We start from the raw sequence: 115,343 nt of genomic DNA on the forward strand, positions 1-115,343 counted from the left end.
CGCCCGCGCTCCGTGGCCCGCGCGCCCCGGGGGGGGGCCCCGGGGGGGGGGGGCCCCGGGGGGGCCCCCCCCCCCCCCGGGGCCCGCCCGCACGTCAGCGGGCGGGCGGCGTCCACGCCAGCTGAACCAGCCGGGACCCCTGTTTACGGGTGACCATCCAGGCTCGGCCGGGCGGCAGGATCTGCGGCTTGATCGTGCCGAACAGCGGACCCTCCTCGCGCGGCCCGGACATCATGAGGCCCGGCGTGGCGAGCTCGCGGAGCCGGCCGATCACCGGGTCGAACATGGCCCGGGCGGCGCCGCCGATGCGCCGCGTGACGATCAGGTGCAGCCCGATGTCGCGGGCCTGCGGCAGGAACTCCAGCAGCGGCAGCAGCGGGTTGGTGGCCGCCCCGGCGACCAGGTCGTAGTCGTCGACCAGCACGTACAGCTGTGGACCCTTCCACCAGCTGCGGTCGTTGAGCATCTCCGGGGTGACGTCCGGTCCGGGCAGCCGCTCGCGCATCGCCACCGCCACCTGGTTGATCAGGTCGGCGGTGACCTGGTGCGAGGTGCCGTAGCCGATGGTGTGGCCGGCGTCCACACAGCCGAGCAGGCTACGGCGCAGGTCGACCAGCAGCAGCCGGGCCTGCGACGGGTCGTTGGCGGCCGCGATGGACCGGGCCAGACTGCGCAGGAAGGAGCTCTTGCCGCTCTCCACGTCGCCGAAGAGCAGCGCGTGCGGTTCGGCGTCGAAGTCCAGGTGGACCGGCTGCAGGTCGGACTCGGCGATGCCGATCGGCACCAGGGCGCCGGCGGCCGGCGGCAGCGCCTCGAACGGCAGCTGGGGCGGCAGCAGGCGCACCGGCGGGGCGGGCGGGCCGGACCAGTGCTCGGTGGCCGTCTTCACGTACTCGCTGACGGCGTCGGACAGGTCCTCGACGCGCTGCTCCCGGTCCACCCGCGGCAGCGCGGCGAGGAAGTGGTAGCCGTCCGGGGTGAGACCGCGGCCGGGCGCCTGCTCCGGCACGTTGACCGCCTCCCGCCGGTTGATCACCGAGTCCGCGGGCTCGCCGAGGCGCAGCTCGACGCGGGTGCCGAAGACGTCGCGGATCTGCGGCCGGATGTCCATCCACCGGTTCGCGGCGGCGATCACGTGGATGCCGAAGCCGAGGCCCCGGTTGGCGAGTTCGTTGACCGTCGGCTCCAGGTCCTCGAACTCGGCGCGCATCGTCGCCCAGCCGTCCACCACCAGGAACACGTCGCCGAACGGGTCGTCGGCGAACCGGCCCTGCGTCCTGGCCCGGCGGTAGGCGGCCACACCCTCGACGTTGTGCGCGGCGAACAGCTCCTCGCGGGCCCGCATCAGACCGTGCACCTCGGCGATGGTGCGGCGGACCCGGTCCACGTCGCGACGGGTGGCCACGCCGCCGACGTGCGGCAGGTCGGCGAGCCCGCTGAGCGGGCCGCCGCCGAAGTCGAGCCCGTAGAACTGCACCTCGCGCGGGGTGTGGGTGAGCGCCAGGCTGACCACCAGGGTGCGCAGCAGGTTGGACTTGCCGGACTGGGCAGCGCCCACCACCACGAGGTTGCCGGCCGCTCCGGCCAGGTCCAGCCACATCGGGTCACGGCGCTGTTCGAACGGCTTGTCGACGATGCCGACCAGCGCGTGCAGCGTGCCGAACCGGTCGGCCGCGTCGGCCACCAGCCCGCGGACCGGGTCGGTGACGAGCGGCGGGAGTAGTTGGCCCAGGCTGGGTGCGGTCTCCAGCGGGGGCAGCCACACCTCGTGCGCCGGGGTGCCCTTGCCCTCCATCTGCCGGACCAGGACCTCCAGCAGGGTGTCGCCGACGACGCGCTCCTCGTCGGCGTCGACGGCGTCCGCGGTGTCGACCTCCGGCTGCTCATCGCGCAGCGGAGCGGCGTAGAAGGTGGAGAAGTCGCGGATCGGGTCGCCCAGCTTGACCCCGGCCGCCGCGGCGGCGTTCTCCTGCCGGACCGCTCCGGAGACGTACGCCGCCTTCAGCCGCACCAGGCCCTCGGTGCCGGTACGCAGATAGCCGTGGCCGGGGGATCGGGGCAGTTCATAGGCGTCAGGCGCGCCGAGCACGGCCCGGCTCTCCATCGACGAGAAGGTGCGCAACCCGATCCGGTACGACAGGTGCGACTCGAGCCCGCGCAGCCGCCCCTCCTCGAGTTTCTGCGAGGCGAGCAGCAGGTGGATGCCGAGTGACCGGCCGACCCGCCCGATCTGGACGAACATGTCGATGAAGTCGGGCCGGTGGGTGAGCAGTTCGGAGAACTCGTCGACGATGAACAGCAGGCTGGGCAGCGGGGCCAGCGGCACCCCGGCCGAGCGGGCTCGCTCGTAGTCGCGCTGGGACGCGTAGTTGCCGGCCTTGCGCAGCAGCTCCTGCCGCCGGGTCAGCTCGCCCTGGATGGCGCCGAGCATCCGGTCGACGAGCGTCAGCTCGCCCTCCAGGTTGGTGATCATCGCACTGGTGTGCGGCAGCCGGTCCAGGGAGGCGAAGGTGGCGCCGCCCTTGAAGTCGACCAGCACGAAGTTGAGGATCTCCGGGCTGTGCGTGAGCGCCAGTGCGAGCACCAGGGTGCGCAGCAGCTCGGACTTGCCGGAGCCGGTGGCGCCGACGAGCAGGCCGTGCGGGCCCATGCCGTCCTGCGCGGACTCCTTCAGGTCCAGCTCGATCGGCCGCCCGTCGAGACCGACCCCGATCGGGACGCGCAGCCGGTCGCGGTTGGGACGGCTGGCCCACAGCTCGTCGAGGTCCACCTGATAGGGGTCGTCCTGCCCGAGCAGCTCGGCCAGCCCGAGATCGTGCAGGACCGCGGCCTGGTCCCGGTGCGACGCCACGGACAGGCGCAGCGGGGCCAGCTCCCGGGCCAGCACCTCGGCCTGATGCGTGCCGAGCGCGTCGGCGCGGCCGACCTGGGTGCTGCCGTCCATGGTGGTGCCGGTGACGGTGCCGTCGGCGGCGATCTCCAGGACCACCGAGCTGTCGTCGAGCAGCCGGGGCGGCGGCATCGACAGGTCGAGGATCGTGACGCCCGCGACGCCGCCCTCGGTCATCAGGTGGTCGGAGCCGGCCGTCGAACCGCCGTCGATCACCACCACCATGTGCGGGCCGTTGAACGGCGGCCCGTTCGGGTCGAACCGGGGCCGGTTGACCAGCACGTCGTCGAGGATGGCCTCGAGCGCGGGCACGCTCGGCGCCACCAGGCGCACCGAGCCGACGGCGTCGGTCTTGCCGGGGTGCTGGGCGTGCGGCAGCCACTTCACCCACTCCCACCGCGACCGCTGGTGGTCCGGCACGCACACGCCGATCCGCAGGTCGTCCGGGGCGTGGAAGGTGGACAGCTGGGCGATCAGCGCACGGGTCAGATCGAGCACCGCGTCGTCGCCGCCGCGCAGGTAGATGTGCGAGAAGTCGCGCAGCGCGACCGCCACCGGCAGATCCGGCACCACCGAGTAGGTGCTGACGAACTTGCGCAGCGCCATCGCGCACAGCGGCTCCAGCTCGTCGACCGGCCGGGTCTGCGGCGGCACCAGACGGGTCGCCACCTCCTGAGCGCCGAGGCCCACCCGGATCACGGTGAAGTCCGCGTCGCCCTGGCGGCGCTCCCAGAGCCGGCCGCCGCCGGTCAGCGTCCAGAGCGTGTCCGGGTCGGGATTGCGGTAGTACATCGCCTCCCGCTGCTGCCGGATGGCGTTGCGGACCTGGGCCCGCAGCTGGGACAGATGGCGCAGGTACTGCCGCCGGGCCTCGATCATCTCGCGCTTGCCGGGACCGGTGGTGTTGGTCACCATCATGGCGATCATGCCGAGGATGGAGACGCCGTACATCGCGCCGGCCACGTAGGCGATCGGGCCGCTACGCTGCGTGCCCATCATCAGGCCCATGGCCGCGGCGCCGGCGCCCATCGGCAGAACCATCAGCATCCGCGTCCAGCCCTTGCCGCCCGCGGGCGGCACCTCGGGCGGCGGGTCCAGCAGCACCTCACCGGAGGGCATCAGGGGCGCCGGACGGCGCGGAGGGCGCTTGACGATGCTGACTGTCACGCTGGCGTTCCTCCTCGGCGGCTGGTCGGCGCCCCATCCTAGTCATCGGCGCCGGAGCCGGCTCAGCCCCATCGTCGCGGGCGAATCCCAGGTCACCTGCTCATCGGCCGCGCCTGCTAGGTTGTGGCGCGAAGATCGGCGTCCACGCTGGAGGTGATCGCATGAACGCACCGGGTAGCCCTAATCTGGCCCGGGTCACGATCGCGGCTCCGGAGCGCCGGATGGACGTCGCGCTGCCGGACAACATGCTCGTCGCCGAGCTGCTGCCGCACCTGCTGCGGCACGCCGAGGGCGGCCTGGGTGAGACCGGTGACCTGGGCGGTGGCTGGGTGCTGCGCCGTGCCACCGGCGCGGCGCTGGAGCCCCATCGCAACCTCACCGCGCAGGGCATCCGTGACGGTGAGCTGCTGCATCTCAAGCCCCTCCGGGAGGACTGGCCGGAGCTGGCCTACGACGACGTCGTCGAGGTGATCGCGAGCGGCTCCCGGCGGGCGGGGCGGGCCTGGGCCGGCGCCGCCACCCGTGCCACCGGGCTGGCGATCACCGCTGTCGCGCTGCTGGTGGGCCTCGCCGGCCTGGCGTTCACCGGGCCGCAGTGGCGCACCCCGGGTGTCATCGCGATCGGCGTCGCCCTCGCCCTGACCGTCGGTGGCGTGCTGCTGTCGCGCGCGTTCCGCGATGCCGGCGCCGGTGCCGTCGTCGCCGCCGCCGGCCTGCCGTACGCGTTCTTCGGCGGCGCCTGGCTGATCATGCCGGGCGACGCGGGTTTCCTCGACACCGGCGCTCCCGGCCTGCTGCTGGGCTCGGCGGCGCTCCTGGTGCTGAGCCTGCTCGGGCACACCGGCGTCGCCGGCCTGCCACGGCTGTTCGTCGCGGGCATCGCCGCCTCGCTCACCGGTCTGCTGGCCGCGCTGCTGAGCATCGCCGGCATCACCGCGGCCGGTGCGGCGGCGGTCGCGCTGACCACCGCCATCGGTCTGCTGCCGGCCTACCCCGTGCTGGCCGGCTGGCTGGGCCGGCTGCCGTTCCCCGAGCTGCCGAGCCGGGCGGAGGAGATCCTGGCGGACAAGCCGACGCCGCGCCGCTCCGACGTGTTCGCCGCGGTGGTGCGCGCCAGCGAGGTGCTGACCGGGCTGCTGCTGTCCACCGCCGTCTGCAGCGTCGTGGCGATCGTCCACCTCACCGCGCAGCGGCCGGACGTCTCCGGTGTCCTGCTGATCGTGGCCGCGGTCGCCGCGCTGCTGCTGCGCGCCCGGCTCCTGCCGGTGCCCCGGCAACGGGTGCCGTTGCTGGTGGCGGGCCTGACCGGGCTCGCGGTGCTGGGGCTCGGCGCGGCGAACCACGCCGATGGCCGGTCGCCGGGGATGCTGCTGCTGGCCGGCGCCGGCGTGGCCGCGGTGATCGCCCTGTCCGCGGCGCTCGTGTTCAGCCGCCGGCAGCCGTCGCCGTACCTGGGACGGGCCGCGGACGTGTTCGACGTCGTCGCGATCATGGCGCTGATCCCGCTGGCGTGTGCGGTCATCGGCATCTTCGGGTCGATCCGGGGGCTCTTCGCCTCGTTCGGCGGGTGATCCCGCAATGGCCTCCCGTCGTGATCAGCTGCACTCGTACCAGTTCATGAACCAGCGGGTGGTCTCCGCGTTCGTCATGCGCGAGACCGACCCCGCCCAGTCGCCGCTGCGCCGCGGCATCGGAGCGCTGTTCGGTGGCCTGATGGTGGCCGTGCTGGTCGGTGCGGTGTACGGCATCATCGGCCTGCTCACCAAGGTGGGCACCGACACCTGGAAGAGCGACGGCTCGGTGGTGGTGGAACGCGAGTCCGGCGCCAGCTTCGTCTACCTGAACGGCCGGCTGAACCCGGCGCTCAACCTGGCCTCGGCCAAGCTCGCCGCCGGCCGGCCGAACCCCACGGTGTTCCGGGTGGCGGCGAAGTCCCTGACGGAGGCGCCCCGGGGTACGACGATCGGCATCCCCGGCGCGCCGGCGTCGTTGCCCGAGCCGGACCGGCGGGCCGGCCTGCCGTGGACCATGTGCGCGCTCGCCGGTGACAAGCCGTGGTCGGTGCTGCTGGCCGGGTCCGGCGCTCCCGCGGCCGGCGAGCTCGGCGACCGCGGGATGCTCGTCAAGGACGCCGCCAAGGGCATGAACTACCTGGTGTGGCACGGCCGCAAATACCAGTTCCAGGACTCGCGTACGACGATCCCGGCGCTGTTCGGAGCGGTCTCGGCGACGCCGGTCGGCACCGCCTGGCTCGACGCCATGCCGTCCGGTGTCGACATCGCCGCCATCGCCGTGCCCGACCGGGGCGCGCCCTCCGGCAAGGTGCCCGGCCGGCGCAACGGCGAGGTGCTGGTCGCCGGCACCGGCAGCGGCGAGCAGTCGTACCTGGTCTTCGACGACGGTCTGGCCCCGATCACCGCGTTGCAGCGGGCCGTGCTCGACGCCCGGTTCCCCGGCGCGCCGGTCGAGACCACGGTCAACGCGGTCGGCCAGGTGCCGGTCAGCAACCGGCTCGACGGCCAGGACCCGGCGACGCAGCCGCCGGCCGCACCGCCCGAACTGGCGTCGGTGAACGACGGCGAGACGATGTGCGCGCAGACACGCGACCCGGCCGAGCCGCCGGTGGTGTCCACGGGGGGCCCGGCGGCCGCCCTGGCCGGGGCCGTGCCGACGACCGCCACCACCGGAACCGGTCGTGCGCTGGCCGACGCGATCCTGGTCCCGGCGGGGCGCTACCAGCTGGTCAAGGTGCCCGGCTCGGGCGGCTACACGCTGATCACCGATCTCGGCGTGCGCTACCCGATCCCCGGCGCCGACGTGCTGGCCCTGCTGGGGTACCCGGCCTCGTCGGCGATCGAGGTGCCCACCGCGCTGGTGAACCGGATCCCGGCCGGGGTGACACTCGACCCGGCCGCCGCGATCCTCCCGGCCGCGCCGGCCGGCTGATCAACTCGGGCGCGAGTCGGCCAGATCGTCGAGCAGCATCACCGGCGGGCCGGGCTCGGCGGGCTCCTCGGGGCGCGGCAGCGGCGCCGCCAGACCCGGCCGCCAGCTGCGGCGGCGCAACGCCGCGGTGGCGAGCAGCACGCCCACGACCAGGATCAGCACCAGACCGGCGCCGAGCAGCGCCAGGTCGCGGCGGCGCCGCTCGGCCGCGGTCTGCGGCGGGGAAGCCGGCTGCACCGCCGGCAGAGCGCGGTGGCTCGGCGCCACGACCTGCGCGGTCAGGGCCGCGTACGGGTTCACCACGCCGGCACCGTACCGCGGGCCGGCCGGTGTGGGGCTGGCCGCGGCGATCAGCGTCCGGTTGATCTCTGAAGTGAGCAGGTTGCCCCGTTTGGCGCGGGTGAGCGCCACCGTTCCGGCGACGAACCCGGCGGCGACCGCGGTGCCGTCCACCTGCACGAGACCGGTTCCGCGTTGCAGGGTGGGCACGGCGACCCCCGGGGCGACCAGGTCGACGAAGTCGCCGCCCGGCGAGTTCTTCCAGACGCCGCCGTCGGGGCCGATCGCGCCCACGCCGAGCACGTCCGGGTAGGCCGCCGGGAACGACGGGACGGCCCGGCCGCCGCTGGCCTCCAGGTCCCCGGCCGCCGCGACCACCACGATCCCGCGGGCCACGGCGGCGGCGACGGCCCGGCTCAGGTTCGCGTCGCCGGTGTGGAGCGGCGTCGCCACGACGATCACGTCGGCGCCGTTGCCGGTGGCCCAGGTGATGCCGCGGGTCAGGGCGGCCGGCTGGGCGACCGCGCCGAACGGGATGTCCGGGACCACGCGTACCGGTTGGATCCGGGTGTCCGGTGCCACGCCGACGACGCCGTTGCCGGTCGAGCCCTGGGCCGCGATCACCCCGGCGACCTGGGTGCCGGTGCCGGTGCAGTCGGTGTCGGCCGGGCCGCGGCCGGAAACCGCGTCGAAGCCCGGCAGGACCCGCCCGCGCAGCTGCGGGTGCGCCGCGTGGACTCCGGTGGACAGCAGCGCGACCGTGGTGCCGCCGCCGCGGGTGAACGGCCGCACCGCGTCGAGCGCGAGCATCGAACGCGGCCACGGCGCTTCGGCCGGGACGTCCTCCGGCTGGGCACAGCGGTCCACCGGGGCGGCGGAGGCCGGTACGGCGGACACGGGCACGACCGGAAGGGCCGCCAGCGCGGCCAGGACCGCGCCGAGGAGTCGGTGGCTCGTCGATAGCACCCGGGAATGATATTCGCCGGTCAGGTTCGGCTGCCGAGCGCGGCCTGCCGGGCTTCGAGATCGGAGCGCTGGAAGCGGTTCGGCGCCCGGTCGCGCAGGGCCCGTCCCGGGACGCTCCAGAACGCGTCGCCGGGCACCGCGGCCGCTCCGGACGGCACGAACTTGAGTGCCTCGCCGAGACAGGCCGCCGCCGTGGCCCGCCACTCCCGTGCCTCCTCGGCGGTGATGTCGGGCAACTCGGCGGCCAGGGCCATCATGTCCGCGATCTCGACCCATTCTCCCGGGTCGAAGAGCACCGACGTCTCCTCGTCCGCGCCGAACGTGACCGTGGCGCCGGCGCGCGGCGGCGTCGGGCGCCGCGGCAGGGCGAAGACGAACCGCCGCTCCCGGCCGCACCCGTCACACCGGCCGTGATAGCTGCGTGCCGGCACACCGTCCTCCTCCACCAGGGACTCGGACCAGGGCACCTCCACCGCCATGCAGTCGGGACAGCCGTGCAGGTCCATGTAGAGATGGGCTTCATCGCGGGTGCGGGCGGCGGGCAACACGCATCGAATGATAGAACCGTTGACCATGTCTCGTGGACGGATCATCCTCAGCGCCGTGGTGCTGCTTCTCGGTGCGGTCGCACTGTTCGTCGTGTCGAACATCGATGCGCCCGGCGGCTCGGCGGATTCGCGGAAGCTGCTGACCGGTGTCGAGGCCCGGCTCCGTGCGGCCGGCAGCGCCCGGGTCGGCTTCACCGCCGAGATCCGTCCACAGGTCTCCGGGCCGAAGGCGACGTTCGCGGGCACCAGCCTGGTCAAGTTCGGCGAGACCGGCGAATGGGACACCACCTTCTCCAGCATCGTCGCCGACGGCCGGCCGCCGGTCGAGGGCCGGGCGGTCCGGGCCGGGCGGCAGACGTACCTCACGTCGCCGAGTCTGACGGCCGACGACGGGCGCGCCTGGTTCGCGGCGACGACACCGGCGTTCTGGGGCAACACGATGGCCAACCCGAACCTCGGTCTCGCCGACCTCACGGTCTGGACCGGCTTCCTCGCCCGCACACCCGGGCAGCTCGCGCTCAACGCCGCGACCGAGGAACTGCCCGACGTCGAGGACGCCGAACACGAGTTCCGGGTGCGGTGCACGCCGACGCAGGATCCGCACTGCCCGCCACCGTTCGGCACCGACCTGGACGCGCTGTTCGATGAGGCCGGCTTCCCGGTCTATCAGGCCTGGATCGACGACGACGGCCTGATCCGCAAGCTCGAGGTGAGCTTCAGCGTGATCAACAGCGGGGCCGGCGCCGCCGACCCGCTGCGCCCGCAGGGCGAGTACCAGGCCCACCTGACCTTCACCCTGGACGATTTCGGCACGCCGGTGACGGTCACCGCCCCGCCGGCCGATCAGGTGACGCAGAGCCGTCTGGTGCGCCGGCGGGAATGAACGTCAGCAGCACCAGCACGTCCTCGGCGGAGACCTCGATGGCGCCGTCACTGCCGGGGTCGACCGCCAGCCCGTGCCCCTCGGGCCACACCGCCAGTGCGAACGGCAGCGCCACCTCGACCGCGGGCACCGAGCCGGGATGGCGGCCTGCCAGAGCCTCCGGGGTGGTGAAGACCTCGATCATCTGATCCGGGCCGGGCAGCCACGGGAAGCCGGGCTCGACGATCTCCTCGGCGGTCACCGGCCGGTCGGCCGGGATCAGCACCACCGCGTCGAGCAGGTGGTCCAGGTAGCCGTACACGTCCCCGGCGCGCGCGGCGGCGGTCAGGGCCGCCGCCGTGTCGTCGACGGGATGGTCACCGGCCGCCTGCAGCGCACGCAGCTCCTGCTCGGCGATCTCGTCCTGCTCGGCCTCCTCGGCCAGTTCCGCCAGCGTCGGAACGGTGACATCGCCCACGGCCGCCCGCTCGACACCCTCCACCGCGAGGTACGCGTCGATCGGCGTACCCGGGTTGATCGCCAACCGCCACTGCGGATCGGGCCACTTGCGGCGCAGCTCGGCATAACTGGTGACGGTGTAGCCGTTGACCGCGTGCCCGAACTGCGCCGCCAGCGCCCGCACCGAGGTGAAGACCGGCAGGAACACCTCGTCGAACGCGTGCACGGTGAGGAACCGCTGCCCGGGCGAGTCGTCCCCGGCGATCTGCGGCAGGTACAGCTCGGCGAGCGCCACCAGCTGGAAGTAGGACTGCCGGTCGTCCTCGCCGGCGGCCAGCAGCATGGCCCGCTCCACCTCGTTGACCGGCTCCCAGGCGGTCACCGCGCGGCCCGCCGGTGCGAGGAGGGCAGAAGAACGCCGAGGCCGTCCGGCGAGACCGATCGCGCGGCGGCCGCGGCGTTCGCCGCGAGAGCTTCCAGATCGGAGGGTACGGGGCGCAGCGCGACCCAGAACGACGCGAAGTCGCCGGCCAGCCGGTGCAGCAGACGGGCACAGACGTCGTCGGCGGTGAAGACGTCACGATCACGGGGATCGTCGTCGTCGAGGTAGCCGACCGCGCCGGCGTCCGGACCGCCGGTCCGCAGCACGAGCAGGCCGCCCTGGACGTGACCGATCGCCAGCCAGTCCGCGGTCAGCCGGTCGCCGAACCAGGCGTTGCGGTAGGCCAGGTCCTGGGTCCGGTCCTCCCGGAAACCGAACAGCGGCTGGTCCAGGACGAACCCGTGACCGGGGAAGACGGCGGGCGCCCCGGGCGCGCCGCCGTTGGTGCGCTCCAGGAAGTCTCGGTACGCGGCCGGTAGGCGTACCCCCAGGGTCTGTTCGGCCTTGACCACCGCGGCGCTGGAGAGACGCTCGGACACCAGGATCCGCGGAGCGGCGCCGGTCCGGGCGGTGAGCCCGCGCCCGGCGGCGCGTGCGGCGGCGACACTGACTCCGCCGAGATGCCGGAACGCGGCGTGCAGTTCGGCCGGCACCAGCGCGAGGAAGCGGCCCTGCGCCGCGTGCGCCCAGGTCCAGCCGGGCGGCGTGCCGACGCTGCCGTCCCACAAGGGGTCGCCGTCCGCCCGTGCGGCCAGTTCGGCGGCCCGCACGTCGACGACGCGAGCCTCGTCGATCGTGAGGTCCGCGACCGGCGGTGGCAGCGCGACGAGGGTGCGCGCATAGGGCGTCCAGTCCGGGAAACCCCATGGATCGACCGGTACGCCGTGGCGGTAGCGCACACGCAGCATCGGTGATGCCGGGTGCGCGGCCCGGAAGGCGTAGCGCGCGCCCGCGATCCGCTCTCTGGTCACCACTTCGGCTCCGTCTCGGCAGCGGTCGATTCGCTCATGGCCAAGGCAATCTACCCGCTCGACGCCGGCCGGTCAGATGTCGGTACGCGCCCCGGTCTCGGGATCGAGACCCATGATCTCCCGGGCGCGCCTGGTGTACTCCCAGTCCGCCTCCGGCGACGCGTCGGCGTCGACGTGGTGCACGTTGTAGTCCGGCTCGTCAGGATGCCGATCCGGGCGGAACGGGGTCGTGGCGGAGTGCTTGCGCTCCCATTCCGCGTGCCAGGCGCCGAGTGCGCGCTGACGCTCCTCCTCGGTGAGCGGCCCCGGCTGACCCGGCACACCGGTCTCCTCGACCCGCTCCGCGCCTCCGGAAGCCGCTGCCATCTCCAGCAGTCGCCGGGCGCGCTCCAGCACATCCGGGTTCACCGGCTCCGGGAAGAAGAACCGCCGTGCCCTGATGTGGTAGTAGAACTGGTCCTCGGGCGGTGCGCCCGTCGCTCGTACGTCGTCCGCGATCGATTCCGGCCACACCCACATCCCGTCGGTGCGGTAGGTGCCGGCCGGTCCCGTCGTCACCAGCGGCGCCCCGGTGAGGTACCCGATCACCTCGGCCCGGGCCTCCGCGTCCAGGTCGTCATAGTTCTGGGCCCGGCCCGGCATCGCCAGCCGCAGCGGAAACGCACCGGCGCGTTGCCGCTCCAGCGCCCGGCACACCTCGCGGTAACGCTTCTGTGCGGTGGCCTGCAACGCACCCGGCAGGAGGGCGCCCACCGGCCTCAGCGTGCCCGGCAGTTCACCGCGCTCGGTGCGTGCCAGCATGTCCGACGGCCGCCACAGACCGTCGAGGCCGAGAAGTTCATCCACCGTCCCCGCGGGCGAACTCACCCGGCGCATCAGCCATGACGGCTTGGAGAGCTTGTCGCCCGGGCGCAACCGACCGAAGTAGGTGGTTTCGGCGTCGTTGGATGCGTCCATAGCCATGGGAATCTACCCGCCTGACCACGCCGCGGGACAGAGCCGCCCGAGGTAGGTCGATTCAGCGTCCACCGGTACCTCCGCCGGCGTGGGAAGGCCGCCGGAACAGGGCCGAGCCGGCGAGGGCCGCCCGGTGGTACGGCGGCAGATCCTCGCCGGTCCAGAACACCTCCACCTGAGCGCCGGAGTCGCCGTGTCGTTGCAGCGCCTGCTGGACGGTACGCATGATGTCCCACGCCGCCGCGCCGGCGGCGACCTCGACCAGAACCACCCGCACGCCCGCTTCGGGCGGGCACCGCCAGGCCCTGGCGATGGACAGCACGTCCTCGTTGCCGCGCAGCACGCTCACCGGTGAGCTGTCCTCGAGGTCGGTGAGCCGGTCGGCCAGGTCGTCCAGGGCGGCCAGCGCGGGCGGCAGGTCCCACAGGTCGTCACCAGGGCGGCCGCTGAGGTCGAGCCGCGGCGGAATCCGGGCCGCGTCGGTCGCCAGCACGTCGGCCGGCACCGGGAAGAACCGGTGCGAGGGCGCCGGGATCTCCTCCGAGATCCGCACCTGCTCGATGCGCATCGGCTCCCGCTCGCCGAAGAACGTCCCCACCGTCTCCCGCAGCAGCGCCACCTGACCGGTGGTCAGCGGCACACCGAGATCGGCCACCGCCCCGGAGACGGTGTCCGGGATCTGCGCCAGGTCCCCTGCCGCGAGCATCGCCCGCACGTGGTTCAGCCACTCGTCCGGCACCCGGCCGGCCAGGTGCAGCAGCAGCCGGTGCAGGCCGCTGAAGAACCGCCAGCCTTGCTCACCCAGCTCAGGCCGCGCGTCAGCCATGTCAACGCCCCTCGTTCACGCCGGTGGCCCGGCGTTGCTCAGCCCGCCCACCGGCTCCGTCAAGAGGTCGCACCGGCCGGCTCACCGTCCGGCCCCATGATGTAGCCGAACTGGGCGAGCGATCCAGCACGGTCGATCTCATCGAGAGCGTCGGGGGCGAAGCTGGGCATCGGCGGACTGTCGGCTCGTTTGCGCCAGCCACGCATCGGTACGGACCGGTACTCGAGGTCGACCTCGCCGTTCTCGGTGTGGAATCCGCCGTCGCGTTCGAAGAGCAGGATCAGCGGCTCGAACGGGTCTTCCAGATGAGTGGGCAGGTCGATTCCCGGCGTGGCCCGCAAGGCGGCCCAGCGGAGGATGAACGGCATCACCTGCTTGACATTCAGGCCGCCTTGGCCGGCGGTGACCTTCTCGATCACACCGTCGAGTACGTCCTGGTCGATGCGGACACGGGAATCGACGCAGAGCGCTATGTCGAAGAAGGGAACGGGCGAGTCGCATCGGTAGGCGGCCGCCCATTGCGCGGCGCGACGGAAATACTCCTTGAGCAGGACCGTCTTCGACCAGCACCGGTGCCCATGGCGTTCCCAGTCGATGGCGCCCAGGCGGTCCGCCATGGCGCGTACGGATTCTTCGGGTGTCATCGTCCCCATCCTCGCAGAGCCGCTTGGACGATCTGATCCAGGTTCGAGAGGTCGTCGGCCATCCGAAGGCCGGAGCCGTCCAGGCCGAATGTCCGCCAGTGCGCGAAGGGCGCCTCCGGCCGCCACTGGTTCGGCGCCAGTTCGTGAGCCCCGGGGTGGTCGCGATGCAGGATGCGGTCACCGTCGGCGTCGAACGCGTCCGGATGCGCGGACCGGTAGGGCAACCCGGCCTCCATCAGCTTGTTCTCCACGTACTCGTGGGCCGCGAGGTTCCGGAAGGCGGCCATCTCGTCCGCGGTCAGGGTGCCGTCGACGGCGCTGTCCCAGAGGTCGGCGATGAGCTCGTCCGGCGTGAAGTACCCACGCTCCACGTGGTTGGGGCCAAGGGCGATGTCGTGCTGCTGCACGAACAGGTTCTGGCGCATGCCTTCGACGACCACGGGATCGATGCCGGTGTTCGCGGCGGCGCGAGGAGTGTCCTGCGGGCTGTTGCGGATGCGCACGTAAGCCTCGGCGGCTCGATCCGAGAACCCCTGGCCGTCGTCGATGAAGTCGGAGCCCCGGGGAAAGTCCGGCCGGAATTCGCTCGCAGCCGGGTCCTTGGGCGGGCCGCCCTGCTCCTCCAGCACGATGATCCGGGTCCGGTCGCGCCATTCCGGCGGCAGCTGGTCACGGGTCTGCTGCTCCAGGACCGGATCGTGCACCTGGCGGGTGTGCGAGCCGGGCGGCAGCACCGCCTCCTGGTCGTGGGGGAAGGAGGAGAACACCGAGATGTCGCGAGCGTTCACGCCGGTGAGTTTGTAGACCGCGATGATCCGGTTGTCGCTGGCCGGGTTCTCGGCCATGAACCGGACGGCGACCTCCGGCAGGCGGCTGACGCTCAGCACGCTCAGTGCCATGCCGTGCGGGAACGTCTTGTTGCCGTAGATCGGCGACCAGACCGGTGTCGACCAGTCGCCGCGGTAGGCGATCACCGGGCGTTCGGGCGTACCGATGGCCGGCAGTTGCCGCAGGGCGTCGTAGACCATGTCGGCGTGCCAGCGGACCTCCTCGAACAGGCGGGGTGCCGCCTCGCCGAGCTCGCGGCCGATCTGCTCGCGGGCCGCCTGCATCTCGGCGTCGGCGCGCATGACCTCGGCCTTCGCCTGGCGGGCCGCGGCCCGGTCGCCCTCGGCCAGGTGACGCTGCACGTCCTGCCGCGCCGCCCGCATGTCGTTGGCCGCGTCGAGCCAGCGTTGCGCCGCCGGGCGCAGTGGTGACGTGGAGTCCAGATGCCCGGGGCCGTCGTGCAACACCGGCCGCAGCGCCAGCGGTAGGGGCAGCGGCTTGTCACCCTCGGACAGCTTGCCGAGGTAGTTGTCGACCAGCTCGCCGATCTTGCGGTCGTGCACCGCCCGGACAGCCGGCTCGGACGCCCCGAACGTCAGCATCTGGGCCGTGATCACGTTGTTGATCAGGTAGTGGCTGTGCCGGGTGTAGACGGTCAGCGCCATGACGTGCGGCTTCGTCAGGCGCTGAGCGAGCTCGGTCGGGTCGACGCCGTTGCGATCCAGCCAGTGCGCCAGGTCGGCGTCGGTGACCCGGCCGGTCTCCAGCTGGGGCCAGAGCCGGTCGGCGATCTGCGGCACCTTGTGCTGCGTCTCGGTGAACCCGTCCGGGTCGAGCGCGTGGTCGAGGTAGCGGGCCTCGTGCGGCAACAGGCCGTCGGGCGCGATCCGGGTACGCAGCGTGTGCTGGTCGATGCCGGGAATGTTGCGGTAGAGGTCGATCGCGGTCGGCCGCACCGCGCGCGAATGCACGGCGACCGGCTCGACGCCGGCGATGCTGGCGCCGCGGAGCAGCTCGATCAGCGAGTGGTCACGGGCCGGGAGCATCCAGCCGATCAGGCTGTGCAGGAAGCGTTCCGCCGCCACCCCGTGAATGCCCAGCATCTTGGCGCCGGTCAGCATGCGGGTGGTGGTGGCCGAGACGCCGTCCAGCACCGGGTAGCCGTCCCGCCCGATCCGGGTGGCCCAGCTGCTGCCGCCGGTGTCGTGCCAGACGTATCCCTCACGCCACGGCAGCTTGGTGTCGGCGTCCAGCCGGCCGACGATCGACTCGACGAAGGCCCGTTCGAAGCGGCCGAGCGGCGCGCCCATCCGCTCGTAGTGCCCGAGGGTGGTGGCGAGCGCCAGCTGCTCGTCCACGCCGCGGGGCCGCCGGCCGGCCTGGCTGCTGATCACCTCGGTCAGGTCCCGGAACGGCCGGTCCGAGCGCATGATCACGTTGGCGGTGGCGAACGGGTGCCGGTTGAAGCGCGGCGATTCCGACGGCGGGAACCGCTCCTCGACGCGGCCCATGATCGCGCGGTTGAGGCTGTGGTCCAGCTGGCGTTCCATGCCGCGCAACTCGTCCACGTCGATGCCGGCCCGGCGCGCCTGGTCCCAACGGCCGTTGTCGATCACGTCGAGCAGCGTCCTGGCGAGGGTGTGCGGGCTGTCCCGGTTGAAGTACGCGGCGTTGTAGAACGCCGTGGTCAGCTCGCGGACGTTGCCGTCGCGCAACAGCGCGTCCAGCGGCACGCCGAGACCGACCTGGCCGGCGCTGTTGTACGCGTTCTCGTCACCGCGGAAGAAGGCCGCCTCGACGTCGCGCGTGATCGCCGCCCGGGCTGCCGGGTCGGTGACGCCGCTGGTGGCGAGGTCGGTCAGCGCGTCGCGGAGTCGGGCGACCGCGTCCCGTGCGGCGTTGAGCGCCTCCGCGTCGTTGAAGTAGTGCACGCCCAGCCGCACCTCGAAGGCGAGGGCCTCGGGCGTCCAGTCCGGATCGCGGTAGAAGCGGTCGTAGCCGAACGGTGGCTCGTCCGGTCGCCGACCGCCGATCGGACGGTTCAGGTCACCAGGATCCGGCCGACGGCCACCGGCGTCGGTGTCACGCGTTCCACCACCAGCGTCGTGAGGTTCAGCTCGCGGGTCCGGGGCGTCTCGAACTCCACCCCGAGGACCTCCGCCGTCGCCCCGGTCACCGCGTCCACCAGTCTCTGCCCCCGCGTGATCTGCCCCGCGAGCAGCCTGCCCGTCACCAGCAGACCACCACGGCCCGGCAGGTCCACGACCTCCTCGATCTGGAACTGTGCCTTCTCGGACACCTTCCCACCCTTCGAATCCTTGCCGGAACCGCTGGAGCGCGGCCGCCTCGCTCGCGAACGCCTCGTCCTCGAGCTGGCGCAGTGAGTGCGTGCCGGGGTCGCGGCCCTCGCGCAGTTGAACAACATGTTGGTGCTCGTGAGCGACCGTAGCCGCCAGCGTCTCCGCGTCGGCGAAGGCGGCCGGGCCGAAACGGATCTCCGCGCCCCGCATCTCGGGCGGGGTGATGGCGCTGATCCGGCCGGCGTCCATGTGCCCGAGTTCGGCCATGTCGGTCACCAGGTGGATGTTCACCCCGGCGAGGTCGATGCCCATCAGCTCGGCGACGTGGGCGACGGCGTCCGGGTGCAGCGGCACGTCGCTGCCGTTGAAGAGAACATCGAGATTGGTACGGCCGGGCTCGTGGTGTACGGACGGCTGGGGCTCCGGTTCCGGGAACCGGTCCGGGTTGAGCGCACGGTCGATCCGGTCGCGCTGGGCCTGCCTCTCCGCATCGGAGAGTACGTCGTCGTACTGCCGGTGCGGTGGCCGGTCGTCAATCGTCGTGTCGCCGGGCCGGACGGGCTCGTCGGCCGGGGGCCGTTCCGGGTGGGCGGCGGGAGCCTCCGGCTCGGCCCGCAGCGGTGCTTCGGGGCGCGCCCCGGGCACCTTGGTTCCGTGCCAGCTGGCGCCCATCATGACCCGCTTGCCGATCCAGCCGGCGTCCCGGCCGGTCTCGCCGTCCCGACCCACCTGGCTCACCTCGTGCGGCGACGGGAAGCCCGGACGACCGAACGTGCTGCTGTGATAGCGCTCCAACAGTTGCCCGGCCGCATCCTGTTGATCGGCCAGACGTCGCACAGCGGTTCCGGCATCGGGAAAGCCGTGCTTGCGCAGGATCTCGTCCACGGTTCGCGCGTCGCCGAGGCTGTCGGCCTCGACCAGCCGATCGAGGTCGCGCTCGAGCGCACCCAGCTCGGACTGGAGGCGCTGAAACACCGATTGCGCCTCCTGCGGACCGAACCGCTGGGTGTCCCAGCCGTAACCGGCCCGTGCCCAGGCGTACCCGCCGATGCTCGATGCGGCGTGCAGGCCGATGCGGCTCACGCCGGACTCGGCGTACCAGCCCTCCAGATGGTCGTTGAACGCCCGGGCGAACCCGGATCCCTGGATGCCGTGGTCCAGGGCCAGCGTGACGTGGAAGGCCTCGAGCCGGCCGGTGTCGCGGTCGATGACGAACTCGCGGGTGATCCGCCCGACGGGGTCGGGCCGGTCCGGGTGCATGACGCTCATCCGGGCGACCATGTGGCCGGGCTGGGCGTGCACGCTGTCGACGCGTACGTCGAAGCCCGCGTAGTCGCGCCCGCTCAGCTCGCGCGCGAAGGCCCGCTCGGCCACCGGCCCCCAGTGCGCGGCCTGCTCCTCGGTGCGCGGGAAGAGCTCCCGCAGGGGGGTACGGGGCTCGCCGGGACCCCGTGGACCGTCGCCGCCGAGATCGTGCGGCACCGGCTCCGGCGCCGCCGGCTCCCGGGAGACCGGCTCGGGCGGGGCCTCGTCACGCGGCACCGGGTCGTGCGGCGGCCCGGTGTGCTCCCCGGGCCGGCCGGTCTCCGGCCCGGCCTCGTCGGGGCGCGGCATCGCCGGTGTCTCCGGCCCGGCCTCGTCGGGGCGCGGCATCGCCGGTGTCTCCGGCCCGTCGTTGCGATACCAGTCCGGCGCCCGGTACGCGGGATCCGGCGCCGGATCCCGCCGCCCACCGATCACCGGATCGAGGCCGGTGCGTTCCGGGGCCGTCCCGCCCCAGTCGAACAACGGGCGGGGGATCCGATGCCCCAGCGCCTCCAGATCCCGGTCGAGGCCGTCGATCTCCCGCCGCAGCCGCTGCTGTTCCTCCGGCCGGCCGTGTGCCCAGTCGTGCAGGCGCTGCAGGTGCAGCCGCTCGTTGAGCCGTGCGGCCGTGTGCGCGTCCACCCGCGCCGCCGGTGGAACGGACGTCTCCGGCCGGGGTTGCTCCCCACCACCGAAGACGCGGCCGATCGCCGACAGCGCACGGCGGACCACGCCGTGCGGCTGCGCCCGGTGCTCGCTCGCGTGCTGGAGCGCCAGCGTCTCGGTGATCTCGTGCACCCACACCCGGGACAGCTGATCCGCCGCCACCCGGTTGTTGACCCGGACGATGTGCGGGTCGTCCGGCGTGCCAGAGCGGACCGTGGTCTCGGCCAGGGCGCGCATGCCCTGGCCGACCTCCGGCCGGAAGTGCCGGACGGAGCCGTCGGTCATCTCCACCCGGACGGCCGGCCCGTCCGGCACCACGTACGCGACCCGGCCGTCGGCGAAATCACCTGCCAGCGCGTTGTGCGCGGCCTGGCGCAGGTCGCCCACCGTCACGTCGGGCTGCTGCCACGGCCGCCCGTCCGGCACGAAGTCGGTGCCCTCGATCGCGCTGGCCGTGTGCCGGACCTCGTCCGGCCGGGCCGTCTCCACCGGGGTGACCCGGTCGAGGGCCTCGTCGCCCAGCCGGTCGACGGTCGCGGCGATCTCCTCGGCGCTCTTCGGCCGCGGTGTCCCGTTCCGGTCGTGGTCGGCGAGATGCTCGCCCGCCCAGCGCCCGAGCTGTTCCGGCCCGCCGCGGCCGGTCAGTGTCTGCCGCACGCTGTCCGGGGTGAGCGGTGGGGGAGCCGGCGGCCCGGACGGGTCCGCCCGGTGCACACCGACCCCGTCGGCGTCCCGCACCGGCACGTCGGGCGAGGTCGTCTCCTCCAGCCCGCGCAGCGCCTCCGGTCCGTCGGCGCGTGGCGGCCGGGTGTCGTCAGCCGGCCGCAGCGGTCCGTCCGGTCCGTCGCCGCGGGGCTGCACGCCGTCGTCAGCCGGCCGCAGCTGTGGCCCCAGCTCGTCGTGCACCGCCCGGAAGGCCGCGTCCAGCGCGTCGGTCACGTGCGGCGCGCGGGCCGCCGGATCTTCCGGCACATGCGGCGACAGCACCACACCGGCCGGTTGCGCCTGCCGCCAGCCGCCGCCGTCCAGCGGCTCCAGCTCGGGCCGGACCACCACCGACCGCCCGGGCGGCACCGACTCGTTGACCTGCACGACGACGTCGATCTCGAGCCCGTCGCCGTAGCGGACCCGCAGGGTCCGCGACTCCGCATCCCAGTCGGCGCGGTGCGGCTGGTCCGGCGCCCCGGCCTCGCGGCCGGCGACCAGCGCGCCCAGCTCGGCCTCCAGCACGGCGGCGACCTCGTGCGGCGCGGCCACCGGACGGTCCGGAACGGGCCCGTCGACCGGGACCAGACGGTACGGGTCTACGCCGCGTACGTCCCGCCCGCCGGCCAGCTCTCCCGTTCGCGCCGCAGCCGAAGGATCTTCGTGAGCACCGCCGCGTACGCCCGGTCCACCGTCCCGTCCACCGGGCTCCCCGCCAGCGAAACCTTCTCGATCACCAGCACCCGGTCCATCGTCGGGTGACCGAACTGATATTCCACCCGTCTCTCGTCCTCGCGGGTTTTCCGGAAGTCGACCAGCAGCGCCATCCGAGTGCCGCCCTCCCCATCTGTTGTCCAGGTCCTCGCCGGTGCGCGCCGGCACCATGTCCTGCCAATTGTGCTGCTGGTTGGCGGCGTCGTGGGCCTCCCGGTAGTCCGCCTCGGGATGGCGGCGCATGTAGTCGGACTCGGCGAGCTCGTGGTTGAGCAGCACCAGGTCCTCGGGGAGGTGCCGGCCCTCCCGCAGCCGGATCCAGGCCTCGGCGATGTCGGGTGAGGCGTCGAAGCGCCGGATCTCGACGGTGCCGTCGTAATCGGTGATCCGGTGCGGCTCCACCATCAGGTGCTGCTTGATCTGGTGGATCTCCGCCGGGGTGTAGCCGGTCCGGTCCCCGGAGCGGGGCACGTCCCCGAGGTTTCCGGCGATCTCGGCGACGTCCGCGTCGTCGGCCCGGAACCGGTCGTACGCCCGCTCCGCCCAGTCGTACGCCGCGAACTCGTCCCGCGGACGGATGGACGCGCCGGTCATCGCGTCACCCGGGTCGCCGGAACGGTCGGCCGGACCGTTCTCGAAGTCGGTCCGCAGCTCCCGCAGGCGGTTCTCCAGGGACGGGATGTCGGCGAAGTGCTCGCGCCGCCAGTTCTGCGCCGGCGAGTCGCGCTGGTGCACCTTCTGGTTCATCAGCGCACGGCGTTCGTCGACCCCGGCCAGGTGCTCGCGGGCCAGCGCGGGATCCACGCCGCGTTCGAGGAGCCGAATCGCCTCCTGCAGCCGCACGTGGTACTCGACGATCGTGTCGTACTTGGCCGACAGGATCCGCTGGGCGCCCTTGAGCTCGACGCGGGTGCCGTTGGGGCGTTCCCGGTACGCCTCGGTGCCCAACTCGCCGCCGAACCGGTCGAGCATCTGCCGGACGTGGTCGAGCTCGTGCTCCAGATCCAGCCAGCGCATGCCGTCGAGGTGACGCACCTCGCGTTCCTCGTGCAGAAACGTCTTGCCGTCGGCGCTGTAGACGTGCCGGATGACGACCCGTGGCCCGGCCGGGTCCTCGACCAGCCGGAAGCCGTTGTCGGTGAGGAACCGCGTCACGGCCGGAAAGTCCGGGTGCAGTTCCATGCGTACCGTGCCCTGCCGGATCGACTCCGGTGACGGCGTCTCGCCGACCTCGGCGCCGGCGCTGCGCAGCGGCGGTTCCTCGCCGGTTCGATCGGCCGGCGGGCCGGCCTCGTCCGGGTCGCGCGGCGGTCCGGCGGGCGGGTCGCCGTCGTCGCGGCCGGGTACGGCGTCGTCGCCCTCGCGTGGCGCGCCGGTGTCCTGGTCGGCCCGTGTCGTGGCCGGGTCCCGGGGCGGGGGCGCGTCGGCGTCGTGCACCGGCCCGTCGCCGCGGGGGCCGGTCGGCGTCGTGTCGGTACGCGCCGGGCCGTCCGCCGGCCGGCCGGGCGGGGGAGCATCGTCCGCGCGCCGCTCCGGCGCCCCACGATCGGTGGCCGAGCCGGTCCGGTCACCCGCGGTGTCCGCCGTGGTCCGGGGTTCCGCGACCGGCCCACGGTCGGCGGCAGGCGTGCGGTCGCCGTCCGGGGCACGGTCCGTGACCGGCGTGCGATCGGCGCCGGGTCCCCGGTCGGTTGCCGGTTCGCGGTCGGCTACCGGTCCCCGGTCGGCTACCGGTCCCCGGTCGGTTGCCGGTTCGCGGTCGGCTACCGGTTCCCGGTCGGTTGCCGGGCCCCGGTCGGTCGCGGGGCCGTTCTCGGCAACGGGCCCACGATCAGGGGCCTCCGGCCGCGCTGGCGTCCCGGAGTCCGGCGGGTGTCCGCCGTCCTCCCGGCTCCGGTCCGATGCCGGGCGGTCGGAACCGGCGGGTGGTTCGGCGCCCCGTCCGGCCCCGGCCCCGTCCGGATCAGCCGGTACCCGTACCCGTTCCTCGGTTCTCGGGGCCGGATCCTGCGGCCTGCCGCCGGTGTCCCGGTCGCCGCCGCTCTGCCGTACCCCGGTGGTGTTGTCACCGGACCGCGCGCCGGCGCCACCGCCGCCCTCACCGCGTGGCGCGGGCGCGTCGACGGCGCCGCTCGGGAAGTGCTGGTTCATCGCGGCGACCACATCGGAGCGGCCGGCGATCTCGTCCGGGACGCTCACCTCGCCGCGGCGCTCGAACGCCACATAGCCGTCGCCGGTCAGCAACAGCGCCTCGCGGCCGTTCGCCCGGGTGGCGGCGAGGTTGAAGCCGCCGTTGTCGCCCGGCAGGAACTGCACGTCGGCGCCGATGCGGACCGAGCCCATCCGGGTGTGCGGCATGCCGGGGTTGGCGTTCTCCAGGACCGTCTGGCCGCCGAAGACGACACCCGCCATCGCGCCCTCGGCCGCGCTGTGCCGCACGGCGCCCCAGTCGATCTCGTTCTTGCCGTCGCTCTTGACGTAGTCGATGAGCTCCTGGCCGTACGTCAGTCCGCCACCGGCGAGGCCACCTCCGACGCCGTGCCCGACCACGCCGCCGAACATGCCGGCGCCGTAGGCGGCGCCCTGGATGGTGTTCGTCCTGATCTGGCCCCAGTCGAGGCCTTCGGTCCGGTTGCCGGACAGCCCCTGGCCGAACTGGCCGAGCAGATTGCCGCCGCCCATGAAACCGGCGCCGAAGGCGACGCGGACACCGAGGTACTTGGCGAACTCCTTGCCGAGCGTGACCTCCGCGGCCCGGGTGGCCGCGACCCGGCCCACCGTGGTGGTGGCGGCCTGCTGGACCCCGCGGCGGGCCCAGTTCTGCACCAGCTGCCGGCGGATCTCCCGGGAGAGCTGACGCTGCGCCTCACGCATGGCCTGCCGGCGCACCACGCCGCCGACCTGCTGGGCGGCCAGCCCGCGCAGCGTCTGTGCGGCGAGCCGGTTGGCGACCGCCTTGGAGATGCCGCGGGCCATGATGGTTCGGGCTCCCCGGGCGATCGCGTCCCTGGTCATCGCCGAGGCGATCCGCGGGCCGGCGGCGGCGATGACGCGGGGGGCGGCGGCACGGATCGCGGCCGGGCCGACCCGGGTGGCGATCGCGCCGGGAAGCTTGGTGAACAGCGTGGCGAGGCTGCGCATGACGACCCGCAGCTCGATCGTTGCGATCTTGCTCACCGTGGTGGTGGCGGCCTTCGCCAGGGCGATGCGGCAGGCGGCGAAGAGGCCCGGCGCGGCGCCGAGCGCGGCGCCGGCGGTCGGGATCGCGGCGGCGATCAGCATGTAGATGGAGACCGCGAGCATGATCAGGTTCAGGGCCGCCATGAACTTCATCAGCTCGACCTCGAGCCCGAAGTTCTGGGCGCCGCGCTGCATCTGGGCGGCGCTCTCGGCGGTCTGGCGCAGACCTTCGAGGTACGCGAACCACTCCTGCGTGAAGACCTGCGCGGCGCCGTCGCCCGACCAGTTCTCCAGAATCGGGTTGGCCGCCTGCATGACCTCCTGGTACGCCTCGTTGAGCGCGTCCGCGAGCCGTCCCCACTGGTCGGCCAGGTCGTAGGCGTTGTTGGCGTACGCCAGCGGAATCGGGCCGATCAGCAGGTCAGCGGCCCACGACCCGGCACCGGGGATCCACTCCTCGATCTGGCCGAACCAGTCGAGGATCGAGGTCATGACCTCGTGTTCCTCGTGGCTCATGCGTCAGCGGGCGCTCTGGTTGATCTCGGTCGCGCCCTGCTGGTCGCCGGCGTCGTAGTTGACCATCGCCTTGTTGACAAAGTCGCCGATCTCGGTGAGTTTCGTGCCGCAGTACGCGGCGCCGAGCCGTACGGCTTCGTTGGCCGGGTGGCCGTCGCCGTCGGTGGCGTCGGCGACCTTCTTGTACTGCGCCACGAACGGGTCGGTGAACTGGTCGCTCGGGAACGTCTTGGGTTCCCGCTCCTGCGCCTCGATCTCGTGACAGATGCCGGACACCGCCGTGACCAGGTCGGCCCCGCGGTTGCGGAGGCCGGTGGCGATGCTGATGATTTCGGCAGGGCTGGACCTGATCTCCACGAAGTTGCTCATTCGCGATCCTCGCTCCGCAGGCGTACGTCGGCGTCGTGGCTGCCGACGAACGTGGTCATGTCGGTGTCGCCGATGGCCCGCAGGTCGCCGGGCAGGCTGCCGCTGAGCAGCTCACGGCTCTGTTCGCCGGCGTTCTCGACGGCCGCGCGCACGGTCCGCACGATGCTCGCCGACAGGGCCTTCGAGTTCGGCTGGCGCAGCACCCGCGGGTCGATGTCCAGCTCGAGCAGATGCCCGCGCGGGCCGACGACCGCCTTGATCATGCCGTCCGGTGACCAGGCCGTGCCGGTCACCTCCAGCATCCTGCGCTGCAGGTCGGGCAGGCTCTTGGTGGCCTTCTGCAGGTCGGCCATCATGCCGCGGAGCACGCCCCAGTCGGGTCGCCCCGGTACGTCCGCCAACTCTCTCGCCTCTCTCACCCGGCCGGGCGACCGGCCGGACGATCCGATGGGGATGTCCAGCCGGTGCCGGTCGGCTCCACTACATTCCGGCCGCGATCTGCTGGTCGATCTGCTGCATCCGGTCCGCCGACGCGCCGAGCTTCACGCCGACGCTGGCCAGCGCGGTCTTGATCTCGGTGGCGCCCTGGTTCCACTTCTGCCGGGCCTCGTCGCAGGCGGTGCCCGCCTGACCCTGCCAGTCCTGCGCGAACAGCTGGGTGAACGCCGTGTAGAGATCGTTCAGATCCTGGTCCATCCGGCCCTGGAACGTTCCGATCGCGGTGGCGACGTCGTTGATCTGACCGAAGTTGTAGGTGATGCTCATGTCGAAATCTCCCCTCAGCCGCGCAGGATGCTGATCACGGAACTGTCGCCGGTGGCGGCCGCCGCGGCGCGGATCTCGTTGGCCGCGTCCTCGTCGTTCACGCCGTACTGCGTGGAGGCGTTGCTCATCTTGCCGGCCAGTTCGTCGAGCGCGTTGATGATCTTCTTGAGACCCTCGTTGAGCTGCACGGAAACGTCCTGAAGAGCGTTGTTGGCCGCGCCCGCCATGCCCCCGCCGCCGAGCGACTGGACCCGGTCCAGAAGCTGCGCCATGCCGGTCGTGATGTTCTGGCCGGTGTCCTCACACCGCTGCGCCATCGCGTTGAGCTGGTCCTGGGTGGCATGGACCTGGCCCATTCCGGGTGTCGCTGACAAAGTGGTTCACCCCGCCTCTCGGTGTCGGCTCGCTCCGATCGAAGCGGCACACGATTCTGCATCGAACGCTGACGGTAACGGTGATCGTCCAGCCGCGGCCACCCGGAGTGGCCAATTCGCATCAACGGGTCGTGCCGCGATCGGTATTCAAGTCCTTCTTCGCCACCACGCTCCCGGCCGATTACCCTGGCAGCGCTACGGTCGTGTCGGACGGACAGCCAGGACGGGGGAGGCAGGATGGGCCACGAACCAGGGGAGACCGCGCCGTACTCCTCGGAGACGTACGCGAACACCCACACACCGTGGGTGAGTGGCGACCCACTGAAGGTCGATGTCGAGGGCCTGCGCGACTACGCCAAGGACATGCTGGACCAGCGATTCGACCTGGCCGGGCGCGCCGCCCACCTCAAGGAGCTGTTCAGCATGCCGGTCGAGGCGTGGAACGGCATGGTGCTCGGCGAGGCGGCCTTCCTGCGGTCGCAGCTGCTGGGCAACGCCTCCGAGCTGAGCGCCTATCTCGGCAATCTCGGCGAGACCCTGTTCAACGTGGGCTCCGCGGCCCAGACCATCGCGGACATCTACGGCAACGGCGACGCCATCGGCGCCGCGGACCTCAACGACGTCCTGTTCGCCTTCGGCGACAAGAACGTCCCGCGCCCGGCCGGGCTGCCCAAGGGCATCGGGCAGACGTACGAGGAGGCGCTGCGCGCGGGCACCGCCGGTGTCACGCCGCCGACCGAGACGAGCGCCGAGTGGGGTCCGGCGACCTCCACCGTCCAGTCGCCGTACCAGTCGACGCTGACCTCGGAGAACGTGGTCACCGGTCAGACCCGCGAGGTGGTGACGACCACGATTCCGGGCACCGGTACGACGGTCGTCACGACCACGGTCTACAACAGCAAGGGCGGCGTGGTGTCGACCAGCAGCACCCGCACCACGACGTCGTACGACGCCACCAGGAACCAGCAGGTGAAGGTGGTCACGAGCGGTGACACCACGACCACCACGACGACCACGTACGACGGCAAGGGCGAGATGACCGGCGAGACCGCGCAGACCAGCACGGGCGGGCGCCGCGAGGTCACGATCGACCCGGAGACCGGTGCGCGCACCGAGACGACGTACAACGCGAAGGGCGACGTGACCGACCGGATCGTGATCGGCGCCGAGACCGAGGGGCAGCCCGGGGTGCAGAAACCTCTCAACGAGAAGTACGACCCGTACCTGAACGGCAGCCTCTGAGCACATGGTCGACTACTGGGGCGCCAAGGCGGATCCGAACTACGGATACAGCCCGTACAGCGGGCAGCTGCACTACGGCCAGCACGAGTCGTCGTCGGAACCGTTCACGTCGAAGGCCGGCGACGGCAACAACATGACGATCGAGGAGGTCCGGGCACGCATCCACAACATGCACCCGGAGCAGATCTCGGCGCTGGGCGACCAGTGGCAGAACGCGTGGACCGTGCTGGACAACGTCCGGACGTACGTGTTGCGGGAGAGCACCCTGCTGCACGACGAACGCTGGGAGTCGCCGCAGGCCCGGGACGCGTTCCTGCGCAAAGGCCCGGGCGAGGCCCTCGCCTACCTGGACGTCTGGATGGACGCCGTCCAGAAGAACGTCACCGCCCTGCGCCATCTCACGCAGATCACCATCGACGCCCGGCGTGACATCGACACCCTCTGGACCGAGTACGAACAGGCACTCAAGAACGCCCAGAAGGTCGACTTCGCCGGCCAGCTCAGCGAATGGGTCGACGTTTCCCGGCACTACGGCTTCGAGACCTGGGACGACTCCAAGCAGCAGCAGGTCAAGGAGCAGGTCGACCAGGTCACCCGGGACTTCCAACGACGGGCCCAGGAACTCGCCTACCGGGTCGGCAACGAGCACTACGAGTACACCTCGATGGTGAACACCGGTGTCGGCCCGCCCTACCGCCCGATGAACGTGGTCCTCAACACGCCGGGCAAACCGGCCCTGCCGAACGCGCCGTCGCTGCCTCCGGGCGCGCCGAATCCCGGCACGCTGCCGCCGGGCGTCCCGCCGCCGCCCCCACCGGCTCAGCAGAACCAGCCGCCCGCCCCGCCGCCGCCGGCCGGGGACAAGCCGACGACCACCCCGCCGAAGGCACCGTCCGACGCGCCGGAGGCGCCGGCGATCGATCTGCCCTCGAACCCGGGCACATCGAATCCGGTGAACCCGCCGGTGAACCCGCCGGTGCTCGCCACCCTGCCACCGCCGCCCCCGGCGTTCACCAACCCGGGCGTGAAACCACCGGCCACCAGCCCCGGCCCCGGCCCGGCGCCGTCGCAGCTGAACAAGGCGGCCGCCCCGCCGGCGCCGAACACGAGCAAGCCGCCGAATCCCGGCCAGCTGACCAAGAACGCCTTCACCAAAGGACCGGGCGGCGGCAGCCAGCTCCCGCCCGGATCCACCCAACCGCCGGGCAAGACGCTGCGCCGGCCGAACGTGCCGGCCGATCCATCCCAGGCGAACCCGGGCCGGCCGCAGCCGGGCCGGCCGGGCGAGCGCGGCCGGGACGACCGCTCGGGCCAGCGCACGCCGGTCAAGCCGACCGCCGCCGGCGACGACGCCTTCGGCCGCTCGACCGGCAACACCGCACCGCCGGTGCTGAAGAATCCCACCGGCGACCGGGACCGGGTCCGCCCCGGCAGCCGGCAGGAGATGCGCCCCACCGCGCCCACCGGCGGTGACACCACGCCGCGTGACGGCACGACCCCGCCGGTGTTGCAGCGGCCCACGCGTACCTCTGAGCCGCCCACCCCGTCGCGGAGCCGGACGGCCCCCACCACCACGGCGGGTCCGTCCTGGCTCGGCGCCGAACAGGCCCGCGCCGCCGCCGGCAACCCGATCATCGACGCCCCCGCGCCGCCACCGGCCGGCAGCCGTGTGTCCCACCTCGAAGAGGTGCCGAAGGAACTGCGCAGCCGTGCCGCGACCAGCGCCACCGGTCCGGCCCGGGTGGAGAAGCCCGGGACCGTCTCGCCCGAGCTCAACCGGCGCCGGGTCGGTGACGAGCGGACGGCCGGCGTCCACCCGGCCGACGACGAGGCCCGCGGCGTGGTCACCGACGAGCAGGCGTTCGAGGTGCGGACCCCCGGCGGCGGCGTGGTCACCGGCAAGCGCGAGGAGGCGGCCTACGAGCCCGAGATCCGCAGGATCCTGGGCGGCCGCTAGCCTGCGAGAAAGGGGGTTGACCGGTGAAACTGGGGTCGGACGCCGACTACAACGTTCGGGTACGAGCGCGCGGTTGGGACGAGGAGGCCGAAAACGCCTTCCTGTACGACGGCATGTACACCTTCGACCTCAACCAGACCGTCTCGGTGTCGTTCGTGCCGGCTCCCGGCACGGAGCGCCCGTGGTCGCTGGACACGCTGCCCGAGGACATCGCCGACTTCACGACGCCCGCTCAGGCTCGCCTGCTGGAGATCCTGACGGCGCAGTACTCGGTCACCCCTGATCCGGCCCGCGCCGGCACCGAGGAGCAACTCGCCTGGCCCTTCGACTGGGCCGGTGACGGCGATCCTCCCCGGCCGACCATCTTCTACGTGACGCCGGAGGAGTTCACCCGCTACGCCGGTGACCTGGAGGCCCTGTCCGAGTTCGCCGGCGGCATCCACTCCGTCGTCCGGCGCTCGGCGGTCACCGGCCACCCGGTCGTTCGATTCCTGGAGGAGCGCGTCCTCGCGTCGCCGCGACTCAGCCCGCTGAGCGCCCGGGCCCTCGGCCGCCGGCCGTGACCGGGGCGGCGCGACTTCCGATGGAGGGGCAGTGAGCAGGGGATTCGGCCTAGTCGTCCGCTTCGAGTTGCGTGATGAGGCGGCAGCGGCGGCATTCGACGCACTCGTTTCCGAGACCGAGCCGGAGATCGAACGGCTGGAGCCGGACACGTTGGCGTACGTGGTCCACACGGTGCCGGCCGAGCCGCTGGTTCGGGTGTTCTACGAGTTGTACGCCGACCGTGCGGCTTTCGACTTCCACGAGGAGCAGCCCCACACCAAGCGCTTCCTCGCGGAGCGGGAGCAGTATCTGAGCGGCCTTGACGTGACGTTCCTGCAGGCGGAGTCCGGGAAAGGGCCGTTGCGCGCCTGATCAGCCGGAGGGCAGCTCCGTGCGGCGGGCTCGCCATTTGCTGGGGCTGTCGCCGAAGCGGCGGCGGAACCAGCGGGTGAAGGCGCTGGGGGCGGCGAAGCCCAGCAGGTCGGAGATCTCGGTCAGCCGGTAGCGCTGGTGGGACAGGTAGCGTTCGGCCAGCCCGGCCCGGACCAGGTCCACTGTCGAGGTGAAGGTCTCTCCGGTGGCGGCCAGGTGCCGGTGCAGGGTCCGCCGGTCCATGCCCAGGCTGTGAGCCACCTGTTCGGCGCCGCAGCGGCCGGTCGGCAACAGCACTTCCACCAGGTCCCTGACCCGGTCCGTGGTGGTGGCCCCTCGTGGCGCGGCCAGCGAATCGAGCATTCCGTCGTGGTGGCTGACCGGTTCCGCGCCGGCGAGCCTGTTCGGCGTGCCGAGGTCCCTGGCGTAGAAGACCAGGCCGGTGAAGTCGTGGCCGAAGTGCACGCGGCCGCCGAACAGCCGGTGGTGGGTGTCGGCGTTCTCCGGCGCGCCGTGTGTGAAACACGCCGCCAGTGGCTGCCATCGGGAGCCGATGACCTCGCGGACGATGCCGTGCAGGGCGCCGACCGCGAGTTCCTCGGCCTGGGCCGACGGTGCCGGCTCGCCCATCTCGAACCACAGGCGGACGGACGCGAGCCCTTCGGCCTCCACCAGCCGGATCCGGATCGCCTCGTTGTAGGTGTGTTCGTAGCGGATCAGCAGGCTGAGCGCGTCACGCAGGGTGCTCTCGCCGCGCAGGGCGAGACTGAGCGGGCCCAGCGTCGACAGCCGGCGGTACTCGGCCAGCCTCAGCCCGAAGTCGGCGTGCCCGGACGTCCGGGCGGACAGCTCCAGCAGGCGGGCGACGCGGACTGCCGGCACCCATTTGTCGGGGGTGGCCAGATCCGCCGGGTCGAGGTCGACGGCGAGCATCAGGGCATCCGGATCGATGTCGAACGATTGAGCGAGCTGTAGGTAGCCACTCAAGGTCGCGTATCTGATGGAAGGTCGCAAATATCCCTCCGCATGTCCCGGCAGGGCAAGAAATATGTCCCGCTGAGTAAAGCATGTGGCGAGCGTCACGCCTACTGTTGCCCGTATCACGGGCCGCTCGGCCCTTGCGAGCGTCGTTCGTGCGTCCGACAGCGGCACCTACCCCTGGAGGTAACCCGTGGCGAAGGCCATCCGCTTCTACCGGTCCGGCGGGCCGGAGGTCATGCGGTGGGAGTCGGTGGAGGTGGGTGAGCCGGGTCCGGGCGAGGTTCGGGTACGGCATCATGCGGTCGGTCTCAATTTCGCCGACACCTACTTCCGCAGTGGGCTCTACCCCGCTGAACTACCCGCTGGTCTGGGTGTGGAGGCGGCCGGTGTGGTCGAGGCGGTCGGGTCCGGTGTCACGGGCTTCGCGGCCGGGGACCGGGTGACCTACACCGGGAGTCCGCTCGGCGCGTACAGCACCAGCCGGGTGATGCCGGTGGCTTCGTTGATCAGGCTGCCGGACGGCATCTCGTTCGAGACGGCGGCGGCCATGACCATGCGTGGTCTCACCTCGGCCTATCTGCTGAGGCGTATCGCCACGCTGGCGGCGGGTGACACCGTGTTGTTGCACGCCGCGGCCGGTGGCGTCGGTCTGATCTTCACGCAGTGGGCGAGCCTGCTGGGCGTCACCGTGATCGGGACGGTCTCCACCGAGGAGAAGGCCGAGGTCGCGCGGGCGCACGGTTGCGCGCACACCATCGTCTATCCGCGCGAGGACGTGGCCGGCCGGGTGCGGGAGCTGACCGGCGGAGCCGGGGTGCCGGTGGTCTACGACAGCATCGGCGCGGCCACGTTCCAGCAGTCGTTGCGGTCGGTGCGGCGTCGTGGGCTGCTGGTGTGTTTCGGTACCTCGTCCGGTCCGGTGCCGCCGATCGACGCGATGCAGCTGGCGATCCACGGTTCGGTGTTCGTCACCCGGCCGGCGCTGGCCGACTACATCGCCGACGAGGCGGAGCGGGCCGAACTCGCCGGGGAGCTGTTCGAGCACGTCGCGACCGGCCGGATCAAGGTGCGGATCAACCAGCGGTACCCGCTCGACCAGGCCGTCCAAGCGCATCGGGACCTGGAGGCCGGCCGCAGCATCGGCTCCTCGGTCTTCACCGTCGACTGACATCCCCGCTACCCACCGGAGGAATCCCATGCAGGACACCATCGCCCCGGCCCTCGCTTTCGAGGTGCATCCGTTGACGGTGCACATCGGCGCCGAGTTGCGCGGTGTGGACCTCGGTGAGGTCTCGCGCAACAGCGAACTGTTCGCCGAACTCAAGTCACTGCTGCTGCGGTACAAGGTGCTGTTCGTGCGGGATCAGGACATCAGCCGGGCCGAGCACGTGGCGCTGGCGGAACGGTTCGGGCCCCTCGAGGACCACCCGGTGGCCGGCAGTGATCCGGACCATCCCGGGTTGGTGCGTATCTACAAGGACCTGGACAGCCCGGCGGAGCACTACGAGAACGCCTACCACTGTGATGCGACGTGGCGGGAGGCGCCGCCGCTGGGCTGTGTGCTGCGGATGGTCGAGGGCCCGCCGGTCGGTGGTGACACGATCTGGGTGAACATGGCCGAGGCGTACCGGCGGCTGCCCGAGGACGTGAAGGCCCGGATCGAGGGGCTGCGGGCCCGGCACAGCATCGAGGCGTCGTTCGGCGCGAACATGCCGGTCGAGCAGCGCCTCGCTCTGCACGAGCGGTTCCCCGACGCCGAGCACCCGGTGGTCCGCACCCATCCGGAGACCGGTGAGAAGGTGCTGTTCGTCAACGCGTTCACCACGCACTTCACCAACTTCCACACCCCGGCGAACGTGCGGTTCGGGTTCGACTACACCCCCGGTGGCAGCGAACTGCTGAACTACCTGATCCGGCAGGCCGCCATCCCGGAGTACCAGGTGCGCTGGCGCTGGACCCGCAACAGCTTCGCGATCTGGGACAACCGCAGCACCCAGCACTACGCCGTACAGGACTACTGGCCCGCCGTACGCAAGATGGAACGCGCCGGGGTCATCGGCGACAAGACGTTCTGACCGCCCTTCCCCCGGACAGGAGACCCCCTCATGCATTTCCTCGACGACTCGCTGTGGCCCGAGACCCAGGAGAAGCTGGTCATCACCGCCGCCCCGTACGGGCCGGAGTGGGAGCCGGACGACTTCCCCGAGGACATCCCGGTGACGATGGACCAGCAGGTCCAGGCCGCGGTCGACTGCTACGAAGCCGGCGCGACGGTGCTGCACATCCACGTGCGTGAGCTCAACGGCAAGGGCTCGAAGCGGATGTCGATGTTCAACGAGCTGCTCGGCCGGCTGCGCGACGCCGTACCCGACATGATCTTGCAGATCGGCGGGTCGATCTCGTTCACCCCGGAGAACGAGGGTGAGGCGGCCAAGTGGCTGGAGGACGAGGCCCGGCACCTGCTGACCACCCTGGACCCGGCGCCGGACCAGGTCACCATCGCCATCAACACCAGCCAGATGAACATCGTCGAGCTGATGACCGCCGACGACATCGCCGGCACCTCGTTCGAGCGGCCCGCGCTGCACGAGGCGTTCCGCAACATGGTCGTCCCGGCCGAGCCGGCCTGGGTCGAGGAGCACCTCAGGCGGCTGCGTGCCGCCGGTATCCAGCCGCATTTCCAGCTCGCCCACAGCGCGCAGCTGGAGACCGTGGAGCGGCTGGTCCGCCGGGGCGTCTACACCGGCCCGCTCAACATCAGCTGGGTGGCGATCGGCGGCGGCTTCGACGGCCCTAACCCGTACACCATGATGGAGTTCATCCGCCGGGTGCCGGACGGCGCGAGCCTGACCCTGGAATCGATCATGCGTGCCGTGCTGCCGATCAACACCATGGGCATCGCCATGGGCCTGCACACCCGCTGCGGCAACGAGGACAACCTCTGGTACGCCAAGGGCGAGAAGATGACCTCGGTCCGGCAGGTCGAGCAGCTCGTACGGATCGCCGGCGAACTCGGCCGCAAGGTCGCCGACGGCAAGGAAGCCCGCGACATCTACAAGATCGGCGAGTACTGGGACAGTGCCGACGAGGCCCTGGCCAAGCTGGGCTACCCGCCCAACCGCAAGCCGGGACAGGTCGGCTTCACCTTCCACGCCTGAGTTCGCAGCCCGATCCGCTCGCGTGGGGTGCGCTGCGCCCGTACCCCACGCCCTCACCCCCTCTGGTCACGCATACCACCTTTCCCCCGGCTCATTCTTGGAGCGAACATGGCCATGCCCGTCAGCGCGGATGTCGCGTCGCCGGCCACACCTTCCATCCGGGTCTCCCGGGTCTTCCCGTGGGTCGTCTTCACACTCACGTTCGGGCTCCTGCTGTCGGACTACATGTCGCGGCAGGTCCTGTCGGCGGTGTTCCCGTTCCTGAAAGAGGAATGGGGACTCACCGACACCCAGCTGGGCAGCCTGACCAGCGTCGTCGCCCTCACCGTCGGGCTGCTCGCGGTCCCGCTGTCACTGGTCGGCGACCGATGGGGACGCGTGCGGTCGATCATCGTCATGGCGGCCGTCTGGAGCCTCGCCACCCTCGGCTGCGCCCTCGCCGCCGGCTACGGCCATCTGCTCGCCGCCCGCCTGCTCATCGGCGTGGGCGAGGCCGCCTACGGCAGCGTGGGCCTCGCCGTCGTCCTCGCCGTCTTCTCCGCACGGCGGCGGGCCTCCCTCACCGGCGCCTTCATGGCCGCCGGCTCCTTCGGGTCGGTACTCGGCGTCGCGCTCGGCGGCGTGCTCGCCGTCCAGTTCGGATGGCGCTGGGCATTCGCCGTCATGGGCATCTTCGGACTGGTCCTCGCCGGCCTCTACCTGGCGACGATCAACGAACGTAAACTGGCCGCGCACCGGGTCGGCGACAACGCCGACACCGGGCCGGCACTGGCCGCCGGACACCAGCGCGCCCGCCTCACCACACTCTTCTCCACCCCCGCGGTCGTCCTGGCCTACCTCGGCGGCGGGCTGCAACTGTTCATCGCCGGATCACTGTTCGCCTGGCTGCCCAGCTACTTCAACCGGGCGTACGACATGGCGCCGGACCGGGCCGCCAAAGTCGCCGCGATCTTCATCCTGATCATGGGTGCCGGCATGGTCGTCTGCGGGATGATCACCGACCGTCTCGGGCAGGCCCGGCCGATCGGCAAATGGACCACCGCGATCGTCTTCGCGGCCCTGACCCTGATCTTCCTCGGCGCCGGTTTCGCGGTGCGGCCGGGCGGAGCGCAGCAAATGCTGCTCGCGCTGGGCTGCTTCTTCGCCGCCGGCACGACCGGGCCCACCGGCGCCATGGTGGCCCGGCTGACCCACGAATCGATCCGGGCCACCGCGTTCGGCACCCTCACCCTTTTCAACAACGTGCTCGGCCTGGCCGCCGGCCCGATCGTGACCGGCGCCCTCGCCGACCGGCTCGGCCTGGAAACCGCCATGCGATACGTCCCGCTCGCGGCGGTGGCCGCCGTCATCCTGCTGATCGCGGGACGCCAGGCCTACCCGTCCAGCATCCGCCGGCTCGAAACCGTGGCGGCCACCGGCGCTCCGGACGGGGACACCGCGTGACCCCCGGCCCGGGCGCAGTGATCATCACAGTGCCCGGGCTCCGCGGGCACGTACCCGACCACTGGCAGACCAGGCTCGCCGACGGCCTGGCGAACGTTCGGCCCGTCATGCCGCTCGGACGGGAGAACCCGAGCCTGGACGAGCGGGTCACGGCGCTGCACCTCGCGGTCGAGGCGGCCGGCGAACCGGTCGTGATCGTGGCGCACAGCGCCGGCGTGATCGTCACCGTCCACTGGGCCGCCCGCCACCCCGCCACCGCCCGGCAGGTGCGGGGCGCGCTCCTGGCCACTCCACCGGACCTGGCGGCGCCGCTACCCGCCGTCTACCCCTCGCTGTCCACCCTGGCCGACCACGGCTGGCTGCCGATACCCCGGCTGCCGCTGCCCTTCCCCAGCGTCGTGGCCGCCAGCTCCGACGACCCGCTCGGAGATCCGTCACGGGTCCGGGCCCTCGCCGGCGCCTGGGGCAGCCGCCACCACGACCTCGGCGCCGTGGGCCATCTCAACCCGGCATCCGGCTACGGCCCTTGGCCGGGAGCCGGGCCGCTCATCAACGAACTCGACCACGCGAAGGCGCCACCATGATCCTCAACCTCGCCACCCTGCTGGAAGACAGCGCCCGACGGCACCCGGACCGCGACGCGGTCGTGCTCGGCGACACCCGGATGTCGTACGCCGACGTCGACCGGGCCGCCGATCAGGTGGCCGGCCTGCTGGCGGACCTGGGCGTCCAGCCGGGCGACCGGGTCGCCCTGTCCTGCCCGAACCTGCCGTACTTCCCGATCGCCTACTACGGCATCCTCAAAGCGGGCGCGGTCGTCGTACCGCTGAATGTGCTTCTCAAAAGCCGCGAGATCGCCTATCACCTGGCGGACTCGCAGGCCACGGCCTACCTGTGCTTCGAGGGCACCGCCGAGCTACCGATGGGCGCCGAGGGGTTCGCCGGCTTCCAGCAGACGCCCGGCTGCGAGCGGTTCCTGCTCATCACGGCCGACCCGGCGGCGGCCTCGCCGATCGAGGGCGCGCGCACCCTCGGTCAAGCACTCGCCGGCCGGTCCGGCGCCTTCGGCACGGTGGCCACGAACGAGACCGACACCGCGGTCATCCTCTACACCAGCGGAACGACCGGGCAGCCCAAGGGTGCCGAACTGTCGCACGGCAACCTGGTGCTCAACGCGCTCACCTGCAACCGCCTGTTCGGCAACCTCGCCACCGGCCACGAACGGCATCTGATCACGCTGCCGCTGTTCCACTCGTTCGGTTCGACCGTGCAGATGAACGCCGGCTTCGCGGTCGCCTCGACCCTGGTGCTCCTGCCACGGTTCCAGGCCGAGCAGGCGGTCGCGCTGCTGCAACGGGAGAAGATCACCTTCTTCGCCGGGGTGCCGACGATGTACTGGGGCCTGCTCGGCGCGCTGCACGAGGGCGTCGACGTGGCGGAGATCGCCCGCCACATGCGGGTGGCCGTCTCGGGCGGCGCGTCGCTCCCGGTGGAGATCATCAACCAGTTCCAGGAACGGTTCGGGGTGCGGATCCTGGAGGGGTACGGCCTGTCCGAGACCTCACCCGTCGCCACGTTCAGCGACCCGGAACGCGATCCCCGGCCCGGCTCCATCGGCGTACCGATCTGGGGTGTCCAGGTCAAACTGATCGACGCCGACTGGGGAACGATCGAGGGCGCGGACCAGATCGGCGAGATCGCCGTCAGCGGCCACAACATCATGAAGGGCTACCACCGACGGCCGGAGGCGACCGCCGAGGTGATGCGGGACGGCTGGTTCCGCACCGGGGACCTGGCCCGGCGGGACGCGGACGGCTTCTACTACATCGTCGACCGCGCCAAAGACATGATCATCCGAGGCGGCTTCAACGTGTATCCCCGCGAGATCGAGGAGGTGCTGCTGACCCACCCGGCGGTGTCCCTCGCCGCCGTCGTGGGGGTGCCGCACTCCTGCTACGGCGAGGAGGTCAAGGCCTTCGTGATCCGCTCCGGCGCGGTCACCGAAGGCGACCTGATCGCCTGGTGCCGCGAGACCATGGCGTCCTACAAGTACCCCCGCATCGTCGAGTTCGTCGACGAACTGCCGATGACGGCGACCGGCAAGATCCTCAAACGCGAACTGGCCGGACGTTGACCGCGACGGACGTCGCCGCCCCGGCACCAGCCGGCCGCCACCGGCAGCCGGGTCTCGTACCCGGCCTGCTGGTGGCCGCGGCCGGCCTCGGCGGCGCGCTGCTCGGCCACCGGATCGTGCCCCAGATCGGCGTGCTCACCTGGGCGGTCGCCCTCGGCGTCGCGGCCGCGAACCTCAACCTGCTGCCCCGCCGCGGCCGAGCCGTCCTCGACCGGCTCACCAAGCGGCTGCTGCGAGCGGGCGTGACACTGCTCGGGTTCTCGGTGTCGATCGATGCGATAGCCGCGCTCGGCGCACCCGTCGTCGCCGCGGTCGCCGGCACGCTGCTCGCCACCCTCCTGTGCACCACCTGGCTGGGCGCCCGGATGCGCCTGGGCGGGCCGCGCAGCCTGCTCATCGGTACCGGTGTGGCGATCTGCGGCGCGGCGGCCATCGCCGCCATGGAGGACGCCGCCGAAGCCGACGAGGAGGACGTCACCACCGCCATCGCGATGATCACCCTGTTCGGCACCATCGCGCTGACGGTGTTTCCGCTGCTGCGCTCGCCGCTCGGTCTCGACGACGTGCAGTACGGCGTGTGGACCGGCGCGGCGGTACACGAGGTCGGCCAGGTCGTGGCCGCCGCCAGCCCGGCCGGCGCGGCCGTCGTCACCGTGGCGGTCGTCGTCAAACTCACCCGGGTCCTGCTTCTCGCCCCGGTCGTCGCCGGCGTGAGCGCGCTGCGCCGGATCCGGTCACCCCGCACCGGCGGCGAGACCGTACGCCCTCCGCTGATCCCGCTGTTCGTCCTCGGCTTTCTCGCCTGCGCGGCGTTGCGCAGCACGGACGTCCTACCGCAGCCGGCGCTCGGCTGGATCGGCACCCTGCAGACGATCGCGCTCGGCGCCGCCCTGTTCGGCATGGGCACCAGCGTCCACCTCGCCGCACTGCTACGCCGTAGCAAGGGCGCGCTTCTGCTCACGGCGGCGGCCACGCTCTTCATCACGGCCGGTGCGCTCGGCGCCACCCTGCTCGTCGTACACGGCCGGCTGTAGGCGTTGAGCAGGCCTCCTACCATCGGGCAATGAAGGTCGTGAATGTCGTCGCCTCGATCGTGCTGGCCACCGCCGCGGCCTCGTTCCTGGGCCTGGGCCTGGAGCTGCGGTCGGGGCAGGCGCCGTACGCCGACGGCGTCGTCACGACGGCGACCATGACCGGCTTCCGCACCGAACGCGCCACCGATCGGCGGCGGAAGGTCTGGAAGACCCGCTATCGGCCCGTCTATACCTTTCAGACGAGGACCGGCGAGACCGCGACGTGCGACGACGCGGATATCGTCAGCGTGACTCCGCGGCTGGGCCGGACAGTCGAGCTCTCCTACCGTACGAATGATCCCGGCGGAAGTGCCCGGGTGATTCGCGGCTGGCACGGCTGGACCGGCCTGCCGATCATGTTCACCGTGGGCGGTGGTCTGTTCCTCGCCGTCATCGTCGTCATGTCCGCTCGCGATGTGGTCCGGTACCGGGCGAACCGCCGATCCTAGTTGGTGTGGCGTCGACTGTGGACGCTACGGTGTGCAGGCGTGATGCGACCGGTGGATCCATACGGGGGGTGGACCGGTGCGATCGGCACCTGATGTGGCGCGCGCGGAAAGCGTCGCCGACTTCGTGGCATGTCTGCGCCGGCTCAAGGTCCATGCCGGCAATCCGTCGTTCGAGGAGCTGCGGCGCCGGTGCGGGTCTACCCCCGCCTGTCTCGAGGATGTGCAGAAACAAGCATCCCGGAAAGATCGACGTGCGGCGATCGGCTCGGCTGGGTCCGGCTGAACCCGGATGCGGCGCGGCCGAGGGCTCAGCCGAGCGGGCCGGGCGTCAGCACGTCACCGACGTTGATGAGGGCGCCGATCCGCGAGCGTGTCGGCACCATGGTCACGCCGCCGGTATCGCGTGGACACTCCCGGGTTCAGGCGCCCGTCGCGGACCTCGATGATCCGGTCGACCCGGGCCAGCGCGGCGGGGTGATGCGAGATGACGAAGGTGGTGCGGTCGTGGGTGAGCCGGTGCAGGCCGTCGAGCACCAGCGCCTCGGAGTCGCGGTCCAGGCCGGTGGTCGGTTCGTCGAGGATCAGGATGGGGGCGTCGTGCAGCATGGCGCGGGCGATGGCGATGCGCTGCCGTTGCCCGCCGGACAGGGTTCCGCCGCGTTCCCCGATCCTGGTGTCGAGCCCGTGGGGGAGCCGGTCGAGGAACTCGGTGACGTGTGCTCGTGCGGCGGCCTCCCACACCCGGTCGGCGGACGCCGCGGGATCGCCGTACCGGATGTTGTCCATGATCGTGCCGTGGAACAGGAACGGTTCCTGCAGCACCAGGCTGATCTGCCGGCGCAGGCCGGTCAGGTGCAGTTCCCGGACGTCGATGCCGTCGAGCAGGATGCTGCCGGCCTGCGGGTCGTAGAACCGGGGGATCAGGCTGACGAGGGTGGACTTGCCGGCGCCGGTACGGCCCACGATGCCGACGTGCTCGCCCGGCTCGACGGCCAGGCTGGCCGCGTTCAACACTCGCGGTTTCGCCGGGCCGTAGGCGAAGGTGACGTCGCGCAACTCCACCCGCCCGCGTAGGCGGCGGACCGGCCGGGCGTCGCGGGCCTGGGGAATCGTGTCCTCGGTGCGCAGCATGGCGTCGACGCGTTCCGCGCTGGCCACCCCTTGACTCACGACGTAGGACATCTTCGACAGCGCCCGCATCGGCCGGTACAACGACCGCAGGTAGCTGAGGAACACCAGCAGCACCCCCAGGCTCATCCGGCCGTCGAGTACGCGCTGGACCCCGACGTAGGTGACCAGCAGGGTGCCGGCCAGTGACACCAGATCGACCAGCGGTGGCAGGCCGGCCCGGAGTCTGATCGCGCGCAGGGCGGCCGTCAGGCTCTCCCGGCTGTGGCCGGCGAACCGGTCGTCCTCGAGTCCCTCCCGGCCGAACGCCTGCACCACCCGGATCGCGCCGAGCGTCTCGGTGGTCATCGCCGCCAGGCCGGCATCGGCTTCCCTGGCCGACCGGGACGCGCGCCTGATCTTGCGGGTGAAGTGGTAGGTCACCAGGAACAACGGCGGCGCGATGCTCAGCGCCAGCAGTCCGAAGGACGGTTCGACCAGCACCATCACCACGGCGAGTCCGGCCAGCATCACCGTGTTCGGAATCAGCGTGTCGAAGATCGCCACCAGCATGTTCTGCGAGCGGTCGATGTCGGTGGTGAGCCGGGCGACCAGGTCGCCGACCCGCTGGCCGAGGTGGAACGACAGCGAGAGGCGCTGTACGTGGGCGAACAGGGCACCGCGGATGGTCACGATGATCCGTGCCCCGGACCGGTTCATGAGCAGGTCGCTGACGTAGCCGATCAGTGCGGACAGGCCGACCAGGAGCACGGTCGCCGCCAGTGCCCGGACGAGGACGACGGACCGGTCGCCGCTCGATCCGGCGATCAGGGTGGGAAGCCAGCCGTCCTGAGGCCGGCCGCCGACGACCCCGTCGACGATCACCTGGAGCGGCCACGGCTGCGCCAGGGCGAGCAGTGTTCCCAACACCACCAGCGACGCGCCGGCGCCGAGGGCCGGCGCGTGCGGGCGCAGGAACCGCCGGAACCGCCATGCCGCCCTCAGCATCCCTGCGCCCTCGGCCGGCCGGCGATCACCGGTACGGTCACGCGGCGGCGACCGGTGCGGGCCGCTCTGCCTGCCGGTCACCCAGCTGCTCGACGAACGACGCGACGGCGGTGCCGAGACCCGCGGTGGGGATGCACGGCCCGGCGCCGGCCAGTTCGACCTCCTGGCAGGCGAGTGGGCTGTTGGTCACGACCCCGGTGACCGCGAGAACGTCGTGGCCCATCTGGCGCAACTGCCCGGCTCCGGCGACGGCCGAAAGGCTTTCCCGGGTCGCGAGCACGATGTGTGTCGGTCCGAGCCAGCCGGAGAGGGCCCGCAGGATCAGCTCGGTCTCGCGTTGCAGCAGTCCGTCGGCGATCTCCAGCACCCCCACCTGGACCGCCGCGGCCTGAAGCTGGCCGGTGAGCCCGGCGACGATCGCCGCAAGGTCCGCCCGGTCGCAGCCGTCGGTCGACGGCCAGCCCATGTCCAGGAACTCGAGCACCGGGTCGGCGCCGGCGTCGCGGTACGACGACAGGTCGCGCGGGCTCGCCGTGCCGGTGAGTTTGGCGGCGCCGACGCGGTATCCGGCGCCGGTGAGACCGTGGATGATCGACGCGCAGGCGGTCGTCTTGCCGGCATCCATCGCCGAACCGGCCACCACGATCCAGGTCGGTGTCGGGCCGATCGGCTGGGCGGGCGGCAGGAGGAACGACCGGACGTTGAGTGGGCGGTCCGCGTGGTGGGCCTGAGCGAGCACCCGAAGCGTCGTCGGCGCGGCCACGTCGGCGCTGCGCCCCACCACCTCACCGCAGAGGCCGGACGCGCTGAGCATCTCGGTGACGTCCCCGGTGACACGGCCGCGGCCCTGCAACACCGACGTCGAGTACCGGTTGCCCACCACGCACGTGAACCGGTCGCCGGGGTAGAGCATGGAGCGCCGGCCGTCGGCGGTGTCGAGGTGCCGTAGCAGGGACGGGGTGATCACCTCGCAGGCCAGCAGGTCGCCGACGGCCGGGGTCCCGACCGGCAACCAGGTCACGTCCAGCCCTTTCGGTAGCCGGCGGGTCATCCAGGCCGTCCTGGTGGGCGTGAAGTCCATGTCGTGCCTCTTCTCTGCGCTGTCGTGCGCTGCCCCGTCTCGCCGACCAAATGATGATCTTATGCGGCTACTGAGGTGTCATGAGCGATTTGGGCGCCGTGTTCCTCGTGTCGGGAGCGGGTGGTGGCCGCTGACACCGGGCGGCCGAGAGGCGGCCGGCCACCGGATTCACGGTATGTTCAGGGCGGTAGCCGATCACATTCAGAAGGTGTGTATGACCGCTGAGATGGTCGCGCCGGCCTGGATGCATGAGCAGGTCACGGCCGAGCAGTACGCGACATGGACAGAAGAACAGTGCGCGGGCATCGAGATCGTGGATGGGATGGTTCTCGTGCGTCCGAGCGCGTCCAAGCGGCACAACCGTCTGGCCCGGCTCCTTGCCAACGCTCTGGACAGCGCCGCGGGACCGGACTGGAACGCGGACACCGATTTCGACGTCCGGCTCCAGGACGTGCCGCTCAACAACCGTCGCCCTGACGTGACGGTGTACCGGGCGGACACCATCGACGTCACCCCTACGAGGCCCGAGCATGTCCTCCTGGTGGTCGAAGTGGTCTCACCCGGCTCGGAGACGACCGACCGGATCGTCAAGACCGACCAGTACGCGAGGGCCGGTATCCCGTTCTACTGGCGTGTTGAGCAGGCAGTCACCGGTGTGCCTCTCGTCTACACGTACGTCCTCGACCCGGCGACCGGCCGCTACCGCGACGGCGAGGTCTTCACCGGCATCGTGAAATTGACCGCGCCCTTCGCCGTCGAGGTCGATCTCAGCCAGATCTGAGTCGTCGTACGCGGGATGTCGAGCAGTCCGCGGCTAGACGGTGACCCGTTCGGTGACGGGCTGGGTGGCGGTCACCGACCAGTCGCAGATGGCCGTCGTGCTCTCGAACGGAGTGCTGCCCACCCACACGTGGAACGCGCCGGTGAGTGACAGCGGGGTGGGCATGGTGACGGTGCCGAGTCCGTGGTAGTACGCGACCACCCAGCCGGGGCCGGCGAGCATGTTGCCGGGGCTGGCCGGGGGCTTCGGGCTGTCGGGGGAGTCGGTGAACCGGACCCCCATGGCCGGCTTCGGGCGCTCGCACCTCAGGATGCCGGTCACCGTGATCGGGGTGTTCCCGATGGTGATCGTCGGGCCGGAGAAGGTGCAGGCGTTGGGCTTGGCGGCGGCGCAGTCCGCGTCCTCCTCGGCGTGCGTGAAGAGCGTCCTGGTCGTCGTCTGGTTGATGTAGACGGTGAGGGCGTCGGCGGCGGTGGCCCGCTTGCGCCTGGTGTTGCCCCGGTAGACGGCCTTGTACGTGCCGGTCGTCGTGGCCGTCACGGTCTTGCGGAAGTCGCCGTGCGCGTTCGCCGTGGTCGACGTCAACAGCCGGTAGCCGGCACCGGCCTTCGCGAAGTAGATGTCCACCTTGGCCTTGTTGCCGGTGGCCTTGTAGTGGGCCCGCCCGGTCAGGGTGACGGTGCTGCCGCGCGGGGCCGAGGTGGCGGACGCCGCGAACCTCATCGTGACCGGCTTCCTCGGTGCCGCCACGGCGGCGTTCGGAGTCAGTACCGCGGCGGTGGCCACGACTGTCGTCAGCATGGTCAAGCTCGTGGTCCGCACGTCGGTGGCTCCCCTAAGCCTCGATTTGATCTTGTGGGCGCATGATAGCGCCAGGCTGGCGGAGACGGCCGCCGGCGGCTCCCGGACCGACCCGAGGATCGTCACCGGCTGTCCGGCCCCAGCGCCCGGTGCCGGGCAGTCCCCGTGGTCACGCCGTTCGGCCCTACTCGCCTGGTTTCCGCGGTCAATAGCGTCATGACGGCGAACAGCGTTGAAACCAGGAGGGCTGATGTCCCACAACACCGATGCCGACGCCCGCGCCGCCCAGGCCGTGGTGACCCACCACCGGCAACTGGCCGCCGCGCTGACCGGGCACGTCACCGACCTCGTCACGGCCGCCGAGACGGGCGGGCTGCGGCAGGTCTGGCAGCACCGCGACGCCCTGCTGGGCTGGCTGCACACCGAACTGCTGCCCCACGCGTACGCCGAGGAGAACGCCCTGTATCCGGCGGCCGCCGCCCGGCCGGAGGGGCGGCTGCTGGTCGACGGCATGCTCGACGAGCACCGGACCATCGCGGCCCTGGTCGCCGAACTGGAGGAGACCAGCGCGCCGGTCGCCGCCGCGGCCGCGGCCCGCGCGCTGCAGGCCGTCTTCGCCACGCATCTGGCCAAGGAGAACGACCTGGTCGTACCCCTGCTGGTGGCCGCCGCCGAGGTCAGCCTGGCCGATCTGCTCGACGGCATGCACGACCTGATCGGCGGCGGTGGGCAGGAGGGCTGCGGCGGTCACTGCGGCTGCGGCGGGGACGTTCCGGGCGATCGGAGCGTGACCGTCTCGGTCTGAGTGGTCACGCGGCGGCCAGGTTGCGCAGCAGGAGGATCTCGGCCAGGCAGGTACGGGTGAAGTCGGCCAGGTGCAGGCTCTCGTTCGGCCCGTGCGCGGCACAGTAGGGGTCCTCGATGCCGGTGACCAGCATCGCCGCCTCGGGAAAGCGTTCCCGCAGCACCGCCACGGCCGGAAGGCGTCGTAACCGGGGCCGGTCGTGTCGATGCGGCACGGCCGGCCGCAGCTCTCCGCCGCTGGACGTGGTGATGCGCGTAGGGCAGCACGGCCGGCTCGCCCGGCGGGCCCGGCCGGTGACCGATGACGGCCGGCTGCCCACCGGCGCGGACGATCTCCGTCGCCAGGCCGCAGCCGCGCAGCGGAATGAGGCCGGGCCGGTGGGGTAGGCGGTAACCCATGAACCATGACAGCGCTCCCGTACTGGAAGCCATCGAAGAGTTCCGGCGCACGGACAGCTACACGTTCGCCCTGCCCGGGCACCGGCTCGGCCGTGGTGTCGACGACCGGACGGCGGCGGTGCTGTCGCGCGGGGCGTTCGAGGCCGACGTGATCAGCGCCAAATCGGCGGTTCCGGAGGCGGAGGAGCTGTTCGCCGACGCGGTCGGCGCCCGTCAGGCCGTCTTCACCACCTGCGGATCCAGCATCTCCATCCACACGGCGATGCTCACCGTGACCGGCCCGGGCCGCACCATCCTGGTCGACCGCAACGTGCACAAGTCGGTGGTGGCCTCGCTCATCCTGGCCGGCGCGCATCCGGTTTGGCTGCGGCCACGATGGGATCACGAGAACCAGATCGCCCATCCGGCGGCGGCCGACGACGTGGCCGAGGCGCTGCGCCGGCATCCGGAGATCAGCGCCGCGCTGATCATCACCCCGACCGAGTACGGTACGGGCGCCGACGTCCGGGCCATCACCCGCATCTGTCACCGGCACGGCATCCCGCTGCTGGTCGACGAGGCGTGGGGCGGGCACTTCCCGTTCCACCCGGAGATGCCCACCGCCGCCGTACGGGCCGGGGCGGACATCGTCGTGCAGAGCCTGCACAAGGCCGACGGCGGCCTGTGCCAGTCGTCGATCATGCTGCTCGGCAGTGACCGGGTCGACCCGGTCGACCTGCGCCTGCGACTGGATCTGATCACCACGACCAGCCCGTCGCCGCTGATGTTCGGCGCCATCGACGGCTTCCGGCGCCGGATGGTGCGCGAGGGCGAACAGCTGCTCACCGCGGCCCTGCGCCGGGCGAGCGGACTGCGGGAACGCCTCAGCGCCGTCGCCGGGCTGGGGATCATGAACGAGTCGATCATCGGGCACGACGCGGTCGCCGAATGGGATCCGCTGAAACTCAGCGTCGACGTCACCGGCCTGGGCATCACCGGCTACCAGGCGCGGGAGTGGCTCCAGTCGGAGTGCCGGCTCACCACCCAGCTCGGTGACGCCCGGCGGGTGGTCTGCTCGCTGACCTACGCCGACGACGACGCCGCCATCGCACGCCTGGCCACGGCACTGGAGCGGCTCGCCGCCCGGCCGCCCGCGCCGGACCGCCCGGCCCCGGCCGTACCGCCGCTGGAGGATCTGAACCTGGAGCAGGCGATGAACCCGCGGGACGCGTTCTTCGCCGAGACCGAGCAGGTCACCGACCCGGTCGGCCGGATCGCCGCGGAGATGGTCAGCCCGTACCCGCCCGGGGTGCCGGCGGTGCTGCCGGGGGAGCGCTTCAACGAGGCGGTGGTGACCTACCTGCGGGCCGGCAGGGAAGCCGGGATGACCCTGCCCGACGCCGCCGATCCGGAATTGAAGACCTTCCGGGTGGTACGGGAGTGAGGCGGCGCCGGGCGAGGCCGGCCGGATCAGGCGGGTAGGCCGCCGACCTGGGTGTTCACCCAGGCGCGGATGGACGGCAGGTCGCCGTAGATGGACGGGGCGGTGGCGCAGACGGAGCTGTTGTTACCGGCCCGGCTGGTGACGCCGATCAGCGCCCAGCGGCCGCTGACCTGGCGCACCTGCGGGCCGCCGGAGTCGCCGTAGCAGGCGCCGGCGTTGCCGTTGGTGTTGTTGGTGCAGATCTCGTACGCCGCGTCGATGCCCGAGCAGCGGCTGTCGGCGACGATCGAGGTGTTCAGCTCGTTGGCGACCCGGGGAGTGGATCCGCAACCGCGGGTCGGGCAGGTCTGGCCCCAGCCGATGATGCGGGTGGCGGTGCCGACCGCGCCCGAGGCGGTCGGGATCGGGGCCGGCGCGTGGGTCACCGACGACGCGAGTTCGAGCAGTTTGACGTCGATCCGCGGGTGGTTGACGGCCCGGCGGACCGCGACGACGGTGCCGCCGCTCGCGCGGTCGACGCTGCCCACCCGTACCGATGCGGGGGTGGGGCAGTGTTTGGCGGTGACCGCCCAGTTCGCCTTGATCAGCGAACCGGTGCAGCCGGACACGTAGACCATGAACGAGTAGTTCTCGGTGGCGGGCTGGCCGCCGACGACCAGCGGGCCGGGGTCGCCGGGTGCGGCGAGGGCGGCGGCGGGCGTGAACAGGCCGGCGACGGCGACGACGGCGGCCAGCAGGATCCGGGCTGGGGTGCGCATGAAACGTCCCTTCTGCCTTCGGGGGAACGGGCGGGGTGCCCGGCCACGAAGATTGCCAGAAAGTTACGTTCATCAATACATCCCAGGTGGTGCCTCTGGTCCGGATGATGAACCGGCCGAATCGGCCATTGTGGATTAACCTGAGCGGGTGAACAGGCAGGGGTATTTCCAGAGGATCGTCGTTGTGGCGGCCGCCGCGGTGCTGGTCGCGGGGTGTGCCAAGGAGGACACCGGCGGGACCAGCGAGAGCGGGGTCCCACTGATCAAAACGGGTGCGCTGACCACCTGCACGCACCTTCCCTACGCTCCGTTCCAGTCCAAGGACTCCAGCGGCAAGGTCGTCGGCTTCGACGTGGCGCTGATCGACCTGGTCGCCACGAAACTCGGCGTCACCCAGGAGATCGTCGACACGCCGTTCGAGGGCATCAAGTCCGGGTCCGACCTGAACTCCGGCAAGTGCGACGTGGCCGCCGCCGGGATGACCATCACCGACGAGCGCAAGCAGGTGCTGGACTTCTCCGAACCGTACTTCGACGCCACCCAGGCACTCGCGGTGCTCACCGGCAGCCCGGTCAAGACCCTGGAGGGGCTGGCCGGCAAGCGGCTCGGCGTGCAGGGCGGCACCACCGGCGAGGACTACATCAAGAAGCAGGTGGCGGAGAAGAAGCTCGACATCGAGGTCGTCTCCTACCGGGACCTGGCCGCCCTGCAACAGGCGCTCGCCACCAACCAGGTGGAGGCGGCGGTCAACGACCTGCCGGTCTGGAACGAGTACATCAAGGCCAACCCGGGCAAGGTCGCCGTCGCTGCCGGATTCGACACCGGAGAGCAGTACGGCTTCGCCGTCAAGAAGGGCAACACCGCGCTGCTCGAGACCATCGACGAGGTGCTCGCGGCGGCGCGGGCCGACGGCACGTACGACAAGATCTACGCCACCTGGATCGGGGAAAAGCCGACCTCATGAGGTGGAGTCCCCGCCGCCGGAAGAGGATCGCCAGGGCTGCCGGCTATCTCGTGTTCGCCCTGGTGATCGCCGTCGTGGTGTCCGCCGCCGACTGGGGCCGCCTGTCCGACGCGTTCTTCCGGCTGGACATCGCCCGGAGCATGTTCCCCGGGGCGATCACCGTGGCGTTGCGCAACACGATCGTCTACACGCTGCTGGCGTTCGTCTTCGGGCTGACGCTGGGGCTGATCCTGGCGCTGATGCGGTTGTCGTCGATCCCGCCGTACAGGTGGTTCGCGACCGCGTACATCGAATTGTTCCGGGGTCTGCCGGCGCTGTTGGTGCTGTTCATGGTGGGGTACGGCGTGCCGCTGGCGTTTCCGGACCGGGAGATCCCGGGTGGCGTCTACGGGTCGGTGGCGGTCGGTCTCGGGCTGACCGCCGCGGCCTACATGGCGGAGACCATCCGCGCCGGCATCCAGGCCGTCCCGAGAGGACAGCTGGAGGCGGCCCGCACGCTCGGCATGTCGCACACCCGCGCGATGATCTCGATCATCCTGCCGCAGGCGTTCCGGATCGTCATCCCGCCGCTGACCAACGAGATCATCCTGCTGACCAAGGACACCTCCCTGGTGTACGTGCTGGGCGTCACGGCGACCACGATCGAGCTGACCAAGTTCGCCGGCGACACGCTGAACACCCGCGTCAACCCGACGCCGCTGGTGGTGGCCGGCCTGCTCTACCTGGTGATCACGCTGCCGATGTCGCAGCTGGTCCGTGGTCTGGAGCGCCGTGCCGGAAGGGAGCGGTGATGTCCACCATCGAGATCGAGGGCCTGCACAAGTCGTTCGGCGCCCTGGAGGTGCTGCGCGGCATCGACCTGGCGGTGGAGCCGGGCGAGGTGGTCTGCGTGATCGGGCCGTCCGGGTCGGGCAAGTCGACGCTGCTGCGCTGTGTGAACCTGCTCGAGGAGCCGACCGCCGGGACGATCCGGGTGGCCGGGGTGGAGGTGACCGACCCGGACTGTGACATCGACGCGGTCCGGCGCGGCATCGGCATGGTGTTCCAGCAGTTCAACCTGTTCGGGCATCTGACCGTCCGGGAGAACGTGACGATCGCCCAGCGGCGGGTCCTGAAACGCGGCCGTGCCGAGGCCGACCGGATCGCCGCCGAGAACCTGCGACGGGTGGGTCTGACCGAGAAGGCGGGCGCCTACCCGGCGCAGCTGTCCGGCGGCCAGCAGCAGCGGGCCGCGATCGCCCGTTCGCTGGCGATGAGCCCGCGGCTGATGCTGTTCGACGAGCCGACCAGCGCGCTGGACCCGGAGCTGGTCGGGGAGGTGCTGGCGGTGATGCGCGCTCTCGCCGACGAGGGCATGACGATGCTGGTGGTGACGCACGAGATGGCCTTCGCCCGGGAGGTCGCCAACCGGGTGGTGTTCATGGACGCGGGCGTGATCGTCGAGCAGGGCCCGCCCGCCGAGGTGTTCGGCCGGCCGCGCGAGGAGCGCACCCGGGAGTTCCTGCACCGGGTGCTGGAGCCGACCCGGGTCCGCCCGGGGGACTGAACCACCGGTAAGCATAAATCCAACGACGATCGATCAACCTCGAACGCATGCCCCTTCCCGGACGGCTCACGGCCGCGATCCGCGGAGGCGTGCTCCTCATCGGTGACGACCGGGTGCTCGAGGACGGCAGGGGAGACGACGGGCCCCACCCCCTGGTGGGGATGGGGCCCGCTGACCTGCGCATCCGGCTGCATGTCAGGTGGCTCCGCCTGGTGGCGGAAAGCCCGTCTCCGTCTAGTGGCGGAAGCCGTTGACGATCGCGGTGAGCTCGTCGGAGAGCCTGGTGAGGTCGACGGCGGCCTGCTGGGTGGAGCTGGCGCCGTCGGCGGTGGCGGTGGCGCCCTCGGCGACGTGGGACACGGTGCCGGCCAGGCCACCGGTGTTCGCCGCGACGTCGGACACCGACCGGCTCATCTCCGAGGTGGTGGCGGTCTGCTCCTCCACGGCCGAGGCGATCGTGGTGGTGTAGTCGCTGATCTGCTGGATGACCTGGGTGATCTCGCTGATCGCCTCGGTGGCCGTGCCGCTGGACGACTGGATCGCCGCGATCCGGGTGGTGATCTCCTCGGTGGCCTTCGCGGTCTGCTGTGCCAGGTCCTTGACCTCGCCGGCCACGACCGCGAAGCCCTTGCCGAGCTCGCCCGCCCGGGCGGCCTCGATGGTGGCGTTCAGGGCCAGCAGGTTGGTCTGCTCGGCGATGACGGTGATCAGCTTGACCACGTCACCGATCTCGGCGCTGGCCGTGCCCAGCTCGGCGACCTGCGCGGTGGTGCGCTCGGCGACGCTCATCGCCTGACCGGCGACCTGAGCGGCCTGCCCGGCGTTGCTGGCGATCTCGGCGATCGACGCGCTCATCTGCTCCGCACCCGCCGCGATCGTCTGCACGCCCGCGTTGACGTCCTCGGTGGCCTGCGAGGCCGCACTGGCCTGCGCCGCGGCGTCCGCGGCACCGGACTGGAGCTGGGAGCTGACCACGGACAGCTCCTTCGACGCGCCGGCCAGGGTGACCGCCGACCCGCCGATCGTGGTGACCGTCTCACGCAGCCGTGCCACCGCGGCGTCCAGCGCCCGGCCCATCCGGCCCGGCTCGTCGAGAGTCGTCAGATCCGCGGTCTGGGTTAGATCGCCCGCGGCGAGACTGTCACAGACGGCATGAACCTTGCGCAGCGACCGGACGATCTGGCGCGCGACGAACACACCCAGGCCGAGAGCGGTGGTCAGCCCCACCACGAGCAGGGCGATCGAGATCGTGAGATTCGACTCGTGCGACTCCTGGGACGCGTCGGCGTTGGCCTTGGCGTCGGCGGTCTCGGCGGTGCCCATGGCCCCGAGGATCTCCGCCGCGCTCACGGCCAACGGCGCGCTCGCCGCGTCGTGCACCTTCTGCCAGGTGGTCATGTCGTTCCGCTCGCTCGCCGGGAAGAGCTTCCCCTCGGCGACCTCCACGTACGCCCGGTAACCCTTCTCCAGCTTGTCGATGATCTCGACATCGCTGGCCGGGTGGCTGGCCCGATAGGCGGCGAAGGCCGCGGCCGCCGCCTTCTGGTCGGCGGTGAACTCCTTGCGGACCTTGGCCTTGGTCGCCTGGTCCGGCGAAGCGCGGTGGATGGTCAGATCGAGCCGGGTCTTGTAGAACGCCGCCTTCAGGTCCCCGAGCGCGCTCATGCTCGCGACGTTGCTGCTGTAGAGCTTGTCGGCGTAGCCGTTGGCCTCGCCCAGCCCCTGCCAGCCCAGGACGCTGACACTCAGCGCGACCAGGGACGACACCGCGACCGCACTGACGATCTTGACGTTGACGCTGAGGTCGTTGAACGTGCGCCGTCGCACGGGTGAAGCTGACGAATTCACAGCACTACCGGGCGCGTTCACAGCGGCCTCCCTTTTCCCGTCGCCATGCATCAGGTAGGCGGCTGTCGCCGCTCGCCTGAGAGATCGGTCCGGGAGTCCGGGCACTTGAACGGTGCCCCCGAGTGCACCGATGTCGCACCCGCGTCGCACCACGGTTGTCGTGACCCGTGCGGGACACGCATCGCCTGTGCGGTGCGCGTACGATATGTGGTTTTTTCAGGTAGGCAGCCGTGTTCGTAGGGCTAGATGAAAACGGTACAGAGCAACCGGTTGGGTCCGGTTTGGAGGTCGCTGGCGGCCTCCGTGGAGGGGCCATGTCGAGGCGAGATCGGCATGGCCCCTCGGCGTGCCCGGGTCGTGGACGCTCCCACAGGGGTTCAGTCCGACCATTTTGATCGATGCGGCCGACCTGTCCGGTAAAAAGGACATATTGTCGCGTTCATGTCTCTAGCTGGTGTTTCACGGCGAATAGCCGTACTCGCGATGTTGTTCGCCCTGCCCGCCGCACCCGCCTCCGCGGGCGGCACCCCGACGCTCTCCACCACCCCCGAGCACACCGTCGGCTTCGACGGCCTGGTCTACGCCAGCGTGCACGTCGGCGACACGGTCTACCTCGGCGGCAACTTCACCCACGCGTTCGCCGACGGCAAGACCGTGAAACGGAAACGGCTCGCCGCGGTCGACGCCCGCACCGGCAAGCTGCTGCCCTGGTCCCCGGTCCTGGACGGAACCGTCCTGGCCCTGACCGCCGACGGAAAGAACCTCTACGTCACCGGCGAGTTCACGAAGGTCAACGAACAGCCGCGGGCCAGGCTCGCCGCCGTCGACCTGTCCACCGGCGCGGTCGGATCGCTGCGGCCCGCCCTCAACGGCTTCGGCCACGCCGTCGAGGTGTCCGGCGGGCGCCTCTTCGTGGGCGGCCGGTTCACCGCCGTGAACGGCCGTGCCGCGCGCAGCCTGGCCGCCATCCGCCTGGCCGACGGCACCGTGGACACCAGCTTCACGGCCGGCACCGACGGCAAGGTGCTGGCCCTTGCCGCCGCCGGCAAACGGCTCTACGTCGGCGGCGCCTTCAAGAAGCTCGCCGGCGCGGACGGCACGGCCCGGCTCGGCGCGCTGAAACTGGCCGACGGGAAGGTGGACACCACGTTCAAGCCGGGCACGCCGTATCCCACCTTCGGGCTCACCACCACCAAGGACCGGGTGTTCGCCGCCCTCGCCGGCGCCGGTGGCCGGGTCGCCGCCTACCGTCCCGACGGCGGGCTCGCCTGGACCAGCGTCACCGACGGCGACGTCCAGGCGATCACCCACCTGAACGGGACCATCTACGCGGGCGGCCACTTCACCACCGCCTGCACGCAGCCGTCCCAGGTCGCCACCTCCTGGTGCAAGAAGGCCATGCAGCGCAAACAGTCGAAGATGGCCGCCTGGGACTCCGCGTCCGGCAAGCTGCTCGACTGGGATCCGCGCAGCAACGGCAAATGGGGGGTGCTCACCATGAAGGCCGACATGAGGCAGGGTCTCACCGTCGGCGGCGACTTCACCGCCTTCGGATCGCAGGACCAGAAGCGCTTCGCCCGGTTCCTGATCTGCCGCTACGGCTGCGCCGCACGATGACCACCCGGTCGCCCGGCCCGGCGGCACCGGGCCGGGCGGCCCTCACCGGGGGCGCCGTGTCAGGACGCGAGCTCCAGGACGTACGAATCGCCCTGGGGTTGGAAGCCGAGCCGGTCGTAGTAGGGCGACCGCATGCCGGCCGGGGTGATCACCGTGTGGCACCCGCGGTCGATGAAGTACCGGCTCCGGCGGAAGACGAACTCACCCGGCGTCAGATCCCGGTATCGTTCGGTGACGTAGTCCAACTCCACCTGGGCGACCCCGTTGCCCGCCGCGTGGAAGACCACCACACCGGCCACCTCGTCCGCGTTCAGGATCAGGAAGGCGGCGGCGTCCCGGCGCGTCAGGCCGTCCAGGGTCAGATCCGGGTTGAACCGGACGATGTCGTCGTGATGGGTCCGCAGAATGTGCGCCAGCAGGTCATCGCCGGTGCGGACCTCCACCACCTGGTACGCCTTGTCGTCGTGCCGGGTCGCCAGCATCCGCCACAGATACCAGAGGTTGATCACCGCGAGCACCACGTTCAGACCCACCATGGGCCAGACGCCGATCGCGGCGTTGAACCCGAGCAGCACCAGACAGCCGAGCAGGTTGAGCGCCCGCAGGCGCAGCAGGCGGCTTTGCAGCAGAGACCAGACCAGCAGAGCCGATCCGGCCCAGCCGATCACGTCGAGTGGTTCCATTCGGCCAGCGTACGGCGGGGGACCTTGGTCCTGACCAGGGCCGCCGATGGTCCCGACTCGGCCCGGGGTGGTAACGCGGCGACGTGATCTACGCCAACGTGAAGGCGGACAGTTCGTACGAGGGGGCCAAGATCATGGGCACTGAGGCCGGTAACCGGCACACCGCGGCGAAGAAGGCGGTCGCCTCCGCACGCGCCGGACAGCGCGGGCACCGGACCATCATGGTCATCGGTGGGGCGGTCATCGTCGTGCTGATCGCGGCCATCGCCATCTCGGTGATCACCGCCATGAACGACGGCGACAAGACCGGCGCCGACGGGCCCCTGGTCGTGCCGGCGACGGCCACCGCCGACGGCGGCCTCAAGGTCGGCACCGGGCCGGTCGCCGTCGACATCTACCTGGACTACATGTGCCCGTACTGCGGAAAGTTCGAGGCCGCCAACCACGCCGACATCCAGGCGCTGGTCGACGACGGCACCGCCACCGTGAATCTGCACCCGCTGAACTTCCTCGACCCCCAGTCGCGGGGCACCGAGTACTCGAGCCGGGCCGCGAACGCGGTCGCGACCGTCGCCGACAAGGACCCCGGGCACGTTCTGGACCTCAACACCGCACTGTTCGAGAACCAGCCCGAGGAGGGCTCGGAAGGACTCGACGACGCGAAGATCGCCGACGTGGCCGCCTCGGTGGGGGTGCCGCAGAACGTGACCGGCACCTTCGAGGACCGCACCTTCGTCCCGTGGGTCACCCAGTCGAACGACGCCGCCTTCGCGAACGGCATCGAAGGCACGCCCACCGTCAAGATCAATGGCGTGGTGACCGACGTCGACCTGTACACCGCCGGGCCACTGCGCGACGCCGTCACCGCCGCCGCGGGCACGACCAAGTGACCACCCTGCTCGCCCGGGCGCGCGCGATCCGGCACAGCAACACGTGGATCTACAGCACCATGCTGTTCTCCGCGCTGGTCAGCCTCACCGCGTCGCTGGTGCTCTCGATCGACGCGGTGGAGCTGGCCCGCAACCCCACCGCCGACCTCTCCTGCAACATCAACTCGGTGGTCAGCTGCGGCGCGGTCGGACTGTCCTGGCAGGCCCAGCTGCTCGGCTTCCCCAACGCCTTCCTCGGGCTCATCGCCGAACCGGTGGTGATCACCATCGCGGTCGCGGCCCTCGGCGGGGTGCGGTTCCCGCGCTGGTTCATGATCGCGGCGCAGACCGTCTACACCCTCGGGCTGATCTTCGCGTACTGGCTGTTCTACCAGGCCATCGTCAACATCGGCGCGCTCTGCCCGTGGTGCCTGCTGGTCACCGTCTCGACCACGGTCGTGTGGGTGTCGCTGACCCACGTGAACATCCGCGACGACTACCTGCCGATGCCGCGCGCGTGGCGCGGCTGGGCACGCGAGGCGATCGCCAACGACATCGACCTGATGGTGGTCGTCGCCTGGCTGCTGGTGCTGGCACTGATCATCGTCACCCACTACGGCGCCGCCCTCTTCTCCTGAGCCCCGGCACCCCGATAACCATTCGGCCCACCCCGGGGTAGCGGAACGGGTGATGGATGTGGTTCGATTTGAAGCGAAAGGCCGGGCATCTTCCCCCGTGGATGCCCGGCCTTCCTTTTGCCCGGGCGAGAGCGAGGCGGCACGGCATGATCTCGGCTGAGTTCCACACCGACCCGCACACCGTCTACCGCCGGCTGCGCGAACACACCCCGGTCACCCGGGTGGACCTGCCGGACGGCTCCCCGGTCTGGCTCGTGACGCGGTATTCCGACGTCCGCGCCCTGCTCGCCGACCCCCGCATCTCGGTCGACAAGGCCAACGGCGACGGCAGCTGGCGCGGATTCTCCCTACCACCCGCCCTCGACGCCAACCTGCTCAACATGGACCCGCCCCACCACACCCGGATCCGCCGGCTGGTGTCCCAGGCGTTCACCCCGCGCCGGGTCGACGGGCTGCGCCCCGCCATCCAGAAGACCGCCGACGACCTGCTCGACCGGCTCGACGGCGAGGCCGACCTGATCCGCGACTACGCCGGCCCGCTGCCGGTGGCGGTCATCTGCGACCTGCTCGGCGTCCCGGACGGCGACCGCGACCGCTTCCGCTCCTGGACCGACGTCATGCTGGTCCCGCCGCGCGACGACCCGGCCGCCGGAGCACGGGCGATCGGCGCCATCCACGCCTACCTGTCCGGCCTGCTCGCCGCGAAACGCGCCGCACCCGCCGACGACCTGCTGTCCGCGCTGATCGCCGCCCGCGAGGAGGACGACCGGCTCACCGAGGACGAGCTGACCTCACTGGCCTTCCTGCTGCTGCTCGCCGGGTTCGAGAACTCCGTCCACGCCATCGGCACCGGACTGCTCACCCTGCTGGAGAACCCGGGGCTGCCGGTCGACGTCGAGGAGCTGCTGCGCCACGAACCACCCGCCCCCGTCCTGCTGCGCCGGTTCCCCACCGAGGACATCGAGGTCGCCGGGGTCGTGGTGCCGCGCGGCGCGACCGTCCTGCTGGTGGTCGGCGCCGCGAACCGGGACCCGGACGCCTTCGGAGACCCCGACACGGTCGTTCCGGGCCGGGCCGGTGGCCACCTGACCTTCGGGCACGGCGTCCACTACTGCGTGGGAGCGCCGCTCGCCCGCCTCGAACTGGAGATCGCCCTCGGCACGCTGCTGCGCCGCTTCCCGTCGGCGCGGCTCGCCGTCCCGGCCGGCGAACTGCGCTGGCGGCCGTCGTTTCGCACCCGCGGGCTGGTCGCGCTGCCGGTGCTCCTGGGCTGAGCCGTCAGAAGCGGACCCCGCCGTGCCGGTAACCGCCGAGTGTGCCGGCCGTCTTCGCGACCAGCGCGGCGCCCAGGTCGACACCCAGATACCCGGACAGCTCCAGCAGCCGGATCAGGATGTCGGCGAGTTCCAGGCTGAGCGCGTCATCGGGCCGGCGCGCGGCCGGATCCAGGTCGACCGCCCGGTTCCGGATCTCCTGCAACGCCTCGGCCGCCTCACTCTGCAACAGCGCCAGCCGGGTCGCGGCCAGATAGGCGCGCCCACTGCCGTGCGCGGCCTCGATCTCGCCGGCCCCCGAGAAGAGATCGATTTCTTGGGCGTACGCGTGCGCGCTGCGCTGAGCGGCCGGCAACAACGCAGCCAGCGCCTCGATGTGCCGCAGCGCCTCACTCACCCTGCCACCACCATCCGTCACACCTCCGGGGATCGATCGTACGGACCGGGTGGGCCGCCGGTGCCCGGCGGGAACGCTCCCGCCGGACACCGGTGGAGAGGATTCAGGCGGCGGCGCGCCGGACCAGATCGGTGATGCGGGACTCGGTGGTGGGGGTCAGGGCGGTCACGGCGAAGTAGGTGGCCCACAGGTCGCCGTCGTCGAGGTGGGCCTCGTCGCTGAAACCGAGCATCGCGTAGCGGGACTTGAACTTGGCGGCCGCCTGGAAGAAGCAGACCACCTTGCCGTTGCGGGCGTAGGCCGGCATGCCGTACCAGAGCTTGGGGGTGAGGCCGGGCGCGGCCGCCCGGATCAGGGCGTGCACCCGCTCGGCCAGCACCCGGTCGGCGCCGTCCATCTCGGCGATCTTCGCGAGGACCTCGGGCTCGAGGTCCTTGCCGTTCTTCTTCAGCTCCCGGGCCCGCTCCTTCATGGCGCCGCGCTCGGCCTCGGTGAAACCGTCGTACGTCTTGGTGCTGGTCATCTCAGTTCTCCCTCTGGCGGTGTGTGGACACGTCGATGCGGTGGATGGCGGCGGTGATCGCGATGCTGAGCAGCAGCGCCGCGAGTTCCCGTTGGTCGAAGTGGGTGGCGGCCCGATCCCAGACCCGGTCGGGCACCGGGCCGGGCCGGGTGACCGCCGCGGTCAGCGCCAGGACGGCGCATTCCTCGCCGGTCCGCGCGCCGGTGGCCGCGCCGGCCGGGCGGGTCAGTGCCAGCAGCCGTTCGCCGAGGCCGGCGCCGGCGATCGCCCGGTGCAGGGCGGTCAAGGCCTCCCGCGCGCCCGGGACGAGGTCCGCCGGGTCCGGCATCCGTTCGATCGGCATCGGTTCCCTCCTTCCGGTGTCGCGGTGTTTCTCGCTGACGGGATTCATCCGACCACCGAGGACCTGCGGCCCGCGCCGTCCGTGGGACACCGTGGGACACCCGGAACCCTCCTGACCTGCGGGAACATGTGGCCGATCCGGACCCGTGGCACGGGACGTTAGGGTGTTGCACGTGTCCGGCCCGCACGAGCGACTGGTCTCCCAGCTCGCCCAGATCAAGGAGTTGAGCGGGCTCAGCCTGCGCGCCCTGGCCCGTGACGCCGGGCTGAGCAGCTCCTCGCTGTCGCGCTACCTGACCGGCCGCCTCGTCCCGCCGTGGGAGGCCGTCGTCGCCCTGTGCCGGGTGGTGCACCGCGACCCCCGGCCGCTGCGCCCGGTCTGGGCCGAAGCCGACAGGGCCGGCGCCGCGCCCGCGCCCCGCCGCAACGACCTGCCCGCCGACCTGTTCGACTTCACCGGCCGGGAGCCGGAGACGGCCCGGGTCGAGGAACTGCTGCGCACCGCCGGGGCCGTGGTGATCGACGGCATGGCCGGGGTGGGCAAGACCAGCCTGGCCGTGCACGTGGCACACCGGATGGCCGGCGCCTACCCGGACGGCGGCCTCTACCTCGACCTACAGGGGTTCACCCCGGGCCGGGAGCCGCTGGACCCGCCGACCGCGCTGGGCCGGCTGCTCGGCGCCCTGGACATCACCCATCCACCGGCCGGGGAGCAGGAACGGGCGGCGCTGTGGCGGTCGGAGCTGTCCCGGCGGCGGGCGCTCGTGGTCCTCGACAACGCGGCCGACGCCGACCGGGTGCGCCCGCTGCTGCCCGGCGCCGGGAAGTCGGCCGTCCTGCTGACCAGCCGCAACCGGCTGGTCAGCCTGGACGGGGTGCCGCCGGTGTCGCTGACCCCGCTCGCCGACGACGACGCGGCCCGCCTCTTCGGCACGGTCGCCGGGGTCACGCTCACCGGCGAGGACGGCGTCGATCAGGTGCTCGACCGGTGCGGCGGGCTGCCACTGGCGCTGCGGATGGCGGGCGCCCGGCTGCGGCACCGGCCCGGCTGGACGGTCGGCGTGCTGGCCGAGCGGCTGCGGGACAGCCCGGCCCGGTTCGACGCCGCGTTCGGCATGTCGCTGCGGCAGCTCGACGACCCGGACCGTCGCGTGTTCCGGCTGCTCGGGCTGCTGCCGGGCGCCGACTTCGACACCGGAGCGGCGGCCGCGCTCACCGGCCTGCCGCCCGGCCGGTGCGCCGAGACACTCGACGAACTGGTCGACGCCCACCTGGTGCTGGAGTCGTCGCCGGGCCGGTTCCGGATGCACGACCTGATCCGGCAGTACGCGGCCGACCTCGCCGCCGAGGAGGAACCCGATCCGGCGACCGCCCTGCGCCGGGTGCTCGACCACTACCGGGAGCGGGCCGAGGCGTACGACCGGATGCTGCCCTCACCGCACCGCCCGGCCCCCGCGCCCGGCGACCCGCAGCGCGCCATGGCGTGGTTCGACCTGGAGTACGTCAACCTGATCGCCGCCTTCGACCTGGCCGTACGCCTCGGCGCCGACGAGGTGGTGGCCGCGCTGCCGCGGGCGCTGCGGGTCTGGTTCTTCCGCCACCGCGGCACCGGCGACCAGGTGCGGCTGCTCGACGGGGCGGCCGCCGCGGCCGGACGGCTCGGCCGCGACGCCGAGCGGGCCGCCCTGCTCGCCGACCTCGGCTACGCGCTGGCCGCGGCCGGGCGCATCGACGAGGCGCTCGCCGCCTACCGGGAGGCCGACCGGTCCGGACCCGGCGACGGGCTCGCCGCCACGCTGGCGCTGCGGACCGGATTCGCCCACCGTGACCTCGGCGATCCGCGGACCGCCCGGGAGTCGTTCCGGCGGGCCGCCGACCTGTTCGACCGGGCCGGCAACCGGTCCGGGCACGCGCAGGCGCTGGCCTTCGACGCCTTCGTGACGCTGCGGCTCGGGCTGCCGGCCGAGGCCGCCGACCTGGCCCGGGCCGCCCTCGACCGGGCCGATGGGCCGGGCCGGATCACCGGGCTGGTCACCCTCGGCGTCGCCCTCGCCCACGACGGGTCCGGTGACGAGGCGCTGCGGCACCTGCACGAGGCGCTGGACCTGGCCGAGCGCCACCGGCTCCAGCACCAGCAGGCCTGGTGCCACACCTATCTGGCGGTCGCCCTGCGGGAGACCGGATCGATGGAGTCGGCCCTCGAACACCACCGGACGGCCCTCGCCCTGCTCGAACCGCTCCACGAGGTGCAACTCGAGGTCGAGTGCCGGGAGGCGTACGAGACGACGCTGTCACGTCACGCCGCGGGCCAGGGGTAGACCGTCGACGAGTACGTGGCCGGGTGGCACATCAGATACGTCGCCCGGTAGTGCAGCATCCGCCCGCGAGCGCTGCCGACCGCCAGGTCGATGTGGCAGACGTTCCGCTGCCACGGGATGTCGTCCACAAAACTGGAGTCCTCGAAGAAGAAGTCGGCGCCGTCGTACCAGCCGGCCCGCCCGACCCGGTAGGCGGCCCGCGCCACCGCCAGCGTGGCCCGGCACGAGGAGCTCGACGCGCCCTGCGCGAACATCGCGATGCCGAGCAGCTTGGACAGCAGGGCGCCCGGGCGCAGCAGCCGCAGCCCGCCGGAGGTGAGCAGCAGGCCGTTGGCGAAACAGCGGCCGATCACCTTCCGGTTCGCCAGCAGCAGCGGTACGACCACGTCCTTCCACTGCGCGGCCGCGTACCGGACGGGTTCGCGCCGGGCGGCGGCGTGGGCCACCCCGGGCACGGCCGCCCCGGTGGCGAGGGCGAGGACGAGGGCAAGGACGATCATGCGGGATCTCACCGAGTTGCTCCTTCTCACACGGATGGCCGTGACCCAGGGACGAGGGCCGGTGAGCTGCGTCCCGGCCTGCGAGAGCGCCCGATCGTGGCGACCGGCGTGTCGGTAATGTGCGAACCGCGTCAACCCGTGGCCACAAACAGAATGCCTGGACATCTCGTGACACAAGCAGCCATTGCCGTTTCGCTGGTGGAGAACCTTCGCCGGGCGGGCGTGACCGACGTCCTCACCGACGCGGCACACCGGTCGGCGTACGCGTCCGACGCCTCGCTGTACCGGATCGTGCCGCAGGCGATCGTCCGGCCGCGCTCCGGCGACGACGTCCTGGCCACCCTCGAGGTGTGCCGCACGCTGGGCGTGCCGATCACGGCGCGCGGCGCGGGCACCTCGGTCGCCGGCAACGCGATCGGCCCCGGCGTCATCCTCGACTTCAGCCGGCACATGAACCGGGTGCTCGACGTCGACCCGGTGACCCGGACCGCCCGGGTGCAGGCCGGCACCATCCAGGCCACCCTCCAGGCCGCCGCCAAGCCGCACGGGCTGCGGTTCGGGCCGGACCCGTCGACGCACACCCGCTGCACCATCGGCGGCATGATCGGCAACAACTCGTGCGGGTCACGGACCCTCGGCTACGGCCGGACCTCGGACAACGTGGCCGGGCTGCGCGCCTACACGATCGACGGCGACGAGCTGATCACGGATCCGCTGAGCGGCGCCGAGAAGATCACCGGGGCGTTGCGCGATGTCATCGGCGCCAACCTCGCGGTCGCCCGTACCGAGTTCGCCCGCTTCGGCCGCCAGGTCTCCGGGTACGCGGTGGAGCACCTGCTGCCGGAGAACGGGTTCAATCTCACCGAGTTCCTGGTCGGCAGCGAGGGCACCCTCGCGGTGATCACCGAGGCGACCGTGAAACTGGTCGCCGACCCGGTCCACCGCACCCTCATCGTGCTCGGCTACCCCGATTTCGGTACGGCCGGCGACATCATCCCGAAGATCCTGGAGTTCCAGCCCACCGCCTGCGAGGGCCTCGACCACCGCATCTGCGACGTGGTCCGCAGCCGCCGCGGCCCGGACGCCGTCCCGCCGCTGCCCGGCGGCACCGCCTGGCTGATGGTGGAGATCGCCGGCGACGACCTCGACGACGTCCGCGACCGCACCCGGCGACTGCTCGCCGTCGCCGAGGCGGTCGACTCCCGGGTGGTGGAGGACACCGCCGAGGCCGCCCCGCTGTGGAAGATCCGCGAGGACGGCGCCGGCCTGGCCGGGCGGGCCCCCTCCGGGCTGCCCGCGCACGCCGGCTGGGAGGACGCCGCCGTCCCGCCCGCCCGCATCGGCGCCTACCTGCGCGACTTCGACGCCCTCACGGCACGGCACGGGCTCAGCGTCATGCCGTACGGGCACCTCGGCGACGGCTGCGTGCACGTGCGCCTCGACTTCCCGCTGGACAAGCCGGACGGCCCGGCCCGCTTCCGCGCCTTCCTGGAGGACGCCGCCGACCTGGTGGTCAGCTACGGCGGATCGCTCTCCGGCGAACATGGCGACGGCCGCGCCCGCAGCGAACTGCTGGCCCGGATGTACTCGCCGGACGCCATGAACCTGTTCCGCCGGATCAAGCACACCTTCGACCCGAACAACCTGCTCAACCCGGGCAACCTGGTCGACCCGGACCCGGTGGACGCCAACATCCGCGTCTCGGCGGCCCGGCCGGTGCGCACCGAACTGGCGCTGGCCTACCACTCCGACGGCGGCGACTTCAACCAGGCCGTGCACCGGTGCACCGGCGTCGGCAAGTGCCGTGCCGACACCACCGTGCTCGGCGGCGTGATGTGCCCGTCGTACCTCGCCACCAAGAACGAGAAGGACTCCACCCGCGGACGGGCGCGCGTGCTCCAGGAGATGCTCGACGGGGACCTGGCGCCGGACTGGCGCGCGGAGGCCGTACACGATGCTCTTGATCTTTGTCTGTCCTGCAAGGGCTGTGCGTCGGACTGCCCGACCGGGATCGACATGGCGGCCTACAAGTCCGAGGTGCTGCACCAGAGTTTCAAGGGGCGGGTGCGGCCCCGGTCGCACTACTCGCTCGGCTGGCTGCCGCGCTGGTCCCGGCTCGCGTCGAAGATGCCGGCGCTGGCCAACCTGGCGACCAGCCTGCCCGGCATCCGCGGCCTCGCGCTGTGGATCGCGGGCGTCGACAAGCGCCGCAACATCCCGAGCTTCGCGCCGAAGACGTTCCGCGGATCCTTCGTCCCGGTGAAGACCGGCAAACCGGTCGTGCTGTTCGTCGACAGCTTCACCGACCACTTCTCGCCGGAGATCGCCCGCGCCGCGGTCGACCTGCTCGTCGACGCCGGCTACGCCCCGCAGGTCGCCAGCCGCACGGCCTGCTGCGGCCTCACCTGGATCTCCACCGGCCAGCTCGACGCGGCCCGCCGCATCCTCGGCAACACCGTCGCCGAACTGCACGAGGCGGTCAAGCAGGGCATCCCGATCGTCGGCCTGGAACCGTCCTGCACCGGCGTGCTGCGCCAGGACGCGGTCGAGCTGGTCGACAACGAGGCGGCCAAGGAGGTCGCCGCGGCGACGAAGACGGTGGCCGAGCTGCTCGCCGCCACCCCCGGCTGGGAACCGCCCTCCCTGGAAGGGGTCCGGGTGATCGCCCAGCCGCACTGCCACCACCACGCCGTCATGGGCTGGGGCGCCGACGCCAAGCTGCTCAAGAACGCCGGGGCCACGGTCAGACGGCTCGGCGGCTGCTGTGGGCTGGCCGGCAACTTCGGTGTCGAACGCGGCCACTACGAGGTGTCCGTGCAGGTCGCCGAACAGCAGCTGCTGCCCGCCCTGGAACAGGCCGAAGAAGGTGACGTGTTCCTGGCCGACGGGTTCTCCTGCCGCACCCAGGCCGACGACCTGGCCGGAGTGACCGGCGTGCACTTGGTGCAGCTGCTCGCCGACGCGCTGCCCAAGAAGCAGGTCGATCGGTGAGCATCCGGTCCGGATCGAACGGATAGCCCCCGGCCGGCGCCTTCTCCGGGAGAATCATCGTGATGAAGACCCTCGCGAGACTGCCACACCGGCTCGCGGCGCTGCTCGTCGCCGGGACCCTGGGTTCCTGCGCCCCGGCGACCGGCGTCGCCGCGGAGGAGCCGGCCGCGCGCAACGTCATCTTCATCAACGGCGACGGCATGGGCGCCGCCCACCGCGAGGCCGCACGCCTCTACCACCTCGGCCAGGGCGGGCGGCTCGCCATGGACCGGCTGCCGTACTCCGGGCAGCTCACCACCAGCCCGAAGGACCCGGTCTCGGAGATCACCGACTCGGCGGCCGGGGCCACCGCGTGGGCCACCGGCCGACGCACCTACAACGGCGCGATCAGCGTGGACACCGCCCGTAGGCCGCTGCCCACCCTCGGCGCCCAGGCCAAGGCCGCCGGACGGGCCACCGGGCTGGTCACCACCGCTCAGGTCACCGACGCCAGCCCGGCCGCGTTCTACGCCAACGCCGTCGACCGCGACGCGCAGGACGACATCGCCCGGCAATACCTGGAAGCGTCGAAACCGGACGTCATCCTGGGCGGCGGCGAGGACTGGTGGCTGCCGAAGGGCACCCCCGGCGCGTACCCCGACAAGCCCGCCGCCGACCGTACCGAGGCCAGCCGCGGCACCGAGGGCAACCTGATCACGCGGGCCCGCTCGGCCGGCTACCAGTACGTCTCCACGCCCGCCCAGCTCGCCGCGGCCGGCCCCGGCAGACTGCTCGGCCTCTTCGCCAACGAGGAGATGTTCCAGCAGCGCGCCGAAGGCAGGGGTGACGTCTACCAGCCGGTGGTCAGCCTGCCGACGATGACCGGCAAGGCACTGGACGTCCTCTCCGCCGACCCGGACGGGTTCTTCCTGTTCGTCGAGGAGGAGGCCGTCGACGAGTTCGCCCACCAGAACAACGCCCGGCGCGTTCTCCAGGCCATGTGGCAGTTGGACCGGACGGTCGCGGTGGCCCGCGCCTACGCCGACACCCACCCGGACACGCTCGTCGTGGTGGCCGGCGACCACGAGACCGGCGGCCTGTCCGTCGAGGCCGTCGACCCGAAGGACGAATCCGGCGCCGGCACATCGGCAGAGGACGGGCCGCTCCCGGTCAAGAACACGAAGCTCCGCTTCACCATGGACTGGACCACCACCGAGCACACCGGCCAGGACGTGCCGGTCACCGCCGTCGGCCCACAGGCCGACCGATTCACCGGCAAACACCCCAACACCCATGTGTACGACGTACTGGCGCCGATTCTGACCGAATGAGCCAGTCAATGGGTGTATCGGTGGGGGTCGCTATCGGATAGCGGACAGGGTCGCCACCCCCACATCCGGTCATGATGCTTCGGACGGCGCGTTCGCGTGGTTCGAGACTCAGATCCGGAGATCGCTTCATGGCTGCTGACCTCACTACCCCCGCCCGGCAGGCCCTCATCGCCCTGATGGTGCGCGCGGAGCGGACCTCGAACCCCGACCTCAAACAGCGCTACCGGGTCGAGATCACCAAACCCGCCCGGGAGGAACTCACCGCACAGAAGCTGATCACCTGGGAGACCGGCGCGCGGCGCGCGATCTTCTACGAGCTGACCGACCTGGGCTGGGCACGGGCCCGGCAGGAGTTCCGGTCGCCGCCGCCGGAGAAGGTCTCCGCCGCCTGGCTGCTGCACTACGCCACCCTGCGCCACCTGGACAGCCTGCTGGCCCGCGGCGACCAGCAGATCGCCGACCTCTACGCCGAGCCGGACCCGGGCCCGCCGCCCGCCGGCACCGTCGAGGAGCGGATCCGCGGCGCCTACGCGGACCTCGCCGAGAAGCCGGGCGACCTGATCCGGCTCGTGCTCGTCCGTGACCGTCTGACCGACATCACGCGAGACGAACAGGATCGGGTCCTCGAGGAGATGGACCGGCGCCGGGAGATCCACCTCGACCCCGACCCGGCCCGTAACGAGCTGCCGCAGGAGGCGCTCGACGCCGCCATCCTCATCGGGGGCGAGGCGAAGCATCTGATCACGATCGGCCCGGCGTGATTGAGGCAGACCAGCGGCGTGCGCTGACCGAGCTACGCCGGCTGGACTGGGCGCCGACACCCGAGGACGTCTGGACCGCCCTCGACATCCACCTCGACGAACTGAACGGCGCCGCCGGAGCGGCCGTGCTCCACGCCTTCGAGGAGGCGGAGGCGAGGCGGACCGGCTCGCCGCTGGGCCTGGTCGTGGAGGGACAGCACGGCTCGGGCAAGACGCATCTGCTGCGATGGGCCCGTGAGAAGGTTCAGGAACGCCACGGCTACTTCTTCCTGATGGGCATCACCGACGGCCGTACGTTCTGGCCGAACATCCTGCAGACGTTCCTGCGGGGGTTACGCCGCTCCGGCTACTACCGGCACTCCCAACTGGTGATGCTCCTGGAACGGCTCAGCGAACGGGCGGAGGTCCCGCTCGCGCTGCGCCGGCAGATCCGTGGGCAGAGTCCACTGACACCGGCCACACTCGATGCGTTCGTCACCGCGGTCCGGCTCGCGGACCCCGAGACCGGCAGGGAGTGCCGGCACACGCTTCGCGCGCTCGTCCTGATGGCCTCGGCCGACATCGACGTCATGGACCTGGGTGAGTCCTGGCTGTCGTCGGCGCCGGACCTGGAACAGGCTGAACTCACCGAGTGGAGCCTGCCGAAACCCGGTATGTCGGCCCAGGCCGTGGCCGTGCAGATCTCCCAGCTGCTCGCGCTCACCGGACCGAGCCTGCTGGCGGTCGACCAGATCGACGTGATCTTCGCCCAGAGCAGCGATGTCGCAGCCCCGGGGCTTGCCGCGGATCTCGGGCACGGGCTGATGGACGTACGCGAGAAGCTGTTTCGGACCGTGACCGTGGTGGCCTGCCTGCCCACCTCCTGGCAGCGGATCAGGCAGGACTCGCTCGCCTCGTTCGAGGGCCGTTTCCGGCAGGAGACCCGGCTGGCGCGGCTGCCGTCGCGGGACGTCGCCGAGAGCCTGATCGCGGCCCGGTTCGCGCCGCTCTTCGACGTGGCCGAGTTCAAGCCGCCGCATCTCACCTGGCCACTGCTGCCGGGGGCCTTCAACCGGGCGGACAGATACACGCCGCGGCAGTTGATCCAGCGGGCCGACGAGCATGTTCGCTACTGCCTGGCCAAGGACGAGGTCATCGGGCTGGCGGACTTCGACGATCACCGCGAAGGCACGGCGCCGCAGCGCGCGCCGGTGGACGAAGCCGGGCTGATCCGGCTCGGCGCGCGTCTCGCCGAACTGACCGCGACCGCCGACGTTGACGGCGCCCTCGCCCAGCAAACCGAGGACAGGGAGATGCCACGGCTGCTGGAGGCCGGGCTTCGGGCCTGGGCGGTGGAACAGGGCGGTGGCCGGTTCTCCGTGCGGCCGGTGGAACAGGGCAACCCGTCCGCGCACGCCTGGCTGTGCGAGACGCTCGACGCCGAGATCGAGGACGAGGCGCACTGGTACATCCGGGGTCTGTCGCACGCACATCCCCGGGCCGTCCAGGCGCGCCTCGCCCGGTTGCGCAGCCTCGCCAGCCTGGATCCGATGATCAAGAAGCGGCGTGCCTACCTCCTGCGCAACGGACCCTGGCCGACCGGGCCGGTCAGCGCCCGGGTCCGGAAGGAGTTCCTCGACCTCGGCGGGATCATCACCGGCGTGTCCCCGGACGACCTGCGCACCTTCGCGGCACTGGCCGTCCTGCTGGAGGAGAACGACCCCGCGCTTCCGGAGTTCCTCCGGGCCGACCGCCCGGCCGGGAACACCGCCCTGCTCACCGAGATCTTCGGCTCGCCCTCCGGTCCCGATGCCGGAAGACCCGGGCCCGCGCCGGCCGGGCCGCCGACGGCAGCGGTGCCGGCCGGACCGCCGACCGCAGCGGTGCCGGCCGGGCCGCCGACGGGTGAGCCCGGCATTCAGGTCGGGACGGTCGCCGAGAACGGCGCCCCGGTGAGCCTCACGCTCGAGTCGCTGCGCAAGCACTCGGTGATCTTCGCGGGCTCCGGATCCGGCAAGACCGTGCTGATCCGGCGGCTCGTCGAGGAGTGCGCGCTGCACGGCGTCTCGGCGATCGTGCTGGATCCCAACAACGACCTGGCCCGGCTCGGCGACGCGTGGCCCGAGCCCCCGGAGTCGTGGCGGGACGGCGACGCCGAGCGGGCCCGCGCCTACCTCGACGGCACCGACGTGATCGTCTGGACCCCGCGCCGCGAATCCGGCCGGCCCCTGGTCCTGCGGCCGCTGCCCGACTTCGCGGCGGTGCTCGACGAGCCGGACGAGTTCGCGCTCGCCCTCGACGCGGCCGTCGCGACCCTGGCCCCGCGTGCCCGGATGGCGGCGAACACCGCCAAGGCCGACCGGGGAAGGGCGGTGCTGCGTGAGGCCCTGGAACACTTCGGCCGTACCGGCGGTGGGCGGCTCGCCGATTTCGTGGACCTGCTCACCGACCTGCCGGACGAGGTGACCAGCCTCGGCCGGGCCCGGGAACTCGCGGCGGACATGGCGGAGACCCTGAAAGCCGCGATGGTCAACGACCCGCTGCTCGGCGGCTCCGGAACGCCGCTCGACCCGGGTGCGCTGTTCACCCCGGCTCGCGGCCGCCGCGCCCGGGTGTCGGTGATCAGCCTGATCGGTCTGCCCGGCGACGAACAACGGCAGAACTTCGTCAACCAGCTCCAGATGGCGCTCTTCTCCTGGGTCAAGCGCCACCCGGCCGGTGACCGGCCGCTCGGTGGGCTCTTCGTGATGGACGAGGCGCAGACCTTCGCCCCGTCCGGCGGCACCACCGCCTGCACCGAGAGCACCCTCGCGCTGGCCAGCCAGGCACGCAAGTACGGCCTCGGCCTGATCTTCGCGACCCAGGCGCCGAAGGGCATCCACAACCGCATCGTCGGCAACGCGGCCACCCAATTCTTCGGTTTCCTGAACAGCCCCACCCAGATCGCCGCGGCGAAGGAGGTGGCACAGGCCAAGGGCAGCGCGGTCCTGGACATCTCCCGGCTGCGCACCGGCCAGTTCTACGCGGTCACCGAGGGCCGCCCGTTCCGCAAGGTGTCCACCGCGATGTGCCTGACCCACCACCCGCCGAGCGCGCTGACCACCGAAGAGGTCCTGCAACGGGCCCGCCACTGAGGAGCATCGGTTGGACATCGTCGTCGACAGCCTGGTCAAGAAGTTCCAGGCAGATCATGATCTGTTGGCGCTGGCCGAGGACGAGGCGTTCGAGGCGTTCGCCGGCTACTGCGTGCTGAGTTCCTTCCACGAGGAGGCCTTCAACCCGGACACGTTCCGGATGGGCGGCGGCAACGACCTCGGCATCGACGTCTGTGGCCTGCTGGTGAACGGTGTGCTCCTGCGCGACGAGGTCGACGTACGGGCGGCGACCGAGCAGGCCCGGCAACTCGACGTGCGGATCATCCTGGTACAGGCCAAGACCAGCCCCAAGTTCGAGGCGAAGGTGCTCTCCGATCTCGCCGACAACCTGGCGCATGTGGTCGTGTCCAAGGAGAAGCTGCCGTACCCGGCCTCGCCCGATGTGGAGAATCTGCGCGCCTGCCTGGACGCGATCTACGCCAACATCGCCAAGTTCTCCGGTGGGAGCCCGAGACTGCACGTCGTGTACGCCACGACCGGCGGCCAGGTCGCCGACCTGATCCGGCGCAAGGCGGTGTCGGCGGAGAAGCGGCTGATGGCGACCGGCCTCTTCGAGGCCGCCGAGTTCCGGTGCGTCACCCGCGACGACCTCCGCGATCTCTACCGGCGGGCGACGCAGGCGGTGTCGGTCGTCTTCGAGATGCCGAAGAAGATCTCGCTGTCGCGCATGCCGGGGGTCAAGGAGTCGCTGCTGGGCGTGATGCCGGCCCGGGAACTCGTGACGAAGGTGCTGACCGATCCGACCGGTCACATCCGCAAGGCGCTGTTCCACGAGAACGTCCGCGACTTCCAGGGCTACAACGGCGTGAACGCGCAGATCCGGGACACCGTCCGCGACGACGACGGCCACCGCCGGTTCGCGGTGCTGAACAACGGCATCACCATCGTCACCCGGAATCTGGACGTCGTCGGCGACGAGGTGCACGTCCGTGACTTCCAGGTGGTCAACGGCTGTCAGACGTGCCACGTGCTGTTCGACGAGCGGGACCGGCTGACCGACGACGTGCAGGTCAGTGTGCGGGTGGTGCACAGCGAGGAGGAGAGCGTCATCGCGGGCATCATCGCGGCCACGAACCGGCAGACCGCGGTGAGCGAGGAGGACCTGTCGACCCGGGAGGACTTCCACCTCAAGCTCGAAGACTTCTTCGCCGCCCAGGCCCCGGATCGGCGGCTCTTCTACGAGCGCCGGTCCAAGCAGTACGCCGCCCGCCCGGATGTCGAGAAGACCCGGGTCGTCAACCGGACCCAGCTGACCCGTGCGTACGCCGCACTGTTCCTCGGCGAGCCGGCCGCCGTCGGGCACTACCGTGATCTGACGACCCGGCGACGCGACGATCTGTTCCAGCCGGACCACCTGCCGGAGTTGTACTACGCCGCGGCCGCCATGCACTACCGCGTCGAGTGGCTGTTGCGGACCCGCCGTCTCCTGCCGCGGCTGCGCCCGGTGCGCTACCACCTGATGACGGCGCTGCGCTGGCGGGTGCTCGGGGCGGCGCCGGTCGCGAGTCACCCGCGCCGGGCCGTGGAGCAGTGCCGCCGGCTGCTGGATCTGGTCTGGGAGCCGGGGAAGGCGGAGCAGGCCGTACTCAAGATCGTTCCGGATCTGAACCGGATCATCGAGCGGGAGGAGGCGGCCGGCGTGCCGCTGGGGGAGATGGTGCGGAACCGGCGGTTCGCGGACGCCGTACGCGCGGCTGTTCTGCCGATGTGAGCACGGCCGGCGCGCTGCTGTGAGCGTGCCAGTGCAGCGGATTGCTGATCATGGGGCGACTTGACAGCCTGCTTGTGATCGTTAACATAACGGCAGTCGAATCGACGTCGATGAAAGTCAGCACCCCCTTTGTGAACCGCTTCCCCCGAGCGAACCGAAGGTGACATCCCCATGAGAATCCGCAAGCTGCTCCTCGCCGGCGTGACCGGCATCCTCGCCGTCGCCGCCGGCCTGTACGGCGTCGAGACGGCCGGCGCCGCCACCTACCCCAACCCGGGCGTGGTGACCGGCTCGACCGGCGCACACGACCCGTCGCTGATCAAACGGCCGACCGGCGGCTACCTGCTGGCCACCACCGGCGACGGCATCACCCTGAAGACCTCCGGCGACCGCACCGCGTTCGCCGACGCCGGCAAGGCCTTCCCGAACGGCACGTCCTGGGCGTCGTCCTACACCGGCGGCAGCGCCAACCTGTGGGCGCCCGACCTGTCGTACCGCAACGGCAGGTACTGGCTGTACTACTCGGCCTCCACGTTCGGCTCCAGCAAGTCGGCGATCTTCCTGGCCACCAGCACCACCGGCGCGGCCGGCAGCTGGACCCACGTCGGCAAGGTCATCGAGTCGACCACCAGCAGCGGCTGGAACGCCATCGACCCGAATCTCAGCGTCACCACGTCCGGCGAGTGGTACCTGACCTTCGGCTCGTTCTGGACCGGCATCAAGATGGTGAAGCTGAACTCCGGCACCGGCCTGCGCGCCGACAGCACGATCTACAACATCGCCGAGCGGTTCACCAACAGCAAGTCGGTCGAGGCGCCGTTCATCCACTACCGCAACGGCTACTACTACCTGTTCATGTCGTTCGACTTCTGCTGCCGGGGTGCGTCGAGCACCTACCGGACCATGGTGGCCCGCTCGACCAGCATCACCGGCCCGTACAAGGACCGGGCCGGCACGCTGACCACGGCGGGCGGCGGCACCGAGATCCTCGCCACCCACGACAGCATCCACGGCCCCGGCCACCCGGCGGTCATGACCGACTCGGACGCCGACGTGCTGGTCTACCACTACTACAACGCGTCGGGCGCCGCGAAGCTCGGCATCAATCTGCTCTCCTGGAGCTCCTCAGGCTGGCCCACGGTCTACTGACCCGGTCACCCTCGCGGAGAAGGCGCCGCCACCGCGCGGCGCCTTCTTCCCTTCCCGGGGTACGCCGTCCGCACGGCCGTGGCGACAAGACGCGAGACACCGCGACTCGGGATGAGCTCGTCCTCGACGGCGAGGTTCCCTGGTGGCTACCACGCATTCGACCAGAGCGTGTCCAAGGGAAGCACCAACGTGCCGTCGTCGAATCGGAACGTCAATTCACCGGTGTACAACACCATGGCCGAAGCGAGACGATCGCCGAGGCGGGCGCGGAGCGCTCTGATACCGGCGAGATCGGACTGGTCGATGCGGGTGCCGGCTTTGATCTCGAACGCAAAGACCATCCCGTCATCCCGCTCCAGCACCAGATCGACCTCCTGGGCCTCAGCCGTGCGAAAGTGGCCCACCGCGACCGGTGCGTCCGACCAGCTCACCTGTCGGATGATCTCGCCGACAGCGAACGTCTCCACGAGATGGCCGTACTCCGTCAACGCCGCCGGATCATTGGTGGCGATCTTCTCGGGCGTAAGGCCGAGAAGCCAAGCCATGACGCCTGAGTCAACGAGATGAACCTTCGGCTGACGGGCCACTCGAGAGCCCAGCGTCGTTCCCCATGCGGGCACTCGCTGAACGAGGAAGACGGACTCGAGCAGCTTCAGATAATTCTCGGCGCTGGATTTCTCCATTCCCACCGCCGAGGCGGTGCCGGCGATGTTGAGAATCTGACCGGACCGGGCGGCCAGAACGCGCAGGAGCCGCGGGAGCATCTCTCGCTGACGGACCCGGCTCAACTCCAGCACGTCACGCTCGATGACAAGCTCAAGATAGTTCGCGAACCAGCGCGATCGGGACCGTCCCGGCGGTCGTCGCAACACCACAGGCATCCCACCGGAGGTGATCCGGCGGGCATACTCGGCCCGCGTCGTCGCGGACGGTACGGATCCGAGCGGCACATCGGCGCCATCGAGCAGCCTGCCGACCATGGAGCCGCCGATTGCCCCATCGATCTCCGCCTGAGTCAGGGGCAGCACCTCCAGGATGTCGACCCGACCGGTCAACGCCTGTCCAGCCTCGGGAAGGGTCATGTACCGCGTCGATCCGGCCAGGACGAACCGTCCCGGACTGAGGTCCCGGTTCAGCTCGGCCTTGATCGCACCGAGTAGGTCCGGAACGTGCTGGTATTCATCGATCAAGATCGGGCCGGGTCCACTGACGAATCGCCCGGGATCGGCACGAACCGCGGCTCGGGTGGCGGGATCGTCGCAGTCGATGACGGGGCGTCCCAGCCGGTCGGCGAGCGCACGCAGGAGAGTGCTCTTGCCGACGGTACGGGGACCGTTGAGCACGACTGCCGGTTCTTCGGTCAGGCGGCGGGCCAGCACGGCCGTGAGATGGCGCGGAGCTATGCCAGTGAGAGATCCGTCCACAGCCTGCAGGCTAACGTCTTCCGTATCCGCAGGCGAAATTTTCCGCATCTTGCAGCTTTGAATTCCGCATTTTGCAGGTTTGGATTCCGCATCTCGCAGGTCGCAGCGTCCGCCCCGGTCAGGCCAGGGCGGCGCGGGCCTTCTCGTGGAACTCGGCGGCGCGGTCGATCAGCTCCTTCACGTCGTCGACCGCGGCCGGGAGTGTCACGTAGACATGGTCGGCGCCCGCCTCGGCGAGTGCCGCCACGTCCTCGGCCAACTGCGCCACGTTTCCCGCGTAGGGCGGGCGCGGTGATGCCGTCGACTCGGTGATGTCCAGCGTGCCGATCTGGACCGCGCAGCTGATCGCCGCCGGGTCGCGGCCCGCCTCGGCGGCCATCTCCCGGATCCGGGCCCACGTGGTCCGCACCTGCGCCGGGGCGGTGCCGCTGGCCACCCAGCCGTCGGCGCGCCGGGCCACCCGGGCCAGCGCCTTCTCCCCGGCCCCGCCGAGCAGCACCGGGATCGGCCGGGCCGGCTTCGGGCTGATGTCGGCGGGCGCCACCCGGTAGCGGCCGGTGTCGTAGGTGACCGGGTCCGGGCCCCAGACCGCGGCCGCGATGTCCAGGAACTCGTCCAGCGCCCGGCCCCGCCCGGTGCGCGGCACCGGCGACCCGGCCTCGAACTCGTCCGGCGACCAGCCGGTGCCGAGCCCGGCGATCACCCGGCCACCACTGGCCGCGTCGAGGGTCGCCAGCGCGCGGGCCAGCTGCAACGGCGCGTGGAACGGCACCACCAGCACGCCGGAGGCCAGCTCGATCCGTTCGGTGACGGCGGCCGCCAGGGTGAGCGTGATCAGCGGGTCGGTGACTCCCCGGTAGAGGTCGGGCCAAGGCAGATCGGGTACGCCGTACAGCCCGTGCGGCCCGCTCTGGTCGCGCGGCACGAGCAGCCGCTCGAAGGCCCACAGGCTGTCGTAGCCGATCTCCTCGAACGCCCGGGCCGCCGCGATCACGTCGGCGCCGGGGGAGTAGTTCCGGAACTGAGGCAGGTTGATGCCGAGTTTCACCATGTCATCCAGCCTTCCACAGAGGACGGCCCGGAAGTGACCGGCGTTATATTTACGAACGGTCGGTCGGATTGTAGGTTCGGGGCATGACGCAGGACGGCCGGCTCATCCGCGGCGAGCGCACCCGCGGCGCGGTGCTCGACCAGGCGCTCGTGCTGGCCACCGTCGCCGGCCTCGACGGCCTGTCCCTGAGCCAGGTCGCCGACGCGCTCGGCGTCAGCAAGTCCGGCCTCTTCGCCCACTGGCGATCCAAGGAGGCGCTCCAGCTCGCCGTCATCGACCAGGCCCGCGCCCAGTGGCGTGACCAGGTCATCCGGCCCGCCCTGGAGGTCCCGGCCGGAGTCCGCCGGCTGTGGGCCGTGCACGATCGGCGGATCGCCTTCTACGAGGCCCGGGTGCTGCCCGGCGGCTGCTTCTTCGCCAACGCCCACTTCGAGTTCAACGCCCGCCCGGGGGCCATCCGGGACCGTCTCGCCGGTGAGCTCACCGACTGGATGACCTTCCTCACCGGCCTGGCCGGTGAGGCGGCCGGCCTCGGCGAGCTGCGGCCCGGCGTCGACCCGGCCGGGCTCGCCTACCACGTCGAGTCGCTCGGGGTCTGCGCCGTGATGCAGGCCCCGGTCGTCGGCGCCGCACCCACCTACGCCCAGGCCCGCCGGCAGCTCCTCGAGCACCTGCGCGCCGTCACCACCGATCCGACGATCCTGGAGCAGACATGACCACCGTCACCGAGACCGGCGCCGCCTACGGGGCCGTCGAGCGCACCGCGGTCCACTTCGACGACCTCGACGCCATGGGCATCCTGCACAACTCGCGGTACGCGGTTCTGGTCGAACGCGCCGTCTCCCAGTGGTGGGCCGATCGGGGCGTCTCCTTCACCGGTGGCCGCCCCACCACACCGGACGCCTTCAACGCCGTCCGGGAGTACGCGATCGCCTTCCACCGCCCGGTCGCCAGCGTCGGTGACATCGCCGTCCACTTCTGGCTCGACCGGCTCGGCAACTCCAGCGCCTCCTACGGCTTCCGGGTGACCTCGCTGGACGGGGAGGCCGTCTACGCCGAGGGCCGCCGGGTCAACATCCGCCTCGACCCGGCCACCATGCGCCCGGTGCCGTGGACCGACCACGCCCGCGCCCTGGCCAGCACCCTGATCCGCTGACCACCCCGGCCGTGACGGCCCACCCACGCCCGGCGGGCGCGCCGCGGCCGGGACGGACGTCCTGGGCCGCGGCTTCGTGCGTACCGGAAACGGGTCAGACGCGGTCCGCGGCGATCAGCAGATAGTGGAAGCTGGCCTCCTGGTAGGCGGTCAGGAAGGCCTCCTCGATGCCGGTCGCGACCGACGACCGCGCGCGCAGCTGCCAGTAGGGGATGGTCGCGGGCGTGAGGTCGACGACCTCGATCGGCACCAGGCCGTTGTCGGCCAGCGCGCGGAAGTAGGCGCTGCGCGGATGGATGTCGCACGTGTAGTGCTCGTTGATCCGGCTGACCGCTTTCGATCGCAGCCCGGTCACGTCGTTGGCGCATCCGGTGATACACACGTAGCGGCCGCCGAACCGCAGCACCCGCGCGAACTCCCGGTAGAGGTCCCCGAGATCGACATACATGGTCGTCTCGTTGGTCCAGATCGCCTGGCGGGAACCGGACGGCAGCCGGGTGTCCAGCATGTTCCGGAAATGGAAGCGGACCCGCTCGGCGACGCCCCGCCGCGCCGCCTGGTCGTTGGCGAACCCCACCTGGTACTCGGAGATCGACACCCCGTCCACCTCGCACCCGAACCGCCGGTGCGCCATGATGCTGGTGCCGCCGCGACCGGATCCGGCGTCCAGGACCATGTCGTCCGGCTCGACCGGACCGAGATGATCGAGCAGCAGGTCGGCCTGCGCGCTCTCCAGCCGGTGCAGCTCGCCGATGATCCGCTGCTCCGGGCCGTCCAGTACGGACGGGTCGTACGGTCCGACACCGTAGTGATGGTGGTAGAGGTCGTCCACCTCGCCCAGCCGCAGGTTGACCGGATCGTTCCGGTGGGTGTTCCAGTACGCGGCCACCGACTTCTCGAAATCGGTACGCAGAATCGTGCTCGTCATCATCAACTCCTCTGATAGCGGCCGGTGGTCGCGTGCCAGCGGCGGCTGCCGCCGGTCCAGGCCCAGATGTCCGCGAGGAACCGTCGCAGGTGCGGCGATCCGGCCAGACTGAGCCGGGCGGCCAGTTCGACGAAGGTGTGCATCAACTCGTTGTGGATCTCGACGGTGCGCCGCATCGCGTCCTTCGGGCCGAGACCCTCGGCCTGCGCCAGCACCTTCGGCAGGTTGTAGTCGTTGTCCGATTCCGACGGCGCCGAGTGGATGTCGTTGACGAGGACCGCGGCGTTGGCGGCCGTCGTGTAGGCACGGCGTACCTCCGGGTGGTAGAACTCGTGCGCCGGCAGCTCGTACCCGGCCAGCACGTCGACCAGGATCATCGGCGGCAGATAGCTGTTGAGATGCCGCTGCACCAGGTACTCCCAGACCGGGGGAGTGCGCCGGTTGGCGTGCCAGTCCGCCTCCTGGCACCAGGCCAGGAACAGGATCGCCATCTGATGCTGGAAACGGCCGATCTGCGCGGTGGAGGCGTACCGGGCCAGGTGGTCCATCGCCGTGCGGAAGGCCTCCGAGATCGGTTGCAGCCGGTGGTAGGCGTCCATGTCGGTGGCGTAGCGCGGCACCAACGCCGCCGGGTCGACCACCGACATGAGCCGGGCCAGCCGCGAGCCGACCACCATCGGATCCGACCCCAGCTCCACCTCGTCGACGTAGTAGTCGTCGGCCGCCCATTCGGCCACCAGGCACTTGGTGGCGGCGAGCAACCGGTCCGGATCGTCGACGGCCGGGTGGGCCAGCATCATGTAGCGGCCGAAGCCGTACGATCGCAGCTTCTCCAGCCGGCCCTCGTAGATCCCGACCTCGCGGGCCCAGGCGATCAGGCCGTCGTCGACCACCTCGCCCAGGGCCGGGTCGTCGCGCAGCGCGTCCGGGCAGAACAGCTCACCCTCCGGGACCGGCTTGACCAGCGGCCCGAGGAAGGCCGCCGACATGCCGAGACCGGGCAGGAGCTTGCGCAGATCCCCGGGCGGCGCCAGGGTCGCCGCCATCAGTGCGACAACTCGACGTGGTCGAGGATGCCCAGCGCGTCCGGCACCAGCACCGCCGCCGAGTAGTACGCGCTGACCAGGTACGACATGATCGCCTTCTCGTCGATCCCCATGAACCGCACGTTGAGGCCCGGCTGGTACTCGTCCGGCAGCCCGGTCTGGTGCAGCCCGACGACGCCCTGGTCGTGTTCGCCGGTCCGCATCGCCAGGATCGACGTGGTGTGCGTGTGGCTGATCGGGATCTTGCCGGACGGCAGGATCGGCACCCCGCGCCAGGACGGGACGGTGTGCCCGTCCATCTCCACCGTCGGTGGGTAGATGCCCCGCTTCGTGCACTCCCGGCCGAACGCGGCGATCGCCTGCGGATGGGCCAGGAAGAGCCGGGTGCTGCGCCGCATGGCGAGCAGCTCGTCCAGGTCGTCCGGGGTGGGCGGGCCGCTGCGGGTGTGGATGCGCTGGCGCAGGTCGGCGTTGTGCAGCAGGCCGAACTCACGGTTGTTGACCAGCTCGTACTCCTGCCGCTCCCGCAGCGCCTCCACGGTCAGCCGCAACTGCTGATCCAACTGGTTCATCGGGTCGTTGAAGAGGTCCGCGACCCGGGTGTGGATCTTCAGAACGGTCTGGGCGACGCTCAGCTCGTACTCGCGGGGGCGTAGCTCGTAGTCGACGTACGTGCCGGCCAGCGTCGGCTCGCCGTAGTGCCCGGCCGCCACCTTGATCTCGGCCTCACCGTACTTGTTCTGCGGCCGCCGGCTCTGGTCCCGGAACCCGTCCACGTGCCGCCGCAACGTCTCGCTGCCCGCCGTCAGCTCGGCGAACGCCGCCCGCGGCAGCGCCAGGATGGTCACCGAGGTCATCGCCTTCGCGGTGTACGCCCAGATCGGGTCGGCCTCGACCAGCACCCGCTCGCCGAACACCTCCCCGTCGGCCATCACGCCCAGGCTCAGCGGGTCGCCGTACGCGCCGACCCCCACCTTGACGACCTTGCCGTGCGCGATCAGGTACATGTTGTCGGCCACCGACCCGAACTCGACGATCACCTGCCCCGGCTCGTACTCGTGCTGTTCGAGCCGGCCCGCGATCGCGTTCAGCAGTTCCTGGTCGTCGATCCCGGCGAGCACCGCGATCTCCCGCAGTTCGTCCGGTATCACCTGCACCGACGACCCGGTGTTGACGAAGGTGAGCCGGCCGTCGCCGATCCGGTAGGTCATCCGCCGGTTCACCCGGTACGCGCCACCGGACACCTCCACCCACGGCAGCTTGCGCAGCAGCCACCGGGAGGTGATCTCCTGCATCTGCGGGACCGACTTGGTGGTGTTGGTGAGATTCCGGGCCGCCGTGGTGCTCAGGCTCTGCTGGTACTGCTGATCCTTTTCTTCACGCGTTTTCGACGACTTCAGAGAACTGGTCACGGTGAACGCCCCGTTTCATCCGGATATAAGGTGACATGCTGGTTGTATCCCAGCGATCCGAAGATTTGTCAGGGTTCTCGCATTCTGCCCGGCAGGCGCGATCAGCTCAGGAAGCCGTCCACCAGCCCGCGGAACGTCTCCGGCTCCTCCACCCACGGACGGTGCCCGGAACCGGGCATCACCTCGAGACGGGCGCCCGGATGAGCCGCCGCCACCGTCCGGGCCGGGGCCACGCCGATCATGCCGTCCGAGGCGCCCGCCACCACCAGGACCGGAGCGCTCACCGGAGCCGCGCAGGCCGCCTCGGCGCCCGCGTAGAAGGCGTCACGCAGCCACGGCAGCGACGTCGCATGGCCCGCCACGTACTCGTGGCGGCGCTCCGGCGTCCACCGGTGCCAGTGGAACGGGATGAGCCGGACCTGCAGGAACGGGCCCTGACCGCCGGCCGCCAGTTCCCGGGCGGCGGCCGCGGCCTGCGGATACCACGGTTCGGCGCGGCGGGTGGCGCGGACCGCGGCCAGGTCGTCGAGGTCGATGTCCCGGCCGGTACGGCCCACCGGCGTCACCAGGACCAGCCGCCGCACCCGCCCGGGATGGCGGGCCGCGTACTCCTGGGCGGTGAGCGACCCCGCCGAATGGGCCAGCAGGTCGAACCGGTCCAGGCCCAGATGCTCGCGCAGCGCCTCGACATCGCCCGCCTGCCGGACGAACGACACCGTCGACCGGTCGGCCGGAACCTCGGAACGGCCCGCCGCGCGAGCGTCCAGCCGGATCAGCCGCCGGCCGCCCGAGAGCCCGCCGAGGTCGCCCAGGTAGCGCACGTCCATACCGGGGCCGCCGCCCAGCACCACGAGCGGATCACCCGTGCCGAGGACGTCGTAGAACAGTCCGACACCGTCGGAAGCGGGGAAGCGCGGCACCCGGAGATCGTGCCACGTTGATTGAATCCGCGGCGATCGGGAAAATCACCGGTCGTGACCTGGCTCGAATTCGCCCTGCTGCATGCCGGTGAACCGTGCACCGTCCGGGTGCAGACGCCCGGCCGTGGACCGGTCCCGGTGGGCCCCTGCGTCATCGCGCACCGGGAGACCGGCACCACCGTCCTGTGCCCACCGGACACCGAGGCCCCGCCCGGCTCCCGGATCATCCTGCCCGAGGGGGAGACCGTCGAGGTCGTCGGCGCCCACCACCTGGACCCGGTCGGCACCCGGCTGCCCGAGCACCGCCAGCTCGACGTCGCCCGGTAGACAACACTCAACCGCCCCCGGGGGCCACCGATAGGTCCTGGCATGTGGTGGCTCGCCGGTGTCCTCGTAGGTGTCGAGGCGGTCGTCTGCGTTCTGTCCGACCTCGGTTCCGGCATCGGTGACCATCCGGTCGCCGGGGTGCTGCTCATCGCCGCATACCTGATCCCCGGCCTGCTCGTCGCGGCCCGCGCGCGCCGCGGCGAGCCGGCCTGGGCGTTCCTGGCGGCCGGAATGATCGCCTCCGCGGGTGGCGACCTCTACGCGTTCCTGCGGATACGCCACCTCGACCCGGAACCGCTGGTGACCTGGGCCGACGCGCTGTGGCTGTCCTTCTACCCGGCTTTCGCGGTCGCCCTCGCGCTGCTGCTGCGCCGGCGACTGCCCCGGCTCGGCGCCGCCGCCTGGCTGGACGGAGTGATCGCCGCGACCGCGGTCGCCGCCCTGGCCTCCGTGCCGGTGCTCGCCGCCGTCGAACCGGCCCCGCACTCCACCACGCTCGGCGTCGTCGTGAACGCCGCCTACGGGCTGTCCGACATCGCCGTCACCGGCTTCCTGCTCGGCGCGTGGGCGCTGTGCGGGTGGCGCGCCGACCGGGTCCTCGGGCTGCTGATCGCCGGGATGGGCCTGTTCGCCGCCGCCGACACGGCCGACACCATGCTGCTCTGGCAGGGCGCCGACGTGCCCCAGTCGCTGGAGCTGCTGTGGATCACCGGGCTGCTCGTGCTCGCCGCGGCCGCCTGGCAGCCGGCCCGCCCGACCGCGACCACGCGGCCGCGTGTCTGGCTCAGCACCGCCGTACCCGCGGTGTTGGCCGTTCTTTCTCTCGGTCTTCTCGTCGTCGCGGCGCTCAACGAGCGGTCCGTCGCGGCGGTCAGCAGCGTGCTCGCCGCGACCGCGGTGACCGCCGCGATCGTCCGGATGATGGTCAGCGTCCGCACCGCCGAGCAGGTGGGCGCGGCCCGCCGGCTGGCCCGCACCGACGAGCTGACCGGCCTCGGCAACCGGCGTCACTTCATCGAGCGCCTGGACCGTGAGCTGGCCGCCACCGGCGGGCCGCTCGCCGTGGCCTTCGTCGACCTGGACCGGTTCAAGGAGGTCAACGACAGCTTCGGCCACGACGTCGGGGACAGCCTGCTCCGGCTGGTCGGCATCCGGCTGCACGCCGTGGTCCGCGGGCCGGTCCAGCTGGCCCGGCTCGGCGGCGACGAGTTCGCGCTGCTCATGCCGGGGATGGGCCGCGACGACGCGGCCGCCGTGGTGAACCGGCTGCTGAGCACCCTGCGGGAGCCGTTCCGGCTGCCCGAGGTGGACCTGCACGTCGACGCCAGCATCGGCATCGCGGTCCGCCCCGACGACGGCGCCGACCGCTCCACCCTGCTGCGCCGCGCCGACGTGGCCATGTACGCCGCCAAACAGGGCCACGGCGGTCCGGTCTTCGCCACCGGGCTCGACGACCACGCCCGCGCCCGCCTCACCATGCTCGAGGAACTGCGCGCCGGCCTGGACCGCGGCGAACTGGTCCTGCACTACCAGCCCAAGGTCACCGTCGGCGCCGACCGTCGGGTCGTCGGCGTGGAGGCGCTGGTCCGCTGGCAACACCCGGTCCGCGGGCTGGTCTTCCCGGACGCGTTCCTGCACACCGCGGAGAGCGCCGACCTGATGGGCCGCATCACCGGGGTGGTGCTCGACCTCGCCTGCCGGCAGAGCCGCGCCTGGCACGATCAGGGCCTCGCCGTGCCGGTCGCGGTCAACCTGTCGGTGTCCAACCTGCGCGACCCCGCCTTCCCCGAGCAGATCGCCGCGCTGCTGGAGCACTACCGGCTGCCCGCCTCGGCACTCGAACTGGAGGTCACCGAGAGCGTCCTGATGACCGACGCCGGCAACGCCCTCAAGCTGCTCGGCACGCTGCGCGACCGGGGTGTGCGCCTGGCCGTCGACGACTACGGCACCGGCTACTCCAGCCTCAGCTACCTCCAGGTGCTGCCGGCCGACGACCTGAAACTGGACCGCGCCTTCGTGAGCCGCTGCGACACCGACCCGCGCAGCGCCGCCATCGTGCACAGCACCGTCCAGTTGGCGCACAGCCTCGGCATGCGCATCGTGGCCGAGGGCGTCGAGGACGACGGGATCCTCGACCGGCTGCGCGAGTACGGCTGCGACTACGCCCAGGGGTACGGGATCGCCCGCCCCCAGGACGCCGCCACCACCACCGCCTGGCTGGCTCAGTCGCCGGGGGTCAGCCCGGAGACGGGCCGCAGCGCCGTGCCGAACCTCGTGTAGTTCGCCTTCACCCCGTCGTCCAGGTCGATCTCCGGCGGCCGGGCGGCCAACGCGGACAGCGCCCCGTCGCGAGCCCCCGTCCGGGCGAGCACCGCCGCCACCGTCGACGGCCGGTAGCGGTGCAGGTAGATTAGCGACGCCGTCGGGCCGGCGAACAGCCAGTACACCGGCCGCCTGCGATACCGCCGGACATGGTCGGCATAGAACGCCCGCCCGAGATAGCCGCGCAGATCCGGTACGCCCAGCGTGGCGGTGACGAACCGCAGATTCTCCCCGACGTGCTCGCCGCCGAACGCCACCCGCAGGAACTCACGGAACCGGACGTCGATCTCGTCGGCGGTGAGCACGTTCTCCGCCACCGGCCGGTACGACGGCCGCGGCACCCGCGCCAGATAGTCGTCGAGGGTCGCGCCCTGGTCACCGAGGACCAGACCGGGCACGTCCAGGCTGTACCGGCCGAACATGCACCCGACCGCGTACGACACCAGGTCGGCGACGCGTTCCCGCACGTACCGCCGCCGCTGCTCGGCCTCCGCCAGGCCGGCGCCGAACCGGAAGGCCGGATTGCCGGACAGCGTGATCCGCTCCAACGGCACCTCGGCGCCGGTGCCGTCCAGCCCGTACGCCGCGGCCACCGCCCCGTTCACCCGGGTCTCCAGCGCCCGCGCCCGCGCGGCCGCCGCCACGTCCCGCGCGAACGCCGCACCGACCGCGTCCCCGACCCGTCCCGGACCGCCCGCGACCAGGTCGAGCGTGGTGAAACCCCAGGACGTCTCGCGCGAGTCCCAGTCGGCGCGGTGCAGGTCCACCAGCTCCCGGACATCCGCCAGCGCCCGCTCCGGCACGTCGGCGACCGGCAGCCGGGCCAGCGTGCCCACCTCGAAGTTCAGCGTCGGCGAGGTGGCGGCCAGCATGTCCCGGGCGACCGTGGAGTTGCAGACCGCCGCCAACCGCAGCAGCTCCCGCTCGGCCGCGAAGATCGACGTGCCGGCCACGTCGAACACGAACCCGGGCGGATACCAGCGGAACGCCGGCGGCCCGGTGCCGACCTTCGACCACGACAGCGAGGGCCGGAAGTAGTAGGCCGTGTTCTGCGCCCGCGACCGGGGCCGCCCCGGCCCGGCGCCGAACGACCGGATCTCCGCGCCGTCGTCGCGCCAGTTGACCACGAACTCCTGGTTGCCGTACCAGCGGCGGAAGTCGCCACCCTTGTTGTACGGGAACCAGGTGCGCCCCGACGCGGCCGCCTCCGCACGCGACATCCCGAAACCGGTCCGGCTCGCGCTCACCTCGTGCCACAGCCGTACGAAGCGGCCGTTGTCGGCGGTCGCCAGCCCCTGCCGCGGCTCGCCCGTCGCGGACAGCGGGCGGCCCACCGCGAAGGCGCGCAGCATCGGCTCCGGCAGCCAGTACGCGATCGGCGTGCCCGGCACCCGCCCCAACCGCCCGGCCGTCGCCGCGTACACCGTCCGCCGGCCGGCCACCGCCTCCCGGAACGCGGCACTCATCGCCGCCTCCCCGCGCTCCTCGACGAGCCGGACGAAGCCACCCACGAGATCCGGCTGCGCCACGTTGACCAGGACGAACGCCGTCGTGGCGACCACCTCCCCGGCAATCGCGTCGAACGCCCGGGCGCCCAGGTGCGCCATCGTCACGATCGCCCGGTCGCGCAGCAGATTCGTCCGCAGCGCCGCGTACGACCGCAGGAACATCCACGACTGCATGGTGATCATCGCGATGAACGCCCGGGGCACCGCCAGATCCGCGCACCGTTCGAGGAACATCGCGCACAGGCCGGTCCGCGAGTCCGGGTACTCCCGGCGGGCGAACGCCGACAGCACCGCGTCCATGTTGCCGTGACCCAGGTACGGCGGGTTCGCCACCACCACGTGGTACCGCGACGACAGCACCTCCGCCTGCGCCCGCACCCGCTCCGCCCGCCGGCGCAGCCCCGGATCCGGCACGGCCACCGGCTCCGGCGCCGGGCCCGGCCGGATCAGCGACCCCAGCGTCCCGGCGTCGGCGAACGCGTTCCAGAACACCGCGTCCCCGCCCAGCGACGCCACCTCGGCCGGGGTGAACGACACCGGCTCCAGCACGTGGATCCGCGGCGCGACCGGCCCGCCGAAACCCCGCGACCGCGCCTTCATGGTCAGTGCGAACACGGCCAGCGCACCGGCCGCCGGGTCGATCTCCACGCCGGCCAGGTTGTGCGCCAGGATCAGGCCGGGGATCTCCGCCGACGGATACCCCTCCTCCTCGTAGATCGCGTGCAGCAGATCGAAGGCGTACGTGAGCAGGTGCCCCGAACCGCAGGCCGGATCGATCAGCCGGATCTCCTCCGGGCCGGCGATCTTGGCGTACGACGACGGCTCCCCGGCCGGCAGCGGCAGCAGGTACGGCATCCGCGCGGCCAGTCCCGAGGACGGCCGGTTCAGCAGCCACAACCGGCCCAGCGAGTTCTCCACCAGGTACCGGGCGATCCAGTCCGGTGTGAACAGTCGCGTGGCGGCCGGGATCTCCGCGGCGCCGGCCTTCCGGTTCCGGGTGAACCCCGCGAACACCTCGTCCTTCTGCCCGGCGGTGAAGAACTGGTACAGCCAGCCCACCACCTCCACGTCCCGGCACACCTCGGCGGTGAGGACCTCCGCGACCCGCAGCCGAACCGGCTCCGGCGCCTCGGTCCCGTCGTCCCCCGGGAACGGCCACAGCGGAAGATCGACGCCGTCGACGTCGGCGAACCGGCGCGCCACCACCCGCAGGAAACAGGCGCGAGCCGCCGGCTCGGCCAGGCCCGCGCCGATCAGGACACCCCGCGCCCAGGACGCGAGACCTCGCAGTCGAACGACGTCGGTCACCGGTCAGTGGCTCTCATCGGGCGAGAATACAACTCCGTCCGGCGGGTAGCCGGGATCCATGACGGAACAGCGCACAGTCTCCGACGTGGTGGTGCAACGGCTGCTCGACTGGCAGGTGGAGCGGGTCTTCGGCTACTCCGGCGACGGCATCGACGGCGTCATCGGTGCCCTGCGCCGCGCCGGGAAGCCGTCGTTCGTGCAGGCCCGGCACGAGGAGTCGGCCGCGTTCATGGCGGTCGGGCACGCCAAGTACACCGGCCGTGCCGGCGTCTGCCTGGCCACCCAGGGGCCCGGCGCCGTACACCTGCTCAACGGCCTCTACGACGCCCGGCTCGACTCCCAGCCGGTCGTCGCGATCGTCGGCCAGCAGGTGTCGACCGTCCTCGGCAGCGCCTATCAGCAGGAGATCGACCTGGTCCGGCTCTTCGGCGACGTGTGCGCCCAGTTCGTCCAGGCCGCCTACACCGCGGAACAGGCGCCGATGCTGCTCGACCGGGCCTTCCGCACCGCGCTCGCCACCCGCAGCCCCACCTGCGTCATCCTCCCGCACGACGTGCAGCAGGCCGCCGCGCCCGACCCGCGAGCGCAGGAGCACGGCGTGCTGGTGACCAGCCCCGGGCTGCGCCCCGCCCGGGTGCTGCCGCGACCCGGGGACCTGCGGGCCGCCGCCGGGGTGCTCACCGCCGGTGAGCGGGTGGCGATCATGGTGGGCCAGGGGGCGTACGGCGCCGAACCGGAGATCCGCGCGCTCGCCGAACGCCTCGGCGCCGGAGTGACCGCGTCCCTGCTGGGCAAACCGGTCCTCGACGAGACCCTGCCCTACCACACCGGAGTGATGGGACACCTCGGCACGACCGCCAGCGACCAGCTCATGAAAAACTGCGACACGCTGCTGCTGATCGGCACCAACGACCCGTGGACCGAGTACTACCCGAAACCCGGCCAGGCCCGCGCCGTGCAGATCGACATCGACGGGCGGCGGCTCGGCATCCGCTACCCGGTCGAGGTGCCGCTGCTCGGCGACGCGGCGGAGACCGTACGCGGCCTGCTCGACCTGATCCCCGAACGCACCGACCGCGCCTGGGCCGGGCGCGTCGAGGAGTGGACCCGGCGCTGGCACGCCATCGCCGCGTCCCGGGCCGCCGCCCCCGCCGAACCGCTCAACCCGCAGCTCGTCGTCCGGTCGCTCACCGAACGGCTGCCCGCCGACGCCCGGGTCGCCGTCGACGTCGGCTCGGTCGTCTACTGGTACGCCCGCCACCTGCGCCTGCCGCCCGGTGTGCCGGCCCACCTGTCCAGCACCCTCGCGTCGATGGGGTGCGGGCTGCCGTACGGGACGGCCGCCAAACTCGACGACCCGCACCGGCCGGTCGTGGTGCTCACCGGCGACGGCGCCATGCAGATGTCCGGCCTCGCCGAACTCGTCACCGTGGCGAGCCGCTGGCGGGACTGGGCCGACCCCCGGTACGTGATCTGCGTGCTCAACAACCGCGACCTCGCCGAGGTGAGCTGGGAACAGCGCGAGACCGAGGGCGAACCCCGCTTCCCCACCTCCCAGGAGCTGCCGGACGTGCCCTACGCCCGCTACGCCGAGCTGCTCGGCCTGCACGGCATCCGGGTCACCGCCCCGGACGAGCTGCCCGCCGCCTGGCAGACCGCGCTGACCGCCGGCCGGCCCACCCTGATCGAGGCCGTCGTCGACCCGGCCGTCCCGCTGCTGCCGCCCGGCCGCCCCTACGAGCAGGTGAAACCCATGTACCAGGGTCTCGCTGCGGAGACCGGCCGTCCCGCTCGCCGGGCCGAGGACCACCTCCGCCGGGAACGCGCCGACGAGGGCTACCACGACCCCACCTGACACCGCCGTCCGTCAGGTTCTGACGTGGCCGTCGTCTACCTGCTGCTGGACGTGTCCGGATCGACCGTGCGCAACGGCTTCCACCAACGGGCCGCCCAGGCGCTGCCCGCCGTCGTCGACCGCATCGAACGCGCCCGCGGCGACCAGGCCTGGCTCGGCATGGTGACCTACGCCGACCAGGCCGCCCTGCTGATCCCGCTGACCCGGGTCACCGGCCTGCACCACCTGCCGGTGCCCCGGCCCGGCGGCTTCAGCTCCCTGGCCGCCGGGCTGCGGATGCTCGCGAGCTGTACCGCCCACGACACCGACCAGTTGGCCGCCGACGGTTTCGCCACGCCACGGCCGATCGTCGTGATCGTCGCCGACGGCCTGCCCACCGACCGGGACACCGACGTGCTGGCCGCCCGCGCCGCCCTCGACGCCGACGTGCACGCCCTGCTGCCCGGTCACGTGCCGGCGCTCGCCGCCGCCGGCCTCCGCGCCACCCTCCACCACCACGGCCCCGAGCACCTGCCCGACCTCCTGGAAACCCTCCTTTAACCCCATTTCCGGTACGCCTACGCGTCCCGCCGGAGGAGGGCGGCGACCCAGCTGCCGGGTCCCGCATGTGCCGCCCGCGCCGGGCGTAGATCGGTGGTCCAGCCGGCCCTCAGCGCTGCCTCACCCCCGTTGATCAAGCGCTGGCAGCCAGCCGAGGTTCTTCGGCTGGCTGTCAGGGCTGTTTCGGGGCGGTTGAGACAGCTCTGGGAGCCGGCTGGACCACTGATCTACGCCCGGCGGGCGCGGCACGGGCGGGAGTGGGCAGCTAGGTCGCGTGGCGGGGCGGGACTGTCCGGAAAGGAGGGGGACGGGGTCGCGCGTACCGGGAAAGGTGTCAAAGATCTTGAAGGGTCGCGGGGCCCAGGCGGGGCACTTCGGCGTGGGAGTCGAGGGGCGCCGTCCACGTGCCGGACGGGCCGGCCACCAGGAGCAGGTCGCGGGTCGCGGCGATCGCGTGCGGGGCGCGGGCGAAGCGGGCCACCCCGGCGGGATGGTCGACGCTGCGCCACTGGCGGGCGCCGTCCAGGTCGTAGGCGAGCAGGTGACCGGCCACCGTGTACGCCAGCAGCCACCGCCCGGCCAGGGTGAGCGTCGCCAGGCGGGCCGGCGGAGCGACCGGCGTCCAGCCGCCGATGCCGGTGGCCAGATCCCAGCGGGCGTATGCCGTCGTGCCTGCCTCGGTGAGCGCCGCGAGCCACACCGTCCGCTCCGAGCCGGCGGCCGCCGCCAGCGCGGTCAGCCGTTCACCCGACGGCGCGGGCGGCACCGCGAGCGACGACGCGCCACCCCAGTCGCGCAGTGCCGCATGCTCGATCCGCACCCGGTCCGGCGTCCAGAAGACGTCCACCGTGCCGCCGTCCGGGCAGACCGCGGCCAGCGGATAGCGCACCTGGCCGGCGGTCGCCACGACGCGCGGTTCGTCGCCGGTGTCGCGGTGGCGGCTCGGGTCGTCGTCGGCGGCGGTGGGCAGGCGGCGGGCGAACACGCCGCCCGGGCCGGTCCACAGCACGTGGCCGCCGGCGACCGCCACGTCCCGTGACGTCGCGCCGGGCGGGGAGGCCACCCGCCGCCACGCCCCGGCGGTCCCGGTGAAGACGCCGGAGCCGGTCACCAGCGCGAGCACCGGGCCGTCGCCGAGCGCCACCGCGGCCGGCGGGCCGGGCGAGTCCGCGGACCCGGCCGTGTCGTCGCCGGACCAGGCGGCCAGCAACTGCCCGGCGATGTCCGGGCGCAACCCGGCGTACCCGGTGAGCCGGTCCCGGGCCTGCTCGGCGTGCCCGCCGGCGAGCAGCTCCGGCACCCCGGCCCGGGCCGCGGCGACCAGCAGGGCGACGGTCCGCTCGTCGCCGGGCAGCAGATCCTCCAGGGCGCGGGCCAGCCGGTCCGGCTCGGCGGCCAGCGACGGGTCGTAGCGCAGAGCGGTCCCCAGGGCCGAGGTCGCGGCCGAGACATCCACCGATGTTCCTCCTGTCCGTCAGTTAACGGCGAGCGGAGATTACCGCCGCTCGAAGGTTTTCCGGGGACGAGAGGAAGTCCGATGACCACATCCGCGACGGACACCCACGGCGACGACCGGCTATTGGTCCTGCCCTTCTACATCGTCGTGGACGTCTCGCTGTCGATGAGTGTTCCGCAGGGCGGTGACAAGTCGGCGATCCAGGCGGCCAACGAGATCCTGCCGACCGTGATCGACGGCATCGAGGCGTCGCCGACGCTGGGCGACGTGGTTCGCCTCGGCGCCGTCGACTTCTCCGACGACGCCCGCGTCGTGCTGCGGCTCGACGACGTGCGCAACGTCAACCCGATCCCGCAGTTCACGGTGCGTGGCGCCACGTCGTACGCGGCCGCGTTCCGCCTGCTGCGCCAGGAGATCGAGAAGGACTACGCCCAGCTGCGCGGCGACAACTACAAGGCGTACCGGCCGGCGGTCTTCTTCATCACCGACGGCGAGCCCACCGACGACCAGGCCGACATCGTCGCCGCCTACAACGACCTCACCGACCCGTCGTTCAAGCTGCGGCCCAACCTCATCCCGTTCGGCGTGGGCACCGCCACCAAGGACCAGCTCGACCAGTGGGTCTACCCGAAGGAGGGATCCAAGAAGCCGATGCGCAGCTACGTGATGCGGGACGGCGCCGACCCGGCCAAGGCGATCACCAAGGTCGCCGAGATCCTGCTGTCGAGCGTCATCGCCTCCGCCCAGTCGGTCAGCGAACAGGGCAGCGCCGGCGGCTTCGTGCTCGACGACGAGGACCTCGACAGTGACTGGAACTGAGGTCGCCTGGGCACGGCACCCCAACGGGCGGTGGATCGTCGGCGACGCCGGCAACCAGCCGTCCGTGGTGGCCGTGCCCCCGGTCCTGGTCCGCCGCCGCCCGGACGTGACACTCGACGGCGGCCGCGTCGGCATGCTCGACTACCGGGCCGCCAGCCTGCGCGGCATCGGCCATCTGGAGACCGGCAAACCCCGGCAGGACTCGTACGTCGTGACCGTCACCCGCGACGATCACTGGCTGGTCGGCTGCGTCGCCGACGGGGTGTCCGACGGCCGCATGTCACACCGGGCCGCCGACCTGGCCTGCGAGAAGCTCGCCGCCGAGCTGATCGACGGGCTGGCCGCCGGCCCGGCCGCCGACCTCGACCGGCTGGACTGGGCCGCCGGTGTGGCCGGGGTCAACGCCGCCATCCACAGGGAGTTCCTGCACACCGCCAAGGTGGAGGAGGCCGCCCTCGCCGACGTCCGCACGCTGATGTCCACCACGGCGGTCGCGTTCGCGGTGGCCACCCAGGCGGACGCCGACGGGACCCACCGGGCGGTGATCGCGTCGCTGGCCGGCGACTCGGCCGCGCTGGTCCTCGACGGCGACGGCTGGCGCCCGGTCACCGCCGTCAAGGGCGAGGGCGAGGAGGTGGCCTCGAACGCGGTCCGGCCGCTGCCCCGTGAGGTGGAACCGGAGCCGGTGACGCTGACCCTGCGGCCCGGCGACGTGCTCGCGGTGATCACCGACGGCATCGGGGACCCGCTGGGTGGCGGCGGTGGGGTGGTCGGCCGGTTCCTGGCCGAGCAGTGGGCGGAGCCGCCGGACACCATCGAGTTCGCCAACCAGGTCGGCTTCTACCGCAAGACCTTCATGGACGACCGCACCGTGATCGCCGTCTGGGTCGCCCCGGAGCCGACATGAGCGGGGATCCGGACACCGTCGTCAAGGGGGTGCTCGGGCGGCTCGACCACCTGGGCAAAGGCGGTACCGCGGTGATCTACCGGCTGCCCGGCTTCCAACTGCCCGGGCACCCGCCGCTGGTCTACAAGGAGTACAAGGAGCGGACCAGGGCGATCGCCGGCCCCGCGCTGAAGCGGGGCCTGCTCGACCTGGTCCGGCGGCGGCTCGCCATGACCGACCAGCAGCGCGCGGCCTGGGACAGGTGGGTCACCTGGCCGCTGCGGGTAGTCGTCGACGGCGACGAGGCGTGCGGCATTCTCCTGCCGCTCATCCCGGCCGCCTACTTCCAGGACCTGCACACCCGATCCGGGCAGCGGCGGCGGGTGCCCCGCGAGGTCGACATGCTGTTCGGCGACACCAAGGACATGGCCCGCGTCGGCCTGCCCGCCACCAGCGGAGAGCAGCGCCGCGCGGTCGCCGTGCAGATCGCCCGGGTGTGCGCCCTCACCCACCACCGCAACGTGGTGCTCGGCGACATCTCCGGCCGCAACATGGTGTACGACGTGAGCGGTCCCCGGCCCCAGGTGATGATCATCGACGCGGACGCGGCCCGGGTCGAGGGCAGCCGCGGCGCCTTCGGTGGCCAGCCGCAGACCCCGCATTGGGAGCCGCCCGAGGCGCTGCTCGCCGCCTCGCAGCTGCGCGCCGCCCGCAAGCGTGGCGACCAGAAGTCGATCAACACCCTGCTGCCGCGGACCACCGTGCAGAACCGGGCCACGGACGTCTACAAGCTCGGGCTGATGCTGGTCCGGGTGGTCGACCACGGCCGCGGCAAGGCGGTCAACCGCAAGCCGGAAGCCGCCCTGCGGATCTTCCGCCGGGCCTGGGGCAGACCCGCCGCCGAGCTGCTGGAACGCGCGATGAGCGGCAGCCCGGACGACCGGCCCAGCGCCCGTGAGCTGTACGAGTCGATGCGGCCCGGCGGTCCACGCCCGTCCCGGCCCCCGGCGCAGCCACAGCCACAGCAACAGCCGTCGGTCCCGAAGCCACGCCCGCCGGACCCGCCGACGACCGGCGCCGGTCCGATCGAGAACGGCAAACGGGCCGGATCGTTCGTCTTCGTCGAGGGCCGGGGGTGGGTACGCGATGGCAGATGACCCGGGCAGGTGGTGCCGTGCCTGCGGGACGACCGCCGGCACCGGCACCGGGAACTGCGTCGCCTGCGGCGCCGACCTGGCCGCCCCGGCGACCGGGGACGCCCGCATCGGACAGGTGGTGGTGCTCCCCGGACTGTTCCTCACCCGTACCGGGATCGTCGTGGCCGCGACCGGCGACACGCTGTCCGTGCTCGGCAAGGGTGACCAGCCGAACAGCGTCGGCGCCGCCGAGTTCGCCGGGATGCGCCGCGTCGACGTCCCCGGACCGCCGGTCATCGGCGAGGCCGGCCGGCTCTGGTCGGCCTCGCACGCGGCCGGCACCGGCGCTATCAAGGCGTCCTGGAACGACGCCCGCCTCAAGTCGTACGCCGACGACGTGGCCGGCCGCGACCTGGGCCGCCGCCGCGCCGCCGCGGCCGACGCCATCGCTCTGGGCCGGCAGTTCTGGCTGCCGCAGGCCAAGCTCACCGAGACCGAACTCTGCTGGTACCAGGCCCGTCAGGCGGCGCTGCGCGGCGACCTCGGCCAGATGATGGCCTGGCTCGCCAAACTGCCGGCCGGCCGGTACGCCGTCCGGATCCCGCTGCTGCTGAGGCACACCGCCGGGCTGCTCGCCGACAGCGGCCTCGCCGCGCAGGCCGCCGCCCAGCTCGCCCCGTTCGAGGACGGCCACCCGGACGCCCGCGCCCTGCGCCACGTGCTCGACCCGGAGGCCGGCGCCGACCTGATCCCGGTCACCGTCGCCTACGCCGCCACCAGCCCGGTCCCGAAGGCGGTGGCCGCCGCCGAGCGGATCCGGGACCGCCGCCGCATCCCGATCGAGCCGTACGCCGGCCCGAACATGCGGGCACTCGACGCCTACTTCGCGGGCCTCGCCGGAACCAACCTCGACCAGTACGCCGGACTGCTCACCGAACTGCCCGAAGCGCTGCTCGACGACCTGGTCGACGCCCGCGCCCTGACCAAGGTGGACGCCGACGGCACCGCCCGCGGCGCCTACCTGCGATGCCGGCTGCACCCGGGCCGGGTCACCCCGGACGAACTGGCCGCCGCCGGGTACACCGCCGAACAGGCCCGCCGCCACTACCTGGCCCGCGACGCCGACGCCCTCGGCGCCCTCGACGGCACCGACCCCGCGGTCGGCCACTACCGGGCGCTGCTCGCCTTCGTCCGGGACCGCGACCGCGGCCACGCCGACGACCTGTGGCCTCAGACCCGTGCCCTCGTCGACCTGATCGACGGCGGCGGCGAGGTCCCGGAACAGCTCGCCGCCGACCGGTCCGCCTGGCCCCTGCTGCGCGACGCCGCGCTCCAGGGCCGGATCACCGTGCCCGAGCACGTCAGCACCGCCCACCCCGACTTCGCCGCCTGGTACGGGCTGTGCCGCCTCACCCGGCTGGTCTACGACGGCGACTGGGAGGGCACCGTCCGGCTGGCCCGCGCGATCGGCCGGGCGGCCCGCGGCGGGCCGCTGGCCGATGAGGTCGCGAGCCTCGTGGCGTACGCGAAATGGCAGCTCGGCGACCACGACGGCGCGCTCGCCGCGCTCGACACCGGACCGGCCGCCCGGTTCCGTGCCGGTCTCACCCTGAACGCCTCGGTGATCGCCGCCGAGAAGGGCTCCGCGGCCGCGCAGGAGCCGCTGGTCCGGCTGGCCCGCGAGGCTCCCGACCAGCGGCTGCGCAACGGCGCGCTGATCAAGGCGCTGGGGTTGTGGATCGCCGACGACGCGGTCACCGAGTACCCGCCGGAACTGGCCACCCTGGTGCACGGCCGGCTCGCCGAGCAGATCGACGACGACGACTTCTTCCTCGACCTGCTCAAGTTCAGCGCCAACAACGACGCGTCCTGGGTGGCCGCCACCCCCGCGATCCGCGCGACCGGCTGGAATCAGGCCGACATGGTGCGCTACTTCCAGACCCGTTGCCGGATCCTCGAGGAGCACCGGCCGGAGACGTTCTCCGACCTGGCCGAGGCGCTGTCGCAGATCTGGCGGCGCGACCCCCGCCCGGAGTGGCAGGCCCGGGAGCGCGACTGGTTCGCCGACCTGCTGCTCGACCTGGTGCACCGGGACTTCGGCGAGGCGGCCGGCCTGGCCGGGGTGATCGAGATCCTGCTCGACGGCGGCGTCCTGGAGCAACGCGAACGGCTGATCCTGGCGATGCAGGCCGGCGGGCACCTGGCCATGGGCCTCGGCGACGACCAGGATCTGCGGCCGGAGTCGGAGAAACGGTTCCTGTTCGATCCGGCGTACGAGTTCCTGCGCGTGCGCGACGAGTTCCCCGAACCGGTCCGCGAGGCCCTCGCCGAGGAGCTGGGCCGCTGTCTGGGCGTCGCCGCGTTCGCCGTCGGCAACGCCATGTCCCGCGCCGTCGACAACCTCGGCGACCAGTACAACGAACTCGTCGAACGGCGCAGCTGGGACCGCAGCAACGACTGGCAGCTGTCCCGGATCCAGTTGGAGCTCCTCGACCACATGCAGACGGTCGTCGACCGGATGCGCGCCTACCAGGTGCTGCTCGTCCAGTTCCCGCTGGACGGCCCGATGACCGAGATCCCGGACATGCTGCGCGGTCAGGCGGACGCGCTCGCCGGACAGGTCGACATGCTCCGGAGGGACTTCTGATGGCCGACCGCAACCCGTACGTCATCCTCGGCATCCCGTTCGGCGCCGGCCGGGAGGAGGCCAACCTCGCCTTCGCCCGCCGGGCCCGCCCGCTGCGCCGCCTCGGCGCCGAGGGCCGCGACCGGATGACCGAGCTGACCTGGGCGCTGAACCAGATCGACGAGGCCATCAAGGAACCGGACACGGTGCTGTGGCTCTACCGGATCCCGCACGACCCGGCGGTGCTCGCCCCGAGCGGACCGGGCGAGTTCGCGCCCAAGCCCCGGCCGATGGCCCGCCGCAGCGGCGACAGCGGCCCCGGCCTCGACGCCGTGCAGCGGGCCGCCGCGCGCGAACACCTGCGCCACCTCGTCCTCGACCGGGCCGGCCGGACCGCGATCCCGGCGCCCTGACCCACCCGCATCCGAAGGGAAGACCGTGTTCGGCAGCAGAAAGCAGTTCGAGGCCATCGAGAAGATAGCCGCACTCATCGACCAGATCGACCGCCGGGTCGAGCGGATCGAGACCGTCACCCTGGTCCGCGAACCGGGCACCGCCGCGGCCGCCGAGGCGTACGAGGGACTGCGCAAACAGGTCGTCGCCGCGGTGCAGAACCGGACCAGCCACCTGGCGCAGCTCGCCCAGATCGACGCCGCCGTGGCACACGGCGCCGCCGCCGAGGACCTCACCGAGCTGCTCGGGCGCTGCTTCGAACAGGCCGGCCTGGAGAAGGTTGACGACGCCGACGACCCTGAACTCACCCGCTACTTCAAGTTCGTCGGCGACCGTGACAGCGGCCGTCCCGAGGTGATCGAGGCCGCCTACGTGGACCGGGCGACCGGTCGCCCGGTGCGGCTCGGCGTCGCCACATACGTGGGGCACCGGTCCCCACAGGATGTCGAGGGGGAGAAAGAGGAATGAGCGACGCTTTCGGGATCGACTTCGGGACCACCAACAGCGTTCTCGCCCGGACCACGGCGAACGGGGTCGAGGCCGTGCCGCTCGACCCCGGTCTGCCGCTGGAGTGGGCGAACCTCGAATTCGACCGGGTGCTGCCGTCGGTCATCGGGTTCGACGGCGGCGACCCGGTGTTCGGCTGGGCCGCCAAACGCCAGCGCACCGGCAAGCTGGAGGCGGTCAAGCGGCTGTTCGCCACCGAGGACTCGGTCACCATCGGTGACCAGGACCTCAAGGTCGAGGTGGCGGCCGCCATGTTCTTCCGGCACATCCAGCAGCAGGCCGCCGCGGCCGGCATCATCGCCAAACTCAACCGGGCCGTCGTCACCATCCCGGCGAACAGCCGCGGCCTGGCCCGGTTCCGCACCAAACTGTCCGCCGGGCTGGCCGGCATGGAGGTGCTCGCCCTCATCAACGAGCCCACCGCGGCCGCCATGGCGTACGCCCACGCGATCGGCCAGAACCAGCGGATCCTGGTCTTCGACTGGGGCGGCGGCACCCTCGACGTCACCGTCCTCCAGGCCTTCGACGGCGTCTTCATCGAGCAGGCGTCCAAGGGCGTGCAGCGGCTCGGCGGCCTCGACATCGACGACGCCTTCCGGGCCGCCGTCCTGCCGCAGATCCCCGGCTCGGCCGACTGGGACGACGAGAAGCAGGCCCTCTTCCGGCTCGATCTGGAACGCGCCAAGATCGAACTGTCGCAGCAGGACACCACCCGGATCCCGCTGCCGTCCGGCGGCTACCACCAGGTCAGCCGCGCCCTGCTGGAGGAGTCGGTCGCCGCGCTGGTCCAGCGCACCCGCGAACCCGTCGACATCTGCCTGCGCGACAGCCCCGGCCGCATCGACCACCTGGTCATGGTCGGCGGCAGCTCCAACATGCCGGTGATCCGCCGGTTCGTCTCCGACATCGTCGGCGTCGAACCGTCCACCGGCGTCAACCCGATGCTCGCCGTCGCCCAGGGCGCCGCCATCGCCTCCGGCATCCTCCAGGGCACCGTCACCGACCTCGACTTCCACGTCGGCACCGAACACGCCCTCGGCATCGTGGTGCACAACGACTCGTCACCGCCGGAGGGCTCCTTCTCGGTGCTGATCCGCCGCAACACCAAGTACCCGGCCCGGGCCACCGACTCGTACGTGCCGGCCATGGACTTCCAGGAGCAGGTCAACGTCCAGGTGATCGAGGGCGACCCGGACAAGCCGATCGGCCACGAGGACAACGTGGTCCTCAAGGACTGGGACATCGACCTGCCCGAGCAGCGGCTGCGCACCGACGCCTCGTTCACCGTCACCTACGAGTACGACCTGGACGGCATCCTGCACGTCCTGGTCCGCGACCAGCGCACCGGCAACGTGCTCTCCGAACAGGAGGTCGCCGTCGGCGCCGCCGAGGACCGCACCCAGCTGCCCCTGATGCGCCGCAACGTGGACAACCTGATGACCGTCGGCGCGACACCGAAACCGCGGATCTCCGCCGAGGCGCAGGCGGTCATTCGCAAGGCCCGCGACAAGGTGCTGCCGTTCGTCGCCGACGACGACCGCGACACCCTGGAGAAGCTGGTCACCGACCTGGAGGCGGCCACCCCGGAGACCGAGAAGGACCGGACCGAGGCCCTCGAGACCGAGCTGCGCAACCACGCCTACCTGTTGTGGTGATCCCAGCTGAACGACGTGCCGGCCACCGAGACGGTGCCGCCCGGCGGGCAGGCCGCCGAACCGCGACTGCCCGCCGACCCGTCCGGTGAATAGCTGATCATCAACCGTACGTCGGACGAACCCACGCCGGACCGGGCGGCGGTGATCTCACCGCTGCCCGGCAGGCCGGTCGCGTCCGCGCTGAGCACCACCCGGCGCCCGGACAGCGGCAGGACGCGCTGCTCGCCGCCGCCCCGCCGGATCGTCACGGCCCCGGTCAGCGCCGGGCTCAACCGGCCCCGCCGCCAGCGGACGAGAACCACCGTGAGGGCGGCCAGCAGCACCGCGACGGTCACCCACCACCACAGGCTGCCGCGCTGGGCGGAGAACTCGCGCGTGCCGGGCGCGGCCGCCGGCGCCGCGGCCAGGGTCAGCCCCAGCTCCCCGGTCAGCACCGCCGACCAGGGCGAGTCCACCCGGGCGGTGAGCTGGAGATCCCGCTGAGCGGTCACCGTCTTCAACGGCGCCAGCGACCGCGGGCCGGGATCCCAGTCGACGGTCACCGGCACCGTCACGTCGCCGCCGGGCGGCAGGTCGACCGGACCGGGAGCGACCTCGGCGCCGGTCACCGCGAGGTCGGTCAGCACCAGTGGCACGTGCGGCATCGGATTCCGCACCCGGACCCCGACGGTGGTCCGGCCCGCGCCGATCGGCTCGGCCGGCCACGTCACCCGGACCGGCTCGGTCACCTCGGCGGCCAGCAGACTGCGCGCCTTCGCGGCGCGGGCCTCGGCCTTCGGCCGGGCCAGCTGCGCGGTCAGCCGGTCCACCGACGTCGGCGCCAGCACGCTGGCGCCCGGGAACACCTTCCGCAGCAGGGTCGCGCCGGTCGCGCCGGAGAGCGGGATCGCGTACGCCCGAAGCGACACCTTGTTCAGCTTCGCGGCCCGGTCGGCGAGCTGGTTCCAGTTGTGCCCCTGGGTCAGCGGGTACGCGCTGCGCGGCCCCGGATCGTGCCGCCCGTCGGTCAGCAGCACCACCGTGGCCAGCGGCGGAGCGTCCGGCCGGGCCAGCGCCGTCACGCCCGCCTCCAGGGCCGCGCCGATGTCGGTGTACGCCCCCACCGCGTCCCGTGGCAGCCCGGCCGCCAACCGGCCCGGCTCCCGCCCCACCTGCCGGGTGACCGCCTTCGCCCGCTCGTCGAACGGCACCAGCGTCACCCGGTCCTCCGGGGCCAGCGCCGCGAAGAAGCCGATCAGGCCGCGGCGCAACTGCGCGTACCGGGCGCCGCGCATCGACCCGGACACGTCCACCATCACCACGTAGTCGGACGCCACCCGGTCCACGCCGAGAGCCTCGTACACGTCGTCGGGCCCGGCCGCTGGCGCCTGCACGGGCGTCGCCGCCAGCAGCATCGCCGCCGCAGCCGCTTGGATCCGCATCACATTCCTCTCTGACGGACAGAGCTGTCCGTCAGATACCGGCGTGACCTTCGATTCCAGGGCCTACCTGCGGGACGTCGTCAACCCGCTGCGCGATCAGGTCGGCGCCCTCCCCGGCGACCTGGCCCGCCACTACGGCGTGGAACCCGGGATGACCAGCGCCGAGATCGCCGACCGGCTGGAAAAGGTGCGCGAGTTCTGGAAGCAGCGCCAGGGCGGCTCGGGAGCGGCGGCCCGGGTCTGCGCCCGGATGCTGGACCGCGACGAGATCCTGCGGCGCGACCACGGCGACCGGATGCACTCCCCGGACTGGTGGACGTCCCTCCCGGAGGAGGAGGTGGCGCCGGAGGAGTTCGAGGAGTTCGAGGAGGACGACGAGCCGGAGCCGGAGCCGGAGCCGGTGAAACTGGTGGCCCATGTGGAGCGGCTCCGGGTCACCGTCACCGCCGAGGACCAGGACACCGCCATCGCGCACATCGCCTGGCGCACCCCACCCTCCGGGCGGGTGTCGATCCGCCGCTCCCCGGTCCCGCCGGTCTGGCCGCCCGGCACCCCGGTCCGGGCCGCCGACCTGCGCGGATTCGGGGAACCGCTGGCCGGCGACCGCCTCACCGTCGGGCCGGAGTCGCAGATCGCGGTCCGGGTCCCCGGCGGCCCGCACGTCTACACCCCGTTCACCCTCGACGACCAGGGCGGCGGGGTGGTCGGCGAACCGGTCAGCGCCGGCGTCGCCGACTCGGTGCAGCAACTGCGCGCCCGGCGTACCGGGTCCGAAGTGGTCCTGTCGTGGATCTGGCCGCCGTCGATCAACCTGGTGGACGTCACCTTCACCCCGGCCGACGGGCCGGAGTGGCAGCGGCGGATGACCCGCGGCGAGGTCGCCGAGCAGGGCTGCCGGATCCCGGTCGGGACGAGCGGCGGCCGGGTCACGGTCTGCGCGGTGACCCGTACCCGCGACGGCGACCTGCTGTCCGCGCCACGGTCGGTGACCGTCGAGGGGGTGGGCGGCACGCTGACGTACCGGCTGCCCAAGGTGGGCGGTCCGCTCAGCCGCGGCCGCCGGATGCTGCGGGTCACCGTCGACCGCACCTGCGAGGGCGTCGAGTTGCGGCTGGTCGTGGTGCCCGGCAACGCCCTGCCGGCCCGGCCGGACGCCGGCGAGACGCTGCTGCACTTCACCGGCCTCCGGTTCGACGCCGGCACACCGTGGGAGGTCCCGTTCACCGTGCCGCGGCGCTCGCGCCCCGGCCGGCTGCGCTGTTTCGTGGTGTCCCCGCGCGGCATCCGGGTCGTGGACCCGATCGACGAGATGAAGGTTTCCTGAGATGAACGTCGCCTGCCCCTACTGCTACGAGCGGATCAACACCCGCCGGCTCTGGTTCCGCTGCACCGGGCGCAAAGCCCCCGGCCGGCCGGCGTGCGTCCCGCAGAAGGACCCGGCCCGCAAGGAGCTGACCGGCATCGACGAGCTGGTGCTGCCGTCCTTCCCGGCGCCCGGCCGCGGTCTGCTGCCGATCAACTCGGCGGTGCACGAGGTGTGCCACGCCGTCTCCGGCGTCAAGGTGTGCCCGCACTGCCACAGCCGGATGCCGCCGTCGTTCGGCGAGGGCCGCAGCCCGCTCATCGCCATGGCCGGCGCCCCGCACACCGGCAAGAGCGTCTACCTGCGCATCCTCGCCGACCAGCTGCGGCACGGCATGGGGCTGCGCTTCGACGCCGACGTGCGGCTCATCGGCGACGAGCAGTTCGCCAACACCACCGGCCGCGCCGACTTCCTCGACCCGGCCGGCGAGCTGTTCCCCGGCGGGCAGCTCTACGCCAAGACCCAGCAGGCGTCCGAGGGCCGCCGCGACCCGATCGTCTTCGCCTGGCGGCAGAAACGCCTGGCCCGGTACGACACCACGCTGCTGTCCTTCTTCGACACCGCCGGCGAGGACCTGTCGTCCATGTCGACCGTCGACAACCTGCGCTACCTGGGCGCCGCCGACGCGCTCATCCTGCTGCTCGACCCGTTCCTCATCCCGCGCGCCCGCGACCAGATCAACCTGCCCAAGTCGGCCTACACCACCAACCAGTCGACCGTGGACGTGCTCAACCGGGTCACCGACAACCTGCGCGAGAGCCGCCACCTGGGCGGCCGGCGGAACATCCCGATCCCGGTCGCCGTGGTCTTCGCCAAGATCGACGCGTTCTTCGACCTGTGGGGCGAGGACCACCCGCTGGTCCAGCGGCCGCAGACCGGCCCCTTCTACGACGAGGCCGCCGGGCGGGCCACCCACGAGTACGTGCGCGGGCAGCTCGCCGACTGGGGCGCCCACGACGTCGACAACCACCTGACCCACAACTACAAGAACTTCCGCTACTTCGCCGTCTCCGCGCTGGGCGCCGAACCCGACTACGACAACGACATCATCGACCCGAACGGTGTGCACCCGTTCCGGGTCGACGAGCCGCTGCTGTGGCTGCTCAGCCAGTTCGGCGTGGTGCCGGGCAGGGGCTGAGCATGGACCGACGATTCGAGACGCTCGTCTACACCGACTGCCGCCCCGGCGAGGGCCTCGGCGGCGGCGCCGGCCTGCAGTTCCAGGCCCGCTCCAGCGACGCCGCCACGCCGGCCCAGACCTTGGTCAAGGACCGCCTGCTGTACGAGCCGCCGGCCCGCTGGATGGCCGACCGCCGCCCGGCGGGGGAGTACCCGCCCTCCTTCGGGCACCTGTGCGCCTCCGGCTACCTGGCCACCGCGGCCGGCGTCTACCTGGGCCGGGAGGCCAACGGGGTGCGCGAGGGCAACCAGCTCACCCACGCCATCGTCACCACCGGCCCGGAGGCGTACCGCGGCCTGCGCCCGGCCCAGCTGTACGGCGCCGGGTTCTGGACCACCACCCCGGCGCCCGGCTGCCGGTCCGCGCCGGTCACCGTCAGCCCGGAGGACGTGCCGTACACCCCGGCCCGCGCCCGCACGTTCGTGCTCGCCCGGCCGAACGGCGCCGCCATGCTGTTCGCGCTGGTCTCCGCCCTGGAACGGGCCGGCACCGACGGCCGGGTGCTGTTCCTCGGCGACGACGTCGGCGACATCGTGGAATGGCTGGTCGCCGGCACCCTGCTGGTGCCCCGCCAGCGTGCCCTGGAACTCGGCTTCAAGATCTACTCCAACGATCCGGCCCGGTCGCCGGCCCCGGTCGTCGCCGTGCACCCGGACTTCGCCGGGCCCGCCACCCGCGTCGACAACCAGCTCGGCTACCTCGTCTTCGACCTCACCACCCACCGGCACAGCCCGGTCGCCGTCACCGCCGGCGCCGACCGCTGGGTCCGGCTCTTCCTCGACGGCGACCCGCGCGACGCCGTCGACGCCCTCGACGTGGCGAGCGAGTCCGGCATCGACGACGGCGCGGCCGCGGCGGCGCTCGGGCTCGCCGCCATCCTGCACGCCGAACCGCCCCCCGAACACGCCGAGGCGGTCGTCGGCTGGCTCCGGCAGGGGCCACCACGACTGCGTGACGCGTACGGCGCCGACCTCACCGACCTCTTCGCCGAGATGCCCGAACGCTGGTCCCGCGAGGTGCTCCGGCTGCTCGACGAGGTCGGCAGCGACGGCCTGCTGCCCGGCAAGGCCGCCGAGGTGCGGATCGCCCTGCTCATCAAGGACATCGAGGAGGCGGTCACCGGCGGCCCGGTCACCTCCGAGCCACCCGCCCCACTGCCCGACGGCGAATGGGGACCGGACCGCGACGACCAGGCGCTCGCCCTGATCCTGGAGGCGCTGCGGGCCCCCGGCCGGTCCGGGCCCGCCATCGAGGCGCTGCTGCGGGTCGCCCACCGCTACCGCGCCGACGTGCACCCGGCCCGGCTCGGCGACGCCTCCGCCGAACTCGCCCGGCACCTGTCCCGCGACCCGCGGCTGCTGCGCCCGACCGAATGGCCGCACGCCGCCGAGACCGAGGAGCTGGTCATCGGGGCGCTGCGGGCCCGGGCCGCACGCGGCGGCGCCGAACCGGCCCTCATCGGCGACGTGTGGGGGGACTGGCTGCTGCGCCGCCGTCCCCGGCTGCCACGCGAGCTGCGCGCCGCGGCGCTGGGCGCCGCGATCCGCGAGGGCGACGACCGGTCCGGGCTGCTGCGCGACGAGCTCTCCGCGGTTCTTCACGACCCCGACCGGTACGCGCGACGCGTCACCGACCTGTTCAGCCAGACCCCGCCCCGCCCCGACGAGATGCTGCTGATCGCCGAGAACGCCCCACCCGGCACACCCCCGCTCGACCGGGTGTTCCGTCCCGTCACCGAGCCGGTCGCCGGGCCGGGCCCGGTCACCGTCCGCCAGCTCAAGCTCTGCCACGACCTGTGCCACCGCGGCCTGATCCAGCCGGACCGGGCCCTCGAGGTCACCCTGGCCGCCGACGAGATCCTCACCGGCGCCGTCGCCCGGCTGCTCGGCGACCCACCCGACGACCGGGTCACCGGCCTGCTCACCGACATCGCCGACGCCCCGCCCCGGCTGGTCCGCGCCCGTACCGCCCGGATCCTCGCCGCCCTGCTCGACCTGCCCGTCTTCCGGACCGGCGACAAGGTGTTCGACCGCCATCCGGACCTGCTCGACCCGTACCTCGACGAGCTCGCCACGACGCTGCGGACCAGCACCCGGGCCGCGCTCGCGGTGATGGCCTTCCAACTGGAAGGCAACCGGCTGCGCGACGACAAGACCCGCAAGGAGGCCGTCGGCAAGGCCCTCGACCACTGGCTGACCTGGGCGCCCGACCGGAACCTCGCGCAGGCCGCCCGGCAGGTCGCCGACGTGCTCGGCCGCAAGTGGGCGGAGGCCTGGGACAACCGGGTGGACCGGCTGGCCGGCCGCCGCAAGCGGTACCGCATCACCCACCCGTTCGGCGGGGGACGCTCCTGATGCGCGTGATCGGATTCGCCGTCTACTACGCCGGCGCCCTGGCCTGCCTGCTCTTCGTCACCGTGCCGCTCAGCCTGGTGCTGGCCGGTGCGAGCCTGGTGACCGGCGCCGTGGCCGTCATCGTGGCCGCCGGACTGGTCCTCGCCGGCCCCGGGGCGGGCCTGCTCACCCCGGACGGTGCCCGGACCGGCCTGCCCGGCCGGGTCGCCCGCGAGTTCGTCCGCCGCGACCCGGCCTGGCCGCAGTACTTCGCCGCGCAGGCGCTGCTCGACGCGGGCGCCACCACCGGCCGGGCCTGGGCCTGGACCACCGGCGCCTGGCGCACCGGCGTCGGCTGGCTGGCCGACAACAACTGCGGCGGATTCTGGTGGCCGATCGTGGTGCTGCCGGTGCTCACCGTCCTGGCCGCCGGTTCCCTCGGCGCCGCCGTCGTGCTGCCCGCCTGCCTGCTGGTGATCGCCGCGCTGACCCTGGCCGCCTGGATCACCGGGCCGCCGCTGGTCTACCTGCTGCGCGGCGTGGACGCCGGCTGGCGGCGGATGCTGCGGTCCCGGGCCAGCTGCACCGCCTGCTTCGCCACCGCCGCGGTGCCCGCCTACCGCTGCCGGGGCGCGCACGGCCCGGCCCAGCGCTCCTCCGGCGACGACCTGCACCGCGACCTGCGGCCCGGACGGCTCGGAGTGCTGTGGCGGCGCTGCTCGTGCGGGCTGCGGCTGCCCACCATGGTGCTGCGGGCCGCGCACAGCCGGCATCTGGAGGCCTGCTGCCCCAGCTGCGGGGAGGCGCTCTTCGCCGGCGCCGGGCGGGTCCGCGACGTCCGGGCGCCGGTCTTCGGCGCGGCCTCGGCCGGCAAGACCCAGTTCATCATGGCCGCCCTGGTCGGGCTGCACCGCGCGGCCGACCGGGCCGGCGTCGCCGTCACCATGCCGGACAACCGCGGCCGGATCGCCTACGAGGTCTACGCCGACCTGATCTCCCGCGCCGCCCCGGCCCCGAAGACCGACACCACCGCGCCGGTCGCCGTCACCGTCCGCCTCGAACAGGGCCTGAACACCACCCTGCTGCACCTGTTCGACGCGGCCGGCGAGACGCTGACCGACCGGGAACAGAACGCCGGCCTGTCCTACCTGGACACCGCCGAGACGCTCACCTTCGTCCTCGACCCGTTCTCGATCCGGCGGATCCGCGACGAGCACGGCGCCGCGTCGGCGGCCGTCTTCACCGACGCCAACGCGGCCCTGCACGATCCGGAGGACGCCTACAACGCCACCGCCCAACGGCTCCAGGAGTACGGAGTGCGCACCGGCCGCAACCGGCTCGCCTTCGTGGTCACCAAGGCCGACCTGCTGCGCCGCCTGCCGTTGAGCATGCCCGGAAGCGACAGTGCCGCGGTCCGGGACTGGCTCCGCTCGTACGGCCTGGAGAACCTGGTGGTGACCGCCGAGCGCGACTTCCGGCAGGTCCGCTTCTTCCTCGTCTCCGGCCGCGACACCGACCCGGACGGCCCCGTCTCGGTGCTGCGCTGGGTCCTCATGAAGGGATGGGGAGGCATTGGCTGACCCGCGCGCCCGGCCGCCGGTCGTGCACCGGCTGTCCCGGCTCACGATCCTGCTCGTCATCGTGGCGCTGGCCGTCTGGTTCGGCACCTCGGCCGTCGCCCTGGCCGCCGTCGACTGGGCCACCACCGTCGTCTCCGACATCACCGCCACGATCTGGCGTCCCCTCACCGAGACGTCCTGACCGGCGGGCCGGAGCCGGCATCCGGCCGCGTCAGGGCTGGGTGGAGAGGAAGCGGCGCACCTCGCTGAAATCGGTCTCCTCGGCGCTCGCCGCGAGCACCGCGCCGAGCAGGCCGGCCAGATCCAGGCCGGGCAGCTCGAAATACCCGTCGTCGGTGGCCAGCGCCCGCATCACCGTGTCGTCCGCGCCGGGCAGGCCGAACGCGAAGATCTGGGTACGCCGGTGCTCGCGGGCCCGCGCGAGCCGCCGCGCCAGCGGCCGCCACTCGTCGCTCGGGTTGCCCTCGAAATCGGTCGGCGCGCCGTCACCGACCAGGATGATCCGGGACGCGGCCGGGCCCGCCGCCAGCGCCCGCCGCTCCGCCAGCAGGTGCAGCGCCAGGTCGATGGCGGCCACCAGGGGGGTGGCGCCGCCCGCCGTCAGCTCCGGGATCTCCAGCCGGGCCGCCGGGACGAACGCGCCACCGTCGGCGGCCGACGGCGTGCCGTCACCGGAGACCACCAGGACACCGCCCAGCCCGTACGTCAGGACCGCGAACTCGACGCCCCGCAGCGCACCGGCGCCCTCCGCCCGCACGGCCGGCAGCCAGGCGGCGAGCTGCCGGTTCAGCGCCACGATGGCCGGCACCCCACCGGTCTCGGTGGTGCGCATCGAATCGGACGTGTCCAGCAGCAACGTGACGAACCGGGGCTCCATGGTCACCTTTCCGGGTGGGTGATCTCACCCGGTATCTGACGGACAGCGGCCGCCTGTCCGTCAGATACCTCTGCGAGGAGGAGGCAGGGGATGGACGAGGACGCCGAACGGTACGCCGTGATCGCCGCCGCGCTGGCCGGGCACGCCCCGCTCGCCGACGCGATACGGGCGCTGCGGTCGGCGCCGGCCGGTGGACCGTACCGGGGCGCTCTCGCCGCCGGGCTGATCGACCGGTTCGTGGACGACGAGCAGAGCCAGCTCTTCGGCGAGCGGGAGTCGCTGGAAGCCCTGATCGCGATCGGCGACGGCGACCCGCCGGCCGGGCCGTCCTGGCCGCGGACCCGGGCGCTGGGCCGGTCCGCCGCCCTCGCCATGGCCGCCATGCGCTACGACCTGCCGGACACCGAGAGCGCGCTGGAGGAACTCGACGATCTGGCCGCGGTGATCACCGCCGGTGACCGGGTCGGCCGGATCCACCTGGAGCGCGCCCGGCTGGCCGTCTCCATGTACCACGCGGTGATCGACGGCGACGACCCGTTCCAGAGCGAGGCGTGGCAACGGTTCCGCAAGCTCGCCGACGGCGGCCCGCCCGAGGCGGTCGCGCTCGGCGAGGCCATCGACATCTCCCAGGCGCTGATGAACGACCCGCACACCGACCTCGACGCCCGGCTCGAACGGCTGGGCGAGGTCGCGGCCCGGCTGCCGGACTCGGCGGCCCGCTCGATGATCGAGACGACCGCCGACCAGATCCGCCAGGTCATCGCCGGCAACCCGGACGCGATCCCCTCGACCGGCGGTGGCGGTGCGGGCGCGCTGCACCTGGCCGCCTCGGTCATCGGCCCGCTCAGTGCCGAGGACGCCACCGCCGAGGACCTGGACCGGGCGGTGGACCGGTTGCGGGCCGCCCTCGCCGCCTGCCCGGACGACCCCCACCAGCGGATCCTCCATCTGACCGGGCTGGCCGGCGCGCTCGCCCGGCGCGCCCAGGTCCGCAACGACATCGGTGACCTGCCGGAGGCGGAGCGGCTGCTGGTGGAGGCGCAGGGGCTGCTCAGCGGCCCGCAGGACCGGGCCTGGGAGATCGTTCACGAGGGCCTGTCCCAGGTCCGCCAGCGGATGGGCGGCGAACAGGACTCCTACCTGGACGCGGTGGTCTCCCTGCGTACCCATGTCTGGCGGGTCCTGATGCAGCCGGACGCGGCCGGAGCCGCCGCCGTCGCGCGGGAGGCCGGGGAAGCGGCCGTCTCCGCCGCCCGCGGTTGTCTGCGCGTCCACGACGTCGCCGGAGCGGTCCGCGCCCTGGACGCGGGCCGTGGCCTGGCCCTCTACGCGGCCACCGAGATGCGTTCGGTGCCGGACCTGCTGCGGGGCGCCGGCCGTGACGACCTGGCCGCCGACTGGCAGCGGGCGATCGACGCGGACGGCCCGGCGCCGGGCCTGCGCCGCCGGGTGTTCGGCGTGCTGGCCGACATCGCCCCGGGTGGCGCCCTGTTCGACCCGCCGGAGATCGACGAGATCCGCGAGGCGCTGTCCGAGCTGGATCTCGACGGCCTGGTCTACCTGGTCCCGTCGTCCGATCTGTGGCCCGGCCTGGCCGTCACGGTGCCGGCCGTGGGCGAGCTGTCCTATCTCGGCCTGCCGGGACTGAAACCCGCCGACAGCCCGGAGGTGGCCGCCTACCTGGGCGTCGCGAGCCGCCGGGACAGCGCGGCGGTCGGCCGGTCCGGGAAGCGCGACATGGTGATCCTCGACGACGACCTGACCGACCGGCTGGACATCGTCCGCGACTGGGCGTGGCGGGCCGCCATGGGCCCGATCCTCGACAGCGTGCTGCCGACCTGGACACACGTGCCCGCCCACCGGGTGCCCCGGATGGCGCTCGTGCCGATGGGTGAACTGGCCCTCATCCCGTGGCAGGCGGCCCGCCGCGCCGGCGGCGAACCGGCCATCCGTTCGGTCGCGTTCTCCCAGGCCGCGTCCGCGCGGATGCTGCTGCGCAGCGCGGCCCTGCCGCCGGTCGCCCCGTCCCGGCTCGGCCTGATCGTCGCCGACCCGGAGACCGGCGCCGGCGCCGTCGACCTGCACGGCGCCCGCGAGGAGGCGTCCGCGATCCACGACGCCTTCTACCGCGGCGCCCGCTACCTCGGCCGGCTCCCCGGTGACGACGGCGAGGTGAGCCCGTCCGGGGAGGGCACCCCCGAGCAGGTCCGCGCCTGGTTGACCAGCACCGGCCGGGCCGCCGGGTCCATGCTGCACCTGGCCTGTCACGGCGTCGCCGACTCCCACGAGGGCGGCTCCCACCTGATGCTGGCCGGACAGCGGCTGGCCGCCGAGGAACTGGTGAAGCTGATGACCGCGGTGCCGGACCGCGCGGTCGGCCTGGTCGTGCTGGCCGCGTGCAGCTCCGGGATGGCGGCCCGCGACTACGACGAGGCGTACAGCCTGGGCACCGCGTTCCTGGCCGGCGGCGCCCGCTCGGTGCTGTCCACCCAGTGGACGATTCCGGACAGCAGCACCTCACTGCTGATGTTCATGTTCCACCATCACCTGATGACCGATCGGCTGCCGGTCTGGGAGGCGCTGCACCGCGCACAGCTGTGGATGCTGGACCCGGACCGCGAGGTGCCCGCATCCATGCCGGCCCGGCTGAGCGCGCAGCTCGACGACGGCGACCCGGCCGACGTCACCGGCTGGGCCGGCTTCCTGCACGGTGGCCGTTGAGAGGAGACCGGAGTTTGTCCAAGATCGACGCCCTGCGGGCCCGGCTGAGCAAGCTCACCGGCGCCGCCCGCGCCCGGCCGCTGCTGGACCTGACACAGCTGCTCAGTGACGCCTACTGGCAGGCCGGGCCGGGCAAACCCGAGTCGCGGCCGTTGCTCGACCAGGCCATCGCGGCGGTCGACGAGGCGTACGGCTACTTCGGCGCCACGGACCCGATGCGCCCCAGCGTGGCCGGGCTGGGCGGCTGGCTGCACGGCTGCCGCCACCTGGCGCACGCCGGCTCCACCGAGGACCGCGACATCGGGATCCGGCAGATCGAGGAGGGCCTGCGGGCGCCCGGCCTGTCACCGGTGCTCGGCAGCACGATGCGGCTCACCCAGGGGCAGTTGTACATGAGCCGGGTGACCGAGATCCTGCAACAGCCGGGCGCCGTCAACATGATCAGCGAGGGCCGGCTGCCGGCGAGCGCGGCCACGGACGTGGACCGGGCGGTCGCCTGTTTCGAGCGGGTCCGCGACGAGGCCGGCGCGCCCCGGCAGGCTCGCGACATCACCGCGCCCCTGATCCGGATGGCCGGCGCGCTGCGGATCTTCGTCACCACGCCGCCGGGCACCTCCGGTGTGGAGATCATGAACCGGTGGATGGAGGCCATGAAGGTCATCCAGCAGATCCACCAGGAACAGTCGGCCATGCACATGGTCGTGCCGATCGGCACCAACGGCGCGTTCTACGGCGCGGACCGGATCGCCGACCAGGATCCGCTGGACCGCCCGGTGCCGCTCGTGCAGTCGGCCGGCCCGGCCGTGCCCCGCCCGCGCCCGGCTCCCCGCCCGGCCCCGCGCCCGGCCCCGCGCCCGGCCTCGACCCCGTCCCGGACCCCGGCCCCCGCGCCGCCGTCGGACGACGCCGCGGCCCTGCGCCGCGAGCTGCGTGAGCTGATCACCGGTGGCGGGGAGCTCTTCCCGGCGCTGGACCGGTTGCTGCGGGCGCCCGCCCCGGCGCCCGGCCTGGTCGACGACATGGTCGCGCTGGCCACCGCGGTCGTCGACGCGGGCGCCGCGAACCGCACCGACCAGTTGTTGCTCGCCGCCGGGCTGAGCCTGCGCGCCCGCGCGGCCGGGGGCCGCCGGGCCCGCCGCGACCTCGTCGAGGCCGCTGACGCGCTGGTCGAGGCCGCCGGTTCGGCACGCACCCCACCCCCCGAGGCGGTCCGCGTGATGCGCCGGGTGGCCGACGTGGTGGACCAGGCCGACCCGGCTGTCCGCGCCGGCCACCGCCTGACCGCCATCCTCCGGGAACGTGAGGGCCGCCGCTGACGTAGCCGGAATGAATCGACTGTCCACCCGATGGCGGCCTCTGAACGTGCGGAATCGGGGCTGCGGACGGTCCGACCGGCCTCGTGGGACTCCCGGTAGGACGGTGATTAGAGCAAGCTTCAACCACCGATCCCGGCCCCGCCGTCGGAAGGAGTCCTCGGTGGTCATTCCGCACGTCCCGATCACCCGATCAGAACCGGACAGTCTGTGCCGGCTTCGGGAGTTGGCCGCGGCCGGTTCCCTGGCCTCGGTGGCGTCCGGGGACGGTGCTGAGCGGACCGTGCTGGCGGGCGCCGCGTACGAGCTGGTGTGGCCGCTCGTGTTCGCCCGGGTGACCCGCCGGTTCGAGCGGCAGCGCGGCCACGCCGTCTGCGCCTCGGGACTGACCAAACTGGCCGACGAGTGCCTCGACCGGTTCCACGACGACGTCGAGGCGGTGGTCGACGATCTGCTGACCCACGCCCGGCAGCCGATCCGGCACCTGGAGGCGTGGGTGACGGCCCGGCTCAGCGCGGCCACCGTGAACGCGCACCGCCGCCGCCGGGGCGATCGCGGCGCGCTGCAACGGCCACGGCTGCCCGGCTGGCTCGCCGACGGCCTGGGCCGGGACCGCTGGCTGATGGCGCTGGCCGTGCACATGCTGGTCTGGGTGGGGGTGCCCGGCACGGCCGGTGACCAGTTGTGGCCGGTCGAGGCGTGGGCACAGGCCCGGGGCGCGTGCACCGGTGACTGGCCGGGCAGTGACCCGGCCACGGTACGGCGGGAGATCGAATCGGTGCTGGTCGCGATGCGGGCCCGTCCCGCCTGGTATCAGTCCTTCGTGGAACGACCGCTCCGAGCCAAACGGCCACCAGTGGTCACGATGGCCGTCGACCCGTACGGTGAATCCGTGCTACCGCTGGTCCCCGGTGACCCCGACGCGCGGGTCGAGTCCGAGCTACGCCATCTCGCCGGTGACGCCGTCCGGGTCATAGCGGCCCGTCTCGGCCGTGGCGAACCGGCCGAGACGGTGGTCGTCGAGGTGCTTCACACGATCTTCGGTGGCGCCTTCACCGGCACGCTCGACCAGGTGCCGCACAGCATGGCCGACCCGCTCGGCGGGATCGTCGGCGGGCTGACCGACCGGTCCCGGGTGGACCGGATCGTCACGGAGATCCAGGCGATCGTCGATGAGGGCGATGACGGTGACGCGCTATCGGTGTGATTCCATGCCGTGATCGGACCGCATCCGCTGAGATGAGATTCCGGAAATCGCCGGACTTCGGGATGTCATTCCAGCGATTGCGCGGTCACCGTGGGCAAGGTCCAATGGGGACATGATCCGTGCGGGCGAGCCGGCCTGGGCGCCGGGATCCTTCCTGACCCTGCTCACCGTCGCCGAACGTGACGAGCTGCTGTCGCTCGGCACCACCCGGCGGCTGCCAGGCGGCCGGCACCTGCTCGTCGAGGGCCGCCAGGACACCCAGGTCGAGGTGATCCGGCAGGGCCACGTCAAGATCACCACGACGGTCGGCGGGATGCCCCGACTGCTCGCCATCCGGCTGCCCGGCGACCTGGTCGGCGAACTCGCCGCGATCACCGGCAACGGCCGCATCGCCACCGTCACCACCTGCGGCGACGTCGTCTCCACGGTGATCCGGCAGGCCGAGTTCCTGAACTTCGTCAACCGGCACCCGCACGTCGCCGCGCAGGTCACCGCGGCGGTCGGCCGCAAGCTGCGGTGGGCCAACGACCGGCGGTCCGAGTTCTCCGCCTTCCCGGTGCACGTCCGCCTCGGCCGGGTGCTGCTGGAGATCGCCACCAGCTGCGGCGAGGCCGTCGGCGACACCCTCCTGATCCGGGTCGAGCTGAGCCAGACCGAGCTGGCGTCGCTGGTCGGCGCCCGCGAGGACACCGTCCAGCGGGCGCTGCGCGACCTGCGCCGCGAGGGCCTGGTCCGGACCGGCTACCGCCGGATCACCGTGCTCGACGCGGCCGCCCTGCGCGCCCTCACCGAGAAGGCCGAGTGGCTTTAGGGGACGACGACCTTGATCACCGCCTCGCTGGTGGTCCAGTCGTAGGCCATGCCCAGCTCGGCGTCGAACAGGTCCCGGTGCACCCGCCCACCGAGCCGGTCGAGCAGGCCCTGGGAACCGAGCCCCCTGCGGCGGACGGGGATCCGGCGGCCCAGGGCCGGCAGCCGGAAGGGCAGGACCGAGAACCGCTGCTCGGCTGCGAACAGCTTCAGCCGGTCCCGCGCCCACGCCCCGGGCTCGACCGGGATGTCGCCGGGCAACTGCACCCCGATGCGCCGCCGGTCCCTGCAGTAGACGGTGACGCCCGGCCCGATGTAGTCACCCGGGAACACCATCGGATCCGACGCGAACCTGGGCGTCAGGTCGAGCAGCACGCAGAAGAGCGGGACGGAGCTGGTGTTGCGCAGCCGGATCCGGATCGACGGCGGCCGCCAGTCCCGGAGCTGGGGGGTGTAGGCGAGCACGTGCTCACCGAGCCCGTTCGGGACCAGCGGCTGGTCGGTCAGCGGATCGACGATCTCTATGCGGACCGGCGAGACGATGCCGGGCGCCGGGTTCTCCAGTCCCCAGATCAGCAGCCACCGGGCGATGTGCTCCAGCGCCTTGATCACCCGGTCGACGCCCTCGTGCGCCCATTCGGCGTACCGTTCCGCGTGCCGGTCGGTGATCACCAGGTTGCCGTCGGCGGCCAGCGTGACCCGTACCTGCACCGGCTCGCCCGGTGCGGCTACCCGCAGGTGCGGGGACCGGCCGATCGCCGCGCTCAGGTCGGCGACCTCGGCCGGGTCCACCCCGGCCACCGCCACCGTGGTACGCGGCAGTGGCACCGACGTCGTGACGACGAGAAACTGACGGTCCCGGTCCGGTTCCCAGCCGCCGGCCGGTTCGACGAGGCTGTCCGTCGCGCGCACCTCGACGATCTCGGCCTCCTGCCCGTCGGCGTCGTGCACACCGACCCGCAGACCGCTTCCGATCGGCAGGCCGTGCACCGTCCCGGCGTCGATCGCCCATTCGTCGTGGGTGTACCGCATCCAGATGCCGCTGTCCGGCGCCACCACGGTTCCGCCCAGGAACGGCTGGTCGAGCTGCTCGGGGATGGCGGCCCTCGCCGACGACTCCTGGTAGGCATCCCGCACCGCCAGCCGGCTACGCGCGGCCTGTAACAGCTCGTGGTAGGTCGCCGCGTTGCCGAGCAGTTTGCGGGCCGCCAAGAGCGCCCAGGTGAAGACGCCCCGCCACTCGCCGTCCAGGATCAGCTCCTGTGCGGTCTCGTGGGCCTCGCAGGCGGCCATCTCGACGTGCCGCATCGGCGGCACATCGGCGGCCCGTTCGATGGTGCCGGGCAGGAACGACTCCGGTGAGCGGGTCTCGGCCGAGCGCGGCGGCGTCCGGATCCGGGCCTCCGGCGTGTGTTTGAGCACGATGCGGGAGGCTCCGGCGGAGTGGCAGCTGTCCAGCACGACGGTGATGTGCCCGGCGGTCAGCTCGTCGATGAGCAGCGCCAGCTCCTTGTCCCACAGATCCGGCACGCCGTCGCTGCGGCTGTCCGCGCAGACCAGCGTCTGCACCCGGCCCGAGGCCTCCAGTCCCCCCGCCCAGTCCGGCGCCTCGGCGTCCGAGCCGTGCCCGCTGAACCAGAACAGCGCCACGTCGTCCGGCCCGGCCTGACCCAGATAGGACCGGAACGCGGCGATCACCGCCTCCCGGGTGGCCTCGCCGTCACGCAGGATCAGTGACTCCATCCGGACGCCGGGCGCGAGGGTGGACCGCAGGTGCGCCTCGGCGGTCTCCACGTCCCGGACACAGCCGGACAGGTTCGTCACGGCACGGTACTCGTTGATGCCGACCAGGAACGCGTACAGCACCTTCACGCGGTCACCTCCGGTCCGACGTGGATCCAGCCACGCTCGACGAAACCCTTCTCCGGCAGCTCGACGGTCATCGCCCGGAAGTCGGCGGCCACCGGCGGCTGCACGGCGTGCACGATCACGTCGCGGTAGAGCACGTCCGGTACGCCCAGCGCGTACACCGCCGAGGGGTTGGTCTTGATCGCCTCGCGCAGCGGAGCGCTGTCCAGCAGCCGGTGCACGGCGATCGCGGACGTGCCGACCCACCCGTTGTCGCCCTGTTTGACCAGGCCCCGGTGCAGCGCCACGCGCAGCCGCATCGCCTCCTCGGCGGCCCGCCCGCGGTCCCGTTCGGCGAGCCGGTCGCCGAGCTCGCGCAGCAGCGCCGGGATCACCGCCGACTCGTCGATGCCGTACGGCAGGACGGTGAACTGCCCGTCTCCCTGCGGCTGCGGTTCCACCTGCCGGTCCGCGATGCCGGCCGCCCGCCGGGCCCGCCCCAGCACCTCGACCAGGTCGTGTTGCAGCAGTTCGGTCTCGGCGTTGCCGCGGCGGCTGTACCCGACCACGTCGGCGGCCATGCACAGCCGCACCGAGGCGCCGTCCGGCCCGGTGGCCGGGGTCAGCGGTTCGGTGAACGGGACGGCGTCGGACAGCACCGCGGTCTCCCGGCCGCCCGGACCGGTCGTCTCCACCTGCACCGCCAGCAGCCCGGCGACCTCGGGCGCGCCGGCCGGGATCTCCAGCAGGGCGTGCATGCCGTACGTGCGGGGCAGCACGAACCGCCCCCGGGGATCCTCCCAGGACCACCCGAACGACGCCGTCTGCACCCCGTTGACCCAGGCGCGCGGCACACCGCTGCGGCCGAGCAGCCGGCGCAGCAGCCCGCCGCGCTCCCCGGCGGCGACCGTCGCGCACGCCGCCACGCCCGACGCGGGACTGCCGGTGACCAGCCCGAACTCGTCGCCGTCGAGATCCAGCCGGACGGCCCGGGAACCGCCGCCGACGAGCGTCACGTCGAAGCGGGCGGCCGTGTAGCGACGGCCCGGCTCGAGGGGGTCCAGGTCGAAGGCGAACAGCGCTCCGGCGTACCGATGATGTCCGAGGCCGGCGCGACCGCGCAGGGCGACCGGTAGATCCTCGGCCGGCACCGGGTAGATCAGCGGGTGACCGCATCGCACCCCGCCCCGCCATCCGTCCAGCCCGGACAGGCCCTTGCCGCCGGCCGGGCCGAGCGGGTGGTGGCCGAGGATCTCGGCGCCGGTCAGCTCTTCGTCATCCCACATGCCCCTAGCTGACGGACAGCGGCGTCCAGGCCAGGCCGTACCCGTGGCCCTCGCGCAGATTGTGGAAGTCGCGGACCACCTCACCCAGCGCGGACGGCTCGATCACGGTCCGCCCGGGCGGCCGGTTGCGCAGATCGGTGTACGGCACCTCGTCGAGCAACCACACCTCGGCCGGCCGCCGTGCCCCGAACCGGACCCGCACCGTCCCGGACTCGCACGGGTCGAGCGGCACGATCGCGTAGTACGGCCAGATCGGCTGCCCGGGCGCCAGCGTGACCCGCAGCCAGAACTCGTGCATGTCGCCGGGCCGCATCTTCTCCGGCAGTTCGAGGACCACCCGCCGGCCGCTGCCGTTGGGTTC

The 115,343-nt window shown here is 72.2% G+C and carries 91 protein-coding genes and 1 pseudogene (1 of these 92 cut by a window edge); 54 read left to right on the forward strand and 38 right to left on the reverse strand.

Annotated features, from left to right (window positions below; all coding sequences use genetic code 11):
- Nucleotides 1-94: 94 nt before the first annotated feature.
- Complete coding sequence (gene eccCa / locus J5X75_RS09425) at nucleotides 95-4,057, reverse strand: type VII secretion protein EccCa (protein ID WP_208466945.1); 3,963 nt, start codon at nucleotides 4,055-4,057, stop codon at nucleotides 95-97.
- Between the two features lie 161 nt (nucleotides 4,058-4,218).
- Between eccCa and eccD the strand changes: the two genes are divergently transcribed.
- Entirely contained in the window at nucleotides 4,219-5,628 is a 1,410-nt protein-coding gene (gene eccD / locus J5X75_RS09430; protein ID WP_208466946.1) for a type VII secretion integral membrane protein EccD, read from the forward strand.
- Nucleotides 5,629-5,635: 7 nt separating this feature from the next.
- Nucleotides 5,636-7,003 carry a type VII secretion protein EccB gene (gene eccB / locus J5X75_RS09435; protein WP_208466947.1) on the forward strand — a complete coding sequence of 456 codons (1,368 nt, stop codon included), beginning with the start codon at nucleotides 5,636-5,638 and terminating at the stop codon, nucleotides 7,001-7,003.
- Here eccB and J5X75_RS09440 read toward each other — a convergent pair whose 3' ends face one another.
- A complete protein-coding gene (locus J5X75_RS09440) occupies nucleotides 7,004-8,248 on the reverse strand; it encodes a S8 family serine peptidase (RefSeq protein ID WP_208466948.1) in 1,245 nt (414 codons plus the stop codon). It lies immediately after the preceding gene.
- A gap of 20 nt (nucleotides 8,249-8,268) precedes the next feature.
- Nucleotides 8,269-8,796 carry a hypothetical protein gene (locus J5X75_RS09445; RefSeq protein ID WP_208466949.1) on the reverse strand — a complete coding sequence of 176 codons (528 nt, stop codon included), beginning with the start codon at nucleotides 8,794-8,796 and terminating at the stop codon, nucleotides 8,269-8,271.
- A gap of 19 nt (nucleotides 8,797-8,815) precedes the next feature.
- Between J5X75_RS09445 and J5X75_RS09450 the strand changes: the two genes are divergently transcribed.
- Complete coding sequence (locus J5X75_RS09450; RefSeq protein ID WP_208466950.1) at nucleotides 8,816-9,679, forward strand: hypothetical protein; 864 nt, start codon at nucleotides 8,816-8,818, stop codon at nucleotides 9,677-9,679.
- On the opposite strand, the gene J5X75_RS09455 is transcribed toward J5X75_RS09450, so the two are convergent.
- From J5X75_RS09455 to J5X75_RS09500, 10 genes are all read right to left on the reverse strand, one after another.
- The gene (locus J5X75_RS09455) at nucleotides 9,621-10,499 is read right to left on the reverse strand and encodes an SseB family protein (RefSeq protein ID WP_208466951.1); all 879 of its coding nucleotides are present in this window, start codon (nucleotides 10,497-10,499) and stop codon (nucleotides 9,621-9,623) included. The two genes, J5X75_RS09450 and J5X75_RS09455, sit on opposite strands and share 59 nt — an antisense overlap.
- Nucleotides 10,496-11,473: an SMI1/KNR4 family protein gene (locus tag J5X75_RS09460; protein WP_307798003.1), complete on the reverse strand. Its 978-nt coding sequence runs from the start codon at nucleotides 11,471-11,473 to the stop codon at nucleotides 10,496-10,498. The genes J5X75_RS09455 and J5X75_RS09460 overlap by 4 nt, the downstream gene beginning before the upstream one ends.
- Nucleotides 11,474-11,542: 69 nt before the next feature.
- The gene (locus J5X75_RS09465; protein ID WP_208466952.1) at nucleotides 11,543-12,427 is read right to left on the reverse strand and encodes a hypothetical protein; all 885 of its coding nucleotides are present in this window, start codon (nucleotides 12,425-12,427) and stop codon (nucleotides 11,543-11,545) included.
- A gap of 61 nt (nucleotides 12,428-12,488) precedes the next feature.
- The gene (locus J5X75_RS09470; protein ID WP_208466953.1) at nucleotides 12,489-13,253 is read right to left on the reverse strand and encodes a hypothetical protein; all 765 of its coding nucleotides are present in this window, start codon (nucleotides 13,251-13,253) and stop codon (nucleotides 12,489-12,491) included.
- A gap of 59 nt (nucleotides 13,254-13,312) precedes the next feature.
- Nucleotides 13,313-13,897: a hypothetical protein gene (locus tag J5X75_RS09475; protein ID WP_208466954.1), complete on the reverse strand. Its 585-nt coding sequence runs from the start codon at nucleotides 13,895-13,897 to the stop codon at nucleotides 13,313-13,315.
- Entirely contained in the window at nucleotides 13,894-24,087 is a 10,194-nt protein-coding gene (locus J5X75_RS09480) for a WXG100-like domain-containing protein (protein WP_208466955.1), read from the reverse strand. The genes J5X75_RS09475 and J5X75_RS09480 overlap by 4 nt, the downstream gene beginning before the upstream one ends.
- Before the next feature lie 27 nt (nucleotides 24,088-24,114).
- Nucleotides 24,115-24,480: a hypothetical protein gene (locus tag J5X75_RS09485; protein WP_208466956.1), complete on the reverse strand. Its 366-nt coding sequence runs from the start codon at nucleotides 24,478-24,480 to the stop codon at nucleotides 24,115-24,117.
- Nucleotides 24,477-24,881 (reverse strand): YbaB/EbfC family nucleoid-associated protein, encoded by a 405-nt coding sequence (locus J5X75_RS09490; protein ID WP_208466957.1) that lies wholly within the window; start codon nucleotides 24,879-24,881, stop codon nucleotides 24,477-24,479. Before J5X75_RS09490 ends, J5X75_RS09485 begins: the two co-directional genes overlap by 4 nt.
- Before the next feature lie 79 nt (nucleotides 24,882-24,960).
- A complete protein-coding gene (locus tag J5X75_RS09495; RefSeq protein ID WP_204299658.1) occupies nucleotides 24,961-25,245 on the reverse strand; it encodes a WXG100 family type VII secretion target in 285 nt (94 codons plus the stop codon).
- Between the two features lie 14 nt (nucleotides 25,246-25,259).
- Nucleotides 25,260-25,601: a WXG100 family type VII secretion target gene (locus tag J5X75_RS09500; protein ID WP_183221805.1), complete on the reverse strand. Its 342-nt coding sequence runs from the start codon at nucleotides 25,599-25,601 to the stop codon at nucleotides 25,260-25,262.
- Between the two features lie 255 nt (nucleotides 25,602-25,856).
- Between J5X75_RS09500 and J5X75_RS09505 the strand changes: the two genes are divergently transcribed.
- From J5X75_RS09505 to J5X75_RS09520, 4 genes are read left to right on the forward strand one after another with little or no spacing between them, the layout of a single operon-like run.
- Nucleotides 25,857-26,861, forward strand: a complete 1,005-nt coding sequence (locus tag J5X75_RS09505; RefSeq protein ID WP_208466958.1) for a hypothetical protein — start codon at nucleotides 25,857-25,859, stop codon at nucleotides 26,859-26,861.
- A 4-nt stretch (nucleotides 26,862-26,865) separates the two neighbouring features.
- Complete coding sequence (locus J5X75_RS09510; protein ID WP_208466959.1) at nucleotides 26,866-28,818, forward strand: hypothetical protein; 1,953 nt, start codon at nucleotides 26,866-26,868, stop codon at nucleotides 28,816-28,818.
- 23 nt (nucleotides 28,819-28,841) lie between these two features.
- Nucleotides 28,842-29,381: a hypothetical protein gene (locus tag J5X75_RS09515; RefSeq protein WP_208466960.1), complete on the forward strand. Its 540-nt coding sequence runs from the start codon at nucleotides 28,842-28,844 to the stop codon at nucleotides 29,379-29,381.
- Between the two features lie 31 nt (nucleotides 29,382-29,412).
- A complete protein-coding gene (locus J5X75_RS09520) occupies nucleotides 29,413-29,733 on the forward strand; it encodes a putative quinol monooxygenase (protein WP_208466961.1) in 321 nt (106 codons plus the stop codon).
- Here J5X75_RS09520 and J5X75_RS09525 read toward each other — a convergent pair whose 3' ends face one another.
- Nucleotides 29,734-30,720, reverse strand: coding sequence for an AraC family transcriptional regulator (locus tag J5X75_RS09525; protein ID WP_208466962.1), 987 nt, complete (start codon nucleotides 30,718-30,720; stop codon nucleotides 29,734-29,736).
- Nucleotides 30,721-30,904: 184 nt separating this feature from the next.
- Here J5X75_RS09525 and J5X75_RS09530 point away from each other — a divergent pair, with 184 nt between their 5' ends.
- The 8 genes from J5X75_RS09530 to J5X75_RS09565 all read left to right on the forward strand — a co-directional run bounded on the left by J5X75_RS09530 (nucleotide 30,905) and on the right by J5X75_RS09565 (nucleotide 38,971).
- Complete coding sequence (locus J5X75_RS09530; RefSeq protein WP_208466963.1) at nucleotides 30,905-31,882, forward strand: quinone oxidoreductase family protein; 978 nt, start codon at nucleotides 30,905-30,907, stop codon at nucleotides 31,880-31,882.
- A gap of 28 nt (nucleotides 31,883-31,910) precedes the next feature.
- Nucleotides 31,911-32,789, forward strand: a complete 879-nt coding sequence (locus tag J5X75_RS09535; protein WP_208466964.1) for a TauD/TfdA dioxygenase family protein — start codon at nucleotides 31,911-31,913, stop codon at nucleotides 32,787-32,789.
- 30 nt (nucleotides 32,790-32,819) lie between these two features.
- Complete coding sequence (locus tag J5X75_RS09540; RefSeq protein WP_208466965.1) at nucleotides 32,820-33,872, forward strand: beta-keto acid cleavage family enzyme; 1,053 nt, start codon at nucleotides 32,820-32,822, stop codon at nucleotides 33,870-33,872.
- Nucleotides 33,873-33,980: 108 nt separating this feature from the next.
- Entirely contained in the window at nucleotides 33,981-35,315 is a 1,335-nt protein-coding gene (locus J5X75_RS09545) for an MFS transporter (protein WP_208466966.1), read from the forward strand.
- 29 nt (nucleotides 35,316-35,344) lie between these two features.
- Entirely contained in the window at nucleotides 35,345-35,899 is a 555-nt protein-coding gene (locus J5X75_RS09550) for an RBBP9/YdeN family alpha/beta hydrolase (RefSeq protein ID WP_208466967.1), read from the forward strand.
- Entirely contained in the window at nucleotides 35,896-37,449 is a 1,554-nt protein-coding gene (locus J5X75_RS09555) for a long-chain-fatty-acid--CoA ligase (protein ID WP_238487603.1), read from the forward strand. Before J5X75_RS09550 ends, J5X75_RS09555 begins: the two co-directional genes overlap by 4 nt.
- Nucleotides 37,446-38,483 (forward strand): YeiH family protein, encoded by a 1,038-nt coding sequence (locus J5X75_RS09560; protein ID WP_208466968.1) that lies wholly within the window; start codon nucleotides 37,446-37,448, stop codon nucleotides 38,481-38,483. Before J5X75_RS09555 ends, J5X75_RS09560 begins: the two co-directional genes overlap by 4 nt.
- Nucleotides 38,484-38,512: 29 nt before the next feature.
- A complete protein-coding gene (locus J5X75_RS09565; protein ID WP_208466969.1) occupies nucleotides 38,513-38,971 on the forward strand; it encodes a DUF3592 domain-containing protein in 459 nt (152 codons plus the stop codon).
- 336 nt (nucleotides 38,972-39,307) lie between these two features.
- Here the strand turns inward: J5X75_RS09565 and J5X75_RS09570 are convergent, their stop codons facing one another.
- Both J5X75_RS09570 and J5X75_RS09575 read right to left on the reverse strand, forming a co-directional pair.
- A complete protein-coding gene (locus tag J5X75_RS09570; RefSeq protein WP_208466970.1) occupies nucleotides 39,308-41,086 on the reverse strand; it encodes an ABC transporter ATP-binding protein in 1,779 nt (592 codons plus the stop codon).
- 37 nt (nucleotides 41,087-41,123) lie between these two features.
- Nucleotides 41,124-42,167 carry a hypothetical protein gene (locus tag J5X75_RS09575; protein WP_208466971.1) on the reverse strand — a complete coding sequence of 348 codons (1,044 nt, stop codon included), beginning with the start codon at nucleotides 42,165-42,167 and terminating at the stop codon, nucleotides 41,124-41,126.
- Nucleotides 42,168-42,381: 214 nt separating this feature from the next.
- On the opposite strand from J5X75_RS09575, the gene J5X75_RS09580 reads away from it, so the two are divergent.
- On the forward strand, nucleotides 42,382-42,948 hold the full coding sequence (locus tag J5X75_RS09580) for a Uma2 family endonuclease (protein WP_208466972.1): 567 nt from the start codon (nucleotides 42,382-42,384) through the stop codon (nucleotides 42,946-42,948).
- A 33-nt stretch (nucleotides 42,949-42,981) separates the two neighbouring features.
- Here J5X75_RS09580 and J5X75_RS09585 read toward each other — a convergent pair whose 3' ends face one another.
- The gene (locus J5X75_RS09585) at nucleotides 42,982-43,749 is read right to left on the reverse strand and encodes a hypothetical protein (RefSeq protein WP_208466973.1); all 768 of its coding nucleotides are present in this window, start codon (nucleotides 43,747-43,749) and stop codon (nucleotides 42,982-42,984) included.
- 250 nt (nucleotides 43,750-43,999) lie between these two features.
- Between J5X75_RS09585 and J5X75_RS09590 the strand changes: the two genes are divergently transcribed.
- Nucleotides 44,000-44,554 carry a hemerythrin domain-containing protein gene (locus J5X75_RS09590; RefSeq protein WP_238487604.1) on the forward strand — a complete coding sequence of 185 codons (555 nt, stop codon included), beginning with the start codon at nucleotides 44,000-44,002 and terminating at the stop codon, nucleotides 44,552-44,554.
- 4 nt (nucleotides 44,555-44,558) lie between these two features.
- Here J5X75_RS09590 and J5X75_RS09595 read toward each other — a convergent pair.
- A pseudogene (locus tag J5X75_RS09595) lies at nucleotides 44,559-44,785 on the reverse strand (dipeptidase); the annotation flags it as partial.
- Nucleotides 44,786-44,950: 165 nt separating this feature from the next.
- On the opposite strand from J5X75_RS09595, the gene J5X75_RS45390 reads away from it, so the two are divergent.
- Nucleotides 44,951-46,375, forward strand: coding sequence for an aminotransferase class I/II-fold pyridoxal phosphate-dependent enzyme (locus tag J5X75_RS45390; RefSeq protein WP_208466975.1), 1,425 nt, complete (start codon nucleotides 44,951-44,953; stop codon nucleotides 46,373-46,375).
- A 26-nt stretch (nucleotides 46,376-46,401) separates the two neighbouring features.
- Here the strand turns inward: J5X75_RS45390 and J5X75_RS09605 are convergent, their stop codons facing one another.
- Nucleotides 46,402-47,133: a S1 family peptidase gene (locus tag J5X75_RS09605; RefSeq protein ID WP_208466976.1), complete on the reverse strand. Its 732-nt coding sequence runs from the start codon at nucleotides 47,131-47,133 to the stop codon at nucleotides 46,402-46,404.
- A 148-nt stretch (nucleotides 47,134-47,281) separates the two neighbouring features.
- Between J5X75_RS09605 and J5X75_RS09610 the strand changes: the two genes are divergently transcribed.
- Genes J5X75_RS09610 through J5X75_RS09620 form a run of 3 tightly spaced genes read left to right on the forward strand, consistent with a single transcriptional unit; the run spans nucleotide 47,282 to nucleotide 49,643 of the window.
- Entirely contained in the window at nucleotides 47,282-48,097 is an 816-nt protein-coding gene (locus J5X75_RS09610) for a basic amino acid ABC transporter substrate-binding protein (protein WP_307798004.1), read from the forward strand.
- The gene (locus tag J5X75_RS09615) at nucleotides 48,094-48,888 is read left to right on the forward strand and encodes an amino acid ABC transporter permease (protein WP_208466977.1); all 795 of its coding nucleotides are present in this window, start codon (nucleotides 48,094-48,096) and stop codon (nucleotides 48,886-48,888) included. The genes J5X75_RS09610 and J5X75_RS09615 overlap by 4 nt, the downstream gene beginning before the upstream one ends.
- Nucleotides 48,888-49,643, forward strand: a complete 756-nt coding sequence (locus J5X75_RS09620) for an amino acid ABC transporter ATP-binding protein (RefSeq protein ID WP_208466978.1) — start codon at nucleotides 48,888-48,890, stop codon at nucleotides 49,641-49,643. Before J5X75_RS09615 ends, J5X75_RS09620 begins: the two co-directional genes overlap by 1 nt.
- A gap of 234 nt (nucleotides 49,644-49,877) precedes the next feature.
- On the opposite strand, the gene J5X75_RS09625 is transcribed toward J5X75_RS09620, so the two are convergent.
- Complete coding sequence (locus tag J5X75_RS09625; protein WP_307798005.1) at nucleotides 49,878-51,470, reverse strand: methyl-accepting chemotaxis protein; 1,593 nt, start codon at nucleotides 51,468-51,470, stop codon at nucleotides 49,878-49,880.
- 504 nt (nucleotides 51,471-51,974) lie between these two features.
- On the opposite strand from J5X75_RS09625, the gene J5X75_RS09630 reads away from it, so the two are divergent.
- Nucleotides 51,975-53,108 (forward strand): outer membrane protein assembly factor BamB family protein, encoded by a 1,134-nt coding sequence (locus tag J5X75_RS09630; protein ID WP_208466980.1) that lies wholly within the window; start codon nucleotides 51,975-51,977, stop codon nucleotides 53,106-53,108.
- A 59-nt stretch (nucleotides 53,109-53,167) separates the two neighbouring features.
- Here J5X75_RS09630 and J5X75_RS09635 read toward each other — a convergent pair whose 3' ends face one another.
- Complete coding sequence (locus J5X75_RS09635) at nucleotides 53,168-53,791, reverse strand: hypothetical protein (RefSeq protein ID WP_208466981.1); 624 nt, start codon at nucleotides 53,789-53,791, stop codon at nucleotides 53,168-53,170.
- A gap of 83 nt (nucleotides 53,792-53,874) precedes the next feature.
- Here J5X75_RS09635 and J5X75_RS44100 point away from each other — a divergent pair, with 83 nt between their 5' ends.
- From J5X75_RS44100 to J5X75_RS09650, 3 genes are all read left to right on the forward strand, one after another.
- Complete coding sequence (locus tag J5X75_RS44100) at nucleotides 53,875-54,681, forward strand: DsbA family protein (RefSeq protein WP_208466982.1); 807 nt, start codon at nucleotides 53,875-53,877, stop codon at nucleotides 54,679-54,681.
- Entirely contained in the window at nucleotides 54,678-55,298 is a 621-nt protein-coding gene (locus J5X75_RS09645) for a vitamin K epoxide reductase family protein (protein WP_208466983.1), read from the forward strand. Before J5X75_RS44100 ends, J5X75_RS09645 begins: the two co-directional genes overlap by 4 nt.
- 146 nt (nucleotides 55,299-55,444) lie before the next feature.
- The gene (locus J5X75_RS09650; protein WP_208466984.1) at nucleotides 55,445-56,572 is read left to right on the forward strand and encodes a cytochrome P450 family protein; all 1,128 of its coding nucleotides are present in this window, start codon (nucleotides 55,445-55,447) and stop codon (nucleotides 56,570-56,572) included.
- 4 nt (nucleotides 56,573-56,576) lie between these two features.
- On the opposite strand, the gene J5X75_RS09655 is transcribed toward J5X75_RS09650, so the two are convergent.
- The 3 genes from J5X75_RS09655 to J5X75_RS09665 all read right to left on the reverse strand — a co-directional run bounded on the left by J5X75_RS09655 (nucleotide 56,577) and on the right by J5X75_RS09665 (nucleotide 57,835).
- On the reverse strand, nucleotides 56,577-56,969 hold the full coding sequence (locus J5X75_RS09655) for a nucleoside triphosphate pyrophosphohydrolase family protein (RefSeq protein ID WP_208466985.1): 393 nt from the start codon (nucleotides 56,967-56,969) through the stop codon (nucleotides 56,577-56,579).
- A gap of 103 nt (nucleotides 56,970-57,072) precedes the next feature.
- Nucleotides 57,073-57,492 (reverse strand): iron chaperone, encoded by a 420-nt coding sequence (locus J5X75_RS09660; protein WP_208466986.1) that lies wholly within the window; start codon nucleotides 57,490-57,492, stop codon nucleotides 57,073-57,075.
- A 1-nt stretch (nucleotide 57,493) separates the two neighbouring features.
- Nucleotides 57,494-57,835, reverse strand: a complete 342-nt coding sequence (locus J5X75_RS09665) for a carboxymuconolactone decarboxylase family protein (RefSeq protein ID WP_238487605.1) — start codon at nucleotides 57,833-57,835, stop codon at nucleotides 57,494-57,496.
- A 172-nt stretch (nucleotides 57,836-58,007) separates the two neighbouring features.
- Here J5X75_RS09665 and J5X75_RS09670 point away from each other — a divergent pair, with 172 nt between their 5' ends.
- Entirely contained in the window at nucleotides 58,008-60,152 is a 2,145-nt protein-coding gene (locus J5X75_RS09670; protein ID WP_307798006.1) for an ATP-binding protein, read from the forward strand.
- Here the strand turns inward: J5X75_RS09670 and J5X75_RS09675 are convergent.
- Entirely contained in the window at nucleotides 60,131-60,664 is a 534-nt protein-coding gene (locus J5X75_RS09675) for a hypothetical protein (protein ID WP_208466988.1), read from the reverse strand. The two genes, J5X75_RS09670 and J5X75_RS09675, sit on opposite strands and share 22 nt — an antisense overlap.
- A 186-nt stretch (nucleotides 60,665-60,850) precedes the next feature.
- Here J5X75_RS09675 and J5X75_RS09680 point away from each other — a divergent pair, with 186 nt between their 5' ends.
- The 6 genes from J5X75_RS09680 to J5X75_RS09705 all read left to right on the forward strand — a co-directional run bounded on the left by J5X75_RS09680 (nucleotide 60,851) and on the right by J5X75_RS09705 (nucleotide 71,708).
- On the forward strand, nucleotides 60,851-63,643 hold the full coding sequence (locus J5X75_RS09680) for an FAD-binding and (Fe-S)-binding domain-containing protein (protein WP_307798007.1): 2,793 nt from the start codon (nucleotides 60,851-60,853) through the stop codon (nucleotides 63,641-63,643).
- Nucleotides 63,644-63,705: 62 nt separating this feature from the next.
- Nucleotides 63,706-64,953 (forward strand): alkaline phosphatase, encoded by a 1,248-nt coding sequence (locus J5X75_RS09685; RefSeq protein WP_208466990.1) that lies wholly within the window; start codon nucleotides 63,706-63,708, stop codon nucleotides 64,951-64,953.
- A gap of 128 nt (nucleotides 64,954-65,081) precedes the next feature.
- Nucleotides 65,082-65,714, forward strand: coding sequence for a hypothetical protein (locus J5X75_RS09690; RefSeq protein WP_208466991.1), 633 nt, complete (start codon nucleotides 65,082-65,084; stop codon nucleotides 65,712-65,714).
- On the forward strand, nucleotides 65,711-68,827 hold the full coding sequence (locus J5X75_RS09695) for an ATP-binding protein (protein WP_208466992.1): 3,117 nt from the start codon (nucleotides 65,711-65,713) through the stop codon (nucleotides 68,825-68,827). Before J5X75_RS09690 ends, J5X75_RS09695 begins: the two co-directional genes overlap by 4 nt.
- A gap of 10 nt (nucleotides 68,828-68,837) precedes the next feature.
- Nucleotides 68,838-70,559 (forward strand): AIPR family protein, encoded by a 1,722-nt coding sequence (locus J5X75_RS09700; RefSeq protein ID WP_208466993.1) that lies wholly within the window; start codon nucleotides 68,838-68,840, stop codon nucleotides 70,557-70,559.
- A gap of 171 nt (nucleotides 70,560-70,730) precedes the next feature.
- Nucleotides 70,731-71,708: an arabinan endo-1,5-alpha-L-arabinosidase gene (locus J5X75_RS09705; protein WP_208466994.1), complete on the forward strand. Its 978-nt coding sequence runs from the start codon at nucleotides 70,731-70,733 to the stop codon at nucleotides 71,706-71,708.
- A gap of 146 nt (nucleotides 71,709-71,854) precedes the next feature.
- On the opposite strand, the gene J5X75_RS09710 is transcribed toward J5X75_RS09705, so the two are convergent.
- Nucleotides 71,855-73,132 (reverse strand): ATP-binding protein, encoded by a 1,278-nt coding sequence (locus J5X75_RS09710; RefSeq protein ID WP_208466995.1) that lies wholly within the window; start codon nucleotides 73,130-73,132, stop codon nucleotides 71,855-71,857.
- 118 nt (nucleotides 73,133-73,250) lie between these two features.
- Nucleotides 73,251-74,183 (reverse strand): TIGR03619 family F420-dependent LLM class oxidoreductase, encoded by a 933-nt coding sequence (locus J5X75_RS09715; RefSeq protein ID WP_208466996.1) that lies wholly within the window; start codon nucleotides 74,181-74,183, stop codon nucleotides 73,251-73,253.
- Between the two features lie 83 nt (nucleotides 74,184-74,266).
- On the opposite strand from J5X75_RS09715, the gene J5X75_RS09720 reads away from it, so the two are divergent.
- Nucleotides 74,267-74,899: a TetR/AcrR family transcriptional regulator gene (locus J5X75_RS09720; RefSeq protein WP_208466997.1), complete on the forward strand. Its 633-nt coding sequence runs from the start codon at nucleotides 74,267-74,269 to the stop codon at nucleotides 74,897-74,899.
- On the forward strand, nucleotides 74,896-75,339 hold the full coding sequence (locus J5X75_RS09725; protein WP_208466998.1) for an acyl-CoA thioesterase: 444 nt from the start codon (nucleotides 74,896-74,898) through the stop codon (nucleotides 75,337-75,339). Before J5X75_RS09720 ends, J5X75_RS09725 begins: the two co-directional genes overlap by 4 nt.
- A gap of 94 nt (nucleotides 75,340-75,433) precedes the next feature.
- On the opposite strand, the gene J5X75_RS09730 is transcribed toward J5X75_RS09725, so the two are convergent.
- From J5X75_RS09730 to J5X75_RS09745, 4 genes are all read right to left on the reverse strand, one after another.
- Nucleotides 75,434-76,267 (reverse strand): geranyl diphosphate 2-C-methyltransferase, encoded by an 834-nt coding sequence (locus J5X75_RS09730; RefSeq protein WP_208466999.1) that lies wholly within the window; start codon nucleotides 76,265-76,267, stop codon nucleotides 75,434-75,436.
- Nucleotides 76,268-76,269: 2 nt separating this feature from the next.
- A complete protein-coding gene (locus J5X75_RS09735) occupies nucleotides 76,270-77,313 on the reverse strand; it encodes a family 2 encapsulin nanocompartment cargo protein terpene cyclase (RefSeq protein ID WP_208467000.1) in 1,044 nt (347 codons plus the stop codon).
- Nucleotides 77,313-78,725, reverse strand: a complete 1,413-nt coding sequence (locus tag J5X75_RS09740) for a family 2B encapsulin nanocompartment shell protein (RefSeq protein WP_307798008.1) — start codon at nucleotides 78,723-78,725, stop codon at nucleotides 77,313-77,315. The genes J5X75_RS09735 and J5X75_RS09740 overlap by 1 nt, the downstream gene beginning before the upstream one ends.
- 101 nt (nucleotides 78,726-78,826) lie before the next feature.
- Nucleotides 78,827-79,645, reverse strand: coding sequence for an alpha/beta fold hydrolase (locus tag J5X75_RS09745; protein ID WP_208467001.1), 819 nt, complete (start codon nucleotides 79,643-79,645; stop codon nucleotides 78,827-78,829).
- A gap of 54 nt (nucleotides 79,646-79,699) precedes the next feature.
- Here J5X75_RS09745 and J5X75_RS09750 point away from each other — a divergent pair, with 54 nt between their 5' ends.
- Nucleotides 79,700-79,972, forward strand: a complete 273-nt coding sequence (locus tag J5X75_RS09750) for a hypothetical protein (RefSeq protein WP_208467002.1) — start codon at nucleotides 79,700-79,702, stop codon at nucleotides 79,970-79,972.
- Nucleotides 79,973-80,014: 42 nt separating this feature from the next.
- The gene (locus J5X75_RS09755; RefSeq protein ID WP_208467003.1) at nucleotides 80,015-82,252 is read left to right on the forward strand and encodes a putative bifunctional diguanylate cyclase/phosphodiesterase; all 2,238 of its coding nucleotides are present in this window, start codon (nucleotides 80,015-80,017) and stop codon (nucleotides 82,250-82,252) included.
- On the opposite strand, the gene pglX is transcribed toward J5X75_RS09755, so the two are convergent.
- Nucleotides 82,195-85,110, reverse strand: a complete 2,916-nt coding sequence (gene pglX / locus J5X75_RS09760) for a BREX-1 system adenine-specific DNA-methyltransferase PglX (protein WP_208467004.1) — start codon at nucleotides 85,108-85,110, stop codon at nucleotides 82,195-82,197. The genes J5X75_RS09755 and pglX overlap by 58 nt on opposite strands.
- Before the next feature lie 58 nt (nucleotides 85,111-85,168).
- On the opposite strand from pglX, the gene J5X75_RS09765 reads away from it, so the two are divergent.
- Together J5X75_RS09765 and J5X75_RS09770 are read left to right on the forward strand one after the other, a co-directional pair.
- A complete protein-coding gene (locus J5X75_RS09765; RefSeq protein ID WP_208467005.1) occupies nucleotides 85,169-86,965 on the forward strand; it encodes a thiamine pyrophosphate-requiring protein in 1,797 nt (598 codons plus the stop codon).
- A gap of 24 nt (nucleotides 86,966-86,989) precedes the next feature.
- Nucleotides 86,990-87,505: a vWA domain-containing protein gene (locus J5X75_RS09770; RefSeq protein WP_208467006.1), complete on the forward strand. Its 516-nt coding sequence runs from the start codon at nucleotides 86,990-86,992 to the stop codon at nucleotides 87,503-87,505.
- Between the two features lie 334 nt (nucleotides 87,506-87,839).
- Here the strand turns inward: J5X75_RS09770 and J5X75_RS09775 are convergent, their stop codons facing one another.
- Nucleotides 87,840-88,961, reverse strand: a complete 1,122-nt coding sequence (locus J5X75_RS09775) for a hypothetical protein (RefSeq protein WP_208467007.1) — start codon at nucleotides 88,959-88,961, stop codon at nucleotides 87,840-87,842.
- A gap of 81 nt (nucleotides 88,962-89,042) precedes the next feature.
- Between J5X75_RS09775 and J5X75_RS09780 the strand changes: the two genes are divergently transcribed.
- Genes J5X75_RS09780 through J5X75_RS09810 form a run of 7 tightly spaced genes read left to right on the forward strand, consistent with a single transcriptional unit; the run spans nucleotide 89,043 to nucleotide 97,043 of the window.
- Complete coding sequence (locus J5X75_RS09780) at nucleotides 89,043-89,780, forward strand: vWA domain-containing protein (protein ID WP_208467008.1); 738 nt, start codon at nucleotides 89,043-89,045, stop codon at nucleotides 89,778-89,780.
- Complete coding sequence (locus J5X75_RS09785; protein WP_208467009.1) at nucleotides 89,767-90,687, forward strand: protein phosphatase 2C domain-containing protein; 921 nt, start codon at nucleotides 89,767-89,769, stop codon at nucleotides 90,685-90,687. Before J5X75_RS09780 ends, J5X75_RS09785 begins: the two co-directional genes overlap by 14 nt.
- Nucleotides 90,684-91,823: a protein kinase family protein gene (locus J5X75_RS09790; protein WP_208467010.1), complete on the forward strand. Its 1,140-nt coding sequence runs from the start codon at nucleotides 90,684-90,686 to the stop codon at nucleotides 91,821-91,823. The genes J5X75_RS09785 and J5X75_RS09790 overlap by 4 nt, the downstream gene beginning before the upstream one ends.
- Complete coding sequence (locus J5X75_RS09795; protein ID WP_208467011.1) at nucleotides 91,813-94,449, forward strand: hypothetical protein; 2,637 nt, start codon at nucleotides 91,813-91,815, stop codon at nucleotides 94,447-94,449. The genes J5X75_RS09790 and J5X75_RS09795 overlap by 11 nt, the downstream gene beginning before the upstream one ends.
- On the forward strand, nucleotides 94,449-94,841 hold the full coding sequence (locus J5X75_RS09800) for a hypothetical protein (RefSeq protein WP_183221881.1): 393 nt from the start codon (nucleotides 94,449-94,451) through the stop codon (nucleotides 94,839-94,841). Before J5X75_RS09795 ends, J5X75_RS09800 begins: the two co-directional genes overlap by 1 nt.
- A gap of 25 nt (nucleotides 94,842-94,866) precedes the next feature.
- Nucleotides 94,867-95,349, forward strand: a complete 483-nt coding sequence (locus tag J5X75_RS09805) for a hypothetical protein (protein WP_208467012.1) — start codon at nucleotides 94,867-94,869, stop codon at nucleotides 95,347-95,349.
- Nucleotides 95,346-97,043, forward strand: a complete 1,698-nt coding sequence (locus J5X75_RS09810) for an Hsp70 family protein (protein ID WP_208467013.1) — start codon at nucleotides 95,346-95,348, stop codon at nucleotides 97,041-97,043. Before J5X75_RS09805 ends, J5X75_RS09810 begins: the two co-directional genes overlap by 4 nt.
- Here the strand turns inward: J5X75_RS09810 and J5X75_RS09815 are convergent.
- Nucleotides 97,028-98,464: a vWA domain-containing protein gene (locus tag J5X75_RS09815; RefSeq protein ID WP_208467014.1), complete on the reverse strand. Its 1,437-nt coding sequence runs from the start codon at nucleotides 98,462-98,464 to the stop codon at nucleotides 97,028-97,030. The genes J5X75_RS09810 and J5X75_RS09815 overlap by 16 nt on opposite strands.
- Nucleotides 98,465-98,507: 43 nt before the next feature.
- On the opposite strand from J5X75_RS09815, the gene J5X75_RS09820 reads away from it, so the two are divergent.
- Genes J5X75_RS09820 through J5X75_RS09840 form a run of 5 tightly spaced genes read left to right on the forward strand, consistent with a single transcriptional unit; the run spans nucleotide 98,508 to nucleotide 105,101 of the window.
- A complete protein-coding gene (locus J5X75_RS09820; RefSeq protein WP_208467015.1) occupies nucleotides 98,508-99,788 on the forward strand; it encodes a hypothetical protein in 1,281 nt (426 codons plus the stop codon).
- Nucleotide 99,789: 1 nt separating this feature from the next.
- A complete protein-coding gene (locus tag J5X75_RS09825) occupies nucleotides 99,790-100,965 on the forward strand; it encodes a hypothetical protein (RefSeq protein WP_208467016.1) in 1,176 nt (391 codons plus the stop codon).
- A 2-nt stretch (nucleotides 100,966-100,967) separates the two neighbouring features.
- Entirely contained in the window at nucleotides 100,968-103,361 is a 2,394-nt protein-coding gene (locus J5X75_RS09830) for a GTPase-associated protein 1-related protein (protein WP_208467017.1), read from the forward strand.
- Entirely contained in the window at nucleotides 103,361-104,920 is a 1,560-nt protein-coding gene (locus tag J5X75_RS09835; protein WP_208467018.1) for a TRAFAC clade GTPase domain-containing protein, read from the forward strand. The genes J5X75_RS09830 and J5X75_RS09835 overlap by 1 nt, the downstream gene beginning before the upstream one ends.
- The gene (locus J5X75_RS09840) at nucleotides 104,913-105,101 is read left to right on the forward strand and encodes a hypothetical protein (protein WP_208467019.1); all 189 of its coding nucleotides are present in this window, start codon (nucleotides 104,913-104,915) and stop codon (nucleotides 105,099-105,101) included. The genes J5X75_RS09835 and J5X75_RS09840 overlap by 8 nt, the downstream gene beginning before the upstream one ends.
- A gap of 30 nt (nucleotides 105,102-105,131) precedes the next feature.
- Here J5X75_RS09840 and J5X75_RS09845 read toward each other — a convergent pair whose 3' ends face one another.
- A complete protein-coding gene (locus J5X75_RS09845; RefSeq protein WP_208467020.1) occupies nucleotides 105,132-105,797 on the reverse strand; it encodes a vWA domain-containing protein in 666 nt (221 codons plus the stop codon).
- A gap of 90 nt (nucleotides 105,798-105,887) precedes the next feature.
- On the opposite strand from J5X75_RS09845, the gene J5X75_RS09850 reads away from it, so the two are divergent.
- The 4 genes from J5X75_RS09850 to J5X75_RS09865 all read left to right on the forward strand — a co-directional run bounded on the left by J5X75_RS09850 (nucleotide 105,888) and on the right by J5X75_RS09865 (nucleotide 111,849).
- Nucleotides 105,888-108,518: a CHAT domain-containing protein gene (locus tag J5X75_RS09850; RefSeq protein ID WP_208467021.1), complete on the forward strand. Its 2,631-nt coding sequence runs from the start codon at nucleotides 105,888-105,890 to the stop codon at nucleotides 108,516-108,518.
- A 14-nt stretch (nucleotides 108,519-108,532) separates the two neighbouring features.
- Nucleotides 108,533-109,834 (forward strand): hypothetical protein, encoded by a 1,302-nt coding sequence (locus tag J5X75_RS09855; RefSeq protein WP_208467022.1) that lies wholly within the window; start codon nucleotides 108,533-108,535, stop codon nucleotides 109,832-109,834.
- Nucleotides 109,835-109,994: 160 nt separating this feature from the next.
- Nucleotides 109,995-111,038: a hypothetical protein gene (locus J5X75_RS09860; RefSeq protein WP_208467023.1), complete on the forward strand. Its 1,044-nt coding sequence runs from the start codon at nucleotides 109,995-109,997 to the stop codon at nucleotides 111,036-111,038.
- 112 nt (nucleotides 111,039-111,150) lie between these two features.
- Nucleotides 111,151-111,849 (forward strand): Crp/Fnr family transcriptional regulator, encoded by a 699-nt coding sequence (locus J5X75_RS09865; RefSeq protein ID WP_208467024.1) that lies wholly within the window; start codon nucleotides 111,151-111,153, stop codon nucleotides 111,847-111,849.
- Here J5X75_RS09865 and J5X75_RS45395 read toward each other — a convergent pair.
- The 3 genes in view from J5X75_RS45395 to J5X75_RS09880 are tightly spaced (at most 4 nt apart) and all read right to left on the reverse strand, a layout consistent with a single transcriptional unit that may run on beyond the window.
- Nucleotides 111,846-113,720 (reverse strand): caspase family protein, encoded by a 1,875-nt coding sequence (locus J5X75_RS45395; protein ID WP_208467025.1) that lies wholly within the window; start codon nucleotides 113,718-113,720, stop codon nucleotides 111,846-111,848. The genes J5X75_RS09865 and J5X75_RS45395 overlap by 4 nt on opposite strands.
- The gene (locus J5X75_RS09875; RefSeq protein WP_208467026.1) at nucleotides 113,717-114,982 is read right to left on the reverse strand and encodes a hypothetical protein; all 1,266 of its coding nucleotides are present in this window, start codon (nucleotides 114,980-114,982) and stop codon (nucleotides 113,717-113,719) included. The genes J5X75_RS45395 and J5X75_RS09875 overlap by 4 nt, the downstream gene beginning before the upstream one ends.
- A gap of 4 nt (nucleotides 114,983-114,986) precedes the next feature.
- Nucleotides 114,987-115,343 carry the 3' end of a hypothetical protein gene (locus J5X75_RS09880; RefSeq protein ID WP_208467027.1) on the reverse strand. Its footprint extends 588 nt past the window's final position, so the window shows 357 of its 945 coding nt (coding positions 589-945); its start codon lies off the right edge, out of view; its stop codon occupies nucleotides 114,987-114,989.

Origin of the sequence: Actinoplanes flavus (assembly GCF_017592555.1) — a bacterium.
In the GTDB taxonomy this organism is placed as follows: domain Bacteria; phylum Actinomycetota; class Actinomycetes; order Mycobacteriales; family Micromonosporaceae; genus Actinoplanes; species Actinoplanes flavus.

What these genes read in the sequence shown, in the direction of transcription:
- eccD (WP_208466946.1), top strand. Translation starts at nt 4,219, where the DNA reads ATGAACGCACCGGGTAGCCCTAATCTGGCCCGGGTCACGATCGCGGCT.
- eccB (WP_208466947.1), top strand. Translation starts at nt 5,636, where the DNA reads ATGGCCTCCCGTCGTGATCAGCTGCACTCGTACCAGTTCATGAACCAG.
- J5X75_RS09465 (WP_208466952.1), bottom strand. Translation starts at nt 12,427, where the DNA reads ATGGACGCATCCAACGACGCCGAAACCACCTACTTCGGTCGGTTGCGC.
- J5X75_RS09470 (WP_208466953.1), bottom strand. Translation starts at nt 13,253, where the DNA reads ATGGCTGACGCGCGGCCTGAGCTGGGTGAGCAAGGCTGGCGGTTCTTC.
- J5X75_RS09475 (WP_208466954.1), bottom strand. Translation starts at nt 13,897, where the DNA reads ATGACACCCGAAGAATCCGTACGCGCCATGGCGGACCGCCTGGGCGCC.
- J5X75_RS09480 (WP_208466955.1), bottom strand. Translation starts at nt 24,087, where the DNA reads ATGACCTCGATCCTCGACTGGTTCGGCCAGATCGAGGAGTGGATCCCC.
- J5X75_RS09485 (WP_208466956.1), bottom strand. Translation starts at nt 24,480, where the DNA reads ATGAGCAACTTCGTGGAGATCAGGTCCAGCCCTGCCGAAATCATCAGC.
- J5X75_RS09495 (WP_204299658.1), bottom strand. Translation starts at nt 25,245, where the DNA reads ATGAGCATCACCTACAACTTCGGTCAGATCAACGACGTCGCCACCGCG.
- J5X75_RS09500 (WP_183221805.1), bottom strand. Translation starts at nt 25,601, where the DNA reads ATGGGCCAGGTCCATGCCACCCAGGACCAGCTCAACGCGATGGCGCAG.
- J5X75_RS09505 (WP_208466958.1), top strand. Translation starts at nt 25,857, where the DNA reads ATGGGCCACGAACCAGGGGAGACCGCGCCGTACTCCTCGGAGACGTAC.
- J5X75_RS09510 (WP_208466959.1), top strand. Translation starts at nt 26,866, where the DNA reads ATGGTCGACTACTGGGGCGCCAAGGCGGATCCGAACTACGGATACAGC.
- J5X75_RS09535 (WP_208466964.1), top strand. Translation starts at nt 31,911, where the DNA reads ATGCAGGACACCATCGCCCCGGCCCTCGCTTTCGAGGTGCATCCGTTG.
- J5X75_RS09540 (WP_208466965.1), top strand. Translation starts at nt 32,820, where the DNA reads ATGCATTTCCTCGACGACTCGCTGTGGCCCGAGACCCAGGAGAAGCTG.
- J5X75_RS09545 (WP_208466966.1), top strand. Translation starts at nt 33,981, where the DNA reads ATGGCCATGCCCGTCAGCGCGGATGTCGCGTCGCCGGCCACACCTTCC.
- J5X75_RS09555 (WP_238487603.1), top strand. Translation starts at nt 35,896, where the DNA reads ATGATCCTCAACCTCGCCACCCTGCTGGAAGACAGCGCCCGACGGCAC.
- J5X75_RS09565 (WP_208466969.1), top strand. Translation starts at nt 38,513, where the DNA reads ATGAAGGTCGTGAATGTCGTCGCCTCGATCGTGCTGGCCACCGCCGCG.
- J5X75_RS09570 (WP_208466970.1), bottom strand. Translation starts at nt 41,086, where the DNA reads ATGCTGAGGGCGGCATGGCGGTTCCGGCGGTTCCTGCGCCCGCACGCG.
- J5X75_RS09575 (WP_208466971.1), bottom strand. Translation starts at nt 42,167, where the DNA reads ATGGACTTCACGCCCACCAGGACGGCCTGGATGACCCGCCGGCTACCG.
- J5X75_RS09580 (WP_208466972.1), top strand. Translation starts at nt 42,382, where the DNA reads ATGACCGCTGAGATGGTCGCGCCGGCCTGGATGCATGAGCAGGTCACG.
- J5X75_RS09585 (WP_208466973.1), bottom strand. Translation starts at nt 43,749, where the DNA reads ATGCTGACGACAGTCGTGGCCACCGCCGCGGTACTGACTCCGAACGCC.
- J5X75_RS09590 (WP_238487604.1), top strand. Translation starts at nt 44,000, where the DNA reads ATGTCCCACAACACCGATGCCGACGCCCGCGCCGCCCAGGCCGTGGTG.
- J5X75_RS45390 (WP_208466975.1), top strand. Translation starts at nt 44,951, where the DNA reads ATGAACCATGACAGCGCTCCCGTACTGGAAGCCATCGAAGAGTTCCGG.
- J5X75_RS09605 (WP_208466976.1), bottom strand. Translation starts at nt 47,133, where the DNA reads ATGCGCACCCCAGCCCGGATCCTGCTGGCCGCCGTCGTCGCCGTCGCC.
- J5X75_RS09615 (WP_208466977.1), top strand. Translation starts at nt 48,094, where the DNA reads ATGAGGTGGAGTCCCCGCCGCCGGAAGAGGATCGCCAGGGCTGCCGGC.
- J5X75_RS09620 (WP_208466978.1), top strand. Translation starts at nt 48,888, where the DNA reads ATGTCCACCATCGAGATCGAGGGCCTGCACAAGTCGTTCGGCGCCCTG.
- J5X75_RS09630 (WP_208466980.1), top strand. Translation starts at nt 51,975, where the DNA reads ATGTTGTTCGCCCTGCCCGCCGCACCCGCCTCCGCGGGCGGCACCCCG.
- J5X75_RS09635 (WP_208466981.1), bottom strand. Translation starts at nt 53,791, where the DNA reads ATGGAACCACTCGACGTGATCGGCTGGGCCGGATCGGCTCTGCTGGTC.
- J5X75_RS09650 (WP_208466984.1), top strand. Translation starts at nt 55,445, where the DNA reads ATGATCTCGGCTGAGTTCCACACCGACCCGCACACCGTCTACCGCCGG.
- J5X75_RS09660 (WP_208466986.1), bottom strand. Translation starts at nt 57,492, where the DNA reads ATGACCAGCACCAAGACGTACGACGGTTTCACCGAGGCCGAGCGCGGC.
- J5X75_RS09665 (WP_238487605.1), bottom strand. Translation starts at nt 57,835, where the DNA reads ATGCCGATCGAACGGATGCCGGACCCGGCGGACCTCGTCCCGGGCGCG.
- J5X75_RS09685 (WP_208466990.1), top strand. Translation starts at nt 63,706, where the DNA reads ATGAAGACCCTCGCGAGACTGCCACACCGGCTCGCGGCGCTGCTCGTC.
- J5X75_RS09690 (WP_208466991.1), top strand. Translation starts at nt 65,082, where the DNA reads ATGGCTGCTGACCTCACTACCCCCGCCCGGCAGGCCCTCATCGCCCTG.
- J5X75_RS09705 (WP_208466994.1), top strand. Translation starts at nt 70,731, where the DNA reads ATGAGAATCCGCAAGCTGCTCCTCGCCGGCGTGACCGGCATCCTCGCC.
- J5X75_RS09715 (WP_208466996.1), bottom strand. Translation starts at nt 74,183, where the DNA reads ATGGTGAAACTCGGCATCAACCTGCCTCAGTTCCGGAACTACTCCCCC.
- J5X75_RS09720 (WP_208466997.1), top strand. Translation starts at nt 74,267, where the DNA reads ATGACGCAGGACGGCCGGCTCATCCGCGGCGAGCGCACCCGCGGCGCG.
- J5X75_RS09725 (WP_208466998.1), top strand. Translation starts at nt 74,896, where the DNA reads ATGACCACCGTCACCGAGACCGGCGCCGCCTACGGGGCCGTCGAGCGC.
- J5X75_RS09730 (WP_208466999.1), bottom strand. Translation starts at nt 76,267, where the DNA reads ATGACGAGCACGATTCTGCGTACCGATTTCGAGAAGTCGGTGGCCGCG.
- J5X75_RS09735 (WP_208467000.1), bottom strand. Translation starts at nt 77,313, where the DNA reads ATGGCGGCGACCCTGGCGCCGCCCGGGGATCTGCGCAAGCTCCTGCCC.
- J5X75_RS09755 (WP_208467003.1), top strand. Translation starts at nt 80,015, where the DNA reads ATGTGGTGGCTCGCCGGTGTCCTCGTAGGTGTCGAGGCGGTCGTCTGC.
- J5X75_RS09765 (WP_208467005.1), top strand. Translation starts at nt 85,169, where the DNA reads ATGACGGAACAGCGCACAGTCTCCGACGTGGTGGTGCAACGGCTGCTC.
- J5X75_RS09780 (WP_208467008.1), top strand. Translation starts at nt 89,043, where the DNA reads ATGACCACATCCGCGACGGACACCCACGGCGACGACCGGCTATTGGTC.
- J5X75_RS09790 (WP_208467010.1), top strand. Translation starts at nt 90,684, where the DNA reads ATGAGCGGGGATCCGGACACCGTCGTCAAGGGGGTGCTCGGGCGGCTC.
- J5X75_RS09795 (WP_208467011.1), top strand. Translation starts at nt 91,813, where the DNA reads ATGGCAGATGACCCGGGCAGGTGGTGCCGTGCCTGCGGGACGACCGCC.
- J5X75_RS09800 (WP_183221881.1), top strand. Translation starts at nt 94,449, where the DNA reads ATGGCCGACCGCAACCCGTACGTCATCCTCGGCATCCCGTTCGGCGCC.
- J5X75_RS09810 (WP_208467013.1), top strand. Translation starts at nt 95,346, where the DNA reads ATGAGCGACGCTTTCGGGATCGACTTCGGGACCACCAACAGCGTTCTC.
- J5X75_RS09815 (WP_208467014.1), bottom strand. Translation starts at nt 98,464, where the DNA reads ATGCGGATCCAAGCGGCTGCGGCGGCGATGCTGCTGGCGGCGACGCCC.
- J5X75_RS09825 (WP_208467016.1), top strand. Translation starts at nt 99,790, where the DNA reads ATGAACGTCGCCTGCCCCTACTGCTACGAGCGGATCAACACCCGCCGG.
- J5X75_RS09830 (WP_208467017.1), top strand. Translation starts at nt 100,968, where the DNA reads ATGGACCGACGATTCGAGACGCTCGTCTACACCGACTGCCGCCCCGGC.
- J5X75_RS09835 (WP_208467018.1), top strand. Translation starts at nt 103,361, where the DNA reads ATGCGCGTGATCGGATTCGCCGTCTACTACGCCGGCGCCCTGGCCTGC.
- J5X75_RS09845 (WP_208467020.1), bottom strand. Translation starts at nt 105,797, where the DNA reads ATGGAGCCCCGGTTCGTCACGTTGCTGCTGGACACGTCCGATTCGATG.
- J5X75_RS09850 (WP_208467021.1), top strand. Translation starts at nt 105,888, where the DNA reads ATGGACGAGGACGCCGAACGGTACGCCGTGATCGCCGCCGCGCTGGCC.
- J5X75_RS09865 (WP_208467024.1), top strand. Translation starts at nt 111,151, where the DNA reads ATGATCCGTGCGGGCGAGCCGGCCTGGGCGCCGGGATCCTTCCTGACC.
- J5X75_RS09875 (WP_208467026.1), bottom strand. Translation starts at nt 114,982, where the DNA reads ATGTGGGATGACGAAGAGCTGACCGGCGCCGAGATCCTCGGCCACCAC.